Source organism: Mammaliicoccus sp. Q-M61 (assembly GCF_022386055.1).
Classification (GTDB): Bacteria; Bacillota; Bacilli; order Staphylococcales; family Staphylococcaceae; genus Mammaliicoccus; species Mammaliicoccus sciuri_A.
Genome location: NZ_JAJNJL010000001.1, coordinates 576,717 through 692,059, shown reverse-complemented (window position 1 = coordinate 692,059; position 115,343 = coordinate 576,717). Strand labels below are relative to the sequence as shown.

Sequence of the window (115,343 nt, the reverse complement as noted above, 5' to 3'; positions counted from 1 at the left end):
GTTAGAATTATAAAAAGAAAAGGGGATAAATAATTGGAGATTAAAGTAGAAAATGAATGTTTTGTGATTGAAAATCTAAAAGAATCACAAATAAAATTATCAAACAATGGCATTAATAAGTCATTTGATTCCGTAAACGGCAAAATAGTGATTAAATTTGAAGACCTACAAGAATTATTAAAGGAAAAAAATCAGCCTTTATTTTTTAAAAGTCAACATGATGAAGATATAATTGTAAATAATGAAATACATAAATTTGGACATACATCGATTAAGAAAAAGAAAGCTACTTATTACATATATATAACTAAAGAAAATAAAATTGCTGTGATATATAATAAAAGGCCAGCATTATTAAACTTCTACAATAAAAATGGTGTATTAGAAGATGTAAATGTTGTTAATAATCAATTAATAATGAAAATGAGTTTTGAATGTTACAACTATAAGCCTACTTATATTGAAGGCAAAATAAAAGTAAGAAATAAAGATATTGAAATTATAGTTAATGGAAAAATAATAGATATTAATCAAAATATGAATACTTTTAAAGTTACAGCTCAACTTGAGATTAAGTTAGAGGAATTAGAATATTTATTTATGGGGGATGTGCCTTTTTATAAATATAATTCAGATATATATGATATAAGTATAAATTATCAAATTGACGAAATGTTGATATCCAAATATTATGCTAGATTAAAATTTTCACAGCAAAATAAATATCTCATTAATGACGGAAATTGGCTAGAATTTAGCGATACGTTTATGTTGCTTTGTAGACCATACCCCACGATATATGGAAATCTTTCAATGAGGCTTATTCCAGTTCCAAAAGATACATATCAATACTATATTTCAGGATCAGTAATGCAAAGAGACAATAACAAAGAAAGTATTGTTTGCTTAGAGTATCCAGAAAAAGCTCAGGAAAATGGTCTTATATTTTTTAAATGGTTAGTAAAAAAATATGGCAAAAAATTAAACATTTATTATTTGATCAGTTCAGCAAGTAATGATTTAGAAAATTTAAAAGGATATGAAAATCATGTTATTTATTACAAATCTAAAGAGAATTTAGCAATTGCATATAATGCAAGCGTTATTTGTCATTCTCACTCGGCAGGATATGTGTTACCATTTGCTACTAATAAAACAGAACAAATGATAAATCAAAAGAATAGGGTATTTCTGCAACATGGCATTATTGGTTCAAAAGATGTAAGTTCAATTTATGGTAGAAAACCTAACGATAAAATCGCAGACTTATTTGTAGTTTCTTCTAATAGAGAAAGAGAATTGGTCCATAAAGATTATGGTTTTGAAAATAATGAAATAATATTGACCGGGTTACCAAGATTTGATGAAGTTATTAAAACTAGAAAAGACAAATATAAAAAATTTAAAAATAAGAATAAAATCTTGATCATGCCTACTTGGAGAACAGGGATGCATACATTCTCTGATGAAAAATTCATGGAATCAAAATATTATAAAGAATTTCAAACATTAATCAATAACCCTAAGATTTATGAATTAATTGAGGAAAAAGGATATAAAGTATCTTTATATTTGCATCGTAACTTCCAAGTATTTAATAAACTTTTTTCTTCGGAGTATATTGAAATTCTTTCAGAACGTGATCATGATGTTAAAGATTTATTAGCTGAGTATCAGGTTTTGATAACAGATTATTCTAGTGTTGGATTAGATTTTGCTTTAATGCATAAAAAGGTATTATATTATAGACCTAAAGAAATATTAGGTGATGATTTTGTGGAAGAAACAACTGACTTATTGCCAGGTAAAGTGATAACTACTCAAGATGAGTTAATGAGTGAATTAATAAATACTTCAATGTATAAAGAACATAAAAATAATTTAGATAAAATATATAAGTATTCAGATAAAAAAGCATGTAAAAGGATAGCAGAAGAGATGTTAAGTTATTTTAATTTGAATAGAAAGTTTTAACACAGAGGTTAAGAAAAAGTCCTAGCTAATTTGATTAGTTAGGACTTTTTAAAGGCTATAACTGTATTTGAAAATCAAGTTGATTAGGTGCTTAAATTACAGCTAAATGCAGCATTTATTTATAGACAATATTATGCTAAATTTAATTAAAAATGATCAAGTTAGATAGATGGTGGCTAATCTCTTATAAAGGGGTGATGCCTATGGTTATAGTTGTTACTCCTAGAAAGGAATAACATGTCTGACTATGAGATTTTAATGATAGTCTTTACTGTCATTGCTTTAGTCATGATTAAAGAAAACCAAAAAAAATAACCATCACTAACTTTGACCGAGTTTGATGGTTATTTAAGCATTTATACAAAGTCACCGTCTTTTTAACGGGCTCACTTGGGTGATACACAATATGTGTGTCACCCTTTTTCTATATATAAATTAACATATTTCATTTATGTTGTCTATTTCAAATGATAGGTTGAAGGTGTAGAAGAGTAAATAGAATTTTCCGCTCAAAAATAAATATAAAAAGTCTATACTAATCAAGTGTAATTAGATTATAATCAAATTAATAATATTATATTTATATAAGGGGGAGAAATATGAAAAAGCTAATTGTTTTATTATTATCATTATTACTAGTATTAGGAGCATGTGGAGAGAAAAAAGAAGAATCAATTTTAGATCCTGCACCAAAAGATGAGAAAAAAGACAAGAAAGAAACTAAAAAAGAAGATAAAGAAAAAAATGATTCAAAAGATAAAGAAGCAACTAAGGAATCAGAACCTAAAACAGAAGAAGAGACTACTGAAGATAATATAACTAATGAGCAACAAGTAACAGAAGAAGTAAATACTTCAGAACAACCACTTCAAGAACAACAAAGTGTCGAACAGCCGGTTGAACAAGAGCAAGTTTCTCAGAATCAGAATAATCAAGCTAATGAATTGAATGACTTTTGTGCTAATGCCTATCCTGAAATACCAGAACCATGCAGAACACCAGCTATTGAAGAAGCTGGAAAACAAAAGTATGAAATGGAAATGAAAGCAATGGAAGACAGAGATAATGGTGTAATTTCTGAAGAAGAAAGTATTAGAAGACAAGAAGAAGCAACTCAAATTTTAATAGATGCTCAAAGAAGTGAATTTGGTCAACCAACAAATTAAAAAATAAATTTTTATAAATATCTGATTAACAAAAAGTCCTAGCTATTTAATTAGCCAGGACTTTAATTATTTCTCCAATCTAAATATACTGATGGCTAAACCGATTAAGACGGTGCCTATTGCATAGTCGAGGATGGATTTAAATTTGTGATTATTAAATAATTGTCTTATGTAATTAAATAGAAAGCTACAGATAAAGAACCACACAAATACTGTGATGATAAATAAAGAGGATAGAATGATTATTGTCATTGATCCGTCTTGTTTTGTAATAAATTGAGGTAATATACTCACATAAAATAGTATTGCTTTCGGATTAAACATTGTACTTAAAAATCCTTGTTTATACGATGAAGTCAGACTAATATTAGATTGTATTGTTGGTTCAGTTGTAATGTTAAAAGTCTTTTTAGCATTTAAAATGGTCTTAACACCTAAATAAGCAATATAAACAGAACCTAATATTTTGATAGCACTAAAAACATAATACGAAGTTGTTAATATAAAAATTAATCCAAATGCTGCTAAAGCTGAATAAAAAACATGTGCACTCGATATTCCTAAGCCAGCCATAATGCCATTTTTAGCATTTCCTTTTAAAGTATTATTCAATACAATGAAGAAATCTGGTCCTGGAATAATAATGATCATTAATGCAATAACTACGAAACTTAACCAATTATCCATATATGCAACACCTCTTATTGATGATTTGTTTTAAATAATATAACAAAGAAATATTAAAATAACTATACTATTTTATAATTAAGTGGTATTTTTCACTGAATTTAAAGGGTGTTTTAGAAGAGTTATATGAAATTTTCATGGGCAATGTGTTAAGACATGTTGCCCTTATTTCATAAGTATATTACTATTATTCATAACAAATGTTATTTATTAATTATGGAATTAATTAAAATACTAAAGGTGATTAAATGAAAGCATTCTTATTGTTGATGGCATTTATTGTTGAAGGTTTACTGATATTACTAGGAATAGGCTTTGATCTTTATACAGGGCATCTTGGTATTAGAGATGCATTTTATGATTCATGGATTACGAGTCACTTTCATGTGAAGCGGAATACGGTAGGTATGTTAACTGCAGTGGCTTTTGCTTATCTTTCTTTAATGACATTGTTTATTATCGTCCATATCGTTTATAGAGAAAAGGGAGAAAAAATTAAAATAATGTCTGCTTTATTTATTTTAGGCACTATGGCTTATGCATTTTATATATTTATAAAAGGTATCAATTATCTAGTTGAATTTGCTTCTGTACATTTATAAATTAAGATAGGAGGCGTCATATGGGTAAAGAAAATAAAAAACATAAAGCTGATAAATTATCTTTTGGGGATTATTTAGAAGGGTTCTTTTATATTGGAGATATTATCAGAGCAATATTTGTTACAATTCCAAGAGCTATAGGCTGGATATTTAGAATGATATTTCGATTATTTGACTAAAAACATCGTAAAGGTGTTTTTATTTTTTTTGGTTTGAATCCATTGAACAATTTTTATTTATACATGTTGTAAATATAATCTTTTAAGGTAATTTAATCGAACAAGATAATAAAAACATACGATAAATTTTTGTGAATTTAGTATAATTAACAAGTGAATATTTAAGTAGGAGTAAGTGTTATGAAAAAGATTATATTGTTATGTGTAAGTATTTTATTCCTAGCAACTATTGCTAGTGGTTGTAGTAATGTAAGTACTGATAATAGTGAAGATGATAACGTAAAACAAGAGAATATAGCATTAAAAAGCAAACAAAAAGAATTAGAAGAGACAAATAAAAAGCTAAAGGAAAAAATAGAGACTTCCGAGAAAAATTCTAATTATAATGAGAAAACTACTCAAAATGATACGCAAGAAAAATCATATAAACCAGGTACAACTGACAGAATTCCAGTTGAATTAGCGGGTACTGTTGATGGAGATACTGCGAAATTTATTTATAATGGCAGCCAACAATCATTTAGGTTTTTACTAATTGATACACCTGAAACGAAACACCCAAGACTAGGTAAGCAACCATTTGGACAAGAAGCATCAGATAGAACGAAAGAATTGTTAACAAATGCAAATAAAATCGAAGTAGAGTTTGATGTAGGTGGACAAACAGATAAATATCAACGTTATTTAGCATACATATATGTAGACGGTAAAATGCTTAATGAAATATTAGTGAGAGAAGGATTAGCTAAAGTAGCATATGTATATCCACCAAGTACAAGATACTTAGATAAATTAGAAAGTGCACAAGAAAAAGCCAAAGAAGAAAAATTAGGCATTTGGAGTTTAGGAAGTGCATTTGAAGATAATCAAGCAAGCACACAACAATCCACAACTGAACAACCAGCATCAAATAATACTCAAAGTTCAAACGGAGCAGGAAATTCTGCAACACAAACACCAAATAATTCTTCTCAAAATGCAGGATCAGAATATTATCCAAATTGTACAGCACTTAGAAAAGTATATCCCAATGGCGTACCTAGTACACATCCAGCATACAATGGTAAACTAGATAGAGACAAAGATAACTTTGCATGTGAAGTAAATTAATTAGCGTTTAAATTAGTAATTATTATAGTTTCAACCATTATAAGTGGTTGTATTGTTGCTTTATTTGCGAATTGGTTACGCAAACAGAACAAAAAATAATAGGTGACTAACCACACTAAAAAACCCCCTTATTCTCCGAAAATAAGGGGGTTTGGTGTTGTCCATGATGGAAGCTAACATGGTTGTATTGTATGGAAATATTATACAATATTGTTAAGTTCAATTCAAAAGTTTTCTTCACAATTTTCAATGTATATATACTGAAATTTAGCGTGTTATGTACCGTTATAAGTGATACAATAGATTTTAAATTATTTAATGTGAGGTTTGAATGATGACAAATGTATATTTTTTAAGACATGGTGAAACGGATTGGAATTTGGAAGGTAGAACGCAAGGTAGAACGGATATTCCTTTGAATCATAATGGCGAATTACAAGCAAAGGAAAGTGGAGCAGCTTTAAAGGATAAAGAAATTGATGTGATTATTACGAGTCCTTTAAAAAGAGCTAAAAAAACTGCTGAAATTGTTCAAGAACAATTGAATGTAGATCTGATTGAAAGAGAAGCGTTTATTGAATTATCGTTTGGTGATGCTGAAGGTTTGACGCTAGCTGAAAGACTCGAACGATTCCCAGATCGAATTTATCCTAATAGTGAAGATGGGTCTAGCATTGAGCGTAGAATTTTAAATGGATTGTCTGAAATACATGAAAAATATCCAAATCAAAATGTAGTAGTTGTATCTCATGGCGCCTTCATTAATGCCATATTATATCATTATTCAAATGGAGAAACAGGGACAGGAAAAATTAAACTTACAAACGGTAGCATATCGTCGTTAAAAATATCAGACGATAAAGTAGAAATATTAGAATGTAATCAAGTGAATCACTTGTCTCAATATAAGAAAATTGGTGAGATATAAATAAAACTACCTAAGCTTTAGTTATCTATATTTCTATACTCATAACTTAAACTTATCATTCAAAATACTAAATTAGTCATATTTATTATGATTTATTTGTGATAGTTTGAATATAAAGGAAATATAGAGAGAAAGAGGATATTATGTTTGTTTTCATTTTAACGGAAGTGTTATTACCGCTTCTTATTTTAATTTTTGTTGGGTTTTTATTGCAAAGAAAGTTTGCATTTAATTTAAAACATTTTTCTACACTTATTACTTATTGTTTAATGCCTGTTGCGGTTTTTGCGAATATTTATGATATTACGATTCAGATGGATTTGTTGTTAAAGGTTCTATACTATATTGTAGCTTATAGTATAGTGATGATTTTAATTGGTAATTTATTTGCTAAAGTATTGAATCTTCAAAAAGGTGAGAGTGCTGCTTTAAAGAATAGTATCTCTTTAATGAATTCTGGGAACTATGGTTTGCCGGTCAGTCAGTTAATCTTTAGTCAAAATCCTATTGGTGTTGCGGTACAAATCTTCGTGCTTATTTTCCAAAATCTACTTACGTATTCTTATGGTATGTATAATTTACTTTCCACTACTAAAAGTTTAAAAGATATTGTCATTTCTTTTTTGAAGCTACCTGTTTTTCACGCACTGATTTTAGGGATTATATTTCAAGTAGGGCATATTAAATTATCTCAAGTGTTTCTTATTCCTATCCATCAAATTTCAGATAGTTTTGCGCCAATTGCTTTAATTTTATTGGGTGCTCAATTAGCGCATATTAAATTGAAATTATTGCATAGAGCGATTATGGGATCGTTGATTGGTAGGTTGATAATTGGACCACTTATTGCACTTAGTTTAATTTATATATTCCATATTGATGGTGTTATTGCACAATCGTTATTTATAGCTAGTGCATTTCCAACTTCAAGAAATACATCAACAATTGCTTTTGAATATGATGTGGAACCAGAACTACATGCTCAAATTGTATTATTCTCTACATTATTAAGTTCAGTCACAGTTTCAATCGTCATTTATTTTTCATATATACTATTTACTTAAGTGAATATCGTTTAAATTTATAATGTCCGTGCTTACTAATATGTAAGCGTGGACATTTTTTATTTGTATACCATTAGATGAAAAGTGTATATTATTATATTTAAATATTAAGTTGACACTATAAAAAAGTGAGCGTATACTCTTTAAACATGAAAAGGAGCTGTATACGTTTGAAGTTTAATAAAAAGAAAATCAACGTCGTAGATATCGGTATGGCAAAGAAAAGTGTGTTTGCTACTGGTATTGGTAATGCAATGGAATGGTTTGACTTTGCACTATATTCTTACCTTGCAGTTATCATTAGTAAGAATTTCTTCAGTCCAGTTCAAAATGATGAATTAAAATTAATTTTCACTTTTGCAACATTTGCGATAGCATTCTTACTTAGACCAGTGGGCGGAATCGTCTTTGGTAAAATAGGTGACAAGCTAGGTAGAAAAGTTGTCTTAACATTTACAATTATAATGATGGCAATTTCTACTTTGATTATTGGACTATTACCTACATATGATCAAATCGGAGTTTGGGCACCAATTTTATTATTGCTAGCTCGTATTTTACAAGGTTTCTCAGTAGGTGGGGAATATGCTGGTGCGATGGTTTATATCGCAGAGTCTTCACCGGATAATAAAAGAATTAGATTAGGTAGTGGTTTAGAAATCGGTACTTTATCTGGTTACATTGTGGCATCTATCCTTGTTACAGTATTATTCTGGACATTATCAGATGCTCAAATGAATTCTTGGGGTTGGAGAATTCCATTCTTCTTAAGTGCACCAATTGGATTGATTGGTCTTTATTTGAGAACGCATTTAGAAGAAACACCAATTTTTGAAAATGATATCGCTGATCAAAAAGATCAACTAAGCGTTATTGAAATTATAAAACAATATAAAAAAGATATCTTATTATGTATTGTGTTTGTAGCCTTCTTCAACATTACAAACTATGTATTATTAGGTTACATGCCATCATACCTAGATGAAACGGTTGGTATTAGTGATCGTATTAGTACACCGATAACAGCGGTTGTATTACTGATTATGGTACCGTTCGCACTTACATTTGGTAGACTTGGTGACAAAATAGGTAATAAGAAAGTGATTTCTTTCGGTCTAATCTTAGGTATATTAGTATCTGTTGTTTCATTCCAATTCTTAAACATTGGTGGACTAGGATTCTTATTCCTTGGATTACTATTGCTAGGTATCGTATTATCAGTTTACGAAGGTACAATGCCAGGGTCATTACCAACATTGTTCCATACAGATATTCGTTACAGAACATTATCATGGACATTTAATATTTCAGTTTCGTTATTTGGTGGTACAACACCATTAGTAGCTTCATGGTTAGTACACGTGACAGGTAATAATTTAGCACCTGCATTCTATTTATTAGGTGTGAGTATTATTGGTCTGATTGTTGTCTTAACATTATTTGAAGATACTTCTAAAAAATCATTAAAAGGTTCTTATCCAACTGTAGCATCGAAAAAAGAATTTGTTCATGCTGTAGAAAATCCGAAAGATTCATTATGGTGGCATAACGAAAGTACAAAATCATAATTTATATTAAAGAGTCTGGTACAGAAATGTTCCAGACTCTTTTTCATATTTATAGAAATATGAGGGTCAACATTGCAAGTGAGGTGTGACAAGCAATGTTGGAGGGCTGAATATTGCAAGTGAGGCGCGACAAGCAATGTTGGAGGTGTGAATATTGCAAGTGAGACGTGACTAGCAATGTTGGAGGACTGAATATTGCTAGTGAAGGGTGACTAGCAATGTTGGAGGTCTGAATATTGCTAGATTGATCAAACAAGCAACATAGACTCCTCCTATGTTGCAAGACTACCCAAACAAGATAAATAGCGGCCTTGTATTTATCAAGACTGGTGAAACAAGATAAATAGGAGCTTCGTATTTATCAAGACTGGCCAAACAAGATAAATAGAAGCTCTGTATTTATCAAGACTAGCCAAACAAGATAAATAGGAGCGTTGTATTTATCAAGACTAGCCAAACAAGATAAATAGTCGCCCTGTATTTATCAAGACTAGCCAAACAAGATAAATAGGAGCGTTGTATTTATCAAGACTAGCCAAACAAGATAAATAGTCGCCTTGTATATTGCAAGACTGATCAAACAAGCAACATAGAAGCTCACGCTAATATTGATTTTTCCTTATAAAAAGACTGGGACATAATATAATGTCTCAGTCTCTTGTAGTATCTTGACAGTAGATAACTGAATTGAAATGCGCTTGTACTAAGCTTTTTCAACTCTAGTCATCCTTGCAGGAACGGGACTAAGAAATTTTTTATATGTGTAATGAAAGACTTAATTGGGTAAAGTAGTGAAGTAGTAATAGTAAATGATATATTGTAAGAGGAGCTGATAAGGATGGGAAACATAGTAAAACGTATTTTAAGATATGTTGGTACAGTATTAATTATGAGACTTATAAGAAATCTTTTTAGTAAAGGTTCTAATAAACGTTAAAGAATCATGAATTTCTTTAGATTATTATTAAAATAATGTTTAGAGTTTATATACGTCGGGTATTTTATTATTACAAAGCTATTTACCTAGAGTGGTTTTGAAAATATTTATTCGTATATGACATAAGCACCGCACAAATTTGTGTGGTGCTTTTATTTGTAAATATATCTGTATCAAAAAAGAAGCATATCACAAAATCAATTAAGTGATATGCTTCTTTATATTTATTGTACTTTCTATTTTTTAATTGCTTTTAAAATGAATGAAAGTACTAAGATTAAGATGATTGAACCGATTAATGCTGGAATAATTGCAATTCCACCTATGACTGGTCCCATATCTCCTAATAATTTACCACCAATTGCTGAACCGATAATACCTGCGATAATATTACCAATAATACCGCCTGGAATATCTTTACCTAAAATAACACCTGCTAGCCAGCCGATTAAACCGCCGACGATTAACATTAATATAAAGCCCATATATAATTACCTCCTATTTTTACACTTCTTTATATATATCCAATGTGAAGATTCGTTAAACACTTATAAAGAAAATAATTGGTAAAATTAAACAATAATTGTAGTAAATAGTTGGTTTTTTAAAATATTGGTATTATTTTATGAGCTTTCAGGATATCTTTAGTCCAAAAATATTGTTTGCCTTGTCCTGTATATGCTGGTACTAAAACATCATTTCTAATACAGGCATAGAACCATTCTGGATCGACACCACTATATAATAAAGTTTGGTATTCAATAAAATCTGATTCCCAGTTTATATTAAGTTCTTTCATACTATACACTCCATAAATATTAAGCTTTATGACCTGCGATTAAGTCTTTTCTTTCTAATAATGTACCACTATTTAATAGGCTTGAACCACGCATCACAACATCTTTGCCATATTTCATACGTATAAAATCTAAATGATTTTCGAGTGTCTCTGTCTTAATTTGATATGGATCATCGAATAAAGATAGTTGCTTAATTTGGTTCGGAATAAATTTACCAAATGATATAGCAATCGTTCTATAAAGTCTGTCCGGTTCTAATCGTTGAGATAAATAATCCCATAATAATTGTGTGATAACATAAGTATTCATGAATCCCGTTTTATTTGTAAATTGCTTCCGCACGCCTCCAACGTCTGCATAACCGACACTCACGCTAATACGTGTAGGGTATAAATTGAGCTTTCTAGAACGGAAATAAACTTCATCTACTTGTTCATTTAATACAGTCTTAAGTTCATTCATACTGTAATCACGCATAAGTATTTGCGACTTACCTAGAGATTTATCATATATACGATGAGGATTTCTAATGACACTTTCATCAATACCATTAGCATGCAAATGAAGGTCAACACCAATAACGCCAAAGTCCCGCTTCAAATATTCCACAGGATAGTTAGCTAAGTGACCAATTGTAAATATCCCTTTCTTATTAAGCTTAGCTTCTGTACGTCGATTGATTCCCCACATGTCTCGTAAAGGTTGAATGGACCAAACTTTAGACGGCACATCTTCATAGCGCCATTCCGATATCCCAAGACTTGTATGCTTAGCATCAATATCCATTGAAAGTTTAGCGAGTAATAAATTAGATCCAATGCCAATCGTGCTACGAATTTGAGTATAATTAAATATACGCTCTTGAAGTTGCATCGCTAATGAAAAGGGAGAATGCGCAAATAAATGATAAGACTCTGATACATCCATAAAGAATTCATCTATACTGTATTGATGAAAATCTTCAGGAGCAACATAATCCAAAGCAATTTTGCTAATCTGTGTTGATAATTGCATATATTTCTTCATAGATGGATTAATAACATAGATATCTTTACGTTGAGGTATTTCATATAAACGAGAACCTGTTTTAATGCCAATTGCTTTTAAAGGTGGTGTAGCTGCCAGGACAACAGAACCTTTACGCTTCGTATCAGCCACAACAGCTAGCTTAGTCGTTAGCGGGTTCAAACCTTTTTCAATACATGAAACAGACGCAAAGAAACTCTTTAAATCCACACATAAAATATCCCGATTTAGACAATAACTGTAGTCATACATAAAAATCACCCTAGTCATATTGTACTTTTATTATACGAACATACGTTCTATTTTGTAAAGTATAAACTTGTGTAAAAGCACAATATATTATCATATGATGATTATGACGTATTAGATTAAGACTTTAAATCTTGCCATTCTTCTCGTAAAAGCCCCATTCTAATAGAGTCGTAATAAGTCCCGTTATAATATCTTACTTTTCTAATTCTAGCTTCCATCGTCATACCAAGACGTTCTCCAATTTTGATCATCCCTTTATTTCCTGACCAAGTTGTATAACCAACGCGAACAATATCTAAAGTATTGAATAAATGATCAATCCACATACGCATGACATTAGTGCCAATGCCTTTACCCCAATTATCACACTGATAGATTGAAATACCCATCTCTAGCCATTTAGAAGGTTCATGTTCCCAATAATAAGAGACTGTACCAATAACTTCGTTGTTGTATATCACAGCCCATCTATTCGGAACATTGATCCAATCATCTTTTTGAAGTAAAAAATCATCATACGACATAGCATGGTGAGGAAAATAAGGCGCATCCCATAACTTCCATTCAGGATTTGAATCTTTAAAAGCCATCTGCCATATACTATTTAAATCTTCTAATTTAATAGGTCTAATACGTAATTCGCGATTTTTACCCATGTTATCCCTCAGTTCTGTATAAAATAATTAAAATTATTTTATCATGTGAATTGGAAAAATTATACTTATTTCAGTTTTACAGTTTTTGACAATTATATTCACTAATTATAAAATATAAAAAAGAGAGGTGCTCATTATGTCAGAATATGTTACGAGAAATGAATTTGAACAATTGCTCTGATTTAAGCTAGTATTAATAGATACATTAATTTACTAACAAAAGAGGGATATGATGAGTAAATATTTTATTGGAATTGTACCACTTGAACCTATGTATAGTACGGTACTTAACTTACAACATCAATATATGGATAGAATAGGTGTAGAACCACATATTACTTTAAAAGCTCAAAGTAATTTAACAATAGATGAAAATTGGATAGAAGATATTACTAATTTGATTAATCATACTTCTAAATTTACTGTAACACCAAAACAAACAGATTATTTTGGTAAAGAAGTATTATACGTGTCATTTGATTCATTAGAAATTCATGACTTACATCAACAAATAGTGGGATTATTAAATGTTACAAAGGAAATGCAACAAAAGTATTTTGAAGGGGATTTATATGTACCACATTTAACTGTTGGTAAACAAAGTTATGGAGATGACATTAGTACTGGAAATAATATAAATAATTTGTTGAACATGGAAAAAGAATTGAATCAGAAAGATATATTTAAACCATTTCAAGTGAATGAGGTTTATATTTATAAATATGTAAATAATAAGTATGTTCGCCTAAAGAAAGTTGGATTGAAAGATTAAAATTGATAAATACATTTTTTAGAATCTAAATTTACTAATTATAAAATATAAAAAAGAGAGGTGCTCATTATGTCAGAATATATTAGGTGTGTTTTAATAAGAGAGACTTAATCTTACAAAATTGTAAGCTTAGAAGCCTGTTGTGACAACAATGTTAGGACTATTTCAAGTGAGATGATGCTATCATTTTACTTGAAAGGAGAGATAACATTGAAAGGTTTATTAAAAGGTATTGTTTTTCTAATTATATTTGTCATTTTATGTTGTTGTTTATTAATCGTTATATTTAGTACATCTGGCTCAAGTGAGATTAAAGGTGTATCAGATCAATTAAATCCATTTATGAAAGAGAAATACGCTTATGTAAAGACAAAGCTACCTGATGCTGTTGAAGAACATAATATTAGAAGATATAAGCAAGATATTGTAGATGAAGATGGTAAACGTACGAAGGTGGAATTTATATCATCAGATGAGCTTAAAACAAATCACTATTTAAAAATTAAGCATAAAGGGACACATGTGGAATCATTTGAAGAAGTTGATAAAAGTGAAATACCAAAGAAAGCTCTAAACGCTATAGAATAGAGGGAACGAGATAATCAAATTATCTCGTTCTTTTTTTACTTGTAATAAATATTTAATATAACGAAATATTCTTCAAGTATATTAATTAATTATAGTTTGTAATACAATATAAAAATAAAATATAAGGGGGATTATTATGAAGTACAAGTTTGGAACAGCAATAATTTTGACGACAAGTGTATTATTTGCTCAATCTGTTGGATATATCAATGCAGAAGAACATCAAAGTGAACAAACAGCGAACACAAGCAAATCGATTAGTTTTGAACAAGCACAAAAGATGAACCCGAAAGAATTAACAGGCTTGTTAACGGATGAAGATCTCAAATTACATAATAAAGATGCAGAAGAAAATTCTACAGAAATAGAATCCAATCAACATACAAATGAAGCTTATCAAGATGTTAATAATTATATTGCTAAAAATAATATTAAGCCGTCCACAATTACACAAGATTCTAGAATGGATAGTTTGCCGAAATATGACTATAAATCAGATAAGTTTATCGGTGTGATTATTCATGAAACAGCTAATCCTGATAGCACAATAGATGAAGAAATCAATTACATGTATAACAATTATGAAAGTGCGTTTGTTCATGCTTATGCAAGTAGTAGTAAAATTGTTCAAACAGCATCTAGTGATTATTTAGCTTGGGGTGCAGGCGCAAAAGCTAATCCATATTTCTATCAAATAGAATTGGCTCAATCTAGTACATTTGACCAGTTTGCGAAATCGGTCAATAATCAAGCATATTTAACTGCGAAAATGTTACACAAAAATGGACTGAAACCATCATTAGCCGATAATAATGAAGGAACAGGTACAGTTATCAGCCACAATGCCATTAGTCAGTATTATGGTGGAACAGACCATACAGATCCAATCAATTACTTTAGTCAGTGGGGCTATGATATGGATCAATTTTATAGTCTCGTTCAAAAGCATTATAATGATTTAAATGAAACAAGTGACACTATTACAGGCGATACACATACTGTTGTTTCTGGAGATACGTTGTATAATATCTCTCAAAGAAGCGGCGTAAGTGTAGCTAAACTTAAATCATTAAATAATTTAAGTTCAAATGATATAAGCATAGGACAAGTATTGAAACTGAAATAATTAAAAACACCTCTAAAGTGCAAGCGTTACTGTAACTTTAGAGGTGTTTCTTTATTTAAATTTAGGTATCAATTTAATATAGAATAGTTCACCAATAAGCTCGACAAGTGTTTGTGTGACGACAACAGTTGTCACAATTGTTGACCATTTGTCTGGTAGAGATAAAGCTAATGGCAAGACAACTAACGCATTTCTTGTGCTAGAACTAAAAGCAATCGTGCGTTTTAAATCTGAAGGTAAAGCAAAGATTTTACCAGAAAGATAACCAATAAAAGGCGCAATGATCATAAAACAAATGTAAACAGGAACAACTATCCATACGACGTGTAAATCATTAAATATTTTTGAAATTTGAGAGCCTATAACCGTCATTAATACGAGTCCCATAAAAGGAACAGGCAACCATTCTGATAAAGATAAAATGTTCGACATAGCATCGGACTTTTTACTTAAAATCTGCATGAAAATTGCTATGAATAAAGGTACTAGAATAAGGTATACAAAAGTCTTTAGAAAAGGTATAAAATCTATGTAATCCGAGAAATCTTGGTTTAAAAATATAAGAAAATATATCGGTAATAAGATGATTTGTAGAATAAATAAAATAGGTGTAGCAATCAACATAAAGCTTTCATTTCCATGACCTAACTTCGTAAAAACAATCACATAATCAATACAAGGTGTCAGTAAAACTAAGTAAATGCCGATTAGAAGCGGTGTAGAAGTAATATGAAATGCTGTGACAATTAGAAAAACAAGAATAGGAATAAAGATAAAATTAGAAATAATAAGTGCTACAAGAAATTTAAAATTTGATACCTTTTGACGTAAAGATAAAAAAGGAATTTGCGCAAACATACTAAACAATAGAATCGCAATTAAAATAGAAATAAAAGGTTCAAAAATAAGACTAGCATGGTCAAACAATAAACCGAAACCTACGCCCATCATAATAAATAAAAGATATATATAAATTTGTTTATCCTCTAAAAAAGATTTCAAGTACGACATCATAACCTCCTGTAAATCGCTTAATATAAATCATAGTATGAAGTAGAAATTAATTCAATTGAATAAAAAGATAATGAATATTGTTATAATATGATTACTAATACTATATTTATTGATATTTGTAAGGGGATAGACACATGAAATCTATTTTTATGATGGATGAACTAAATGATATGGAAGAAACTCGAAAAACAGCAAAATATTTTATAGATAAAATTGAAAATTATATTGATATTCTGAAAAAAGATTACGAATTAAATGACATGCCAGAACACGTCATATGGACAAGTGATTATGTAATGACACACGTATTTAAGAAGAAGGTACCAGCGTTTACAAATGAAAAAGGTATATTTATGAATATTGAAAAAGAAAGTTGGATGACCTTTTTAAATGGTCAAATCAAAAGTGACATGTCAGAAACGACTCAAAACATATTTAATAACTATTTAGAAAAAGAAATATTATGCATATTAGGTCATGAAATTACGCACCATTGCGACTTCTTTTTAACAGAATTTGATGATCTTGACTTAACATCAGATGACTTGTGGTTTGAAGAAGGATTGGTTACTTTCTTACCAAGGTATTATTTATATAATGACAAAGAATTTAAAGAAATCGTACAGTATGAAACAGAATTATTTAATTATTACAAATCAAAATATGATGAAAATAATTTAGAATCATTCACATATGAAATTTATAAAAGTAATGATAATGCATATGTCATGTTTCATTACTGGAAAAGCTTTTTAGCAATAGTTGATTTAGTTGAAAACTACTATGAAGGCAACATCCATAAGGTGATCAAAGAATATCAACAATGGAATAAAGAAGGAAAAAAACAAAAATTAAGTGAATACCTATTTAGGAAATAAGGGAGTGAGATAATGGATAGTTTGACAGAGCAACAAAGATTATTATGTGAAGAAGTGTTGTCGAAACCTTTATTTGCCCATTTATCTACTGTAGAAAAATGTGAGCCAAGAGAATCTCCAGTATGGTTCATTTGGGATAATAAATCATTATGGTTTATTGGAAACTATAAGACGGATTCTTTTCCAAAGAGAATAGAAGAAAATGGGAAATGTGCAATAGGCATTGTAGAATATGATGTAACAAAAGGAATTGTTAAGCATATAGGATTTAGAGGTAATGCATACTTAGAAAAGGCAGATAATAAGATTATAAAAAAATTATTCCATAAATATATGGGTGAAGAAAATAACTGGCATCCGAGATTTAAATCAGTACTTGGTAATACTGATTATGTATTGATTAGATTTGAATATCAAACAATAGTAGCAAGAGACCAATCATACTAATAATTACAAGAAGAAGCGGTGGAAAAAGTGTTGGAAGATATTAATTTTAAAGAATAACAAAGACTTTTCAACAAAAAAATTTAAAATTCACCTATCCTTTTTATAGCAACCAGGTTAACGCTTTCATACTTTAGCATAATATTGATTTATTTCGAAAACTGAAACAAAATAGATGAAATATTAGCTGAGATGTTCTATTATGTACAAATATGATAGTGAATAAATCAAGGGAGTAATGAAAATGGAAAGTTTTATATTTAGCGTTATTGGAGTTGTAGTATTAATAGCTTTTATTGTGATGTTAGGCACGACGGTTGTTAAAGCGATTAGAGATACTAGGTTCAGGATTCCGTTGCTAAGTACCATTATATTATTCTTTTTAACTTTAGGTTGTGCTGTTGGAATTGTTTCAACTGAACCTGTCCAAGATAATCATTCAAAAATTAAGTTCGATGATCACGTAGCAGAAGCACAAGCGAATGAATATGTTCAGAAAAAAATGAACCATTCTAAAGAGATTAATTATGACAAGTATAATAATGAAACATATAGCCATAACGAATTGTTAAAAATCACAAATGCTAAGGTTGAGAAAATTAGCCATAGTGAAGCTGGTGATAAAATCGTTGAAGTTACAAAAGGTAGTGGGGACGATAAAGTGTCATATTATATTATAGATTATGATCATAAAAAACTTGAAGAAGGCGAGAGCTATACTTTTTATGGTAAAGAAGATTTGAAATATGATGCAAACAGCCAATTACATGGATTTAATGTATGGAAAGTTGAATAGAGATAAGCAGAGTCTAAGACACATTACGTTGTCTTAGGCTCTATTTTTTCGATTGTCATTATCAATTCTAAATGAAAAATAAAAATTTGCTCTTGCCAAATAAAAATTCATGTATTATAGTTAAAACGTAGTCATTACGATTTACCTCCGGAAATGAGATGGCTACTTTACTTACTTAATATACGATTTCAAAAGAGTGAGACTTCAATTGCCGTCTCACTCTTTATATCTAATGATTTATTTCAAAAATTTTAAATGTAAAAGGAGTATATAAAATGGCGAAGAAGTCAAAAATAGCAAAAGAACAAAAAAGAATTCAAATGGTTGAAAAATACCGTGAAAAACGTGAAGAATTAAAAGCTAATAAAGATTACGAAGGTTTGAAAAAATTACCGAGAGACGCTTCTCCTACACGTATTACGCGTAGATGCCAAGTGACTGGCAGACCTAGAGGTGTATATAGAAAATTCGGTATGTCTAGAATTGCTTTAAGAGAATACGCACATAAAGGTCAAATACCTGGATTGAAAAAATCAAGTTGGTAAGATTTTTTGTTTATATGGGATAAATAGATAGAAGGTAGGGGAAATGTGTTGAATAAAATACCAGTTACAGTGTTGAGTGGTTATTTAGGATCTGGAAAGACAACACTGCTCAATAATATTTTGAAAAATAGAGAAGGATTAAAAATTGCAGTCATTGTAAATGATATGAGTGAAATTAATATAGATAAAGATTTAGTCATACAAGGCGGAGGTATTTCACGAACTGACGAAAAATTAGTAGAATTATCGAATGGCTGTATTTGCTGTACTTTAAGAGAAGACTTATTAATAGAAGTCGAAAAGATAGCTAAACGAGGAGATGTCGATCAAATCGTAATAGAATCAACTGGTATTTCAGAGCCGGTACCTGTTGCCCAAACTTTCTCATATATAGATGATGAATTAGGCATTGATTTAACTAGTATATGTCGTTTAGATACGATGGTTACAGTTGTAGATGCACATAGATTTGTACATGATATGTATTCTGAGGATTTGTTGAAAGATAGAGACCAAGGTGTCAGTGAAGAGGATGAACGTTCTATTTCAGACTTGTTGATTGACCAAATTGAATTTTGTGATGTACTTATATTAAATAAAGCTGATTTAGTAGACGAAAAGGATTTAAAGCAATTGGAAATCGTTTTGAAAAAATTACAGCCTAAAGCGAAATTTATCAAGACGAGTTATGCAGAAGTGCCGCTTCAAGAAGTGCTCAATACAGGTTTATTTAATTTTGAAGATGCAAGTCAATCAGCTGGGTGGATTAAAGAACTAACAGAAGGTGGTCATGCGCATCATACGCCAGAAACTGAAGAATATGGTATATCATCATTTGTCTACAAGAGAAGACTGCCATTTCATGCAGAAAGATTTAATCAATGGATGGAAAATATGCCAACGAATATTATAAGAGCTAAAGGTATCGTGTGGTTAGCTCAATATAATCACGTAGCATGTCTATTTTCTCAGGCAGGTTCTTTTGTAAATATTCATCCAATTACATTCTGGGTTGATGCAATGAAAGAAGAAGCGAAACAAGAAATCTTTGCATCTAGACCAGAAATTAAAGCTGATTGGGATCCAGAATATGGCGACAGAGAAACACAATTTGTCATTATCGGTAGTGACTTAAATAAAGAAGAAATTACAAAAGCATTAGATCAATGCTTATTGAATTCAGAAGAAATCGATGCAGATTGGACAAAGTTAAAAGAACCTTACCAATGGCAACTATCAACAGTATAAGTTAAAAGCATGAGCATAAGTAACTGCTCATGCTTTTTTGTATGCATAAAAATATCTACGACCTCCCAATATGAGATGCTTAATGTTATGATATTAAATAACTAAATTGTAACTAAAAAGGAGTCATTACAATGATATTAGAAACGGAAAGAATTAAACTCGTACCCCCAGCATATACATATCTTGAAAAATTATTTGAAGTCCATCATGATCCTGCAAATCAAAAATACAACCCAGCAGGTCCAGCAACAACAATAGAAGCTTTTAGAGAAACATTAGATCAATGGATTAAACATTATGAAGACCATGGATTTGGATATTACGTCTTGATTAAGAAAGATCACTATCTCCCGTTTGGCGTATGTGGGTTGCAGTATAAAGAAATATTAGGACAAACATATTTGAATATTTACTATCGAATTGAAGCTGCAGAAACAAAACAAGGACTCGTATCAGAAGCAAGTAGAAAAATAATCGAGCACGTCAAAGAATTAACAAATAACCAATATAAAATCGTAGCATTAACTAAAAAAGAAAACACACCTTCAATAAAGACAGCAGAAAAATTAGAATTCAAACATAACCCAGAACTAGATAATTACGACGGAGAAGGCAACGTGTATTACTTTAGTGAATAAGGAGTGGTGGGATGGAAGTAAGGTTGAGTGATTTTAATAAAGATTGGAGAAATATGTATTTAGAAGAATGTAGAATAATTAAATCTATATTAGAAGATGAAGTTATTAGGTTTGAACACTTTGGTAGTACATCAATTGAAGGTATGAAAGCAAAACCAGTTATAGATATGATGGTAATTGTAAATAATATAGAAAAAATTGATTTATTTGATGATGAGTTTTTGAGTAGAGGTTACGATTTGGCTGGAGAATGGGGAATAAAAGGAAGAAGACTCATTCGAAAGGGAGGAATTAATCGAACACATCATATACATATTTATGAACAAAGTAACCCTGAAATAGACAGACATTTAATATTACGAGATTATCTAAGAGAAAATAGAGAAATGGCTATAGAATATAGTAACTATAAAGCAAAATTAGCTGAAGAATATAATGAAACAGCTAGTTATAGTAAAGCAAAAAAATCATATGTTAAAAATTTAGAACAACAAGCAATCAGGTGGTATAAAGGAAAATAAAGGAGTGGTGGGATGGAAGTAAGGTTACTAAATAAAAATGATGTAAATGCATTTAGAAGTCTTAGGTTACTAAGTTTGCAGACAGATCCATCTGCATTTGCGTCTTTATATGATATTGAAATAAACTATCCAGTTAATAAATTTGAACAGCGATTAGAATGTAGTGATACAAAATTTACAATAGGTGGTTTTGAAGATGATAACCTAGTTTGTGTAGCTACTTTTTATAGAGAAGCGGTTAAGAAGATGCATCATAAAGGAAATTTAGTGGCGATGTATTGTCATCCTGATTATCGAGGTACAGGTATTGCTGAGAAAGTAGTCAATAAATTGATTATTGAAGCATCCAAGTTAACAGGTTTAAAATATATTGATTTAAGTGTCCTTTCTAATAATCAACGCGCAGTAGAATTTTATAATAAAGTCGGATTTGACAAATATGCTACTGAACCTAATGCAATATTAGATGGAAAAGATTATTATGATGAAGACATGATGAGATATGAAATAGAGTGAAGAGAATGGATCGAGAAATATGGACCGATAAAAAAATTTACCGGTCCAGAAATGAGAAATATAGACGGATAAAATAAATTACCGGTCCAGAAATAAGAAATATGGACCGATACGAAAAATTATCGGTCCAGAAATGAAAAATATGGACCGATAAAAATAATTATCGGTCCAGAAACGAGATTACCAGTCCGATAAAAAAATAGCGACCCGAAAACGGGATTACCAGGTCGATAAAATAATTTATCGGCCCGAAAATTGTAAAAAGCTGAATTGTCCATAAGACGATTCAGCTTTTTTCATTTTCTCCGCTTCTACACACTACGTAACAGTTCGTTATTGTTGCTATATTAAATTAATCGAACATAATCAATTGAATATTCAAAATATTATGATAGAATAAACACAATTAAACATTATCAAACAAGAAAAGGGGATTGATTTGATGAAAAATATTTATAAAGTGGGGATTTATGTATTAGTGTTAGCGTTATTTTTAGCTGGTTGTAGTAGTGGCGGGGATAGTGATGGTGCGAGTGGTGATTCAAAGGATACGCTACGTTTAATTGCACCGTCTGATTTAACGACATTAGATTCTAGTTTGGCTGTTGAAGCTGGTGCTTTTGAAGTAATGAATGCGACACAAGAGGGGTTATATCGTTTGGACAAAGATGATAAAGCAGAACCAGCAATCGCAACTGGTGATCCTAAAAAATCAAATGATGGGAAGACTTGGACATTTAATTTAAGAAAAGACGCGAAATGGTCTAATGGAGATCCTATTACTGCGCATGATTTCGTTTATTCATGGAGAAGGGTTGTAGATCCAAAGACGGCATCAGAATATGCATACATCATGTATGATATTAAAAATGCTGAAGCGATTAACAAAAGTGAGAAAAAACCTGAAGAATTAGGTGTGAAAGCAATTGATGACCATACTTTACAGTTAACGCTCAATCAAGAGTTACCTTATTATAAAGAGCTATTAACGTTTGGAACATTCATGCCATTGAATGAAAAGTTTGTTAAAAAGCAAGGCAGTAAGTATGGAACGACTGTTGATAAGACGTTATATAGTGGACCGTTTGTAATGAAGAGTTGGAAAGTTGAAGATAATTACTCGCTTAAGAAAAACAAACATTATTGGGATAAAGATCATGTCTCACTTAAAGGCATTAATTATAGAGTCATTAAAGACGAACAAACGGCACTCAATTTATATAATAATGATAAAGTGGATACAACAGAATTAAGTTCTCAAAACGTCGAATCTAACAAAGATAAAGAAGGCTTTGATACGAATTTAGAATCTGCTACTTATTATATTCAAATTAATACGCAAACGAATAAAGACTTACAAAATAAAGATTTACGTGCTGCGCTCGCTCAAGCAATCGATAAAAAATCTTACGTAGAACATAATTTAAATGATGGTTCGAAACCGATAGATACATTTACACCTGAAAAAGTATTTACTAATGAGAAAAAAGAAGATTATAACAAGTTAGTCAATGCACCTTATACGTATGATGTTAAACAAGCACAAGCTTCATTGAAAAAAGCTAAAAAAGCATTAGGTAAAGATAAAATAGATATAGAATTTTTAACATTTGATCAAGATAATGCTAAAAAAGATGCAGAGTATTTTAAAGAACAAGTTGAAAAACATTTACCTGGTGTAACAATGTCGATTAAACAACAACCGAACAAACAGAAAATAGCACTGACTAAAAAAGGTGATTATGATGTAGCAATTACAGGTTGGGGACCAGATTATCCAGATCCAATGACGTTTTTAGATTTATTCCATAGTGAAACAACTAAAGGTGAAACGGGATATAGTAACCCTGAATACGACAAAATTATCAACGAAGGTAAATCTTCATTACTTCAAGATCCAGACAAGAGATGGAAAGAACTCGCTAGAGGAGAAGAAATGTTATTGAATGATGCAATGGTTATCCCGCTTTATCAAAAAGGTAAAGCAAGATTAACAAAAAAAGAAGTTCACGGTCGTATCATTCATTACGTAGGTACGAAAGAGTACAAACATGTAAAATTAGATAGATAATTTATATATTGCTAGGGCATGATTCAATGTCCTAGCACTTTATTTTTTTATAAAGTTGAGTATTCTTATAAGAATAGTTTTGTATAGTTTGAAAATTATGATAAGATATTCCCAATCATTAAATTACATATCATCATTGGAGGATTTTAAATGGATTACTATACTAGGGATTTGAAACGATCAGATATAGAAGATATTCATGCATATAATGCTTTACCTGAAGTGAGTCAATATCAAGCATGGGAGCCGCAAACATATGAAGAAACAGAAGCATTTGTTGAGATGTTATTAAATCGAGATGAGAACTGGATGTACAACGTCATAGTAGATGCAGAACATGATAAAGTCATTGGCGCAGTGCAATTAGTATGTGATACGAAAAATAAAAGTGGAGAACTTGGTTATATCATTCATCCTGATTATTGGGGTAACGGCATCGCAACGGATATTGGTAGAACGATTATTAAATATGGTTTTAAAGTATTGAAACTTAATAGAATTTGGGCATCAACAGATATTCGTAATACAGCATCTGAAATTGTACTACAAAAGCTAGGTATGAAACATGAAGCCATCTTAAGACAAGATATTAAGCTTAAAGATGGCTACAGAGATTCATTGATTTATAGTATTTTAAAAGAAGAATATTAAAATGAAACAACAAAAGGTTCAGTACGATTTAAACAGTACTCGAACCTTTCTTTGAATGTTTGTCGAGTAACCATATTCATAACTTCATCATAAGTAAAAAAGCCTACCTCTAAACTTTCGTCACTTGTTTGAAGTGTGCCACCTGTATAACGCGCTAAAAATAACGTGTTGACGATAGAACTTTTCGTATTTTGGAAAATACCACAAAATCTTATAATTTCGATATCAGCACCAGATTCTTCTTTAACTTCGCGAATTGCCGCATCATATAAAGGTTCGCCCAATTCAACTTGACCTCCAGGCATTTCCCAGCCACGTTTAGGACCTTTTATGAGTAATATTTTATCTTCGTCATTTAAGACAATACAAGCAGCTGAAACAATATGTTTTGGAACCATAAGTAACCTCCTGTGAAAATTAGATTCTATTTAATCAAAAGTCGTACAAATAATATTTTATGATTAAATGACTAAAATGTCATATAATTACCTTAAATGTATATAAATATACGTCATTTTATAAAGGAGAACTTTTATGCCTATTAAAGTAGAACAGTTAAATATAAATTTTGATTATGAAGGAGATAACTACGAAATACATCCTACACTTATCATCCAAGATGAAGAATTGACACTCGTTGATACAGGTTATACAGGTTTCATGGATAAGATTGAACGAGAAATTAAGCGATTAAATTACAATATAGAAAATTTGAAAAATATTATTATTACACATTATGATGATGACCACATCGGTGCGTTAAAAGCTTTTAAAGATAAATATCCTAATACACAAATTATAAGTAGCTTTGTAGAAGCTAAATATATAGGTGGACATGCTAAATCAGAAAGATTGATTCAAGCTGAAGATTTGTTAAATGAAATGTCAGAAGATGAAAAACCATATGGTGAAGAATTTGTTAATATGCTAAAGGAATTAGAGCATGTCGATGTTGATGTAGAAGTTACAAATGGGGCGCTCATATTAAATAATGAAGTGGAAGTTATTGCGACACCAGGACATACGTCAGGGCATATTTCTTTATATATACAATCAGTCAATAGCGTCATTACTGGAGATGCTGCTGTGAAAGAAGGAGAGACTTTAAACGTAGCAAATCCTGAATATAGTATGAATTTAGAAGACGCAGAAAATTCCTTAAAGAAAATTAAAGATTTAAATGCTGAGAAATATTATTGTTTCCACGGCGGATTGTTAGAGAAAGCTTGAAGATTATAAATCTATGATTTACACCTATACAAATGGGTATAATTTAGGACAAGGTTATATTGTGAGGTGAGCGCATGATTAATATTATTCAAGCGATTGGTTCTATAGGGACCTTTATTATGGCGATTCTATATTTTATATCCGTCATGATTCAAATTCGCCAAATTAAAATATCATTTATACCTTATTTATCTTTTGATCAGATTATATTGGAGAAGAAACAAAGTGGTATTAAAGTGATGAATTTAACTTCGTCTGATCATGAATATTTAAATACGGCTTTTAAGCTATTAAATTTAGGCGGCGGTTCTGCTAAAAATATTGAAGTCGTCTTAAAGTTAAATGGCGATGAAGTGATACAACGTAAACATATTAATATTTTACCTAATAATCAATTCTATTTAATTCCTCTTAACCAAAAAGTCTTTAATGAATTTAAGAAGACAATCGACAATCACTATTTTGAAACGAATATGACAATTGAGTTGAAGTATGATGGTCAAGTTTCTAAAAAACGATCTTCCAATGAATATAGAATATCCATCGATGATTTTGTGAATATGGATGATAAAGATTTATATGAAATAACTTTTGAAAAATTAGAAAAATAAAGGTATTACATAAACAGGTTTTGAATTTATTTTTTAACCTGTTTTTTTAAGTGAAGCCATATATAAATAGGTCAATTATAGTTAATAATTATTTGATTTTGTACTATTATTTTGAATAATTCATGCTATGATGAAATTATTAATCATTTGTAGAGGAGAGAAAAAATGAGTAGTCTACTTTTTGCGTTATTATGGGTTGTTATTTCGATTGCCTTTATAACGACTTTGATTATTACAGTCGTTAAATATGCTAAAGAAAAACAGTATAGTAGCTATTTAGTGAGCACAATTTTACTATTTGTAATTGGTGTGATTAGTTTTGTATGTATATTTGTCAGTCTGTCATTCGATAAAGAATATTCATATAAACAATTATTTAAGGAAGATAAGCCTAAAGCTGTTAAACATGTTTCCGACACACCTAAAAAAGAATTAAAAAATATCAAACTAGGTGATAAAATTATTGTTGATGGTCTAGAAGTGACCGTTACGAAAGCAGAAGTTGTTCAACCTGATGACGGTTATTCTTATTCACAAAATGGCAAAATTCTTAAAGTCACTTATAAGTTCAAAAATTTAGAAAAAGATAAAAAATTAATCGATAATTCTAATTTTCAACTAACTATTGGTGGAGCGGTACAACCGCAATTTAATGGTATGAAAGATAATAAAGGTGGATTCCAACATCAACTTGATAAAGATGACAGCAAATCAAGTTATTTATACTATGATGTAGCGGACGCTGATAAATATGATGTTAAAATGAATTATGAAACTTCTAAGAAAACGTATAATGCTAATTGGCGTATAAATGATAAGGATATTAAAGATAATACGCCTAAAGAGAATCCAACTGAAGAAATCAATTCGACTCAAGAAGCGCCAACTTATGAGCAAAGAACGGTTCAACAACCTAACAATAACGCGGATGAAGAGAAGAAAAAAGCTGAAGCTGAGAAAAAACGTAAACAAGAAGAAGCGGATAAAGAGGCTAAAGAAAAAGCAGATAAAGAAGCAGCAGAGAAGAAAGCTGAAGAAGAAAAGGCAGCTAAAGAGGAAGAAGAAAAACGTCAAGAAGAAGCGGATAAAAAAGCTGAAGAAGCTGAACAAAAACAACAAGAAGCTGACGAAAAAGCAGCAGCAGAGCAGAAAAAACGTGATGAACAAGCAGCAGCTGAACGTGAAAAACAACAGCAACAACAAAGAGATCAAGAGGCACAAAGAGAGAAAGATCGTGCAGCTCAAGATGCAGCACAAAAAGCAAAAGAAAGATCAACAGAGCAAAGACAATCTCAAAATAATTCAAATGAACAAAAAGAACGTTAGTTAATCAAATGAACAATTTATGCGTAACATAAGAAAGAGGTAACCAAATGACGACTGTATATTTCAACCATGATGGTGGCGTAGATGATTTAATTTCATTATTTTTATTATTACAAATGGAAGATGTTAATTTGATAGGTGTAAGTGCAATTGGTGCAGATAGCTATGTAGAACCGGCAACAAACGCTTCTTGTAAAATCATTAATCGATTTTCATCACAAAAACTAAATGTCGCAGCTTCGAAAGAAAGAGGGAAAAATCCATTTCCTAAAGATTGGAGAATGCATGCCTTCTTTGTAGATGCGATGCCAATGTTAAATGAAGATGTTGAAGTAAATTCTACAATTTCTGAAAAAGAAGCATATGAAGATATCATTGAAAAGGTAATGAATAGTTCTGAAAAGGTAACAATGCTGTTTACGGGACCGTTAACAGATTTAGCTAAAAGTTTGAAAGTTGAACCAAGAATTGAAAGTCGTATTGAAAGAGTTGTATGGATGGGTGGTACATTGTTGAATAAAGGTAATGTTGAAGAACCTGAACATGATGGTACAGCTGAATGGAATGCTTTTTGGGATCCAGAAGCAGTAAAGACTGTTTTTGATACGCAATTACCGATTGATATTGTAGCATTAGAAAGCACGAATAAAGTACCTTTAACACCAGACGTACGTAAACGATGGGCGAATGAAAGACAATATGAAGGTGTTGATTTCTTAGGTATATGTTATGCGCTTGTGCCTCCATTAACGCATTTTGTAACAAATTCAACTTATTTCTTATGGGATGTATTAACAACAGCTTATGTTGGGAAACCTGAACTCGTTAAGAAAGAATCACATAAAGTATCTGTCATTACAGATGGACCTAGTCAAGGTAGAACATTCAAAAGTGATGAAGGAAGAATGATTAATATCATTAATGATGTTGATAGAGATGGATTCTTTGATTACATGACAGATTTAGCTAAAAAAATATAACAAATAAGCACTTCATTCAGTGTCGTTAGGATAAAATAGCGAGCTGAATGAAGTTTTTTTATGAAAAAATTAAAATTTTAAATTGCATAATGATAGGGCTCAACACTGTTCAACTCATAAAATAGTGAATTTTCTGATTAAAACCATTTTATTAGGTTATATGATTATATAGACAAAATGGGGAGTGTTTATAATTATGAAATTTAAAAGAAAGAACGTTAATGTTGTCGACGCCAGTAAAACGAAAAAAACGGTCGTTGCAACAGGTATTGGTAATGCGATTGAGTGGTTTGACTTCGGTCTATACGCTCAACTAGCCGTCATTATCAGTATGAATTTCTTTGGTAATATGCCAAAAGAAATTCAGCTTGCATCAACATTTGCGGTATTTGCTTTTGCATTTATAGTAAGACCGATTGGTGGTATATTCTTTAGTCATTTAGGAGATAAACATGGTCGTAAAGTTGTCCTTTCAACTACAATTATTATGATGGCTTTATCTACACTTGCTTTAGGACTATTACCGACACAACACCAAATCGGTATTTGGGCACCAATTTTATTATTAATTATTAGAATGATTCAATCATTCTCTACTGGTGGTGAGTATGCCGGTGCAATGACTTATATTGCAGAAATTTCACCAGATAAGACGAGAGGTAGACTTGGTAGCGGACTTGAAATTGGTACTTTATCAGGTAGTATTTTAGCCGCTGCATTAGTAGGTATTATGTATGCTCTATTGAGTGATGATCAAATGGCAGCTTGGGGCTGGAGAATCCCATTCATTATAGCTGCACCACTTGGTATTATAGGTGTCTATTTGAGAAATAATTTGGATGAAAGTCCAGCTTATGAAACAACACTTGAAGAGCAAGAAGAGCTTGAATACTCTTATAAAGATATCTTCAGAAAATATTGGAGAGATATCATTGTTTGTTTCGCAGGTGTAGCTTTCTTAAACGTTGCTAATTACATGGTATTATCATATATGCCGTCATTTTTAAATGGCACTTTAGATTTAGGTGGTACGATGAGTAGTATATTGAGTACGTTAACGATGGCAGCAATGATACCAGCAGTATTCTTCTTTGGTTGGTACAGTGATAAAGTTGGAAATAAAAATACCATTTTATTTGGATTAATAGGATTTAGTTTATTCTCAGTATTAGCCTTCTGGTTAATGAGTATTCCTTCAATACCGATTGTTATTTTAGGACTATTTATCATTGCACTGTTTATGTCTACATTTGAAGGCGTTATGCCATCTGTATTACCAAGTATTTTCTATACAAAAGTGAGATTAAGAACATTATCACTTGTTTACAATATTGGCGCAGCGATATTTGGTGGTTTAACACCATTTATTTTAACAACGTTAGTCGAAACAACTGGTCAAAAAATTGCACCATCTTATTATTTAACATTGATTAATGTCGTTGGACTTGTCATTTTCTTATTTATGTTTAAGACAACGTCTAATAAATCATTAAGAGGATCATATCCTAATGTTGATAATAAAGAAGACTTACAAGAAGTTTATGAAAATCCGAAAGATGCATTATGGTGGAATCACGAAGAACCAAATAAATCATAAAAAAATAAGGACTGAGACAAAATTTGTCTCAGTCCTTATTTATGTGACTTATATTCAATTAAACAGCTTCTACTTCTAAATTCACGTCAATATTTCCACGTGTTGCTTTAGAGTATGGGCAGAAATCATGCGCTGCTTTTAAATATTTCTCTGCGTCTTCTTGAGATACGTTTTTTACTTTAGCGGCAATATCTACTTCTAATTTAGGACTTTCAGCATTTTCGTCATCTACTAAACGAACTGTTAACGTAACTTCTGGTTCAGCATCACGAACTTTGTTTTGTTTTAAAATTAAATCAAAAGCACCGTTGAAGCATGAAGCGTAGCCTGCTGCGAAAAGTTGTTCTGGATTAGTGGCATTACCATCTGCTTGTTGTGGTGGTAATACATCTACATCGATTGCTTTATCGTCAGTGTAAACATGACCTTTACGTCCACCTGTGTTTGTAGCTTTTGTTTCATAATGAGTTGCCATAAAAAAATACCTCCTTTAAAGTATATTATCTATTTACCCGTATATTGTTTTTTAAATCATTTATAAATTATAAATTTTCATATATAAATTGTCGGAAATATGAAATAATATACATTATCAAAATAAGAGAGGTCACAACATGAAAGCAATATTAATAGGTGTCTTGGCAGCTTTATTTTTTGCAGTTACATTTGTCGTTAATCATATGATGGCTAATGATGGTGGAAGTTGGTATTTTAGTTCCTCTTTACGTTTTATTTTTATGCTGCCATTTTTATATTTGTTTGTACTCATCAAAGGTAGAACAAAGTTTGTTTTAAAGCATATTCAACAAGAGAAAAAGGCTTGGTTCATATGGAGTGCAGTTGGGTTTGTATTATTTTATGTACCGATAACTTTTTCAGCAGAGTATAGCCCAGGGTGGTTGATTTCAGGTACTTGGCAAATAACAATTATTTGCGGTATGATTCTCGCGCCATTATTTGTAGAAACAGTTGTTATAAATGGTAAAGAAACAATCGTTAGACATAAAATTCCATGGCGTTCATTATTGATTTCAAGCATTATGTTTATCGGTATTATCATTATCCAAATTCCTCAAGCAAGTGAAATTAAAATGAATTTATTTTTATTAGGTTTCTTACCGATTTTAATTGCAGCCTTTAGTTATCCTTTAGGAAATAGAAAAATGATGCAAGTTGTGAACGGTGAGCTCGGTACAATTGAACGTGTATTTGGTATGACGTTAGTCACATTGCCTATTTGGGTAGTCATTTTTATTGTTGGTGTACTTAAAGAAGGATTACCTTCTTCTAGTCAAGTTGTACAAGCATTTATCGTCGCACTATTTTCGGGCATCATCGCAACAATTCTATTTTTCTATGCTACAAATATTGTGAATGATAACCAAGAACAATTAGCAGCCGTTGAAGCGACGCAATCTTTGGAAGTTGTATTTGCCATTATTGGTGAAATGATTCTCCTAGGCTTACCGTTACCAAATGGTTTAAGTATGGTAGGTGTAGCACTCATTATAATAGGTATGTGTATATATAGTTTTATCGATCATATATCTATTGGTAAAATTTTCAAAAAATCATGAAGTGAGATGTTTAAAAATCCTTTTACAGGGTAAAACATATATGAATGGTCAATCATTCAATAAAGTTTAATGAAGGGTGATATAAAATGGCAGACGAAAGCAAATTCGAACAAGCAAAAGGTAATATTAAAGAAACAGTTGGTAATGCAACAGATAACAAAGACTTAGAAACTGAAGGTAAAAAAGATAAAGCTTCAGGTAAAGCTAAAGAAGCAGTAGAAAATGTTAAAGATAAAGCGAACGAAGTAATCGATAAATTTAAGAAATAATACATTTTCTAATTTATTTAAAGCATAAGAAAAGCCATTAGACACGTTGACTGTCTAATGGCTTTTTATTTACTTTACATCGTCTTTATCGATTTCCCATTTCATTTTGTAACGTTTATCAGATGAACGTAATTGTAATTGTACGTCATATTGATCCGCTTCAGGAACATCGTAGTATACATAACCAGTATCAGATTCTCCAGGTTTTAGACTGAATGAGAATCCATCATTTTTGTCATTCATACCATAGTATTTTGAAACTCTGCTTCCATCAGCAGTAACACCGAAGTTAGCATCTCCAACGATTAAGCTAGAGTTATTAATATTTTCAAGTTTGTAGTTAACTTTTAATATTTTATCTTTTAAAGGTTTAGTTCCGTCAGATGGTGGAGTAACAAATTCTGCTCTTTCAACTGTAATCTTTGTACCGATTGCACTAATCCCGTTACCAACTGATGTTTGTCTATCGATGATAGATGAATCATTATCATCTTCATCTGTTTTTTCTTCAGTTGTAGATTCTTCAGTAGTAGACTCTTCAGTCGTTTCTTCCTCAGTAGACTCCTCAGTTGTTTCTTCTTCTGTTGAGTTTTCTTCAGTAGAATTATCTTCAGTTTTGTTTGTGAACTCATCGATTTGGTCTTTAATTGGACCAGCAGCGCATGCACCTAAAATAACAGCTAAAATAATGAATATAACTAAACATCCACCACAGCCGAATAACCAAGGTTTCATACTAGAGCCATTGCCGTCTCCCGATTGTTGTTGCTGATTGTTACCATTTGTTTCGTTAAATGGATTATTTTGTTGTTCTGAGGTGTTCTGATTAAAAGGATTCTGATCTGATTGATTAGAATTAGCCATAATATTTCCCCCTTATTCATTACTTTATTTTAATAAAAAATTATTGTTTCCACTTAATCGAAATTCTTGTGTGAAAGTTTTCAACTATTGATAAACAATTGTGTTATTTATTAATTATTTTTAGTTTATAGTAAACTGGGAAATAAATCTAGGCTTATTATTAAATTTATAAAAAATTTATAGTACTTTAATATTTAATGATTTTGTAGAATATGAATGTTTGTAAATTTTATGCAAAAGGGGGTAATATAGTAATAAAGGAGTGATAAATATGTATAAAAATATTTTGTTTGGCATTGATACAGAAATGAAAAATCAAAAGGTTTTAGAACAAATTAATCACCTCGTAGGAGAAGGTTCTCAGGTTACATTACTGAATGTTGTCGCTGATAAAGACCTTCAAGCTTCAGTAAGAATGGGTGTTCATTTAGATGAAATTCAAGAAAAACGCCAAGAAGCTATGAAACATGTCTTAGATTATTTCCATGAACAAAACATTCAATATAAAATTGAATTTGCGAAAGGGAATCCTAAAACAGAATTAGTGCATAGAGCAAATAGTGGTGATTTTGATATCGTTGTGTTGAGTAATAGAAAAGCAGAAGACACAGATAAAATGGTATTAGGAAGTGTCAGCCATAAAGTCGCTAAAAGAGCTAAAATTCCTGTATTAATTGTGAAGTAGTAAGCACACATTGATTTAAGTAATAGATTTCTTGAATCATCATGCATCGTTTCATAGAAAAAAGTCCTCGACTCATGTAAAATGAAAATAGAAGCATATTGGAGGAATGACTATGACTGATGGACAAAAGAAAGCGTTTCCGTATATCGTTGCAACGATTTCATTAGAAACTCAAGATGATATTGAAAAAACAGTGCAAGAACTCAATGCTCATAAGGATTCAATAGATATTGTTGAATTTAGAGCAGATACTTTAAAAAATACTTCAATTGAAAACATTAATGAAACATTAGAGAAATTTAAAAGTGCATATTATGATGCGCCAATTCTGTTCACTTATCGTTCAGTAGGGCAAGGTGGTCATGGTGACTTTGATCATGAAACTTATTACAAAATCATGCAAGATATTATATGTAACAAAAAAGCTGAATACGTCGATATTCAACTCGATACGTATGAAGATAATCTTATGAATTGCATTACGAAAGCTCAGCATAATGATGTGAAAATTATTATTTCACATCATGACTTTAAATCAACACCTGACGTTGAAGAAATGTTTGTCACATATGAGAAAATGGCAGAGTTAGGTGCAGATATTGGTAAATTAGCTGTGATGCCACAGAACGAACGTCATTTATTATCGATGTTAAATGCTATGAATAGAGCTTTTCATAAGTTAGATATTGATGTAATTGGTATATCTATGGGTGAACTAGGTAAGATGACAAGAATAACTGGTGGTATGTTTGGATCTAAATTTACTTATGGTTTCGTAGGTAAAGAAGCGGCACCAGGTCAAATTCATGTTAAAGATATTAAAGAACAGTTAGCTTTATATCAAAATTAATCACATTATTAAGCATAATAATGATGAAGCGAGTGTAGAAATCTTCAGGATAATTCTAGATTTCTATCTCGCTTCTTTATTTTATGATACAATTGATAATAATTATCAATGAATTAGGAGTGTAAATAATGGAATTAAAGAAAGCGATTGAAGAAAGAAGAAGCGTCAAAAAATATGATTATGATATGTATATAGACGAAGAAAAAGTATTTTCTTTAGTTGATTTAGCAACATACGCACCAAACCATGGTATGAGAGAACCTTGGAGACTTGTGTATATCAATAAAAAACAAATTCCTGAATTTGCAGAAGAAGTAGCACAATCAGCATTTGTTAACGATCCAGCTAAACAAGAAAAATATATCAATAAAGTGACTAAAGTTGGTGGCATGTTTGTCATCTTGTCAAAAAGAGACTCAAGACAAAAAGAAAATCTTGAAAATCAAATGGCAATTGGCGCATTTGTACAGAATTTAATGTTATTGATGCATGATGAGGGAATGGGTTCATGTTGGAAAACACCTGCATTTATATTTAATCCATCATTTAGAAAAACAGTCGGCGCTCAGGATGATGAAGATGTATGTGGATTTTTATATTTAACTGAAAAAGATTCAAGTGTAAAAGCGGCCGAAAGAAAAAATAGATCATTAATCACTGAGTGGTAATAACGAAACCCACAACTGAGTTCTTATACTCAATTGTGGGTTTTAATATGATTATTTTAAGTTCTCAGCTAAGAACGCTTTAACATCTTCTGGTGTTTTTGCGTTTGCTGAATGTAAGTGTGCAAGTTTTTCGTTGTTTTTAAATACTAATAAACTTGGGATACCCATTACATCATTTTCAGTTGCTGCTTCAGGAACTTGGTCACGATTGATTTGATACCAATTGTATTGATTGTATTCATCGATGATTGGATCAATCCATTGATTCATTCTTGTGCAATCTGGACACCAGTCTGCGAAGAATTTAACGACAACTGGTTCATCGCTTTGTGTAATTTCTTCAAATTCAGCATATTGACTTATTGTTCTCATATTTATTCTGCTCCTTAGAAATAATGATTATAAGGTAAGTATATCTTATTTCTAATATTTAAAAAAATATTTAACTCATTACTACATGTTCTGTACTAATATTGTTATAATAAAATTAAATAGACATATGGAGGTAAAGACATGATAAAATTTTATCAATATCCTAATTGTACAACTTGTAAAAAAGCAGCAAAGTTCTTAGAAATGAACGGTGCCAGTTTTGAACCGATTGATATTACTCAATTAACACCAACAGCTAAAGAATTAAAAGATATCATTGATGGGACAGACATAAATGTTAATCAATTATTTAATACTCGAGGCGCTAAATATCGCGAATTGGGATTAAAAGATAAAATGGATGATTTATCAGACAACGAAAAGTTTGATTTATTAGCATCTGATGGCATGTTAATTAAAAGACCTTTAGCCGTTTTAGGAAATAAAGTGACACTTGGATTTAAAGAAGACGAATATCGTCAAACTTGGTTATAAAAATAGTTGCTTGAATAATGGCTTTATGTCATGATTATAATTGAATTACATATAGGAGGGGATTACTTTGACAGTGCCTAGTGAGTTAAAATATTCAAAAGAACATGAATGGGTAAAAGTAGATGGAGATATCGTAACAATCGGTATTACTGATTTTGCTCAATCAGAATTAGGGGACATCGTGTTTGTTGAGTTGCCAGAAGAAGGTGACGAATTAACTAGTGGAGATTCATTCGGTAGTGTAGAATCTGTTAAAACAGTTTCTGAACTATATGCACCACTATCTGGTAAAGTCGTTGAAGTAAACGAAGAACTAGAAGACAGCCCTGAGTTTGTTAATGAATCATCATATGATAAAGCTTGGATGGTCAAAGTTGAACTATCTGATAAAGCTCAATTAGATGAATTATTAGATGCAGACGCTTATAGCGAAATGATAGGTGAATAACATAACATTAAACTCCACGATACTGATGTGTCATGGAGTTTTTTTGAAATATTTATCATGAAACTGAACAGTAATACTATCTCATTTGTAGAAGGTGATATTCATGGCGATGATTAAAAAGATTATAATCGTAGAAGGTATTTCTGATAAAAAACGAGTGGAAGAAGTATTAAATGATCATGTTCATATCATTTGTACCCATGGAACGATGGGTGTCGAAAAAATGGATGAGCTACTAGAAGAGATATACGGTTCTCAAGTATATGTCTTAGTAGATCAAGATAAGGAAGGTAAGAAAATTAGAAAATGGTTTAAGAAATATGCGAGTGAAAGCCAGCATATTTATATTGATTCTACATTTTCTGAAGTAGCGCGCTGTCCAAGACAATATTTAGCGAATGTGTTAAACTATCATGGATTTATAGTTAAGAATGATTTTGTATTGAAAGGGAAGTATCGTTACCATGAAACACACAGAAATATTGAACGATATATACAAGCATTTTGATAAAGATATCCATTTATTATTTGGATATACGCCAACATGTGGAACGTGCAAAATATCAGAACGCATGTTAGATATTGCAAACGAAGTATCACAATTACCTATTAATAAGTGTGACTTAAATTTTTATCCAGAATTCTGTAAAGAATTTGAAATCATGTCAGTACCCGTACTTTTTATCATGCATAAAGATCAAGTTATCCGTCGAATCTATGCCTTTCAGTCTGTTCCGTATATATTAGAGAATATTCAAAAAGTTATTGACGATAAAAACTTATCATGATAGTATGAATTTAATTAAATACGTAATAACTCTTATCAAGAGTGGTGGAGGGATGTGCCCTTTGAAGCCCGGCAACCGTCATATAAATATGAAATGGTGCCAATTCACAAAAAGTGTTAACTTTTGGAGATGAGAGAAAGACAAATTTTTGACGCCTTTCTCTTATTTTAAGAGTGAGGCGTTTTTAATTTAGAGATTAGGAGGCAACAGATTTGATCGAGTTAAATAAAGTTGTTAAAACTTTCAAAACAAAAAAAGGTGACATAACAGCTGTTGACCATGTTGACTTAAAAATAGATAAAGGAAGTATATATGGTGTAATTGGATTTTCTGGTGCAGGTAAAAGTACACTTATACGTATGTTTAACGGCCTAGAAACACCTACTGAGGGAGAGGTAATTGTTGACGGTGCGAACATCGGACAATTATCGAAGCAAGACCTTAGATTGAAAAGACAAAAAGTAAGCATGATTTTCCAACATTTCAACTTACTTTGGTCTAGAACAGTTAAAGATAACATCGCATTTCCATTAGAAATCGCTGGTGTATCTAAAAGTGAAATTAATGAGAGAACAAAAGCACTCATTAAAAGAGTTGGTTTAGAAGGACGCGAAAATGCCTATCCTTCACAACTATCAGGAGGGCAAAAACAAAGAGTAGGTATTGCCCGTGCACTAGCTAATGACCCGCATGTCTTATTATGTGACGAAGCAACAAGTGCACTCGATCCGCAAACTACTGATGAAATATTAGATTTATTAGTAGATATTAATAAAGAACTGGATTTAACAATCATACTGATTACACATGAAATGCATGTCATTAGAAAAATTTGTGATCATGTAGCAGTCATGGAGAACGGTAAGTTTGTTGAAGAGGGTGAAGTTATTAACGTATTTAATAACCCTCAAACATATGTTACACAACGATTTGTTAAAGATGATCTTAAAGCAGATGATTTACAAAGAACTTTACAAGACTTTAAGAAAGAACAACCAAATGGTGAAATTTGGAAGTTAAACTTCGTTGGTGGAACAAGTTCTGATCCAGTATTAGCGAAAATTATAAAAACTTATAATATCGATATTAATGTTATCGAAGGTGACGTTAAATTAACTCAAAACGGTACATTTGGACATATGATCGTTCATTTACCTCAAGGAGATTATTCTAAAGAAGCAATTAAGCAAGAATTGAATAATCTAGGCGTGAAAGTAGAGGTGAACGTAGGTGAATAAATCATTTGGAGATATCATAACAGAAATGGTCACGATGCCTAACGTACGATGGGATGCTGTATGGGAAGCATTGTATGAAACGTTATATATGACGATTATTTCTACAGTATTTACTTTAGTATTTGGATTAATCTTAGGAACTTTACTATTTTTAACATCAAGAGGAACATCTAAAAGTTCACGTGTGTTCTATTCAATCGTTTCATTTGTCGTGAACCTATTTAGAGCTATTCCATTTATCATTTTAATATTATTATTACTACCTTTTACGGACATCTTACTAGGTACAATTAGTGGACCTAAAGGCGCTTTACCAGCATTGATTATTGGTGCATCACCATTTTATGCACGACTTGTTGAAATCGGCATGAAAGAAATTGATAAAGGTGTTATTGAAGCGGCAGTTTCAATGGGTGCTACTACTTGGACAGTCGTTCGAAAAGTATTAATAAAAGAATCATTACCTGCTTTAGTATCGGGAATCACAGTTACAGCTATTGCTTTAGTTGGATCAACTGCTATAGCCGGTGTAATTGGTGCAGGTGGTTTAGGTAACTTAGCTTACCTAACTGGATTTACACGAAATCAAAATGACGTCATTTTAATTTCAACAATCTTTATTTTAATTATTGTTTTTGTTATCCAATTTATTGGAGATTTAATTGTAAAAAGAATTGATAAACGTTAAGGAGTGTTTTAAATGAAAAAAGTATTTGGGTTATTATTTATTTCAATTTTAACAGTCGTGCTAGTAGCTTGTGGTGGCGGTAGTGGCGACAAGAAAGAAAAGAATGAAACAATTAAAATTGGTGCATCACCAGCACCTCATGCTGAAATTTTAGAAGAAGCTAAACCACTTCTTAAAAAAGAAGGTTATGACTTAGAAATCAAGACAATCAATGATTACACAACACCTAACAAATTATTAGATAAAGGTGAACTTGATGCAAACTTCTTCCAACATACACCATACTTAAAAACTGAATCAAAAGAAAAAGGATATAAAATTGAATCAGCTGGTAACGTACATTTAGAGCCAATGGCAGTTTACTCTAAAAAATACAAAAAATTATCTGACTTACCAAAAAATGCAACAGTTTATGTATCAAACAATCCAGCAGAAGAAGGTAGATTCATCTCATTCTTCGTTAAAGAAGGATTAATCAAAATCAAAGACGGTGTTAAACCAGTTGACGCAACATTTGATGACATCGTAGAAAACAAGAAAAACATTAAATTCAACAATAAACAATCAGCAGAATTTTTACCTAAATCTTATCAAGCAGACGAAGGTGATGCTACAATCATCAACTCTAACTTTGCAATCGAACAAGGATTAAATCCACTTAAAGATTCAATTGCAGTAGAAGGAAAAGATTCACCATACGCAAACCTAATTGCAGTTCAAAAAGGTCATAAAGATGACAAACAAATTAAAGCTTTAATGAAAGTCTTACAATCTAAAGAAATTAAAGACTTCATCAACAAGAAATACGACGGAGCTGTAATCGCAGCTAAGTAAGAAATTTAAAAAACATCTAGCCATATGGTTAGATGTTTTTTGTATTTATGAGTAGAAAAACTCTTTGAGAAAAATTACTTATAGTAACTACATGGTATTAGCTGTAAACCTAACTTTAATAATATAATGTGATATATTTGATATATAAACGTGAGGTGATGAAATTGGTAAATGATATAAAAATTCATGTTCTACACACTGGAACTGTTATTGTAGATGAAGCTTTACCTTTTAGTACTTCTAGTAGAAATCCTATTGCTTGGACTGGTTTATTTAGGAATAAAAAGCACCAAATTTCTTTACCAGTATCTGTTTATTTAATTGAACATCCTAAAGGGTTAGTTTTAATTGATACAGGTTGGCATACTGACAATAGAGTTAATCAAAAGAAAAATCTTTTATTTCAGTATCCTGTGAATAAAGCTTCTCTTCCAAAAGGTCAAGCTGTTCATGAACAATTAAGAAACTTAGGTTATGAAATTGATGATATTGATTATGTGCTCATGAGTCACATGCATTGCGATCATGCGGATGGTTTAAGACATGTAAAAAATGCTAAAAAAATATTACTGAGTGAACCTGAAAATGAAGCGATTAAATCGGATAAAATGCATTACCTTCCTCATGAATGGAAAGATGTAGATTTATCTACTTTTAAATTAAGTTACACAAATATAGGTCCTAAAGGATATTCATTTGATTTATTCGGAGATGGCACGTTACAAATGGTATGGTGTCCTGGACATAGTAAAGGGTTATGTGCAACGTTGGTGAAAAAAGAGGGACAAGATAAATTTGTACTTTTAGCATCTGATGTTGGATATGCAAATAGATCATGGGAAAGAAATATTTTACCCGGAGTTTTAGTTAATAGAAAAGATGCTCAAGAATCTTTAAATTGGGTTAAGTATATTTCAGAAGATAAAAACTGTATAAAAGCAATAGCCAATCATGATGATAATACTGAACCACAAACTATAATTTTATAAGACATTACATCTAGCCATAAGGTTAGATGTTTTTTTGTATTATTACTCATCTTTGGGCATTATGTTTGTGTGTGCTTTCATTTATAGTTAAAATTTATTTAATTAAATGAAAAGGTGGTAAATTATGAAGATTATATTAGTTGGTGCTAATGGTACTATTGGTTCAGCAGTGGCAGAAGAACTTTCGTCAAACGGACATGAAGTTGTGAAAGTTGGACGTAACTCAGGTGACTATCAAATGGATATGTCGAATGTAGAAGATATTAAATTAATGTTTGAACAAATTCAAAATGTAGATGCAGTTGTTTCTACTGCAGGTGCAGCGAATTTTGATGATTTATCTGACTTAACACCTGAATCAAATGAAGTTGCTGTTACGAGTAAATTACTTGGACAAATCAACTTAGTACTAATCGGACAACATTATATTAATGATGGCGGAAGTTTCACTTTAACAACTGGTGTGATTATGGACGAACCAATTAAAGGTGGCGTATCATCAGCTATGGCTGGTGGTGGTATTCAAGCATTTGTGAAATCAGCTGCATATGAATTAAAACGCGATTTAAGAATTAATAATGTAAGTCCAAATGTAATTGAAGAAGCACTCGAAGATTATGGTGATTTCTTTAAAGGTTATCAAGCAGTCCCAGCTAAAAAAGCCGCTAAAGCATACTTGAAAAGTGTAGAAGGTATTCATTCCGGTCAAACATACCGAGTTTATGAATAATATTTAATAAAAAGCAGTCGATCTCCCTTTGTAAACGGAGAGTCGACTGCTTTTTGTTTTAGTAGAGATGAAAATATGGTCAAGATGCACGAAGACTGGTAGATATCGTGCGCCAGGGTACAAAATAAGGGCATAACGCACGAAGACTGGTAGATATCGTGCGCCAGGGTACAAAATTAGGGCATAACGCACGAAGACTGAGAGATATCGTGCGATAATCAATTCTTAAATATATCCGTTAAAGAAATAAATGATGAGCATAAATACGGCGATGGCATATAAAATGATACCGACAAATCTGTAATTTCTAACGTTGAATGTAGCGATTGTAACAATTGTAGCAGCTGTTAATAATGTGTTTAAGAGACTACTTAAATTAATAACATTGACTAAATTTAATAAAAGTATAAATGCACATATTGCACTTATAACGAATGCAAATTGTTCATAGCGTTTCATGTAATTTTCCTTTCATAAACTGCATATTTATTTATCATCATTATAGTATATATTGGATAGAAAGGCATTCGGAAGACGTTGAAATAGAATATTTATAAATTGAGAATTAATTGAAATGATTATCATTTGAAAAACATTTCAGAAAAATAGTTTATATGAGCAGTTTCTTCTATATAAATAAAGCGAAAATGTTTATTTGCCCGTGTAACTACGTTATAATATTAAGGGTAAAGATTCACAGCAAACTTTGACGTTACATTAAAATTATTATAAACTAGAAAAGATAATGTAGGGTTATCTTTTTTAAATGTGAATAAATTCTCTGGAGGGAAAAATAATATGGCATCAATATTAGAAATCAAAGATTTACACGTAGAAATCGAAGGTAAGAAAATTCTTAAAGGTGTAGATTTAACTATTAAACAAGGTGAAATCCACGCAATCATGGGACCTAACGGTACTGGTAAATCAACTTTATCATCTGCAATCATGGGCCATCCTAGTTATGAAGTAACACAAGGTGAAGTACTTCTTGATGGTGAAAATGTATTAGAAATGGAAGTTGACGAGCGTGCGCAAGCTGGTTTATTCCTAGCTATGCAATACCCATCAGAAATTTCTGGTGTAACAAATGCTGATTTCTTACGTTCTGCAATTAATGCTAAACGTGAAGAAGGCGATGAAATTAACTTAATGCAATTCATTAAGAAATTAGATAAACAAATGGATCTATTAGAAATGGACCAAGATATGGCTCAAAGATACCTAAACGAAGGTTTCTCTGGCGGTGAGAAGAAACGTAACGAAATTCTTCAATTAATGATGTTAGAACCTAAATTTGCAATTTTAGATGAAATTGACTCAGGTTTAGATATTGACGCATTAAAAGTTGTATCAAAAGGTATTAACAAAATGCGTGGAGAAGACTTTGGTTGTTTAATTATTACTCACTATCAAAGATTATTAAACTATATTACACCTGACTTTGTACACGTTATGATGCAAGGTAGAGTTGTTAAATCAGGTGGCGAAGAATTAGCAAAACGTCTTGAAGCAGAAGGTTACGAGTGGATTAAAGAAGAACTTAACATTAAAGACGAAACAATTAACGCTGAATAATATATGATCATGATAGTCAAGTAGGAGGAGTATAAATGGCAACTGAAACAAAGTTAAATATTAACGTTGAAGACTTAGTTAATTATTCAGCATCTCAAAATGAACCACAATGGATGACTGATTTAAGAAAAGAAAGTTTTCAAAAATTAGATACATTAGAAATGCCTAAACCAGACAAAACAAAAATTGACAGATGGGATTTTGATTCATTCAAAACACATGCTGTTACAAGTGAAACATTTGATACTATCGACAATTTACCAGAATCAGTTCGTAAAATTATCGATACTGAAAATGCTACAAACTTAATTGTTCAACATAATAATACACCTGCTTTTACTAAAGTAGATGAAAAATTAGTCGAACAAGGCGTTGTAATTAAAGATTTAAAAACAGCTTTAATTGAAAATAGTGATTTAGTACAAAAATACTTCATGACAGACGCAGTTAAAGTTGATGAACATAGATTAACAGCTTTACACGCAGCATTAGTTAACGGTGGTGTATTTGTATACGTACCTAAAAACGTTGTTGTAGAAGACCCTGTTCAATACGTTGTATTACATGATGATAGCGATGCAAGTTTCTTCAACCATGCGATTATCGTAACTGAAGAAAGTGCAGAATTAACTTACGTTGAAAACTATTTATCTACAGTATCTTCAAACGAAGGTCAATTAAACATCGTTTCTGAAGTAATTGCTGGTGCAAACTCAAACATTACTTACGGTACAGTTGATTTCATGGATAAAGGCTTTACTGGTCACATTATCCGTCGTGGTACAGCAGCAGCTGATGCGACAATCGATTGGGCTTTAGGTTTAATGAATGACGGTAGTACAATTAACGACAACACGACTTATTTAATGGGTGACCGTTCAAACTGTAACTTAAAAACAGTCGTAGTTGGTCGTGGAGAACAAAAACAAAACTTCACAACACAAATCATTCAATATGGTAAAGAATCTAATGGTCACATATTGAAACATGGTGTTATGAAAGATAGTTCTTCTTCAATCTTTAATGGTATTGGTTACATCAAACACGGTGGTACGAAAGCAGATGCTCAACAAGAATCTCGTGTTCTTATGTTATCTGAAAAAGCACGTGGAGATGCAAACCCAATCTTATTAATTGATGAAGATGATGTAACAGCAGGACACGCAGCTTCAGTAGGTAGAGTAGATCCAACTCAACTTTATTACTTAATGAGTAGAGGTATTTCTCGTGAAGAAGCAGAACGTTTAGTTATTCACGGTTTCCTTGATCCAGTTGTATCTGCATTGCCAATCGAAGACGTTAAACGTCAATTACGTGAAGTTATTGAATTAAAAGTAACAACACAAATATAAAAAAGGCACAGAAAGGTCTGATAATGTGGCCGAATCAACATTTAATGTAGAAAAAATTATAAAAGATTTCCCGATATTAGAACAACAAGTTAACGGTAGTAGACTCGTGTATTTAGATTCATCAGCCACAAGTCAAACACCTACTCAAGTCACTGATAGCATTGTAGATTACTACAACCGTTATAACTCTAATGTTCACCGAGGTGTGCATACACTAGGTACACTTGCTACGGATGCTTATGAAAAAGCACGTGAAACTGTTAGAAGATTTATAAATGCACAATATTTTGAAGAAGTTGTATTCACAAGAGGAACTACAACAGCAATCAACTTAGTGGCGCATAGTTACGGTGATGCAAATGTTTCTGAAGGTGATGAAATTGTTGTCACACAAATGGAACATCATGCGAATATTGTGCCATGGCAACAGCTTGCTAAAAGAACAGGTGCTAAACTTAAATTTATTCCAATGTCAGAAAGTGGCGAACTTGAAAGAGAGGCAATTGAAAGTACGATCAATGATCGAACTAAAATTGTCGCAGTCGCTCATGTGTCTAACGTATTAGGTACAATCAATGATGTTAAATATATTGCAGAAGTCGCACATCGTCATAATGCTGTTATTGCAGTAGATGGTGCACAGTCAGCACCACACATGAAAGTGGATGTTCAAGATTTAGATGTAGACTTCTTTAGCTTTAGTGGTCATAAAATGTTAGGCCCTACTGGTATAGGTGTCTTATATGGTAAACGTGATTTATTAGATAAGATGGAACCAATCGAATTTGGTGGAGATATGATTGATTTTGTTGGATTAGAAGATGCAACATGGACTGACTTACCAACGAAATTCGAAGCTGGTACACCGCTTATTGCTGAAGCAATTGCTTTAGCTGAAGCGATTAAATATATTGATGCTATCGGTTTAGATAACATTCATCAACATGAGTATGATCTTGTGAATTATGCTTACAATGAAATGTCTAAAATTGATGGACTTGAAATATATGGACCTACTCCTGATAAAAGAGCTGGATTAATTACATTTAATGTAGAAGGTGTTCACCCACATGACTTAGCAACAGCATTAGATTCTGAAGGCGTAGCTGTAAGAGCAGGTCACCATTGTGCACAACCATTAATGAAATGGTTAAACCAATCATCAACAGCAAGAGCAAGTTTCTATATTTATAATACTACTGAAGATGTTGACCAACTCATTCAGGCACTAATTGGCGCGAAGGAGTTTTTCTCTTATGAATTTTAACAATTTAGATCAACTATACCGTTCTGTCATTATGGACCACTATAAGAATCCTCGTAATAAAGGCGTTCTTGAAGATGGCTCTCTAACAATAGATATGAACAATCCTACATGTGGAGATCGCATCCGCTTAACATTAGATGTAGAAGATAATGTTATTAAAGATGCTAAGTTTGAAGGTGAAGGTTGCTCTATTTCAATGTCTAGCGCATCTATGATGACTGAAGCGGTTAAAGGTCATACAATCGAAGAAGCATTAGAAATGAGTCAAGAATTCTCAAACATGATGCTTGGTGAATCCTACGATATTACAGAAGAAATGGGCGATATAGAAGCACTATCAGGTGTATCTAAATTCCCAGCAAGAATCAAATGCGCTACTTTAGCATGGAAAGCATTTGAAAAAGGAACAAAAGAGCAAAATAACGCGTAACTTTTGAAAAATGGGCGAACGCTATTATAAAAGAGGAGTGAAGAAAATGGCTAAAAAATCACCAGAAGTTGGAGATTATAAATATGGCTTCCATGATGAAGACGTTTCTATTTTCCGTTCAGGTAGAGGTTTAACAGAAGAAATCGTTAAAAAAATATCTGAAATGAAAGACGAACCACAATGGATGCTTGATTTTCGTTTGAAATCATTAAAACAATTTTACAAAATGCCAATGCCAATGTGGGGTGGCGATTTAACAGAGTTAAACTTTGATGAAATCACGTACTACGTTAAACCATCAGAACGTTCTGAGCGTTCATGGGATGAAGTACCAGAAGAAATCAAAAATACTTTCGATAAATTAGGTATTCCTGAAGCAGAACAAAAATATCTTGCAGGTGTATCTGCACAATATGAATCAGAAGTTGTTTACCACAACATGGAACAAGACTTAGAAGAACAAGGTATTATCTTCAAAGATACTGATTCAGCATTACGTGAAAATGAAGAATTATTCAAAGAATATTTCGCAAGTGTTATTCCAGCTGCAGATAATAAATTCTCAGCATTAAACTCAGCAGTTTGGTCTGGTGGATCATTCATTTACGTACCAAAAGGCGTAAAATTAGAAACACCACTTCAAGCTTACTTCAGAATTAACTCTGAAAACATGGGTCAATTTGAAAGAACATTAATTATTGCTGATGAAGGTTCTTCAGTACACTATGTAGAAGGTTGTACAGCACCTGTTTATACGACTAATTCATTACACTCAGCTGTAGTTGAAATTATCGTTAAGAAAGATGCATACTGCCGTTATACAACAATCCAAAACTGGGCTAACAATGTTTATAACTTAGTTACTAAACGTACTTTCGTATATGAAAATGGTACGATGGAATGGATTGATGGTAACTTAGGATCTAAATTAACAATGAAATACCCATCTTGTTTCTTACTTGAAGAAGGCGCTAGAGGTATGACTTTATCTATCGCGCTTGCAGGTAAAGGACAAGTTCAAGACGCTGGTGCAAAAATGATTCATAAAGCGCCTAATACGTCATCAACAATTGTTTCTAAATCAATTTCTAAAAATGGTGGTAAAGTTGTTTACCGCGGTCAAGTACACTTCGGACGTAAAGCAACTGGCGCACGTTCAAACATTGAATGTGACACATTAATTATGGATAACGAATCTACATCAGATACAATTCCTTACAATGAAATCATGAACGATAACATTTCATTAGAACACGAAGCGAAAGTTTCTAAAGTATCTGAAGAACAATTATTCTACCTAATGAGCCGTGGTATTTCAGAAGAAGAAGCAACTGAAATGATCGTAATGGGCTTCATCGAACCATTTACAAAAGAATTACCAATGGAATACGCAGTAGAAATGAACCGTCTAATCAAATTCGAAATGGAAGGTTCAATTGGATAATACCAATTAAACTGTGTAAGACAATATTTATAGATAAAATAACCCTGTATAAGTTCTTAGTCGTAAGAACTTATACAGGGTTTTTCTATTTCTTAATCTATTTTAGATAATATGTTTATAAAGTAATCTTCGATTTTGTTCGTGCATGCTTGCCTAGGGTATGGTTCGAGCCTATAGTCTCTCACTCATACTATTCCCTCAGGCGTCAGCACTTAACAAAATCGATGGGAGATATTTTTAATATAGAAAATATATACCTATTTATATGTTTGTGGTATTATTTTTACAAATTAAGGAAATATAAAATGAAGTCTTACAAGGTTATCATAATGAGGTGATCAATGTTGAATAACTTAAAAGAAATTTTTAAAAATATAACAATACTAGAAATTATATGCTTTATACCATTTGTGTTTTTGTTTTCGTATTTACCTAATTCGAATATGATATGTATAATTGTTAATATAGTTATAGTTATTTTTTGTTGCTTAGGTGCTTCACATTTATTTTACTTAATCAAAGATTATAAAAGGAATAAAGCTAACAAGTAAATGGAGGTAGACAGTGTTTAATATCATACTAGATATATGTATATTAGTAATTTCTTTAACCATTTCTATATACGTTGCAATATCTAAAAATATAAATATTATTGCTTCTATAGAGCATGATAAAGTAAAGCCAGAAAATATAGCTAAAATCTCATACATATTTGCTACTTGTTTATTTTTGGGAACAGTGTTAATTGTTGCTGGAGATATAGTTTATGATTTTAATTTTATATTATCAATCATTTCTATTATATTAGGTATTTCAGTACTCTTAATGTTTTATGCCTTATTTATAATGATAGAGAAGAAGTGAATTTTGGATTTATAATACTACCATATAAAGATGGCCCCGTAGAATTTCTACGGGGTTTTCTATGACTTAATCAATTTTAGATAATGTAACGGATGATGTTCTATTTCTTAAGTCTACTTCGATTTCTTCAAGGCTTCTGCCTCTTGTTTCTGGTAAGTATTTAATGACAAATATCATTGCAAGTATACCGATGACTGCAAAGATTAGAAATACTTGTTCGATTCCCATTACTGATGTGAGCAGTGGGAAGAATTGTGCGACTAATAAGCTACCTATTGATAAGGATAATGTCGCGATACCTGTTGCTGCGCCTCTTGCTCTCATTGGGAATAGTTCTGGTAACATGATCCATAAGATTGGTCCCCAAGTGAATGCAAAGAAAACAATGAACAATGTTAAACATGCGACAATAATCCATGCGCCGACTGTTGAATGTAATCCGATTGTCCATACGAGTGTTGCCATAATAAGTAATGAACAAACCATACCGATATTACCTGTAATGAGTAGTTTTTTACGGTCAATTTTATCCATTATATATATTGCAAATATCGTTACAATTACATTGACTGATCCGATGCCGACTGTTCCAAGAATAGCTGTTGCATCTCCTAAACCTGCTTTACTAAAGATTGTTGGTGCATAGTAAATGATGGCATTAATGCCGATGATTTGTTGCAGTAGTGCAAATATACAGCCTATAACAAGTACAGGTCTTAGCCAAACGGATTTTAAGACTGTCCATGTACTTTCTGATATATGAATGATTTCTTTCATTTCATCAATTTCTTTATCAATTTCTGATTGTTTTCTTGTAATTGCCATAACTTTTCTAGCGGCTTTTTCACTTTTATGTTCAAGTAACCATCTAGGGCTCTCTGGCATAAAGTAAACACCGATCATTAAGATGACAGAAGGTACAACTGCTAATCCAACCATCCATCTCCAAGCTTCCATATCTGCGAACGCATAGTTGACTAAATATGAAGCAAGAATACCTATTGTGATCATCAGTTGGTTTAATGAACTTAAAGAACCTCTCGTGTCAGTAGGTGCCATTTCTGATAAATAGACTGGCACGATCGCAGTAGAGCCGCCGACTGCTAACCCGATTATAAATCTACCTATAACTAGGATAATCATTGATTGTGCTAATGATAGAATTAATGCACCGACGATAAAGACAATCGCAATAACAAATACGAGCTTTCTTCGACCGAGTTTATCCGATAGTGGTCCACTGAATCCTGAGCCAAATATTGCACCGACTAACATTGAACTCACGACTAAACCTTCAGTGAAACTTGTGAGTGGTATATCATTTTTTATAAAAAGCAACGCGCCAGATATAACACCTGTGTCATATCCGTAAAGCAATCCACCTAAAGCACCTAGGAAGAAAATTAACTTCGTTCTATAATTGCTTGCTTCCATTTTATTACCCCCATGTAATTTGAATAACGCCATCAGAAACTTTAGTTAAAATAAAAGGTTGAAGCTCGTTGATGGTATTTAATTATTTAAGATAACTAAAAAAGTTGTAATTACACTTTGAATCTGATTTAATTATTAATGTAAGCCTTTTCAAATAGAAAATCAAGTAATATATGAATAAATATATTCTATTTAGTTATTTTAATTTACTTAAAGTTAAGGAGGGGTGTCGTGAAGCAATCATCTCGGATCAATATTAATTTAATGAAAGATTATAATAAGCAACTTGTATTAAGGACGATTCAAAAGTATGGACCAATCTCTAGAGTAGAAATTGCGAATAAAATTGACTTATCAAGACCTTCAGTTTCAGAAATTGTTTCAATATTAATTGATGAACAATGGATAGAAGAGAAGGCAATGGAAAGAAAAGTTAGAGGCAGACAACCTATACCACTTGATATTAATAAAGAGAAAAAAGTGATGATTGGTTTAGAAATTGGTGCATATAGAACGAGTATTATTGTCAGCAATTTAAGAGCGGAAATCCTATTTGAGAAACAAATAGAAATGGATTTACAAAAAGATCCGAATGACATGATTGTTTATTTAGGACAAGAAATTCGTTTAATTGCAGAAGAATATTCAGCGCAACAAATTGAAGTTCTAGGTATTGGAGTAGGCATGCACGGATTGGTCGATACTCAAAATGGTACAAATATCTTTGCGCCAAACTTAGGATGGAGAAATATCGAAATTAAATCGATATTAGAATCTGAAACAGACTTGATGGTCTTAATTGATAATGATTGTAATAGTGCAGCACATGCGGAAATGTGGTTTGGTCAAGGCAAAGAAGAAACAAACTTTATATCGGTCATCGTGGATTATGGTGTGGGTGCAAGTATTATCAATAATGGATCGATTTTAAGAGGCAATCATCATATTACAGGTCAAATTGGACATGTCACGATAGATCCAGATGGTCCATTATGTTCTTGCGGTAATTATGGCTGTTTAGAAACATTGACTTCAGAAACAGCAATTTTAAAAATGATTAAGCGTCAATTAAAAATTGGTCTTAAAAGTCAAATATTAAATGTACAGTCTGAAATTGATGAATTAAGTATTGAAGATTTTTATGGGGCAGTGAATCAAGGCGATGAATTATGTGTCCAAATTGCTAAAGAAGTTGGTAGGAATCTTGGTTTAGGCTTTGCAATATTAATCAATTTATTTGGACCAAAATTTATTGTATTAGGTGGTAGTTTAACAAAAATTAGTCATCTCTTACTACCAGAAATTAAAGCAATCATTCGGTTAAAAGTAATGGGGGAAGATGCGAAAGGGACTCCAATCGTAACTTCTGCTTTAGGGGACGATTTATACACGATTGGCGCAGCATCTTTAATTGTAGAAGAAATATTCTCATTACCAAAACCAAATAAATGAATATAAGGAGGAATTATAAATGAGTGAATTAAATGAACAAGTCATTATTGTAACTGGCGCAGGAAAAGGTATCGGTAAAGGTATTGCAAAACAACTTGGCAGTAAAGGCGCAAAGATAGTCGTTGCGACAATTGATCCAGAGTTTGGTAAAGAAACAGTAGCAGAAATAATCGATAACGGTGGCGACGCATACTTTGTTGAAACAGATGTATCTAAAGAAGAAAGTATTATTAATATGGTTAACGAAACAGTGAATCATTATGGAAAAATCAACACACTTGTTAATAATGCAGGTATCACAGTGTTTAAATCAATTGAAGAAGCAACAGTTGAAGATTGGGATTCTATTATCAATATTGATTTAAGAGGAACATTCTTATGTTCTAAACATGTCATCCCAGAAATGAAGAAACAAGGTGGCGGTTCTATTATCAATATTTCTTCAAACCACTCAATCGCGACTTTACCAGATACTGATATGTATGCTGCAGCTAAAGGTGGCGTTAATGCGATGACAAGAGGTATGGCATTAAGTTTAGGTAAATACAATATTCGTGTTAATGCGATATGTCCTGGATTTACGAACACATCACATTTAAAAAATTGGTTTGATTCAATGGAAAACGAAGATGAAGTGAGACAAGGTGTCTTAGATTTACACGCGACATCAAGAATTAATGAACCAGAAGATATAGGTAAATTAGCGCAATATTTAGCATCTGATGATTCTGAAATGATGACAGGTGAACACTTAGTCATTGATGGTGGTTTATCTGCACGTTTATACAACGCAGACGGCTATTAAGTTATAAGGAGGGTCATGAAGATGGATGTATTGTCTATTGGAGAAACGATGGTTGTGTTTGCACCTAAAGAAGTAGGACCAATGCGTTATGCTCAAGACTTTTCAACGCATATAGCTGGGGCTGAAACAAATACGCTTATTGGGTTAGAAAAGCTTGGTGTTAAAACTGGCTGGATCAGTCAATTAGGAAATGATGAATTAGGACAGAAGATTTTAAATTTTGTTCGTGGTGAAGGTATTAATGTAGATTCTGTAAAATTAATATCTGAGGCGTCAACTGGCATTTTTCTTAAAGAGAAATTTCGACAAGATCAAACACGCGTCCATTATTATAGAAAAGGTTCAGCAGCTAGTCTAATGTCTGAAGCAAATATAGATGAAAGTTATGTCGCTCAATTTAAATATTTATATGTCACAGGTATTACGCCTGCTTTGAGTGCATCTTGTAAACAGACAATATTTAAGCTCATTTCGACAGCAAAATCATTAGGCTTACAAATTGTTTTCGATCCAAACTTAAGACTTAAATTATGGTCTGAAGATGAAGCAAAAGAAACATTAAAACAATTAATCGCTCTAAGTGATATTGTGTTGCCAGGAACGAGTGAAGGGGCATTTTTATTCAATACACAATCTGAAGAAGAAATCGCCCAAGAAATTATTAATTTAGGTGCATCAACTGTAGTTGTTAAATTAGGAAGTAAAGGTGCTTACTATGTACATAACGATATTTCAGGTTATGCAAAAGCTTCAAAAGAAATAGAAGTCGTTGATCCTGTTGGTGCTGGAGATGGCTTTGCGGCAGGTTTAATCGCAGGTATTATCGAAGGATTATCCATTCATGAAGCGACAGAACAGGCTTGTAATGCAGGTGCACTTGTGACAACAGTTAAAGGTGATGTTGAAGGCTTACCAACTAAAGAAGAAATTGAACAAATGAAACATACAGGTCATGTAGATGATGTGATTAGATAAGGAGGCGTCTAAAATAGATACACTACAAACAATCAAAGAAACTAAATTAATCGCAATTTTACGAAATGCAAATCCAAATGATATTTTACCAATCGTAGAAACATTATATAAAGCAGGTATTCGTGCGATAGAGGTTACGATGAATTCACCTAAAGCGTTAGAATCTATTGAACTGATCTCTAATGAAATGAAGGATAAAGTTGTAGTCGGAGCAGGTACAGTCTTAGATGCAGAATCGGCAAGATTAGCTATTTTAAGTGGTGCAACGTTTATATTGTCGCCAACAGTAGATAAAGATACGATTCGCATGAGTAAAAAATACGGTGCCGTAAGTATACCAGGTGCTTTAACACCAACAGAAATTTTAGAAGCTTATGAATACGGTGGAGATATTATTAAAGTCTTTCCAACAACAAGTTTAGGTCCTAAATATATTAAAGATTTACAAGGTCCATTACCGCATATTCCACTTTTACCAACAGGTGGTGTGAGTATAGACAATGTTACAGACTTTATTGAAGCGGGAGCTGTTGGTGTCGGTTTAGGAAGTGCTTTAGTTAATACGAAAGTAGAAACGAATAAAGCGTATTTTGAGGAACTAGAACAAAAAGCACAAGCATTTTATAAAAAAGTACATTAAAGAGGAGTGATAACATGAAGATTGTAGACTATGAGTTGTTTCAAGTACCACCGCGTTGGTTGTTTCTAAAAATTACGACGGACGAAGGTATCGTCGGATGGGGCGAACCTGTCATTGAAGGTAAAGCACAGACTGTTGGTGCAGCGGTTGATGAATTTATGCAACAGTTGATTGGCAAGAATCCTTTAAATATTGAAGATCACTGGAATATGATGTATAGAAGTAGCTTTTATAGAGGTGGTCCAATTTTAATGAGTGCCATTTCAGGTATAGACCAAGCATTGTGGGATATTAAAGGTAAATATTATAACGCGCCTGTTCATGAATTATTAGGAGGGGCATGTAGAGAATCTATGAAAGTATATTCATGGATTGGTGGCGACAGACCTCAAGATACTGCGAACGCTGCTAAAAAAGCTTTTGAAAATGGTTTTGAAGCAATCAAAATGAATGCAACTGAAGAATTACAGTATATAGATAGTTATGACAAGATAGAAAGTGTTGTTCAACGTGTAGCTGGCATTAGAGAAGCAGCTGGCAATCAATTAGGTATTGGAATTGATTTTCACGGGCGTGTTCATAAACCAATGGCTAAAGTCTTAGCGAAAGAATTAGAGCCATACAATCCAATGTTTATAGAAGAACCTGTGTTAAGTGAAAATATAGAAGCGGTTAGAGAAATTAGTCAAACGACAACGATCCCTATAGCGCTTGGTGAAAGACTATTTTCTAGATGGGATTTCAAACCTATTTTAGAAAGTGGATTTGTCGATATCATTCAACCTGATTTATCACATGCTGGTGGTATAACAGAATGTAAAAAAATTATTTCTATGGCAGAAGCTTATGATATAGGTGCTGCACCTCATTGTCCACTTGGACCTATCGCTTTAGCATCATGTCTACAAGTAGATGCAACTTGTCACAATGCTTTTATTCAAGAACAAAGCTTAGGCATTCATTACAATAAAGACAGTGATATTCTAGACTATATTACAAACAAAGAAGTATTTGAATTTAAAGATGGATATGTAGATATTCCTAAAAAGCCTGGCCTTGGTGTAGAAATAGATGAAGCACATGTCAGAAAAATGGCGGAAGTCGGGCATGATTGGCATAACCCAATTTGGAGACATAAAGATGGAAGCATTGCAGAATGGTAAATATAACGTATATTTATAACATGATTAAAGGCTGAGACAATGACGTCTCAGCCTTTAATTGATTTCTCTATATTCGTAAACTTGAAGTGGGTTGAACTTTATTAAATAATGATCATACCATGTACTTAATCCATATTTTTGTTTGTAATGTTCTAAAGCTTCATCTATATAACCTTCAGATACGTCTAAATAATTACTCAGTTCAAATTTATTATGGACACCTGATTGATATGCTTGCACAATACTTTTTAAAGGTATAATTTTTTCAAATCCTAATCTTCTTGCTTTATGCTCGAATTTCCATTTCCATAATTCGCTTGTATCGAGAATATCTCCATAAGATATATCATGATGGGCTAACTCTTCTCCTAGCACTTCTAACTTTTCTTTGTTAGATAAATCATCTTTCAATAAAATTAATCCATCTACATATAAACCTTTCAGTTGATTCGGAAGGTTACTTGTTTCTTTAATCACGATGTGTTCATTATTGATAAGTGTTTTTTCATATCTATTCAAATTATCCCCACCATATTATCCATTTAATAAATCATTTGTTTTGATGCTTTAGAAAATCAACATATTCTAATACTTTCTTCAATTCTTCTTCTGTTAATTCTCCATCTAAATGTGCGGCAATCGTTTCTGCAGTAGAGTTATAAGTTTGTTTAGCTTCCCCGTCTAAAATATAACTGACACTCACGTCAAATAACTTTGCCATTTCTTCTATTTTCTTCATCTTTGGTGCTTTTCTTCCTGTTTCCCAATATGAAATGGATTGTTTTGAAACTTGTAACGCATCTGCTAATTTTTGTTGCGTCCATCCATTTTTCGTTCTTAATAAACTTATTTGTTCAGAGAGTTTATTTTGAGACACCATAAGTTTCCCGCTCCTTATATGATTGATACTTTTATTATAACCTATAGTTATATTTTATCAATAATTTTGCAGAAAAATATAACTAAAAGTTATTGACGTCAACCAAAAGTTATATTATAGTGTAACCAAGGAGGTGATACACATGGTTAAAATGAACTTCAAAACAGATAAAGTAAATTTGAATTATTCCGAAGAAGATAACAGAATCCCAATTGATCCAGACAAAGTTAAACAATTTATCGCAATGATAGGTGGGTTCTTAGGTGCACTATATTTAGCATTAAATGCATCTGGTATTTCGGTAGAATGGTTGAACCCTCAAAAGTTAAATGCGTGGATGAACGTATTAAACACAGGGATACCTATTGTATTTGTGCTTTATGGTATTTGGAAAAACACATTCATTTTTACAAATCAATCACGTGAACAAGAAAAGTTCTTAAAAGAATCTGGTAAAAAATAAAAATAAGAAAGGATGATTGAATGTTAACAGCTATAACATATTTAACTAAAAAAGGATGGGAAATTTCATCTGACCCAAGAACGTACGATCAATATCCGAAGAACTATGGATACAGAAATTACACAGAAGATGGTATAAATTATGATGCCTATTGTAGTGGTTATCATAGAGCATTTGATGTCTATAGTAATGAAACGAATCAAATTCCAGCAGTTACAAGTGGAACAGTTATATTAAGTGAACCATTTGGTAATTTCGGAGGGACAATTGAGATTAGAGATAGTAATGGCAATGATTGGATTTACGGACATATGCAAAGAGATACATTGCAATTTTCTAAAGGTGATAAAGTCATTCAAGGCGACATTATTGGATTACAAGGCAATAGTAATTATGACAATAATCCGATGAGTGAACATTTGCATATCCAATTACGTCAAAAAGGTGAAGACATTTCTAAAGAAGAAACAAGAGTGTGCAGTGGTATGCCAATTGAAAATTATGACATATCCAAACTTAATCAAAAATTAGACAAATCGAACAATAAAGGAGCCGTTAAAATGAGTAGAAAAATTATGATTGTAGCAGGGCATGGATATAATGATCCAGGCGCAGTAGGAAATGGAACAAATGAAAGAGATTTTATTAGAGCAAATATCGTAGACAGAGTAGCAAATTATTTAAAACAAGCAGGTCATACAGTAGGAATATATGGTAAAGACCAAGATATGTATCAAGACACAGCATACGGCGAACAAGTCGGAAATAAAACAGATTACGGATTATATTGGGTTAAATCACAAGGTTATGAAATTGTAGTAGAATTTCATTTAGATTCAGCAGCCGCATCAGCTACAGGAGGTCATGTTATTATTCCAAGTGGATTAGCAGCAGACAGTATTGATACAGCATTACAAGCAGCCGTGAAAAAACATGTAGGTACTGTTAGAGGCATTACAGAAAGAAGTGACCTATTACATTGTAACGTTGCTAAAGCAGAATATATCAATTACCGATTAGTAGAATTAGGATTTATTACCTCAACAAAAGATATGAATTACATTAAAAATAATTTAAATGCATATACAAAATCATTAGCAGAAGGCATTAACGGCGGTGACCTTAATACGAAGCCAACAACATATACAGTCGTAGCAGGAGATACACTATGGAGTATCAGTCAAAAAACAGGCGTTACCGTAGCAACATTAAAGAAATTGAACGGATTAACATCAGATGTCATACAAATCGGACAAGTATTGAAATTAAAATAGGAGACAAAACAATGAATAAAAACGCAGAAAAAAATACCTTAACCATAAAAATTATACAATGACGGCCATCATTAAATAACATTATGTAAGGTATCCGAATAAATTAAATATACCACAAAACCCTCGCTATCAACAAACAAATAGCGAGGGTTTTAATTGTAAAAAATTGTATAAAAAGTAATTGACAGAATATTATGAATTAAATATATTATTCTTAAGACGTCTTGAATTTAATTATTTTATTGAAATTACGTTCTATCGTGATACTGATTAACTGGTGTAAATATTATTTGTTGAAAGATGCAAGAAGAGGTGAAACTTAATAATGAAAAAATTAATTTATACATTAATAGCAAGCATTATGGTCATTTGTATAATTTTATTTACGATGAAAAATATTGATGAAAAAATAGATGTAATAAATCCATTAGTTAAAAGAGGTTGGAGTTATGCTATAGTCCCAAGTACTAATGATGCAGAACATCTAAGTAAACAAGAAATAATAGATATCCAAGATTATAAAGATATAGAATCTTATGATGAAAATGGTCATAAAAATAACTACTTATTGGACTTTAAAGGATATAGTCCTTCTGAAAAATATGTCAAAATTGATCACAAAGGTAAGTGGGTTTATTTTATAGAATATATCAGTAAATCAGAGTATGAAAAAGTGACTAAACAATAAATCATATAAATGCTTTAATATAACAAGTTACTAAATAATATTTTTGGAATACAATATTTAAAACGGCTAGGACATTATTGATTGTCATAGCCGTTATTTTTTATGAGTTGTAAAGAATGGTGGATTTAGTAACAAAAGTCTGTGGAAGTGTAAATAAGGAGGTCCATAGTAACAAAAGTCGAGCGAAGTGTAATTAAGGAGGCCCATAGTAACAAAAGTCTGTCGAAGTGTAACTAAGGGCGTCCATAGTAACAAAAGTCGGAGAAAGTGTAACTAAGACAGCCCATAGTAACAAAAGTCTGTGGAAGTGTAACTAAGTCGACCTATAATTACAAAACGTATAAGAAGTGTAACGAGTGACATACGATTCTTTACTGCTCATTCATAGTTTTACATAATTTTAATCAAACAAACTGAACTATAAATACTCTGTGTGGTATGATGAGTATGGTGATGAGATATGATAAAAATTGGCCTAACTGGATGGGGAGATCATGATTCTTTATATGAGGACCTGTCTAATAAAAAAGATAAGTTAAAAGCATATGCTGCTCATTTTCCTATTGTGGAATTAGATGCAACTTATTATGCAATTCAACCACAACGAAATATTGAAAAATGGATACGGGAAACGCCTAATAATTTCAAGTTTGTTGTTAAGATTCATCAGGCGTTAACAGGTCATGCTGAGGTAACTGATTTTGCTGAGGACAAAATGACATTATTTAATTTATTTAAAGATTCGATGGCACCGTTGAAAGCATCAGGAAAGTTAGCGATGATTCTCGTACAGTTTCCACCTTGGTTTGATTTACAGCCTCAAAATATTAATTATTTACGTTATGTACGTGAGCAATTAAAAGATTTTGACGTTTGTATCGAATTCCGTAATCGTACTTGGTTTAAAGAAGATGTTAAAGAGTATACGTTGGAATTTTTAACCGAAATGAAATTTATTCACAGTGTTTGTGATGAACCGCAGAGTGGAGAAGGGTCTATACCACTTATTAATCGCATTACGCATGATGTTGCTTTCGTCCGTTATCATGGTCGAAATGTAAACGGATGGACGAAGAAAGATATGACAGATCAAGAGTGGCGTGATGTCAGATATTTATATAATTATAATGAAGCAGAACTTAAAGAGTTAGCTGATAAAGTTAAAATTTTAGAGCATAAAGCGAAAGATGTTTATGTAGTATTTAATAATAATTCTGGTGGACATGCTGCACAAAATGCCAAAACTTACCAAAAGTTATTAGATATAGAATACGAAGGTTTAGCGCCTAAGCAACTTAAATTATTTTAGAGGTGACAGGTATGGCATATTTAGTGTTAATTATTATAGGTGTATCGTCTGCAATATTAGGGGCGTTAGTTGGAATTGGTGGCGGAATTATTATTGTTCCGTCACTCGTATATTTCGGTATAGATCATCAATTATTGTCTGGTATGACACCACAAAGAGCGATTGGTACATCATCCGTTATTTTAATTACAACGGGTTTAACAGCAACATTAGGCTATTTGAAAACGAAGCAAGTTGATGTAAAAAATGGATTGATATTCTTAGTTGGTATCATTCCGGGTGCTTTACTCGGTGCATATTTAAGTAAGTATTTTACTTTAGATTCATTTAATTTGTACTTTGGTATTTTCTTAATCTTTATTTCTATCGTATTAATGATACGTAATCATGTGAAACCAATAAAGTATTTCCAACAAGAAAAGTATTTAAAATCTTTTACAGATAGATATGGCGAACATCATAAATACGGTGTACCACCGTTTGTTGCTATTGTTTCATCATTTATTGTTGGTATAACGACTGGTTTATTCGGTATCGGTGGTGGTGCACTGATGACTCCATTGATGATTATTGTTTTTAGATTCCCACCACATGTTGCTGTTGGTACAAGTATGATGATGATATTCTTCTCAAGTTTATCAAGTTCTGTCAGCCACATTGTGCAAGGTAATGTACTTTGGGTACATGCGATTGTATTGATTATTTCAAGTTACTTTGGTGCAAAAATTGGTGTAAGAATAAATAGTAGAATGAAGTCAGACACTGTCGTTTTAATTTTAAGATTTACAATGTTAATCTTAGGTATATATTTGATTATAAAAAGTGTTTTATAAGGAGTTGGATTTGTGAAGCTCACGATATTTCATACAAATGATATACACAGTCATTTAAATACATATGCCAAAATATCTCAGTATATTAAAGATGAAAGAAGTCGTTGTCAGCATGATACTCTATATATTGATATAGGTGATCATATAGATTTATTTCATCCTTTAACAGAAGCATCACAAGGTAGAGAAAATGTTAATATTTTAAATGACAGTCACGTAGATGTTGTAACAATAGGTAACAATGAAGGTATGACAATATCTCATGATGCCTTAAACCACTTATATGATGAAGCTCAGTTCGATGTTACTTGTTGCAATTTATTTGATTTAGATGGCAATTTACCAAATCATATAACTTCTCATGTTGTTAAAGATATTAATGGTATTAAAGTATGTATGATTGGTTTGACAGCACCTTTTAATCATATTTATGAAAGACTTGATTGGAAAGTGACGTCACCATTACTTGCGCTAAAGAACGAAATCGAACAAGTGGAAGAATCGTATGATGTACTCCTCGTATTAAGTCATGTCGGCATCTTCTTTGATGAGCAAATTTGCAAAGAATGTCCGGAAGTTGACGTTATCTTCGGCGCACATACACATCATTATTTTGAAAATGGCGAAGAACAAAATGGTGTGTTGATGGCTGCAGCTGGTAAATATGGGCATTATGTTGGTAAAGTAGATTTAATCATTGAAAATCAAAAAGTTATTCATAAAGAAGCGGAAATTATTAATTCTGACTTAATTGAAGAAGTACCAAATGATTATGAAGAAAAAGGTAAGGCATTATTAAATAAACCGATTCTTAAAGGTAATTTTTCATTACCACGACGACTTAACAGTGCAAGTTATACAACAGATTTATTATGCGAAAGTGTATTAGAATTTACAGGAGCAGACTGTGCAATTATTAATGCAGGTCTTATCGTTAAAGGTAAGACGGGTAATGAGTTAACAGAATACGATATTCATCAAATGTTACCGCATCCTATAAACACTGTTTCAGTAGATTTAAGAGGTGCGGAACTTAAACAAATTATCTATAAAGCGATGGAACAGTCCTATATGGATGAAGTAGCATTTGGATTTGGCTTTAGAGGAGATATCTTTGGAGGCTACGTATTTAAAAATATCGGCTATATTGAGTCTACAGGTCAATGTTTTGTGAATGGTAAAGAAATAGAAGATCACGAACAATATAAGCTCGGTACAATTGATATGTACACATTCGGAAGATACTTCCCAATATTGAAAGATATGAATATAAATTATATTATGCCAGAGTTTTTAAGAAATATTTTTGAACAAAAGTTATTACAACATGAAAAGAAAGTGTAATGAGCATTTAAATTTATACTTATATTCGTTATAATATATAAAGATGAAAATTAATAATAGAAGGGTGTTCACGTATATGGCTACTAAAAATGAAGAAATATTACGTAAACCAGACTGGTTAAAAATAAAATTAAACACGAATAAGAATTACACAGGCTTGAAGAAAATGATGCGTGAGAAGAATCTTCATACAGTTTGTGAAGAAGCTAAATGTCCAAACATTCACGAATGTTGGGGAGAAAGACGTACAGCTACATTTATGATTTTAGGTGCAGTTTGTACGAGAGCATGTCGTTTCTGTGCAGTTAAAACAGGTCTTCCAAATGAGTTAGATTTAGATGAACCACAACGTGTAGCAGAATCAGTTCAACTTATGAACTTAAAACACGTAGTAATTACAGCTGTAGCAAGAGATGACTTGAAAGATGCTGGTTCTAACGTTTATGCAGAAACAGTACGTAAAGTAAGAGAGTTAAATCCATATACTACAATTGAAATATTACCATCAGATATGGGTGGTAGTTATGAAGCTTTAGAAACATTAATGGCTTCTAAACCAGATATTTTAAACCATAATATCGAAACAGTTAGACGCTTAACACCAAGAGTTAGAGCACGTGCAAAATACGACCGTACATTAGAATTCTTAAGAAGATCTAAAGAAATGTACCCAGATATTCCTACTAAATCTAGCTTAATGGTTGGACTTGGTGAAACAGTTGAAGAAATTTATGAAACAATGGATGATTTACGTGCAAACGGCGTAGATATTATGACAATCGGTCAATATTTACAACCATCACGCAAACATTTAAATGTTCAAAAATACTACACACCTTTAGAATTTGGTAAATTAAGAAAAGTAGCGATGGAAAAAGGCTTTAAACATTGCCAAGCTGGTCCAATGGTACGTAGTTCTTATCACGCAGATGAACAAGTTAATGAAGCTGCTAAACAAAAACATATTCTAGGTGAACAAGCACTTAATAACTAATAAGGTGATTGAATGTTAACTAAAATAGAAAATAACTATTTTGAAGTGATTAAAGATGATCAGAAATCTTTCAATGAAGAACAATTTACATCACGTTATTCTGAAATTCTAGATAAATATGATTTTATTGTTGGTGACTTTGGTTACGAGCAACTTCGTTTAAAAGGCTTTTATCATGATTCTAATAAAAAAAGTGATGCAAATAAGCGATTCTCTGCTATTCAAGATTATATATTAGAGTATTGTAATTTTGGATGTAAATATTTTGTATTGAGACGATTATCTAAATCTGAGATATCTAAATTAACAGCAGAAGAAGCAACTTTCATAGACGAAGAACATAAATTAGAAGACGTTAAAATAGAGCCAACAATTCAGCAAAACACTAAACAAGAACAACAGAATAAACAACAAGAAGCTGAAACAGTAGAAATAGAAGAAGACGTAATTGAAGAACAACCTACATCTAAAAATACTTTAAAAGATTATTTATAAACGAAAGAGCCCGGAAAATTCCGGGCTCTTTTTTTATTGAGCTATAGTGAGATTGTGAATATTTTTGAATGAAGTTGTTTATAATGACGGGTGCGTTAGTAACAAAAGTCGGCGGAAGTGTTACTATGGGTGTCCATAATTACAAAAATCGGTCGAAGTGTAACTATGCAGTGCCTTATTTACAAAACTACTGAGAATTGTCATTACTGGACTTCTTATTAGCACTTTGGGCAAAACTTGCTAATAACGGTATCAGTATTAGCACTTTCGGCCAGAACTGCTAATAACGCTCACACTATATTAATCACATACTTAATTCAAATCTATATATCTATAACATCATGTAAATATTCTGTTACTTCTTCGCCTTCTTCTTCTGTTAAACCGAGGATGTGACTAATATAGCCTTCTTCTTCTAAGTCATCTTTACCAATAATACCAAATGTATTGTTTTGGGTATTGAGTACCATTGTTTTTCCATAATGTCTATCTGTATAAATTAGTGTTAAGTCATAGCGACTGTGTTCACCGACAAATCCTACAAATTGTATTTTCGCTTCATCTTGCTCATCATATAAGAACATATCTATCATGTTTAGCGACTCCTTTTTAAAAATCTTTCTTTACTTGTATAGTATACAGAGCAATGCCCTACAATTCAAAATTATGATATGATGATATATGGATAGGAGGTCTTCTACATGTATTTCGTAGATAGCAAAACTTTAACTTTAAAATTAAATTATTTAGAAAAATTAACGGTAGATTTTGAAAGCGAGAAAAATTCTCCATATGCTTTAGAAAGAATTGCACATATGATGATTGAATCTGTAGTCGATATTGGGAATTTGATTATTGATGCATTTATTTTAAGAGATCCTGGTAATTATAAAGATGTGATTGATATTATGGAACTTGAAAAAGTATTCCAACCTTCAACTGCTGAAGCAATTAGAACATCTATTGATTACAGGAAAGAACTTATTCGAAATTATGAAAATCTTGATCATGATCAATTAAGAAAAGCTTTTGAAATTGCGACACCATTTTATAAACAAGCAATTGAAGATACAAAACATTTTTTAGAAAATGAAAATGTTCCCGTAACAGCTTTTGGTGAAGGAGATAAAAATGAAAGATTATAAAGGTTATTTTATTGATATAGACGGCACAATGTATAAAGGTACGGAAGTTATTGAAGGTGCAATCGAATTTATAAATTATTTAAATGAAAATAATAAAGATTATTTATTCGTTACAAATAATTCTTCAAAAACACCTGCTGAAGTAGCAGAAAAATTAAATAATATGGGTTTTCATACTTCAAGTGAACATGTGATTACTTCTGCAATGGCAACGGCTGGATATATAAGTGAAGCTTCTCCTGGCGCATCAGTGTATATGGTAGGAGGAAGTGGATTAGAAACTTCTTTAAAAGATGCTGGATTAGTTGTGAAAGAAGATGAACATGTTGATTATGTCGTAATGGGCTTAGATGTGAATATTTCTTATGAAAAGCTTTCAGTAGCATGTTTAGCCGTTAGAAATGGCGCGAAATTCATATCTACAAATAAAGATGTATCAATTCCAAATGAAAGAGGATTTTTACCTGGAAATGGTTCATTGACAAGCGTTGTAAGTGTATCGACTGGACAGACGCCAGTATTCATCGGTAAACCTGAAACAATTATTATGGAACAAGCTATTGAAAAAATTGGTCATGCTAAAGAAGATTGTGTCATGATTGGTGACTTATATGACACTGATATTTTAGCTGGAATCAATAGTGGTATTGATACATTACATGTACAAACGGGTGTAACATCTTTAGAAGAAATTAATAAAAAAGAAGTATTACCAACATATAGCGTTAAGAATTTATTTGAAGTTATTAAGTAAATTCACATAAGGAGCTGAGAACATGAATGAGAAAGTACTTGTTGCAAGACAATTACCAGAAAATTTTATCAATCAGATTAAAGAATATGCAGAAGTAGATGTTTGGAACAGCGAATTAGAACCAATGCCTAGAGAAGCATTTTTAGAACGTTCTCAAGACGCTACAATTGTCATTACGACATTAAGCGAGCAAATTGATGATGAATTTTTTAACAATGCAACGCGCATAAAAGGTGTCGTCAATTTAGCTGTTGGTTTTGATAATATTGACGTGAAACTTGCTGAAGAAAAAGGTGTTGTAGTCACAAATACACCAGAAGTTTTAACAGAAACGACTGCCGAATTAGGCTTTACGTTAATGTTAACAGCAGCAAGAAGAATTGTTGAAGCGGTTCAATATGTACATAATGGCGAATGGAAAAGCTGGGGTCCATATCTTTTAGCAGGAAAAGATGTCCACGGCTCAACAGTTGGTATTTATGGTATGGGCTCAATTGGAGAAGCTTTTGCTAGAAGATTGAAAGGCTTTAATTGCAAAGTACTTTATCATAATCGCTCCAGAAAAGAAGAAGCTGAACAGCAATTAAACGTTGAATATCGTACTTTGGATGAATTGCTTAATGAAAGTGATTTCGTAGTTTGTACAGCGCCATTAACGCCTGAAACAAAAGGTATATTCAATCGAGAAACATTTAAAAAAATGAAAAACTCAGCAATTTTAATTAATATCGGACGCGGTGGTCACATCGTAGAATCTGATTTAATTGAAGCAATAGAACAACAAGAAATTTTAGGTGCAGCATTAGATGTTGTTGAAAATGAACCTATTTCAGATGATCATCCATTTTTAAAAATGGATCAAGTGATCATTGTGCCACATATCGGTAGTAGTTCAATTGCAACGCGAGATAAAATGGTGCAACTATGCGTAGATAATGCTAAACAAATTATGTCGAACCAAGAACCAATTACACCGGTTAAGTTAAAATAATTAAACGAAATTAATAACTAAAAAAGACAAACCAAAAGAATTAAATTTTTGGTTTGTCTTTTTATTGCCATATATTGCTAAAATTTTACATATTATTCTTGATATTCCATTATGCTTAGAATATAATGATGAAATAGAATAATTACAAAATTAAAACACAAGGAGATTAACAATGGAAAAAATTAGGGATATTATAAACTCTGAAAATTTTAAGCTGATTGGTTTAACGATTTTCTATTTAATAATCATGATTGTGTTATTTTGGATTTACGCTGGTGGAAGCGCAAGTAATGATTTTATATATAATGAATTTTAATGAAGGAGAACTTTTATGAATGACATCTTAGAAAAAGTAACATTTATGAATAAGTGGCATGCTGATAAGGTTGCTATAAATTATAGAGATGAAGTAATGACCTATGGTGAATTAGATCTTTATTCTAATAAATTAGCTACTTTAATTAAAGGTTCTGAAAAGCCTATAGTACTTTATGGTCATATGTCACCTTATATGATTGTGGGAATGATTGCGAGTATGAAAGCAGGCATTGGTTACGTTCCAATAGATACATCTATTCCATTAGAAAGAATAGAGCATATCATTGAGAAGGTTGAGCCTGTTTTTATTTTGAACACAACTGGAAATTTATTGAATAATTTACATGTAAATCAAATAACAATAGAAGAAATACTTGCTGTTGAATCAGTGGATCAAGATTTTAATAGAATAACTGATAAAGATATTGTTTATACAATTTTTACATCTGGCTCTACAGGTTTTCCTAAAGGTGTACAAATAAGATATGAAAGTCTTGTTGATTTTACAGAATGGATGCTGGAATTAAATCAAATAGGCGAGTACAAAATGTGGTTAAATCAAGCACCGTTTTCTTTTGACTTGTCTGTTATGGCCATTTATCCATGTTTAATGACAGGTGGTACACTTCAACTTGTTGATAAGAAGATGATTGAAAAGCCTAAACAATTATATGAATTACTTGAACAAAAAGCAGTAGAAAGCTGGGTATCTACACCTTCATTTTTAGAAATGTGTCTTTTATTGCCTAATTTTAATGAAACACATCATCCGAAATTAAAGCAGTTCTTCTTCTGTGGAGAAATATTAAGTCATAAAACAGCACAGAAATTACATGATTTGTTTACGACATCAACTATTTATAATACATATGGACCAACTGAAGCTACAGTTGCTGTAACGAGTATACAAATCACACAAGAAATACTGGATCAATTTAAACCTTTACCAATAGGCAAAGTGCGCCCAAATAGTGAATTGAAGTTAACAGATGAGGGTGAATTAATTATTATTGGTAAAAGTGTGAGCCAAGGTTACTTAAAAGATGAAGAAAAACATAATAAAGTGTTTAAAATCATTGATGGCCAATTAAATTATCATACAGGGGACAAAGCGTCTTATCGAGATGGCTATTGGTTCATTAACGGAAGAATTGATTTCCAAATTAAGATTAATGGGTATCGCATGGAACTTGAAGAAATTGAAAGCGTACTTGAACATTTACCAGATGTTAAACAAGCTGTCATTTCACCAATTAAACATGGTGAGAAAATCCAATATTTACATGCAACGATTGTACCAATGGATGACGAGCTAGATAGTGAAAATGACATGACAATGCATTTGAAACATAAATTGAAATTACATTTACCAGAATATATGATTCCTAGAAAATTCAGTTATGCTAAACAGCTACCTTTAACGGCCAATGGTAAATTAGATCGCAACAAAGTATTAGAGAGGTTAAATTCATGACACCATATGGCGATTTTACTTATTTCTACATCTGTTTAATCTTAATGTTGCCCGTAATTATTTTAGGATTAATCGGTAAGAAAAGTCTTATTTACAATAGGATAATAACCTTAATTATGCTTGTGTTAATATTTTCGGATGACAGTAAAAATTTATTCGATAATCAATATTTAAGTTATCAACTCATTTTCTTTGCATTGTACGTATGTTATCAAGTTGTTTTGATTAGAACTTATAACACACTCGTAAAGAAAACGAATAACTTCAAGTTATATGTAAGTGCAATATTGTTATCTATATTACCGTTAATTGTTGTCAAAGTATTACAAAGTAGCTGGCTTGGAACACATCAACTTACAATACATGGTAATAGAGTCATTGAATTTATTGGATTCTTAGGAATATCGTATATTGCATTTAAGAGTATTCAACTCATTATGGAAATTCGTGATAGTCGTATTAAATCTATTGATACGATGAAATTAATAGATTTTATTACGTTCTTTCCAACAATCTCATCTGGTCCAATAGATCGATATAAACGATTTATTAAAGATGAAGAGAAGACGATAGAACCTGAAAAGTACTATGACATGCTTATCAAAGCGATACATATGGTGTTTATGGGATTCTTGTATAAATATATTATTGCTTATTACATTAATGAGTATGTGATAAAAGTTGTACCAATAGACACGGATCCGACATTTTTAAATTACTTATATTATATGTATGGTTATAGTTTCTATTTATTCTTTGATTTTGCGGGATACAGTTTATTTGCTATTGCATTTAGTTATTTATTTGGTGTACAAACACCAGTTAACTTTAACCAACCATTTAAAGCTAAAAATATTAAAGATTTCTGGAATAGATGGCATATGAGTTTATCATTTTGGTTTAGAGATTGCGTATATATGCGATTTGTATTTTGGGTATCTAAAGAAAAATTATTAAAAGATAAATTATTAATATCTAATTTAGGATTTTTCTTAAATTTCTTTATTATGGGTATTTGGCACGGTATTGAATGGCATTATATTTTGTATGGTTTATATCATGCAATGCTATTTATTGGATATGGCTATTATGAACAATGGCGTAAAAAACATCCTATAAAGATGAATCCAAGCATTATGAACATAGTAGCAATTCTCATTACATTCCATTGTATAGCATTTGGATTTTTACTTTTCTCAGGCAAGTTAATACATTAAATAAGGGAGATATATTATGAATTTTGAAGAGAGTGTTTTAAATATTTTAGCAGAAGTTGCAGAAAATGATATCGTTAAAGAAAATCCTGATATTGAAATATTTGAAGAAGGTATTATCGATTCATTTGCGACAGTTGGATTATTATTAGAAATTCAAAATAATTTAGGCATTGATGTGACAATTACTGATTTTGATAGAGATGAGTGGGCAACACCAAATAAAATTATAGAAGTACTTAAGGAATTACAATGAAACTAAAGTTATTGTTACCATTATTAATAAGTGGATTATTATTCGGTTTATTTTTACTCGTACCTGTAGAATGGATTAAATCATTTTCAAAGTATGACAGTATTAATAACGAAGCGATATCTTTAGATGATACAGTACTAAAAGGTGTGCACTCACAAGAAGAAATGTTATTAAGCAAAAAGTTCTATCCAATCTTTGGATCAAGTGAATTGGAAAAACAAGACATCTTCCATCCAGCGTATATCTTGAATGATAAAAAAGCGAAATTACAACCATATCTAATAGGTACGGGTGGATCAACTGATTTAATTCATGCAATTAATATGGGGAGCCAAGCACATAATCTGAAAGGTAAAAAAATAGCGATTATTATTTCTCCACAATGGTTTACGAATCATGGACTGACTAATGATAATTTTAGTGCTCGATTTTCACCATTACAAGCTGACCACTTATTTAAAAATAAAGTGTTAAGTCCAGAAATTAAAGATCGTTTTGCTAAAAGATTAGTGCAATTCAAACAATTAAAATCAGACCCATACTTAAAATCAATCATAGAAAAAGAAAATCATCATTATGATGAAGGTACATTTATGAATGATTTTGAAAAAAACATCTATGAAAAACACGACGCTTTAAAATCAATTTTTGGACAAGAAAAAGCAAAGTTACATAGAGAAGAGCACCATCATTTTAATCAAATGAATTGGAATGATTTGAAGTTATACGCTTCTGAATATGGCGCACAACATTCAAGAACAAACAAATTTTGTATGAATGATAAATATTGGCACTTATTAAAGCAGCAACGTAAAAGATATAATCGTAATTACGAGTTTAATATGCATTCGAAAGAATTTGATGATTTACAATTATTAATTGATACTTTAAAAGAAGCCAAAGCAGATCCATTGTTTATCGTTATTCCAGCAAATGGAAAATGGTATGACCATATCCATGTCGATAAAGAGAAACGTGAAGCGGTATATGAGAAAATCAATCATATGATTCAAAAGAACGATATGAAAGTATATGATTTAACCGATAAAGAATATGAACCGTATGTTATAACAGATGCCGTTCATATTGGATGGAAAGGCTGGGTATATATTAATGAACAAATGATACAACACATCAATGGAACATATGATGGAAAAGAGAGTAGACATTATCATTAATATTACCTAGGAAATAAAAAACAGGACATCGTCTTATAAACGATGTCCTATTTTTTATTAATTATAAAGTTAGAATACTTGTTCTACTTCCACTACGCCAGGTACTTCTTCTAATAAAGCACGTTCTATGCCGGCTTTTAGCGTAATAGTAGAACTTGGGCAAGTACCACAAGCACCAAGTAGACGTAATTTAACAATCCCGTCATCAACATCTACTAGTTCACAGTCGCCGCCATCACGTAATAAGAATGGTCTTAACTTTTCGAGTACATCACTAACTTGATCAAACATTGTTTGTTGTTCGGTAGCCATATATATTAATACTCCTCTCATCAAGTGTTATTAGATACATTAATCTTATTTATCTATTATAATAGAAATAAGGTAAAAAATCTATTCATGAAACTAGGGGGATGCTAAAATGTCCAAGGCAAGTATAGTAATTTATGGGGCTGATGTTGTATGTGCAAGTTGTGTAAATGCACCATCATCAAAAGATACATTTGAGTGGTTACAAGCAATTTTAGGAAGAAAATATCCAGAGTTAAACCTTGAATACACATATATTGATATTATGAATCAAACTGAAAATTTAACAGATCACGACCAACAATTTATTGAAAGAATAAACGAAGACGAACTATTCTATCCACTCGTAACAATCAATGATGAATACGTAGCAGATGGTTATGTTCAATTAAAGCCAGTAACAAAATTTATAGATGAACACGTAGCAGTAGAACAATAAATAAGAATAATGTTGGGAAGATTGTTGGGGACAGGTGAGTTGGGTAGAGAGTAGATGTGTGATATGAGGCAAGATGCGGCTTAATGTCCGAATAAAGCCAAGAGATCGTTCAAGTCATGGCTTAATGCCTGAGTAAAGCCAAGAGATAGCCAAAGTCATGGCTTAATGTGAGAGTAAAGCCAAGAGATAGCCGAAGTCATGGCTTAATGTCCAAATAAAGCCAAGAGATAGTCAAAGTCATGGCTTAATGTGAGAGTAAAGCCAAGAGATAGCCGAAGTCATGGCTTAATGTGAGAGTAAAGCCAAGAGATAGCCGAAGTCATGGCTTAATGTGAGAGTAAAGCCAAGAGATAGCTGAAGTCATGGCTTAATGTGAGAGTAAAGCCAAGAGATTGTTCAAGTCATGGCTTAATGTCCGAATAAAGCCAAGAAAATACTAAAGTTATCCCGTTCCTTAACAACCACAACAAACTCACATCTTCACTTCCAACCAACCCCCACATACAACAGAAAAAAAGTAGCAGAGTAATCTGCTACTTTTTTCTTATCCGTTATGATATTTATATAACCATAAGACGCCTGATTTAATGACTCTTGCTAAACGACCTGTTACGGTTTGTTCCATTAAATAAGCGAATCCTTGTTTTTCACCAAGTGAACCTACAAATCCTTGTGGTTTCAATTCTGGCATCTTTTCAGGTAGTGGTTTGTTTGCCCATTGTAATTTCATGACTTCAGCGATTTGGTCAGCTTGTATTTCTGCTAAATATGCGCTTGGTGCATGTGGTAATGCTGCGCAATCGCCTACAATATATACATTTGGATATGTTGGAATTTGATGATATTGATTTACGATAACCCTTCTACCGTCATTAGTATCAACTGGAAGATTTCTAACGATTTCAACTGGTTGTATACCGGCAGTCCATACGACTAAATCAACGTTATGAATATCTTCGTTGTTATAAAGTTGTCCTGGTTCAACTTTAGTGATATTTGAATTTGGTACAACTTCTACATCATGTTTATCAAACCATTTTTTTACGTATTTACTTAACTTTTCTGGGAATGCAGGTAAGATTCGTGCACCTCTATCGAAAAGTTTGATTTTGATATCTTGTCTACTTTCGCGTAATTCACTTGCAAGTTCTATACCGCTTAACCCTGCACCAACGATACCAACAGTTGCATCGCTTGGTAAGTCACATATTGCTTGGTATGTTTTACGTGCGTTTTGAACAGTTTGAATACTATAAGTGTATTCTTTTGCGCCAGGTACGTTGTGGTATTTGTCTTCACAACCTAAACCTATTACAAGTTCATCATAATCAACTCGTGTATCTCCAACTGAAACAATTTGATTGTCTAAATCAATATCAGTAATTTCCCCATATACTGTATTAATTTTTTTATCTTTTGGAAATTGAACTCGAATATCTTTATCTGGTTTTGTGCCTGCTGCTAATGCGTAGAATTCTGTTTTTAAACCGTGAAATGGCATACGATCAATCAGCGTAATTGAATAATCGGAAGGTAATGTGCTTGGAAGTATTTCTTTCATTAAGCGCATATTACCGTATCCGCCCCCTAATAATACTAAGCTTTTCATCGTTATTCTCCTTTGTCCATAAATCAAATTTCTACAAATTTGTATGTATATATTTTATAATATATAAGTATACTTTTAGTATAATCGTTTTTGGCATAAACTACAATGAATGTTAAAATAGTTTAATGAATAAAAAGTGAGTAGGTGAACACATTGAACCCAATTGTCGAATTTTGTATTTCAAACTTGGCCAAAGGTGCTGATGTAGTGTTTAACAAGCTCGACAATGATCCAGAAGTAGATGTATTGGAATACGGTTGTCTACAAAATTGTGGACCATGTGCAAGAGGGTTATATGCATTAGTCAATGGAGATATGGTCAAGGGAGAAACACCAGAAGAATTACTTGAAAATATATATAGTCATATAGAAGAAAATTGGATTTTTTAGGAGGAATAAATATGTCAACTGTTATATTAACTGAAGCAGCAGCTTATGAAGTTAAAGATATGATGAAAAATAACGATATGCCAAATGGTTATTTGAAAGTATCTGTTAAAGGTGGCGGTTGTACGGGACTTTCTTACGGGATGTCAGCAGAAGAAGAACCAGCAGAGAATGATGAAGTTCTAGAGTTTTATGGTGTGAAAGTGTTAGTTGATAAGAATGATGCACCAATTTTAAATGGTACAACAATTGACTTTAAGACATCTTTAATGGGTGGCGGATTTGCGATTGACAACCCTAATGCGATTGCAGCTTGTGGTTGCGGAAGTTCATTTAAGACTAGAGATGTTTCTGGTACACCAGAACAATGCTAAGGAATTGATATGTCACACTTGAATTTATCTTTATAAAAATATACAATAAAACTTGTATGTAAATAGTATTATCTTTATTTGTGAGGAAAAACACAAAGTGACACAACTTTCCTATAAGTGTCAAACAAAATTTAGAAAGTATAGGTGAAAATAATGGGATTTGAACGTAAAAAAGTTCTAGTATTAGGGGCAGGTTACGCTGGCTTACAAACAGTAACTAAATTGCAAAAATTAGTTTCAAACCAAGACGTTGATGTTACATTAATCAACAAAAACGATTATCACTACGAAGCTACATGGTTACACGAAGCTTCTGCAGGTACTTTAAACTATGAGGATGCTTTATACCCAATTACAAATGTAATCGACAGAAATAAAGTAAACTTCGTTAAAGCAGAAGTAACAAAAATCAACAAAGATGCTAAAACAGTTGAAACATCTAACGGTGTATTTGAATATGATATTCTTGTTGTTGCATTAGGATTTGAAAGTGAAACATTCGGTATTGAAGGTATGAAAGAACACGCTTTACAAATCGAAAACATTAACACTTCTCGTCGTATTGCTAAACACATCGAAGATAAATTTGCTAATTATGCTGCATCTAAAGAAAAAGATGAAAATGACTTAGCAATCTTAGTAGGTGGCGCTGGATTCACTGGTGTTGAATTATTAGGTGAATTAACAGAACGTATTCCTGAATTATGTAAAAAATACGGTGTAGATCAATCTAAAGTTAAAATCACTTGTGTTGAAGCTGCTCCAAAAATGTTACCTATGTTCTCAGAAAACTTAGTGAACTACGTTGTTAAATATTTAGAAGATCGTGGCGTTGAATTCAAAATTTCTACTCCAATCGTTGCTTGTAATGAAAAAGGTTTCGTAGTTAAAGTTAACGACGAAGAACAAACTTTAGAAGCTAACACAGCTATTTGGGCTGCAGGTGTTAGAGGTAGCAAATTAATGGAAGAATCATTTGACGGCGTTAAACGTGGTCGTATCGTAGTTAAAGATGATTTATCAATCGACAACTATGATGATATCTTCGTAATTGGTGACTGTTCAGCTGTTATGGCTGGTGAAGGAGACAACAAACGTCCACTTCCAACAACAGCACAAATCGCTATGCAACAAGGTGAACACCTTGCTAAAAACATTAAAAACATCTTCAATGGTGAGAAAACAGAACCATTCGTATACGACGACAAAGGTACTGTATGTTCATTAGGTAGCCATGATGGTGTTGGTGTTGTTATGGGTCGTGAAATTACTGGTAAAAAAGCAGCATTCATGAAAAAAGTTATCGATACTCGTGCAATTTTCAAAATTGGTGGTATCGGATTAGCCTATAAAAAAGGTAAATTCTAATTGATTCATTATTAAGTGTAGAGACCTGCTATTAGGCGGGTCTCTTTTTTTAAAGGAGGTTAGCTATGATATCTTTACCGCAAGTTATCATATCAATGGCATTATTTTTTGTTCTGTTTTTTGGAATCGCTTTTATATTAAATATGCTATTAAAAGGTACTTGGTTAATGGTCGTACTTTATCCATTTGTTATTTTTGCAATTGTAGATAAAATTTCCACGGCTATGTACTTTACAGATCCAGCAACTGCATTTTCAAAACTTATTACAGGTTTAACACACATACATACTGCGGATATATTAATGCTTGGTTCAGGATGGATTGGCGCGATTGTCGCAGGATTTGTTATAAGGAATTTACGAAGAAGCGGTTATTCAATGTTTTAACAAAAGGGGATAATAATGATGAATATAAAAATTAAAGAATCATATTCTAATAATGAACATCCGATTGTAATCGGTTGTCCAAGTCATTTAAATCAAATGCACAATTTTGATGAAATTGATCAAATTTTAGGCGGACAACTTGAAAATTTAAAAAAACAACAAATTATTAGTAGCGAACTTGGTAAAATCACAAGTACAGCGATTATCTTAAATGGACAAGTCGTTAAATTAATTGCTGTAGGGTTAAGTAACTTAAAAGAAATTAAAGAAAATGACTATCAAGTTGTGTACGGAAACTTAAGCAGATATTTACAAAGTAATAGAATTGAAGAAGTACATTTATTAGATGATACGTTTGTATCACAAAATGTATCTCATCAAGAACGTGCTTATCGTTTTGGTTGGTTATTCACACAAGCTACATTTGTATTTGATACGTATAAATCAAATAAATCATCAAATGTTAATACAGTCATTAATTATGTTACAACGACAAATGAAGATGTTACGACATTTATTAATCAAGGTGAAATTTTAGGAGAGAGTGTTAATTTAGCGAGAACTTATTCACAAACACCTCCGAATATTTTAACGCCAGATTATTTTGCAAACCAAATTTTACAACATTTTAAAGATTCACAAGTGAAAGTCACGATTAAAAATGAAGAGGAAATTAGAGAAGAAGGTATTGGTTTATTAGATGCAGTTGGTAAAGGATCTATAAACCCACCTCGTTTAGTCGTGCTTGAATATAAAGGTTCAACTCAAGATCCAATTGCACTTGTAGGTAAAGGTGTGACATATGATTCAGGTGGTTACCAAATTAAATCAAAAACAGGTATGCCAACGATGAAATATGACATGAGTGGCGCAAGTAACGTAGTAGGTATGATGCATGCTATCAATCAATTACAATTACCAATTCATGTAGTAGCAGTATTACCATTAGCTGAAAATATGATTTCAAGCAATGCAATGAAACCAGATGATGTATATACAGCATTAAGTGGTGAAACAGTTGAAATAACAAATACGGATGCTGAAGGAAGATTAGTATTAGGTGATGCTGTTTCATTCGTTAAACAATATAAGCCAGAGCTTATTATGAACTTTGCGACATTAACAGGAGCTGTTGTTGCAGCATTAGGTTTAGGGAAAACGGGGATATTCTCAAGCGATGCTGATCAATACATTGATGATGTGAAACAAGCTGCGAAATATTCAAATGAAGTAAGTTTTGAATTACCGATAACAGATGAAGAGAAACAAGATATTAAATCTTCAGAAGTTGGAGATTTAACTAACTGTATTTTAAATAAAAACGGTAAAGCTTTATTTGCAGCAGCATTTGTAACACACTTTAGTGATGAAATACCACACTTACACTTTGATATTGCAGGTTCAGGGGAAACAGAAAAGGATTCATTCAAAGGTCCAAAGGGTGCGACAGGTGCTATGATACCAACAGTACTACATTTCTTAAAAAATAAATAAAATCAATCACATATAAAGCGGGATTAAAAATCTATGTATAAAGCTAGGTTTAGATCCCGCTTTAATTATGACGAAATTTGATTCAGAATATTCGGACTAATTCTTGAAATGTTGACATGCTATTTCTCAACTGATATGATAAGTTCATTATTTCACTTTATCGTGGTAGAGAACTAAAGAATGGAGAGGGTCTTTTTGGAAATAAATGCAGTATTAGTAGCTGTTATTGTGATGATTATACTTTGTTTAATGCGTTTAAATGTTGTACTAAGTATATTCATAGGTGCATTAACAGGTGGTTTATTAAGTGGAATGTCTGTTGATAAAGTCATTTCCACATTTGGTAAAACAATCGTTGATGGTTCAGAAGTTGCACTATCTTATGCATTATTAGGAGGATTTGCAGCACTGATTTCATATAGTGGTATAACTGACTACATCGTTGGAAAAATCATTACATCAATGAAAAAAGAAAATTCACAGAAAAGTAGAGTAAAAATAAAAATATTATTAGTAGCTGTATTACTTGTCATATCAGTACTCAGTCAAAATATTATACCTGTCCATATCGCATTTATACCTATTCTTATACCACCATTATTAAGCTTATTTAATGAACTACAGATGGATAGAAGATTAATTGCTACAGTTATTGGTTTCGGACTATGTTTCCCTTATATTTTATTCCCATACGGTTATGGTCACATATTCCAATCTATTATCTTTGATGCATTTGGAAAAGCAAACGTAGATATAGAATTCAATAGTATTTGGAAAGCGATGTTAATTCCTTCAATGGGTTATGTATTCGGATTAATCGTTGCGATTATAATGTATTGGAAACCTAGAACATATAAAACAATTAAAGTAGAAGAAGACGAAGAAATGAAAACATTAAAGCCATATCCATTAATTGTGACTGGCTTAGCGATTTTAGGAACATTCGTTGTTCAAACATTAACGGAATCTATGATTTTTGGTGCATTAGCAGGGATTTTAATATTCTTCTTCTCAGGATTATATAACTGGAGAGACTTAGATGCTAAATTAGTTGAAGGTATTCAAATCATGGCATATATTGGTGTTGTGATTTTAACAGCAAACGGATTTGCAGGTGTGATGAGTGCCACAAATGAAGTAGGTTCACTAGTTGAAAGTCTAGCATCAATTACAGGAGATAATAAAGCATTCAGTATTATAATGATGTATGCTATTGGTCTTGTTGTAACACTAGGCATAGGATCATCATTTGCGACAATCCCGATTATTGCTAGTTTATTTATTCCATTTGGACAAGAAATTGGACTTAGCACAATGGCATTAATAGCTGTTATCGGAACAGCAGGTGCGTTAGGTGATTCAGGAAGCCCTGCAAGTGATTCAACTTTAGGACCAACAGCTGGTTTAAATGTTGATGGTGAACACAATCATATTAGAGATACATGTATACCGAACTTCTTAATATATAATATCCCGCTAATTATTTTTGGATTTATTGCAGCAATGGTATTATAGTATGATTAAGGGGGATTAATCATATGGATTTAATAGAGAACTTTGGAATAGAAACAATCGAATCAAGTCATGGTTATATAGAAATGACGATGCCAGTAACGGATAAAGTTAAACAACCATTCGGATTCTTACATGGCGGTGCAACAATAGCATTAGCAGAAACAGCAGCATCTATGGGAGCACATTACGCTTCAAGTGAAGATGAAATACCATTAGGATTAGAAATCAACGCAAACCATATAAAGTCAACTCGATCAGGTACAGTACGTGCAATAGGTCAAGCCCTTCATATCGGAAGAACAACTCAAGTATGGGACGTCAAAGTTACGAACGAACAAGACGAACTCATCTCCGTTATACGCGCAACAATTGCTATCAAAAAGAAAAGATAAACAAATAAGAGCATGGGATTAACTGTCCCATGCTCTTATTATTTATTTTGCATCTTTTAAATCATCACGTATTGTTCTTTCACTAGGTCTAACGCCCATATAGTAAGCACTTCTTGAAACTAAGTGACCTGCTAATGGTCCTGTTATGAATATAAAGATAATACCTAGTAGTAATTGAACATTGAAATGTCCTTCTTTTGCGATAAAGTATATTAATACGCCTAACAAGATAAGCATTACACCTAACGTAGAAGCTTTTCCTGAGGCGTGTGCGCGAGAAAAGACATCTGGTAACCTTAGAATACCTAACGCTGCGAAAAAGCTAAAGCAAGCTCCAATGACCATCATAAAAATTGAGATACTAATAAGAATCGTTTCTATCATTTTCAATGATCTCTCCTTTATCCATAAATTTCGCAAATGCAGCAGTACCTAAGAATGCTAATATACCTATTAATAAAAGTATAACGAATAAATATCTAGTATTAGTTAATACTGAGAATAAAGCTATGATGGCCATTAATGTAATACCCAATGCATCGAGCGCAATGACTCTATCAGCAAGAGTAGGGCCAATAATAACACGAATCAGCATACCAATCATAGAGAGTGCAACGATGATAATCGCGATAATAACGAATATATTTGTCATCGTATGCTCACCTCCTTGATAGCTTTTTCAAATGAATCTTTAATCGCACTCACTTCAGAATCGATATCTGAAAAATCAATTGAATGAATATAAAGTGTTTTTTTGTCATCTGAAATTGCTACGACGATTGTACCTGGTGTTAAAGTGATTAATTGTGATAATAAACTAATTTCCCAATCTTTATCTAAATCTGTAGGATAAGCGAAAAATGCAGGCTTATTATGGATTTCTTTTTGTATGACTATTCGAATAACATCTATATTCGCTAAAATTAATTCTTTCATGAATATAACTGCTAAAATTAGTGATTTCCAAACAGGACGTAAGTATAAATGTTTGCCTGGAAGAAGCGGTAAGGCTACTAAGACGAACAATATACCAAATAGATAACCAAATACAAATGCACCAAATGTATACGTATCTGAAAGCATCATCCATAATGCAGCTAAAAGAACATTTATGAGTACTTGTATCGCCATTAATAATCGCCTCCTAACGCATTAACATAAGTCTCTGGGTTATAGAATGGTAATGCAGCTTTTTCCACTAATGGATATAAGTAGTCTGCACCAAGACCAAATAGAATGGCTACAATTGTAATGGCAACTGATGCGATCATTAATTTATTAATTGGTAGTTTAGGGTTATAAATATAACCTTTTTCTTCACCCCAAAATGCCATTAAGAATATGCGCATTACAGAATAGAGCACACATAAACTTGATAAAAGAACGATAATACCACTTATGTAATAACCATTTTCAAATGTAGACATTACGATGATATATTTACCATAGAAACCACTTAATGGTGGTATACCTGCTAACGAAAGGGCAGCTATAAAGTAAATCCAACCAAGAACTGGATAGTGATTGATTAATCCACTGAACCTTCTTAAATCAGGAGTACCAGTTATTTTAATGATGACACCAATTAATAAGAATAAAGCAGCTTTGATAATCATGTCATGTAACAAGTAGTATATACTTCCCATCATGCCATTTTTATCCATCATAGCAGCACCGATTAGGATAACGCCAATCGCGATCATAATGTTATAGATGATAATCTTTTTAACATCGTAATAAGCGATAGCACCGATACAACCCATGATGATTGTTAAAATTGCTAGAACAATTAATGTTTGCGTAATAAATTCACTATTTGTTGAATAGAATAAGCTAAATGTACGCATAATTGCATATGCACCGACTTTAGTTAATAAAGCACCGAATAGCGCGATAATTGGAATTGGTGGTGCATAATAAGCGCCAGGTAACCAGAAATACAGTGGAAACATACCTGCTTTAGTCGCAAATACAAATAGAAACATAATAAATGTAATCACAACGATATTTAAATCTGTTCCTGAAAGTTCAGCGAATTTAACATGTAAATCTCCCATATTTAATGTACCAGTAATTGAGTAAAGCATACCGACACCTAATACAAAGAATGCAGATGTTAATACATTAACGAGTATATATTTAATACTTTCTTGTAGTTGGATTTTAGTACCACCAATAACAAGTAATAAATATGATGACATTAAAAATACTTCGAAAAATACGAATAAGTTAAATAAGTCACCAGTCATAAATGCGCCGTTAACACCTGTCACCATCATTGAAACACCAAAGTAATAAAAATATCTTTCACGATGGAGTCCAATTGATTGGTGAGAGTATATGAGTACGATAAGCGTAATCAGTAAACTTACAGTTACGAGTAATGCACTTAACATATCCACGTATATAACAATACTGTATGGAACTGGCCAGCTACCTAAATTTAAAGTTTGTGTTCCATTCATATATATGTGGTAGAGGTTATATAAACTCACTAAAAATGCTAACGAGAAACCTGTTAATACTACTTTACGTTTAACATAAGGTCTGTGACCGACAAAAATTAACGTAACGGCCGTTAAAAACGTAATGACAAGAGGTACAATAATCAAATTACTCATCTTTCGGTACCTCCTTCATCTCTTCTAAATTATCTGTTCCTAATTCTTTATAACTTCTAAAAGCTAATACTAAGAAGAATGCTGTAACAGCGAAAGCTATTACGATGGCAGTTAAGATCAATGCTTGTGGTAATGGGTCAACATAGTTCTTAATACCTTCTTCTTCAATTGGTAAGGCACCTTTTTTCAATCCACCCATTGTCAGTAACATTAAATGTACGCCATGGGATAGTAATGTAGTACCAATAATTATCCTAATTAAACTTTTAGAGAGAACTAGGTACACTGATACGGATATAATAATACCTGCAACGAAAATCATTAATATTTCCATTATTCATTCTCTCCAATCGCTAATATGATAGTAATGGCAGTACCCACAACAGCTAGTAATACACCTAAATCAAATAGCATTGCTGTATGCCAATGAACTTCACCAAAGATAGGAAGATGGAATTCTCCAAATTTATGTGTGAAAAATGTTTTGTTGTATGTCCAACTTAAAATTGGTGTTAGAACACAGAAGAACAAACCTGTTGCTGTTACTAATTTAAAGTCAAATGGGAACATTTTCTTTAATGTTTTAGTATCAAAAGCTATACCGATAATAATGACAGCAGATGAAAGTAATAATCCACCTACGAAACCGCCACCCGGTGTATAGTGTCCACCAAAGAAAATAGAAACAGCATACATCATAATAATTAAGGAAATGATAATGGCATTAAACTGAAAGAATACATCATTCGATTGTTTCTTCATGTTCTTCACCTCCATCTTTACCTTTGTCTCTTAATTTAACTAATGTGTAAATACCTAAGCCAGCAATACCTAAAACAGCTGACTCGAATAATGTATCGAATCCACGGAAGTCTACAAGAATTACGTTTACCATGTTTTTCCCGGCGGCTAGATCGTATACATTATCTATATAATATTGAGAAATAGAATCAAAATGTCTATTTCCATATGAAATCAATCCAATTGTAACAACTCCGATTCCGACACAAATCGAAATAATTAAGTTACCAATTTTAAAGTTTCTATTTTCATCATGTCTACTCATTTTAGGTAAATGGTAGAAACATAGTAAGAATAGGGCAGTTGAAATTGTTTCAATTGATAACTGTGTCAGTGCTAAGTCTGGTGCACCGAAGAATACAAAGAATAAAGCAACTGAATAACCAACTGCAGCTAACATAATGATGCTAAATAGTCTTGATTTAGCTAATACGATACAGAATGTACTCACTAAAATTAAGCCCATTAAAATCACTTCATATGGTCTGATTTCGCTTATATTATCGAATGCAACACTTACAGGATGTGTAAATAACGTAAGTGCAGTCATAATGATAAAGAATGCGAAAATATACATTAAGTATGATCTGATAAATCCAGTCATATAGCTTTGCGTGATTTTGTTTGATATATAAGAACTTAATTGAATACCTCTGTCGTAATAATAATTAAATGTTAAGTATTCAGGTTGAATACTGTAAATATTGAACCATTTTTCTACTGATTTAAATAATATAAAACCTATAATAAATACGATTAATGTACCTATTAAGGCAGGTGTTATACCGTGCCAATGAGATATATGAACATCAGGCGCATCAGCGAATGGTGCAATTGCTCTTACTGCTGGTGCAATAATACTGTTGCTTAATATATTTGGGAATAAACCAAATAACACAACTAAGAATGTCAAAATACCTGTCGGCAATAACATAAGTAATGGCGCTTCGTGTGGTTTCTTAGGTAATGCTTCAGGTTTGTAATCTCCAAAGAATATTTCATGTACATATTTAAATGAATATACAAACGTAAAGATACTACCAACAATCGCAACGATAGGTAGTAAGTACCCAAGTGTTGATAAACCAAATACATCAGCTTGATGACTATCAAACATTGCTGTTAAGAACATTTCTTTAGATAAGAAACCATTAAATGGTGGAACACCCGCCATACTTAATGCAGTAATAATTGTGAATGTACAAGAAATTGGCATGATGGTCATTAAACCGCCCAATTTCTTAATGTCTCTTGTACCAACTTCATGATCGATTGTTCCCGTAATCATGAATAACGCACCTTTAAATGTTGCGTGGTTAATTAAATGGAATACTGCAGCGATAATACTAGCTAAGAATAACTGACTTTCTTCACCAGAATAATGATAACTGACAGCACCGATTCCAAGCATGGACATAATCATACCGAGCTGTGAAACTGTTGAGAATGCTAAAATACCTTTTAAATCTTGTTGTTTAACAGCGTTAAATGATGCCCAGAACAATGTGATTAATCCGACAGCAGTTACCGCCCAAACAAATCCAGCACTTGCTGCAAAAATTGGCGTTGTACGAGCAACTAAATATATACCTGCTTTAACCATTGTTGCTGAGTGCAAATACGCACTGACTGGTGTAGGTGCTTCCATTGCATCTGGTAACCAAATGTGAAATGGAAATTGTGCAGATTTAGTCATAGCACCAATTAAAATTAAAATCATTGCAAAAATAAAGTAAGGTGAACTTTGAATTTCAGCGGCATTTTGTACTAAAGAGGTAATACTCCATGAATTACCTGCAATTGCGATACAAATAAATCCACCTAGTAACATTAAGCCACCGAACACTGTAATTAATAATGACTTTTGTGCGCCGTATATTGACGATTGTTTATGGCGCCAATAAGCGATAAGTAAGAAACTTGAAATAGATGTTAATTCCCAGAATAGGTAAAGCATTAATAGGTTATCTGATAATACAACACCTAACATAGCTCCCATAAACATAAGTAAATAACAATAAAAATTACCGAGTGATTCATTTTTACTTAAATATGTAATGGAATATAAAACAACGAGCGCACCAATCCCTGTAATTAAAGATGCGAATAATAAACTTAGTCCGTCTAAATGAACGGAGAAGTTCATACCTAATCTAGGCATGAAATCCCATATTACAATGAATGGTTTTTCCGAATCTGGAACATTTATGTATGACATAAAATAACTAAATATAATAATCGGAATAGGTAGTACAAACCATCCTAGATGTATACCTTTATAAAATCTGTATAAAATTGGTATTATGATTGCAAAAATTAAAGGTAACAAAATCATAATATGTATCAAACTCATTTAATAACCTCCTTCCAAAAATCTTATAAATATTATTATACACAATAAAGTTAATGCTTGAAAATACTATCAAGTCAATCTTTCAGAATTTTTAGGTTATTTTTAAATATGAAGAAACACGTTAAAAATTTATTAAAATTTTTTTAGTTTTGCTAAAAATTCGCCTTGTATTGACGTGAATAATCTATTTTTAATTGTTCAATACACTTTAAAGCTTGTTCACTATAAGCATTATTTCTTTTAATCATTTTTTCTTCAAGTTCAGCTAATGATGTTTTTAATGAATCGATATAATTTGAAACATCGTACGGATATTCTTTTAAAAACTGTGCAGTTGTATATCTTTTTTCGAATTGACTTAAAGCTTTTCTTTCGTGGAAAAAGACATTTTCAACTTCATTTGGACTATGTAGATCTCCTTGTCTAGGATGTTTGAGAACAGCTAATACTTTAACAAGAAACTGATCTCCTTTTTCTTCAACTACTTCTACGACATATTGACCTGTTTTGTGTGGAAATTGATAATACATGTTGATATCCCCTTTCTAAAAAATTATGTTATGATATCACTATTGTAATTATTTTAACATGAATGGAGAATATTAAATGACAAACTATCCTCAATTAACAACTGAAATATTAGAAGGTGAAAGAGTTGTAGAAATTAAAACAACTAAAGGAAACATGACATTCAAGTTATTTCCTGAATTAGCACCTAAAACTGTTGAAAACTTCATCGGTTTAGCTGAAAAAAAATATTATGATGGCATCATTTTCCATAGAGTTATCAATGACTTCATGGTTCAAGGTGGAGACCCAACTGGTACAGGTATGGGTGGCGAAAGTATTTATGGAAGTGCTTTTGAAGATGAATTCTCATTACAAGCATTTAACTTATACGGTGCATTATCTATGGCTAATGCTGGACCAAACACAAACGGTTCACAATTTTTCATTGTACAAATGAAAGAAGTACCAGCAAATATGTTATCTCAACTTAAAGATGGTGGTTGGCCTGAAGAAATCGTTGATCGCTATGCAGAAAAAGGTGGTACGCCTTGGTTAGACCAAAAACACTCAGTATTTGGTCAAATTGTTGAAGGTGAATCAGTTCTTGAAGAAATCGCAAACGTTAAAGTTGGCGCTAACGATAAACCAGTTGAAGACGTAGTAATTGAAACAATTGAAATTATAAAATAAATCGACATTCAATTGTCATAAAAAAATCAATGCATTCGACTCAATCTTTGGTATAATTTAGTTGCTAAGGGAGTGGTCGGCTTATGATGGAATTTCTTTATTTTCCAGATAATAAATTAGAATATATTCCTGCTGTTGCTACGTTGATATTATTTATGATTTTGGCGTATATCGTATTTATGATGTTCCGTAAAAAATCTAAAAAAGACGAAGAAAAAATGAAATCATTTGAAAAACAAGTAATGGATCATTTAGAGCAAGAGGAGAAAAAGAACAATAAGAAGTAAATAAAGCATTCCAAACGAATACTATATATAGGAAGAGACTGAGACATATGTATGTCGAAGTCTCTTTTTTTATATGTTGAGTTAAGGGGTGGGCGCTAACGATCAAGACTCAAAAACAAGATCGTTAGAAATTCTAACGCTCAAGAAACAGAAACAAGATCGTTAGCGCAGAAAAAAAATCCAAAAACAGAGATAAGACGAGGCGCTAACGATCAAGACTCAAAAACAAGATCGTTAGAAATTCTAACGCTCAAGAAATCAAAACAAGATCGTTAGCGCAGAAAAAAATCCAAAAACAGAGATAAAACGAGGCGCTAACGATCAAGACTCAAAAACAAGATCGTTAGAAATTCTAACGCTCAAGAAACAGAAACAAGATCGTTAGCGCAGAAAAAAATCCAAAAATAGAGCAAAAACGAGGCGCTAACGATCAAGACACGAAAACAAGATCGTTAGAAATTCTAACGTTCAAGAAACAGAAACAAGATCGTTAGCGCCCAACATATCTCATATCTCACAAAATCCCCATACAAATCCTACAACAAATAAAGAATCTTTAATCTATTTTCTCCATAGAATACTTATTTCTTAATCTAATAATAAATTCATGAATTTATAGATGATTTATATTTATGCATAATATTTTCAGAATTATATATCAAATTAATGGTTTAATAAAAATAACTATGCTATGATGAAATAGTTAATAACTTCAAGTACAAGGGGTTTTCTAAAAGTGAGAAAACAATATAAAGTTGGTCAGTTTGTAAAGGTAAAAGTGACTGGCATTCAGCCATATGGCGCCTTTGTTGAAACCCCTGATCATGTGGAAGGTCTCATTCATATTTCTGAAGTGATGAATGATTACGTGCACAACCTTAATCAATTTCTTAATGTTGGCCAGATAGTAAAAGCTAAAATAATTAAAGTTGAAGCGGATGGCAAGTTGAATTTATCACTTAAAGATAATGAATATTTCAAAAGACAAGAACGTAAGAAAGAAAAGCGCTCAGTTCTAGATGAAATTAGAGAGACAGAAAAATACGGGTTTCAACCTTTGGAAGAAAGGTTGCCTAAGTGGATTAAACAATCAAATAAACATTTTGAAGACGAATAAATGATCTATCGTCTTTAAAAGCCGGATATCTTACATGATAATCCGGCTTTTTTTATGCGAAAAATCACTTCATTGAATGAACATTTAAACGGCTTTTTGAATATTTATTTGAAGTAAATTTACAACTTATTTTTATTGTAAAAATTCAGAAAAAAATAGCTTGAAGTAATCTATAAAAGTGTGTCATTATAGGGATGTAAGGGGTTTCTTAATACCCCGTATAAACATAGGGAGGTTTACTTTAATGATTCCATACAAACACGAACCATTTACTGATTTTACGAAAGAGGAGAATAAGGCTGCTTACTTAGAAGGTCTTAAAACAGTTGAAGGATATTTAGGAAAAGAGTATCCAATTATTGTTGGAGGAGAACGTATTTTTACAGAAGATAAAACACGTTCATATAACCCTTCAAATATTGAAGAAACAGTAGGATTAGTTTCTAAAGCAAGCAAAGAACATGCTGAAAAAGCAATGGAAGCTGCTAAAGAAGCCTTTAAAACATGGAGAGATACTGATCCAAGTGTCCGTGCTGACGTTTTATTCAGAGCAGCAGCAATTACGAGACGTCGTAAACACGAATTCTCAGCATTACTTTCTAAAGAAGGTGGTAAACCATGGAAAGAAGCAGATGCAGATACTGCTGAAGCAATCGACTTTATGGAATACTATGCACGTCAAATGCTTGAATTAAAAGACGGTAAAAAAGTAGAAAGTCGTCCAGGAGAATATAATAAATATAATTATTTACCAGTTGGTGTAAGTGTTGTTATTTCACCATGGAACTTCGCATTTGCGATCATGGCTGGTACAACTGTAGCACCAGTGGTAACAGGAAACACTGTGTTATTAAAACCATCATCTAAAACGCCAGTTATCGCTTATAAATTTATGGAAGTTTTAGAAGAGGCAGGTTTACCAAAAGGGGTGGTAAACTACATTCCAGGTTCATCAAGTGAAATCGGTGATTATTTAATTGATCATAAAGATACAAGTCTTATTTCATTCACTGGTTCTCGTGATGTAGGTGTTTCTATTTACGAAAGAGCTGCAAAAGTTCAAAAAGGCCAAACACACCTTAAACGCGTTATTGCTGAAATGGGTGGTAAAGATACAATTATCGTTGATTCGGAAGGCGACTTAGATTTAGCAGCAGATTCAATTGTACAATCAGCATTTGGATTCTCAGGTCAAAAATGTTCAGCATGTTCACGTGTCATTGCAGTTGAAGATATTTATGATGAATTATTAGACAAAGTAGTTGAACGTACAGAAAAATTAACTGTCGGTGATTCAACTGATCAAGCTAATTATATGGGTCCAGTAATTGACGAAAACTCATTAAACAAAATTAAAAAATATATCGAAATCGGTAAAAAAGAAGGCCGTATTGTAGCAGGTGGTACAACTGACGAAGAAAAAGGACATTTCGTTAACCCAACTGTAATTGCTGATTTAAAACATGACGACAGAGTAATGCAAGAAGAAATCTTCGGACCAGTTGTTGGTTTCAGCAAAGCAAAAGATTTTGATCAAGCAATTGAATTTGCAAATGATACAGAATACGGTTTAACAGGTGGCGTTATTACAAATAACCGCTCTAAATTAGAACAAGCACGTAGAGACTTTATGGTAGGTAACTTATACTTCAATAGAGGATGTACAGGTGCAATTGTAGGTTACCAACCATTTGGTGGCTTTAAAATGTCAGGTACAGATTCTAAAGCAGGTGGACCAGATTACTTAGTACTTCACTTACAAGGACGTACTACTTCAGAAATGTTATAATATTGTTGAAATAATAAAAATACAGTAGGGCGTATACATGCTCTACTGTTTTAATGGGAGGAGATTTAATATGACAAAGTCACAAGAAATCATTGAACAAACAAATACATTTGGTGCGCCGAACTATTTGCCATTACCAATTGTAATTTCAGAAGCGGAAGGTATTTGGGTTAAAGATCCAGAGGGCAATCGCTATTTAGATATGTTATCTGCTTATTCTGCAGTTAACCAAGGTCATCGTCATCCGAAAATTATCCAAGCATTAAAAGATCAAGCAGATCGTGTAACACTTACTTCACGTGCATTCCACAGTGACCAATTAGGTCCTTGGTATGAAAAAATTTGTAAACTTGCAAATAAAGAAATGGTATTACCAATGAACACAGGTGCTGAAGCTGTTGAAACGGCTATTAAAGCTGCAAGACGTTGGGCTTATGATGTGAAAGGCGTAGAAGATAACAAAGCAGAAATCATTGCGATGAATGGTAACTTCCATGGTCGTACAATGGCTGCAGTTTCACTTTCTTCAGAAAAAGAATACCAAAGAGGCTACGGTCCATTATTAGGTGGATTCAAACTTGTTGATTTCGATGATATCGAACAAATTAAATCTGCTATTACACCAAATACAGCAGCAGTATTAATTGAACCTATTCAAGGTGAAGCGGGTATTAATGTACCTGAAGACGGTTATTTAAAACAAATTAGAGAAGTTTGTGATGAAAACAATGTATTATTCATTGCAGATGAAATTCAAGCTGGTCTTGGTAGAACAGGTAAATTATTCGCAACAGATTGGGATAATGTTCAACCAGATATGTATATCTTAGGTAAAGCATTAGGCGGAGGCGTATTCCCAATTTCATGTATCGTTGGTAATAAAGAAATACTAGAAGTATTTAACCCAGGTTCACATGGTTCTACTTTTGGTGGTAACCCTCTAGCATGTGCGGTATCTGTTGCAGCATTAGATGTACTAATTGATGAAAAATTATCTGAGCGTTCTTTAGAATTAGGAACTTATTTCAAAGAAGAATTACAAAAAATTGATCATCCATCAATCAAAGAAGTAAGAGGTAAAGGTTTATTCATCGGTATCGAACTAACTGAAGATGCAAGACCATATTGTGAAAAATTAAAAGAATTAGGTCTGTTATGTAAAGAAACACACGATACAGTTATTCGTTTTGCACCACCACTTATTATCGAAAAAGAAGATTTAGATTGGGCACTTGATCAAGTTAAGTCTGTTTTTAAATAAAAAATCTGATAACGTTTACAAAAAAACGTTTAAGACCTTTTAAAAATAATCAATTATGTTACAATTATTTAGAGATTAAAAGTATTTAAAAAAGAGGCGAAGAGGATCATGAGCGAAAATTTAAATTTAGTTTCATCGACACAAGAAATTATTGGTGAAGCCCTTAATAAATTAGGTTTTGACGAGGGAATGTACGATTTAATTAAAGAACCAATGAGATTATTAACAGTGCGTATACCTGTTAGAATGGATGACGGTTCTGTTAAGACATTTACTGGTTATCGTGCACAACATAATGATGCAGTTGGACCAACTAAAGGTGGGGTTCGTTTCCACCCAGATGTTGATGTTGAAGAAGTAACAGCATTATCTATGTGGATGACGTTAAAATGTGGAATTGTAGATTTACCATATGGTGGTGGTAAAGGTGGTATTGTCTGTGACCCAAGACAAATGAGTATTCATGAAGTAGAAAGATTATCTCGTGGATATGTTCGTGCTATTTCTCAAATAGTAGGTCCAACAAAAGACATTCCAGCACCAGACGTATTTACAAACTCACAAATTATGGCTTGGATGATGGATGAATATAGTCAAATGGATGAATTCAATTCTCCAGGATTTATTACTGGTAAACCTATTGTTTTAGGTGGTTCTCAAGGTAGAGATCGTTCTACTGCATTAGGTGTTGTTATTGCAATTGAAGAAGCAGCTAAGAGACGTGGAAAAACAATCGAAGGTTCAAGAGTCGTTATTCAAGGATTTGGTAACGCAGGAAGCTTTTTAGCGAAATTCTTATATGATCAAGGCGCTAAAATTGTAGGTATTTCAGATGCTTACGGTGCACTTCATGATCCTGAAGGTTTAGATATCGATTATTTATTAGATCGTCGTGATAGCTTCGGAACAGTTACAAATCTATTTGATGACACAATTTCTAATAAAGAATTATTTGAAATTGATTGTGATATCCTTGTTCCAGCAGCGATTTCAAATCAAATTACAGAAGAAAATGCTAATGATATTAAAGCTGAAATTGTAGTAGAAGCAGCTAATGGTCCAACTACAATGGCAGCAACTAAAATATTAAGTGAGCGTGGCGTTCTTCTTGTACCAGACGTACTAGCTAGTGCTGGTGGCGTAACAGTATCATACTTCGAGTGGGTACAAAATAACCAAGGTTATTACTGGACTGAAGAAGAAGTTAACGAAAAACTACGTGAAAAATTAGTTAAAGCTTTTGATACAATTTATAACTTATCAGAAAACAGAAAAATAGATATGAGATTAGCAGCTTATATTGTAGGTATTAAACGTACAGCTGAAGCGGCTAGATATAGAGGTTGGGCATAAGCCTTAACCAATAAAAAACACACCATTTTGAATGGTGTGTTTTTTTGATTATATGAGTTCTTTAGCGACATTAATTTGATGTTGTACGGACTCTTGACCTGTTGAACCATAACTTTTTCTACGGTTTAAACAGTTTTCAGGTTTCAAGTAATCATATACATTTTCTTGTATACGTTCGTTATAAGATTGATATTGTTCTAATGGCACATCTAATAAATATTTGCCATTTTGAATACACCATAAGACGATTTTACCTACGATCTCATGTGCTTCTCTAAAAGGTATATTTTGTTCTACTAAATAATCAGCTAGCTCAGTAGCATTAGAAAAATCTTTATGGACTGTTTCGTTTAAACGCTCTTTATTCACTTGCATAGTAGATATCATACCTTCGAATATACGCAATGAGCCTTTAATCGTATGAATGGCATCAAACAGACCTTCTTTATCTTCTTGCATATCTTTATTATATGCTAGTGGCAAGCCTTTTAAAGTAACGAGCATACTCATTAAATGCCCCGTTGTTCTGCCAACTTTTCCTCTAATCAATTCTGCCATATCAGGATTTTTCTTCTGTGGCATAATTGATGATCCAGTAGAAAAACTATCGGATAATGTAATAAATTTAGCTTCATCAGTAGACCAGAAAATAATTTCTTCAGCAAATCTTGAAAGGTGAACCATCGTTAATGAAATATTATGCAATGTTTCTACGATATAATCACGGTCACTAACTGCATCAAGACTATTTTCATATAAACTGCTAAAGTTTAAAAGTTCTTGTGTACGATGTCTATCAATAGGGTGCGTTGTACCGCTTAAAGCTGCAGCACCTAGTGGACTGATGTCGATTCTTTTTAAACTATCATTAAATCTCGATTTATCACGCTCTAACATCCAGAAATAAGTCATGATATGATGCGCGAAAGATATAGGTTGCGCTCTTTGTAAGTGCGTGTAACCGGGCATGATAGTATGCACATGTTCATCAGCAATAACAAGAATTGATTTTTGAAGAGATTCTATAAGTGTAAGAATCTCTTGAACATGTTGTTTTGTATAAAGGTGCATATCCGTTGCAACTTGATCATTTCTACTTCTACCAGTGTGCAATTTACCGCCAACTTGACCAATTTTCTGAATTAAAGCATGTTCAATATTTAAATGAATATCTTCTAGTGATTCAGAAAGCTCAAGATTACCGTTATAATAGTCGGCTTGGATATCTTTTAAACCTTGAATAATTTGATTTGCTTCTTCTGTTTTGATGATATTTTGCTCGGCTAACATTGTTGCATGTGCAATACTACCTTGAATATCTTGATCAATTAAATTTTTATCAAAATGGATAGATGCATTAAATGCATCTACCCATGATTCAGGGTTAGACTCGAATCTTCCACCCCATGCTTTTTTTGTCATTTTAAAACACCCTCTGTTTCTAATAATGCTTTAACCTTAGTAGGTAAACCGAAGATTTCAATGAATCCTACAGCTGCTTCTTGATTAAATGCGTCTTCTTTAGTGTACGTTGCAAGTGCTTCATTGTATAAACTAAATGGAGATTTACGTCCATTAACGATTACATTCCCTTTAAATAGTTTAACACGTACTGTACCTGTTACTTGAGTTTGTGTAGAATCGATAAATTGTTTTAAGCTATCTGTTAATGGAGAGAACCATAATCCATTATAGATTTGTTCAGCTAATTGTTTTTCGATTACAGGTTTAAAGTGTGCAACGTCTTTAGTTAAAGTAATCGTTTCTAATGCTTTATGTGCTTCCATTATAACCTTTGCACCTGGTGTTTCATAGACTTCACGTGATTTAATACCAACTAAACGGTTTTCTACGTGATCGATTCTACCGATACCGTGTAAACCAGCAATTTCATTAAGTTGTAAGATTAATTCATCTAAAGGATATGATTTATTATTGATTGAAATAGGTAAACCTTTTTCAAATACAATTTCAAGTTCTTCTGGTGTATCTGGTGTTTCTTCGATTGGTTTCGTTAAATCATATGCATCTTCTGGTGGTGTCGCAAATGGATCTTCAAGAATACCACACTCATTACTACGACCCCATAAATTTTGGTCAATTGAATATGGAGAATCTAAATTGATAGGAATTGGAATGTTATGTTTTTTAGCATAATCAATTTCCTCCTCACGACTCCAAGACCATTCACGTACTGGCGCTAATACTTCAATATGAGGTGCTAATGCTTTAATAGCTACTTCAAAACGTACTTGGTCATTCCCTTTACCAGTACAGCCATGTGCTATTGCAATCGCATCTTCTTCTTGCGCGATTTCAACTAATTTCTTAGAGATAAGTGGTCTACTTAATGCAGAAACAAGTGGATAACTTCCTTCATACATTGTATTCCCTTTAATTGCATATCCAACAAAATCTTCACTGAATTCTTTTGTTGCGTCTATTACATATGATTTTTCTGCACCCATATCATATGCTTTTTGTTTTACTAGTTCTAAATCTTTACCTTCACCAACATCTAGGCAACATGCAATTACTGTATATCCTTTTTCAATTAGCCATTTTACTGCAACACTCGTATCTAATCCACCTGAGTATGCCAATACAACTTTGTTAGTCATTAAAAAAACCTCACTTTTGTATTAATATTTAATATCTTGTATATTTAATCGATAAACATACAATATCATATTAAGAATGAATGTTCAATAGTTATTTTAAATATTTATGCACTTAAAAGTATATCGTTGCATTTCGATTGAAAGCCTATGAAAACTAGAGTAAAATAAAGACGTTGTTGAAATTAAATATAGATTACATAGGAGGATATTATGTCACATATTCAATTTGATTATAAAAAAGCTTTAACATTTTTTGGTGAACATGAGTTAGAACAATCACGTGATCTAGTAAAAAATATACATCATGTTATACATGAAAAGACTGGAGCAGGTAGCGACTTTTTAGGATGGGTTGACCTTCCTGTAGATTATGACAAAGAAGAGTTCGATAGAATTCTAGCTGCTTCTAAACGTATCAAAGAACAATCTGAAGTATTACTTGTAATTGGTATTGGTGGTTCATATTTAGGTGCTCGTGCAGCAGTTGAAATGTTAAATTCTACATTTGCTAATTATGAAAAAGGTGAAAATCCTCAAATTATATTTGTAGGTCATCATTTATCTTCATCTTATGTACATGATTTAATTGAGTATATAGATGGTAAAGATTTCTCTATTAACGTTATTTCTAAATCAGGTACAACGACTGAACCTGCAGTAGCATTTAGAATCTTCAAGAAAATTTTAGAAGAAAAATACGGTAAAGAAGAAGCTAAAAACCGTATCTTTGCTACAACTGATAAAGAAAAAGGTGCTTTAAAAGATTTAGCGACTGGTGAAGGATATGAAACATTTGTCGTACCAGATGATGTCGGTGGTAGATATTCAGTATTAACAGCAGTTGGATTATTACCAATCGCAGCAAGTGGTATTGATATTCAAGATATGATGAAAGGTGCTGCAGCTGCACGTGAAGATTTATCATCTTCAGAACTTGATGACAATATTGCATATCAATATGCAGCAATTCGTAACATCTTATATGCAAAAGGATATTCAACAGAAATGTTAATCAACTACGAACCAGCTTTACAATACTTCAGTGAATGGTGGAAACAGTTATTCGGTGAATCTGAAGGTAAAGACTTCAAAGGTGTTTATCCTTCAAGTGCTAACTTCACTTCTGACTTACATTCACTTGGTCAATATGTACAAGAAGGACGTCGTTTCTTATTTGAAACAGTTGTAAAAGTTGAAAATCCTAAACATGATATTACAATTGAAGAAGACAAAGACGATTTAGACGGTTTAAACTTCTTAGCAGGTGAAACAGTTGACTTCGTTAATACGAAAGCATTCCAAGGAACATTATTAGCACATACAGATGGTGGCGTACCAAACTTAGTTGTTAAAGTTCCTCAATTAGATGCATATACATTCGGTTATGTTGTATACTTCTTCGAATTAGCATGTGCAATGAGTGGTTATATGTTAGGTGTGAATCCATTTAACCAACCAGGTGTTGAAGCATATAAACAAAATATGTTCGCATTACTTGGTAAACCAGGATTCGAAGACTTGAAAAAAGAATTAGAAGATAGACTATAATATGAAACGTATTTTAGAAAAAAGTCCCCAAATTTAATTTGGAGGACTTTTTTTATTTTGGATTTGAATTTTTTGAAGAAATGAGTGGTATTTTATGAAAATACGTAAAAATTTATTTTTAGCTTATATTGATGCATTGCAAAATAGGATAGATGTGTTACCTGAAAATGTAGATGAACAATACCAAGTTACAAAACAAGGGTACGAAGGTGAAAAAGCATTCGCTCAAATACTTGAAAGTTATGGAGCAGAATGGTGGCTATATGATTTGCAGATTAAAAATTATAACCATATTCAATTTGATTTTGTAGTCATAACTGACGATGCCATCATTCAATTTGAAATTAAAAATTATACAGGTGACTATTATTTTGATCAGCACAAACTATTTAGAAGTACAGGTTTTGTATCTAAAGATCTTATTAATCAATATGAAGTCGCTCAAGAAGGCTTAAAAAGAATCGTTGAGAAATATAAATTGAAACGCGAAGTAGAAAGCTATGTTGTTTTTATACATCCAACATTCACGTTACATGGTGATTTACGATCTAGAATGAACATTATTTTAAAAAGTGAGATACATAAAATAAAAGATATGGTATCACAAAATTTTAAATATGAAGAAAATAAATGAATATATCACAAACTAAAAAGCCTACACGAACCATTTTTATATACAAATCAAATACCAAATTTGAATATAGACTATAAAGATTTAAAAAGAGGCGTGCGATGTACAAACTGTCGAAAGTTGATTCGAGTAGATGAATTATTTAATAAGCGTAAATATTTAAAATGTCACCATTGTAAGAAAGAATTGAATAGAGCGAATATTATTATTCAATCATTAGAAGAATTATATTTATTAAAAGGCGCACCATTTTCAGTAAAAGAAGCAGAAATGTGGACGGGTGTCTCAAATAGCGCGATTAAAAGAATACTATATAAAAATTTCAAAAGAGTTGGTAAAGCAAAATCAACGAAATATATGTCTAATGAATAAATAGCGACCTGAAAATGCAATTTTCAGGCCGATAAATAAAAATAGCGACCCGAAACCAGGATTTTCTGGCCGAAAAAAAAAAATAGCGACCCGAAAACGAGATTTTCAGGCCGATAAAAAAAAATAGCGACCCGAAAACAGGAGCGTTATCTCCTTAAACTAAATTCCTCCTACTGAGAAATCATTACCTCCTACCAACCTATAAATTCCTTCTCATTCCTAAAGATACGACTTTTGTATGATGTCAATTTACTTTTCTATTTACACATTTATCGGTATAATTAATCTAAATTTAAGAAGGAAGTTGCGTTACATGTTAATACAAGATTTAATGAATTGGTTCAGTGAAGAGAACATTACTGAATTAATTGAAACGTTTAGATCGTTCGGGATATTCATAGCATTTTTATTACCTTTTATTGAGGCATTCTTACCGTTTTTGCCGATTATTCTATTTGTTATTGCTAATGTAAATGCTTATGGATTATTGCTAGGTTTTATCATTACATGGGCTGGTACTGTTTCGGGAAGTTATATTGTCTTTTTAATCTTTAGATTAATTTCTAAAAAGCCTTTTATGAAAAGGATTATTGAACAGCCTAGAGTTGTAAGATTTATTCAGTGGATTGATGAACATGGGTTTGGACCACTGTTTATTTTGTTATGCTTTCCATTTACACCAGGTGCTTTAGTTAATATGGTTAGTGCGTTTTCAAATATTAGTAAACAAGTCTATTTAATTGCGTTAATTTTATCAAAATCCATTATGATATTTACGTTAAGTTTCATCGGTGCCGATATAAATTCCTTTTTTGCAAGTCCTAAAAAGAGTATAATAGTAGTCGTGATTATATTTATACTCTGGCTAGTTGGAAAAGGCTTAGAAAAATATTTTGATAAACGCTTAAAAAATAGGAGTCAAAAATGAAAAAAATATTCGAATGGATAATTGCAATTATTATTGCGTTAGTATTATTATTTGTTGTAAGAACATTTTTATTCATCGGTTATATTGTAGACGGAGACTCAATGAAACCAACTTTTCATGATAATGATAGAGTAATTGTTAATAAACTTGTTAAAAATTTTGGACAAATTAATAACGGTGATGTTATCGTATTTCATGCGAATAAAAATGCTGATTATATTAAAAGAGTTATCGGGTTACCAGGCGACACAGTTGAAATGAAAAACAACAAACTGTATATTAATGGTACTCATGTAAATGAGCGTTATTTAAATGATGATATAAAAACGGATGACTTTAGTACAAGAACAATTCAAGGCTCTAAAAGTGATGTTATTCCTAACGGTGAATATTTAGTATTAGGTGACAATCGAAGCAATAGCAGAGACTCAAGAGAAATTGGATTTGTACATGAAGATGATATCGTTGGTACTGTGAATTTAAGATATTATCCATTTAATCAAATAGATGTGAATTTTGATAAATAATAATAATGAGGTGGCATTTTTGAAAAAAGAGATATTTGAATGGGTTGTGGCGATTGCAGTAGCAGTTGTATGTGTGTTATTGATACAAAAATTCTTATTTGTAACATATACAGTTTCTGGTGATTCCATGTACCCAACTTTAAAAAATAGTGAAAAAGTAATCGTCAATAAAATTGGTTATAAAGTAGGGGATATTGATAACGGAGATGTTATTGTATTCCACGCAAACGCAAATGATGATTACGTAAAACGTGTTATCGGTAAACCTGGTGATACAGTAAAATATGAAAACGACCAATTATATGTAAATGGTAAAAAAGTACCTGAAGAATACTTGAAAGCAAACAAAGCGAATAAGTCTCGTGATTTATTGACAGAGAACTTTGAAGTCAAAGATTTAGTGAATTCAAATGGCGTCAATAAAATTCCTAAAGATGAATATTTAGTCTTAGGAGATAACCGTGAAGTGAGTAAAGATGGCCGTTCATTTGGTTTGATTGATAAAGATGTCATTGTTGGTGAAGTTGCATTAAGATTCTGGCCAATTAATCAATTCCATTATAATTTTGACCCATCTACAAATTAATATAAAAGTTCTGTAACACCTTACTTTGAAATTAAGTGAGGTGTTCTTTTTATGTTAAAATATATGAATAAGAGAACGTAAGGGAGGTAGAAATAAATGCAATTAAATGTATGGATTGGACGAAGTGGGACCGGGAAAACGAATCAAATGCTTAACCAAATGAAAGAAGCTATGATTCAAGATCCATTAGGAGACCCAATTATATTTTTGACACCAACTCAAAATACCTTCCAATACGAACAAGCATTTGTTAAAAATCCTAATTTAAAAGGAAGTATACGTACTTCAGTATTCGGATTTGAAAGATTAAGTTGGAGAGTTTTAAGTGATGAGGGCGGTCTTGTTGAACAGCAAATTTCAGATGAAGCTTTAGAAATGCTTACATATCACTTATTACATACACATAAAAAACAATTAAATTTATATCAGTCTACCATTCAACATTATGGGTTTAGTCATAAAATGATGAATGAGATTAAAGACTTCAAGAAATATAATGTAAGCCCTGATGATTTATCACATTATATTGAACATAACGAAGCCATTCCTAAAAGAATGAAAGATAAACTTAGTGATATCGAAACAATATATAAAGCGTTAGAGGATCAATTAAATGGCCGCTATGTACAAGCAGAAGATGTCTTGTATAAATTAATTGAGAAAATACCTAACTCAGACTACATCAAACAAGCAGATATTTATATAGATGGTTTTCATAACTTTTCAACACTTGAATATCGCGTTATTGAAGCCTTAGTTAAATATAGTAAGTCGGTTACAATTGGTTTAACGACAGATGGAGACAAAGATCCATTTAGCTTATTTAGAAAAACATCCGAATCTCTCAATCATGTTGAAGACATTGCGGATGCATTACAAATTAAGATTAATTATACGCACTTTAAGACAACAGAACGATTCAATAACCAAAAAGTATTAAAGCATTTGGAAAGTCAATTTGACGCATTACTTCCGAATACCATTGATAGTGAAGATTTGAAAATTATTGAAACATCCAATATGAGAGATGAAGTGCAATACGTTGCGAGAGAGATATTAAGACGCTCGAGAGAAGAACAATTATCTTTCAAAGACATCGCGATACTTTATCGTGATCCAGGTTATGAGCAGTTGATTGAAACGGTATTACCACATTTTAATATTGCATATAATCATGACGCAAAAAAGAAAATGGCATATCATCCTTTCATTGAATGTTTAAGGTCTATGTTAGAAGTCATTCAAACTGGATGGAGATTTGAACCTGTCATGCGCATGTTGAAGACAGGCATCTTAACAAGCCATATCCCAAATGCGCCATATTTAATTGATATATTAGAAAACTATGCATTTGAAAGAGGGATATCTGGTAAGAGATGGACAAATCCAGAATTTTTCACAGTTGAATCTTTTGAAAAACTCGGCAAAAAATCATTAAGAAAAGAAGAAGATACTTTTATAGAAGAAGATAGAAAAACAGTGCAAAGTGTCATCGACTTGAAAGATTATGTTGTGAATCGAATTGAAAAATTGAACGAAGCTTTAGCGGATAGTCAAACAGTGGAAGACTTTACGAGTCGATTATACGGCGTTATCGAACAATTTGATTTACCTACGCACTTAATGACGATGCGCGATGAATTAGAAATAAAGCATCAGTTTGAAGAAGCGGAAGAAATTGACCAAGTATGGGAAGGCACAATTCGCATATTTGATGACATCGTAGAAGTGTTAGGCGATGTAAAGCTTTCTTTAAATGAATACATCGAAATATTGGATAGAGGATTGGATGAATTAGAATTCTCAATGATTCCGCAAACACTCGATGAAGTTACAGTCGGTAATATGGATTTAGCCAAAGTGGACAATAAAGAAATTGTATTCTTGCTTGGTATGAATGACGGTGTCTTACCGAAAGTATCTAATCAAATGTTGTTATTAACAGACGATGAGAAGAAAGAATTAGCAGCATCGAGCGGTTTAGAATTAAGTCCGACGAGTGATATTTTACAGATGGATGAAGCGTTTGTATGTTATATTGCGATGACGCGTGCTAAGAAAGAAGTTGTATTCACATATAGTTTAATGTCCGATGGCGGAGAAATTAGAGAGAAGAGTCCATTTATCAATACGATTCAATCTCTATTTACAAACCTCGAAGTTCAATCATTAAAAGCAAATATAGAGCACAATCCTACCCAATTATTAGAACATGAACATCAAAGTCAAATGCATATATTTGAACATTTAAATGATTGGATGAATGATGAAATTGTTAATGATATATGGTTAGATGCGTATCATGCTTCATTAGATATTCATCATTTAGATCATACTGTTCAATTTTTAACATCAGCTTTAACGTATAAAAATGATACAGTCCAATTGAATACAGACGTATCCGAATCACTATATGGTCAGAAAATAAACGCCAGTGTATCAAGGTTTGAAACATATAATCAATGTCCGTTTAAACATTACGTTTCACACGGTTTAAAATTAAACGAACGTACGAAATATCAAATTCAAAGTGTCGATATCGGTAATATATTCCATCAAACATTGAAATATATTTCAGATGAAGTAAATGGAGACTTTAGTAAGTTATCAGCAAAATCCATGACTAAACTCATAAACGAAGCTATCGATGAAAGCTTGCCTAAAATTCAATTTGATGTCTTACATCGTACTGCACATTATAGATATTTAAAATTACGCATCCAAAACATTTTGAAATCTACATTAGAAGCAATGAAGTATCAAACAAGTCATTCAAAATTCAAAGCTTATCAATTTGAATTAAACTTTGGTGCAACATCTAAACATCAATTAAAAACGACACCTTTATCAACGAAACGAAAAATTCCAATAAATATTAGAGGTCAAATTGATAGATTGGACGTATATAAAGGTAAAGATAAAGATTATGTGTCCATTATTGACTATAAGTCATCTGTGACAAGTTTAGATTTAACTAAAGTAATGTATGGCATGCAAATGCAAATGTTTACGTATTTAGATGTCGTACTGCAAAATAAAGCTTTGTTAAATCTACAAGATAACGTATCACCTGGTGCATTATTGTATTTCCATGTGCATGAACCTGAAATTAAAGCAACAAGTTGGGGAGAAATTCCAGAAGTAGATGATATTTATCAACAAACCATTGAAAAATTCAAAATGGACGGCTATGTGAATAGAAATCCTGAAGTAGTCGATGCGCTTGATGATAAATTGATAGATCAATTAAAATCTGACATGATTCCTGTTACGAAAAAGAAAAATGGTGAATTAAATAGTTATAGTAAAGCTTTAGATGAAGAACTATTTTTCAAATTAATGAATAAAAATAGAGAAAACTTTGTTGAAACAGCTACACAAATTATGGATGGGCATACAGAAGTTTCACCTATGCGCTATCAAAAGCGGTTACCTTGCCAATTTTGTGAATTTAAATCAGTTTGTCACATCGACCCTATAACTGATACAGAACAATATAGAGAAATCGAACATACATTAACGAAAGATGAAATCATCGATATGTTGAGAGAGGAGGCGGAAGAATGACATTGCCAGAAAAGCCGATAGATGCACAGTGGACGGATGATCAATGGAAAGCGATATATAGCGAAGGGAAAGATATTCTTGTTGCAGCAGCAGCGGGAAGCGGTAAGACAGCTGTACTAGTTGAACGTATAATTCAAAAAATTATGCGTAACAAACAAGATGTCAATAGGTTGCTTGTTGTAACCTTCACTAACGCAAGTGCGAGAGAAATGAAAGCAAGGGTCAATGCTGCGATTCAAAAAGAAAGCATTAAATATCCTGAAGATGAACATTTGAAATCACAAAGAATTAAAATTCATCAAGCTCAAATTTCTACACTTCATAGCTTTTGTTTAACATTAATCAAATCACATTATGACACAATTGATATTGACCCAAACTTTAGAACTGCTAATGAAGTTGAGAGTATCGTCTTATTAGAACAAGCGATAGATGATGTGTTAGAAAGCTATTATGAAAAGAATGAACAAACTTTTTTAGAAATCGTAGAGCATTTATCCAATGACCGTTCTGACGAGCCTTTAAGAGCATTATTGAACCGTTTGTATCGATTTAGTATTGCACATGCAGATCCTTTCGCGTGGTTAAATGAATTGGATCAACCTTATGAACAAATTGATGAAAATCATGCTTATTTTAAAATGTTTGACCAACTTATTTATCGTAAATTAGATAGTGCTAAAAATGCTTTGTATCAGTCAATAGATTGCTACCAGCATTTAAATGAAGTGGATAAACATGTGAAGTATTTAGAAGGTGAACGTATTTGGTTAGAGCGCGTATTTGAAGGTAGTAAGCCACTTGATCAAATACATTTAGATATGGCAGCAAAGAAATTACCGACAAATAGTGCGAAAATTAAGTCTGAAAATGAAGGATCAGAGCAATTACTGGTACTTGGTAAAGACTATCATACAGCTTATATTGACCACTTAAAAGAACTGACTGAAGGTTATCTCAGCAGAAGTAGAGAAGATTTAATTCAAGATATGAAAGATATGGGACCAAGAGTGAAAGTGATTGCGGATATCACTAAAGATGTCATTCAATATTTCCAATCACTTAAACAACAAAAAAGAATTATTGATTTCTCTGATTATGAACATTTAGCATTAGAAATATTGACAGATGATGATGGTAATCCTTCAGAAATTGCATTGCAATATCGAGATTACTTTGATGAAATTTTAGTAGATGAATATCAAGATACTAATAGAGTACAAGAAGCTATCATCAGTTGTATTAAACGTGGAGAAGAGCATAATGGTAACTTATTTATGGTTGGTGATGTGAAGCAATCCATCTATAAATTTAGACAAGCTGAGCCAGAATTATTTATAGAAAAATATAAACGATTTAATGATCCGGAAATAGCATCAGGTGAAGTAATTGATTTATCTAAGAACTTTAGATCTAGAAAAGAAGTACTCGATAATACGAATTTTATCTTTTCACATATGATGGATGAAGTTGTAGGTGAAATTGAATATAACGATGAAGCTAAATTGTATTACGGTGCAGATTATGATTCACAACATACGCCACTAGAAATGGATATTATCGTCCAAGATTCATTTGAAGTAGAAGATAATAATCTTATTGAAGCAAAGGCTATTGTAGATAAAGTGCAATATATATTAGATAACAAACGCGTATTTGATCGAAAAACGCAAAGTTATCGACCAGCAACATTCAAAGACATTGTGATTCTTGAGAGAAGTTATAGTAATGCGATGCACATGCAACAACAATTTAAAGAAGCGAATATTCCGTTTTACGTAGAATCGAAAAAAGGCTACTTCGAACAAAATGAAATTAGATTGATGCTTTCATTTTTACGAGTAATAGATAACCCGTTGCAAGATAAATATTTAGTCGGTGTTATGCGTTCGATAGCTTTTCAGTTTAAAGAAGATGAACTTGCTGAAATTAGAAATAAAGCGCCTCAAGAAATTTACTATATAGATTCTATTCATAAATATATGTCAAATCCAGAAGCGGATGCAGCGCTAGTAGAAAAGCTTAATCAATTTTTAACGCAATTGAAAGACTATCAAGCATATAGTAAATCTGTTCCAGTATGGCAACTGTTGGATAAATTATATAATGACTATTACTTAATTTCTTACTTTAGTGGCCTTACTGGTGGTGTTCAAAGAAGACAGAACTTATACGGCTTATTAAATAAAGCTATACAATTTGAAGCATCAAGTTTAAGAGGTATTTTCCAATTTATTAGATTTATCGATGAATTAATCGATCGTGGACAAGATTTCGGACAAGAAAGTGTTATAGGGCCAAATGATGATGTTGTACGTATGATGACGATTCATAGTAGTAAAGGTCTGGAATTTCCGTTTGTTATTTATTCAGGTATTACACGTGAATTTAACCGTACTGAATTGAGAGAGCATGTTATCTTAAATAACCGATATGGACTAGCTTTAACATATTTCAATATTGAAAAAGAAGTCTCATTCCCGACATTAGCATCTATTATATTTAAAAATATCAATGAAACAGAAATGATTTCTGAAGAAATGAGATTGATATATGTCGCATTAACGAGAGCTAAAGAAGGATTATATCTTATTGGTCGTGTTAAAGGTGATAAAGCACTCGAAAAAATTGGTCTCGTAAGTGCAGATCAAGATGAAATAATTGAATCTGAATATAGAGTGAAGGCGAAATCACCATTTGATCTTATCTCTTCAGTTCTAGCTAAATCGAAAGATAATGGTTTATCACACTCAATGCCATTTAAGTCTGAACGAAGTGAATCTTTTAATATAAATATCATACGTGACGAAGAACAAGATGAAGAACAAGATATCTCATACGAGAAACCAACGTTAGATACACTTATGAAATATAAACCTTCTGAGAAAAAGGATGAAATCTATAATCAGATGGTGTACAAATATCCGGATGAACAGTTGTTAAATATTGCAGCAAAACAATCTGTTTCTGAAATTAAACGTCAACGAGAAACTGAAGAAGCGGGTACGGATTATCAAATTGTGAGACAATATCAGCTTGGTACTAAATCATATGACAGACCTAAGTTTATGACTAAACAAAAAAGACAAAGTGCAGAAATTGGTACTTTGATGCATGCAGTTATGCAACATCTTCCTTTAAAGCAAGGAGGTTTATCTGTTGAAGATTTACAAAATCTTGTACACGAGTTGATGGATAAAGAAATACTTCCTGATGACGCTATGCAAGATTTAGATTTATCATTAATAGAAGTATTTACACATTCTGATTTATATAAAAGGTTAGTCAATGCAGACAAAGTCATGAGAGAGGTACCTTTTGTAGTTGGTCAAGATGATATCGATCAAGGTTTATCTTTCGATGTTTCTGAAAAAGATAATAAACCCATTATTCAAGGGATGATAGATTGTATTTTTATTGAAGGAGATAAAGTATCATTTATAGATTATAAAACAGATGCATTTATCGTTCGTAGAGGCAAAACAAAAGAAGAAGTAGCAGAAACGATGAAACAAAAATATGACGTTCAAATGCGTTATTATCAAAATACTTTAGAAACAATATTGAAGAAACCAGTTGAAGGTTATTTATACTTCTTTCAATATGGAACGAAACACATCAAGGAGAATCATTAATGGCAAAACAAAGAATATTTAGTATTGATGCATTAAGAGGGTTTAGTTTACTAGGAATATTACTTATGAATATTTTAACCTTTGCATATCCATATCAAATCATCAATCCGTTTGAGTTTTTTCAACATCAAGATGGTGCATGGTTTAAAATCAGTTCATTATTTATAATCGCTTCATTTTATCCAATATTTGCATTTTTATTTGGTTATGGTTTATCTATCATGTATCAAAATAGTTTGGATAAGGGATTAAACTATTATCCAATGATTACAAGAAGATTATTATTTTTATTATTGCTAGGTATCATTCATGGCGTGTTCATTTTTTATGGTGATATTTTATCAACTTATGCATTGTTAGGTTTAATTGCAATCATATTTGTGCGCTTAAAACCACAATATACATTAGTTGCACTATCAATAGGAATCGGCATATTTGTACTGTTATATTTACTGCCAATGATTTTATTAAAAGATGTCACGCAAATAGAAAGCTTCGTAGGATTACAAGAATTAGAAAGAGTTAATAATATATTATCAAGTGCTGATTATGTATCGATTATTGGCTTTAATTTGAAATATTTTGGTATGAATATTGCGAACGCCATTCTAGTAGGACCATTTTCTATTTTACCGATTATGCTATTCGGTATTTATGCACATCAAATTAATTGGTTTAACAAAATTAAACAATATAAAAATCTATATATGGTGATAGGGGTTGTTGTATTAATTTTAGGTTTAGCAATTAAAATGATTCAAATTGTGTTAGAAGGTTCAGTGACATCACAATTAATGAGTCAGATGATTGGTGGCCCAATTGTTGCATTGAGCTATATTATGTTCTTTGTGATCTTATGTGAAGATCAAACAGCTCGAAAAATTTTAACGCCATTACAATCAATCGGAAAACTAAGCTTAACGACTTATATTATGCAAAGTGTAATATGTATTATCATATTCTATGGTGTTGGGTTTAATTTCTATGGTAAGTTACCTGTCTTAACCATTTATATCATAGGTATTGTTATTTATTGCGTGCAACTTATCTTGAGTTATCTGTATTTAATGAAATTTAAACAAGGACCATTGGAAAAATTATGGAGAAAAGTAACATATTTAAAATAATCGATTGAAAAGCATGCGATTTATCTAAAAATTCGGTATAATCGAAATTAAGAATAAGAAGGAGTTGACAGAGTGAATGAAATTTTTAACTTTTAAACATAAAGATATCACTTCATACGGTGTGAAAGTAAAACGCGAAGAAGCGGTTTGGGATTTACGCAAAGTATTTGCAGACTTTGGAGAAGAAGGTTTTAATCCTAAGACATTATTAGAAGGTTTACAATTAAATATAAATGTTGATTTCCAAGAAGCAGTTCGTAAAGCAGTCGTTAAAGTGGAGGAATCTGCTGAGAAAGACGATTATAAATATAGCTTCGAGGATATCGAGTTTTTACCACCTGTAACACCTACAAATAATGTAATTGCTTTCGGACGTAATTACAAAAAACACGCTGAAGAATTAAATAATAAAGTTAATAGATTATATGTATTCACTAAAGCAGCATCATCTTTAACTGGTGATAACGCAAAAATTCCGAATCATAAAGATGTAACAGACAAGTTAGATTATGAAGGTGAATTAGGCGTTGTAATCGGTAAGCATGGAGAAAAAATCCCACGTGGATTAGCTTTAGATTATGTATATGGTTATACAATCATCAATGACATTACAGATAGAAATGCTCAAAAGGAACATGATCAAGCATTCCTTTCTAAATCATTAACAGGTGGATGTCCAATGGGTCCATATATCGTAACTAAAGATGAGTTACCATTACCTGAAGACGTTAATATTGTCACTAAAGTGAACAATGAAATTCGTCAAGATGGTAATACAAATGAAATGATCTTAAAAATCGACGAATTAATTGCTGAAATTTCTAAATATGTAGCATTGCATCCAGGAGATATCATTGCTACTGGTACACCGGCTGGAGTTGGTGCAGGTATGAACCCACCACAATTTTTACAACCTGGTGATGAAATTAAAGTAACAATTGATGGTATCGGAACATTAACAACATTCATTAGTGAAAAATAATTAAAGTGATAAATTAGAGTACCTTCTAAGCCGAGTGTTAGAAACTTGGAATAGGGGGTATTCTTTTTAGTAGGGCGAACATTTGAATAAATTGTGAATTATGCGCTAACTTTAATATTTGCTTTTGTAAAAATGGGCTTATTCTAATTGTTCCTATGTTATAATGCTATTGGAAAAGAAATATGAATATTTGGGGGGAACTAAATATGATACATTTCCATATTTTTAGCTGGTTAGTTACGATTATCTTATTCTTCGTTGTCTACATGAAAGTTACAAATAAACCAGTGCATATGGTCTTAAGATTATTCATGGTATTTACTTTAATTTCTGGTTTTGTTATTTTCATGCAAGCTATGGGAATTAACGGTATGCTTTATGGTATTAAATTTATTCTTGGACTTGCAGTTCTTGGTTTAATTGAAGTGACAATTGCTAAGAAGAAAAAGAATAAAAACAGCCAAGGATTATTCATTGCAACAATTGTTGTAATGGTATTAACGATTTTATTAGGTAGTTATTTACCAATGGGCGTATTACACTTTGGTTAATATCCACTTTAAGATCCATTCATGATTTTGTAATTACAAGACATGAATGGATTTTTTTATTGAATTTATTTATGACAATTTCATGTAGTTCTATCAGTTAAGTAAACGTTTTAGTATAATAGAATTAATTGGGTAATAAAGAGGGTTGAATAAATGAATAAATGGACAAAGATAATCATATCGATTATATTAATCGCACCACTTTTTAGTAGCTATGTTTTTGCGAAAGAGAAAGAATACGAGGATGTTAAATACCCTAGAATTTATAGTTTGGTGGTTGATCGTTTTATGAATGGAAATAACGACAACAATAAGATGGTTAAAAATAATAATCAATCGAATGATTTACCACTTGGAGGGGATTTCCAAGGGATTGAATCAAAGCTAGATTATATTCATGATATGGGATTTAATACGATACATATTTCACCAGTCTTTTCACATGATCAGAAAGATTTTTTAGGATATAAAGTGAAAAACTATGATGATATCGACAAAGTACTGGGTGGAGAAAAAGCATTCAAATCATTAATTGATAAAGTGCATCAAAAAGATATGAAAATCATCGTTGATATGCCAGTTACATATACAGATGAATTTAAGCAATCTACAAATGGTGATTTAAATCAAATTCAAAAATCATACTTTAAAAATGATCAATTCATAGATTTGAAGAATAGTGAGAATCAAGGTATTTACAAAGCGAAAGTTAAAAATTTTGTAGATAAATATCATGTCGATGGTGTTTCGATGAATATCGTTCAAGATGGTATAGATGCTGAGGCGTTTCTACCAGAAGGATTGGATACTTACGGTATCATTAATAAAGACGGCATAAATGCAAAAAACTTTAAACATTTATCGACAAATGGTACACGTACAGCCATTCAAAATGCATTTAAAACTGAAAATACCGAAATTCCTGATTATAACCAAAAAGGTGAAGTACTCATTGCAGATACTTGGTTTACAGAACGTTTCACAAAGCATGCTGCAGATGAGAACAAATTCCCTGGAACACGTATTAAACAATTAATGACATATATGTGGGGATATAAAGGTCCAGTTATGATGAACTATGGTACAGAAATAGCTGTAAACGGTTCGAAAATCGAAACAATCAATCAGCTACAGAACTTTAGAACGGATAAAGAAGTTATAAAATATTTAGAAAAAATTGCAGATACCTTTAAACAATATCAGGAATTGTATGAAGGTAAAGTGAAAGTATTGCCGCATGATAAAGGCACAAACTTGTTTTATTATGACACAAATACGATTGATTATATCTTGAATATTAACGATAGCAGTAAGTCTAAAAAAGTCACATTAGATGATAAACTTATTGAAAAAAATAAAATGCTATCAGGCCTTATATTAGGAGATAATATTAAAGGTAAAGATAATCGATATGACTTAATTACAGATAGAGAAGAAAGTGAACTATACGCAATAATTAATGAAAGAGGACTGAATAATAGTTATTTAGTTGCAGCAGTACTTGTAATCCTATTATTTGGATTATTTATCTTCTTAGTATCAAGAAGAAGTAAACGACAAAAGAATAATCAATAATACGTAAAGCTGGGACATCCGTGTACCAGCTTTTTTCATTGTTAGAGGTAGTATGGGTGTGTTTCTGGACCGATAAAATAAATTACCGGTCCAGAAACGGAAAATATGGACCGATAAAATAAAATATCGACCCGAAAACAGGATTATCGGTTCTATAAATAAAATTATCGACCCGAAAACACGATTTCCCGGCCGATAAATAAAATTATCGACCCGAAAACAAGATTATCGGGCCGATAAATAAAAATATCGACCCGAAAACGGGATTTACAGGCCGATAAATAAAAATATCGACCCGAAAACAAGATTTGCAGGCCGATAAATAAAATTATCGACCCGAAAACGGGATTTGCAGGTCGATAAAATAAAATTATCGACCCGAAAACAAGATTATCGGGCCGATAAATAAAATTATCGACCCGAAAACAAGATTTGCAGGCCGATAAATAAAATTATCGACCCGAAAACAGGATTACCAGGTCGATAAAATAAAATATCGACCCGAAAACAGGATTATCGGGTCGCTCTATTAAAATTCACATACTTTATTTTGATTGTGCTTTATATCCAATCATATTTACAATATCTTTTGGACTAGAGAATGGTGGTGCATAAGCGATCTCTATATCACGTAGTTCGTCTACAGTTAGGTCTCCTATTATTGCTGTAGCTAAGATATCAATTCGTTTATCAGCACCATCTTTACCGACTGCACATGCACGTAGTATTTTGCGTGTTGCTTTATCAAAATAAACGCGTAATGTAAGTGGTTCGGCACTAGGATAATAGCCAGCATGTTGTTTTTGAGTTTGTTCAACTACTTCATAATCATAATTTGAGAGTTCACTTTCTGAAACACCAACACTACCTAATGCATAATCAAACATTTTCACTATATTTGTACCAAGTAAACCTTTGAAAGTAGCTTTAGGACTTGATGAATTTGATGTAATATTTTCGGCGATTAATGCTGCTGCTCTATGGGCACCCCAAGCTAAAGTAACACTAGTTGGTTTCTTTGTATGTCTATAGAATGTTTCAATCACATCACCTAATGCATATACATCATCTAAATTCGTTTCGAAATATTCATTTACTGGGATATAGCCTTTTTCATTTAATTTAAGTGAAGATGATTTTAACCAATCACTATTCGGTTCAATTCCGACACCAGTAATGACCATGTCATATGACTCTGTTTTCCCAGATTTAAAAGTTACTTCTCGTCCTGAAATATCTGCAATTTCTTCATTTAATCTATAAGGAATATGTCGTTTTTCTAACTCATCAAATATAACTTTATTTAAATCTTTATCCATACTTTTATTAATGTGGTCGCTACGATGTATCAAAGTTGTCTGGATATTTCTATTATATAAATTCTCCAAAATTTCTAAACTCACATAACCAGCACCGACAATTAATGCAGATTGGACATTTTCTTTTTGAATAAAGTCTTCTATTTTGTCAGTATCTACTAAGTTTCTTAATGTAAATACACGGTCAGATTGAAAACCTAAATGTCTTGCACGACAACCAGGACTTAAAATAAGTTTGTCATATGCATCTTCAAAAACTTCGCCAGTTTCATGATTTTTAATCGTGATTGTTTTTTTAGCATCATTTAATTCGATCGCTTCATGATAAGTTTTAACTGTAATATGCTTTTTGTCTTTAAATTGTTCAGGTGTTGCTGATAACATCATATCTCTATCTTCTACGACTTCTCCTAAATAATAGGGAAGGCCACAGTTTGCAAAGCTCATATCTCTATCTTTTTCATAAACTGTAATGTCGCTATCCGGATCAAGTCGTCGAATTTGCGATGCAACTGTTGCGCCTCCAGCAACTGCACCGATTACGATAATTTTAGCCACTTACCATCACTCCTTATAATAGAATATAGCGACTGTGCCACTACCAGTGTGTGAACATATAACTGGACCAATATTTGAAATGACGACATCTTTAGGTGAAAGTGATGATTGTATCAGTGCTTTAATTTTTTCTGCTTCTTCAATATCATCAGCATGTGTCATATAAATAATGTCATCAGAGTAATCACTATTTTCTTTTTTCATCTTATCTATAATGGCATGCCATAATTTTTTAGAACCTCGATGTTTCTCAATCGGAACAAGTTTACCTTCTTCAACATGAAGGAGGGGTTTAATATTTAATAAATTACCTAAAAATGCTTGTCCTTTAGAAAGTCTGCCACCACTAGCTAAATAGTTTAAATCTTTAACTGTAAATAGATGTCTAATTTTATCAATTCGCTCTTTAATATAAGCGTCAAGCTCTTCAAAAGTATATGATTGTTCAATTTTATCTTGTACATCGAGAATTAATTTACCGCATCCCATTGATGCACTTAATGTGTCATAAATCGTTAAATCAAGGTCTGGGTACGTTTCTTTCACTTGTTCTTTAACTAAACAAGCCGTTTGATATGTCCCACTTAAAGCACTACTAAAAGCTAAGTAAATGGCTTGTTCTTTCTTTTCTGCAACTTCAGTAAATACTTTTGTCATTTGTTCCATAGTAGCTTGATTCGTCTTTGGATGTTTATTGTTTTTGATTGCTGCTAATACTTCTTCGTTTGAGATTTCATATTGATCAACTTTATTTTGATCATCAATGACAATTCCGAAAGGTAAGAAGTAAAATCCTTTTTCTTCAATTTGAGATAACGTTAAATCTGAACCACTATCTACGATCATTTTCATGTAAAAATCCCCTTACATATTTAAGTCAAAATGTTTGTTTAAGTATTTTCCGATACCATCATTATTATTAGTGTCTGTAACTTCTGTAGCAATTTCTTTAAGTTCTGGAATAGCATTTCCCATTGCGATACCATAATTGGCAAATTGAATCATTTCAAAATCATTATCTTCATCACCAAAAGCAATAATATTATCAAAATCTATATCTAAATATTCAGCGACATATTTTACCGCTTTACCTTTGTTAATACCCTTTTTAACAATTTCAATAACAGGAAATGGAGCGCCCCAACGACGATGTTCTATAAATTCAGCATAGTGCTTATTTAAATGTCTTTTAATTCGTGGAATCTCACTTTCTTCTGCTTGAATTAATAGACTCGTAGGAGATTCAGGAAGTAATTGATCAAGTTCTCCATATTTTATTTCAGGATTGCCCATGCTAAATCCTTCAAATAGTGATTGATCATAGTTGTTGATATACACTTGGTCTTTAACTTCAGCAATAATATTTTTAATATCAAGTTGACTAATATCTTTATAAATTTTGTATGCGATACGCGTATCAAATTGCTCATGTTTCGTTGGGAACCTATTATCTGTTGGATGATGAATATAAGCACCATTAAAATTAATAATCGGGGTATTCATATTCATTGCATTGTAATAATCCACACTTGCTCGATATGGTCTACCAGTTGAAATCATAATTTCATGACCGGATTTTTTTAAATACTGTAATACTTTTTTAGTAAAAGGTGAGATGCGCTTTTCATCGTTTAATAATGTGCCATCTAAATCTAAACAAATTAAATGTTTTTCCATATCGATAACTCCTTACCATTTTTCTTTATGATACATACAATAATATCATATCATTTTCTTTAACCCATGCTTTAAATTTGATATATTATATATAGTAACTTTTAGAATGAGGTGAAAATATGGAAGAAGCAATGAAAGATAGTATTATCGGTGCACTTGAGAATGTAATTGACCCTGAACTAGGAATTGACATAGTTAACTTAGGTCTTGTATATAACGTTGACTTAGACGACGAAGGATTATGCACAGTAGAAATGACTTTAACTTCTATGGGTTGTCCAATGGGGCCACAAATTATAGATCAGGTTAAAACTGCATTAGCAGAATTACCTGAAATTAAAGAAACAGAAGTTAACATTGTCTGGAATCCACCATGGGGCAAAGACAAAATGTCACGTTACGCTAAAATTGCATTAGGTGTAAGCTAAAAGTAATCAAAAAGCAGTAGAGCATCATGTTTAGAACATGCAGCTCTACTGCTTTTGTTGTTTATAGCTGCTTAAATGAAATTAATGATTATTAGACTTTGGTTTCTTATACTTGTCTGAAATTAAAGCATAGATGATATAAAATATAACGAATATCAATATGATAGTAATAACAGGATTCAAAGGCTTTTTATTAAAAATTGCATTATAAAATAAATCTATAGAATAGGCTAAACTACATAAACCTAGAAAAATCCAGATTAAGTTTTTCATTGATATCCTCCTTATTGAATAAACGTTTTAAAATCTTAATCCTTATTCTATCCTACATATGGATAAAGGACAATTTTCGCAATTGATGGCTCTCTTTAAATAATCTAAGTCGTGTATGGTGATTTTCTTATGATTGATGGAGACGATTTTCTCTTTCTTTAAATTACTCAACATACGGTTAACACTTTCTCTTGTTACATTACAAAAATTAGCTAATTCATGATTGGTTAAATCTACATTGATCAAAATGCTATTACCATCTTGTATGCCATAAGTATTTGCTAATTTGATCAATATTGAATAGAATGCACCCGTTTTTCCAAGTGTATAGACATCTCTAATTTGATATTCATTTTTTTCGTTTTCATTTTGT

127 protein-coding genes, 1 pseudogene and 1 riboswitch (1 of these 129 only partly in view) are annotated in these 115,343 nt (G+C 32.0%); of the genes and pseudogenes, 96 read left to right on the top strand and 32 right to left on the bottom strand.

Annotated features, from left to right (window positions below; genetic code table 11):
• The first annotated feature begins 33 nt into the window (after positions 1-33).
• Both LQ677_RS03355 and LQ677_RS03350 read left to right on the top strand, forming a co-directional pair.
• Positions 34-1,974: a CDP-glycerol glycerophosphotransferase family protein gene (locus LQ677_RS03355; RefSeq protein WP_191836309.1), complete on the top strand. Its 1,941-nt coding sequence runs from the start codon at positions 34-36 to the stop codon at positions 1,972-1,974.
• Positions 1,975-2,573: 599 nt separating this feature from the next.
• Positions 2,574-3,140 (top strand): hypothetical protein, encoded by a 567-nt coding sequence (locus LQ677_RS03350; RefSeq protein ID WP_191836308.1) that lies wholly within the window; start codon positions 2,574-2,576, stop codon positions 3,138-3,140.
• A 66-nt stretch (positions 3,141-3,206) separates the two neighbouring features.
• Here LQ677_RS03350 and LQ677_RS03345 read toward each other — a convergent pair whose 3' ends face one another.
• The gene (locus LQ677_RS03345) at positions 3,207-3,827 is read right to left on the bottom strand and encodes a LysE family translocator (RefSeq protein ID WP_037588780.1); all 621 of its coding nucleotides are present in this window, start codon (positions 3,825-3,827) and stop codon (positions 3,207-3,209) included.
• Positions 3,828-4,075: 248 nt separating this feature from the next.
• On the opposite strand from LQ677_RS03345, the gene LQ677_RS03340 reads away from it, so the two are divergent.
• From LQ677_RS03340 to LQ677_RS03310, 7 genes are all read left to right on the top strand, one after another.
• Entirely contained in the window at positions 4,076-4,429 is a 354-nt protein-coding gene (locus LQ677_RS03340) for a hypothetical protein (protein WP_191836307.1), read from the top strand.
• 20 nt (positions 4,430-4,449) lie between these two features.
• Positions 4,450-4,608, top strand: a complete 159-nt coding sequence (locus tag LQ677_RS03335; protein WP_159315288.1) for a hypothetical protein — start codon at positions 4,450-4,452, stop codon at positions 4,606-4,608.
• A 180-nt stretch (positions 4,609-4,788) separates the two neighbouring features.
• Complete coding sequence (locus LQ677_RS03330; protein ID WP_191836570.1) at positions 4,789-5,718, top strand: thermonuclease family protein; 930 nt, start codon at positions 4,789-4,791, stop codon at positions 5,716-5,718.
• Between the two features lie 18 nt (positions 5,719-5,736).
• Positions 5,737-5,817 carry a type I toxin-antitoxin system Fst family toxin gene (locus LQ677_RS03325; RefSeq protein WP_126476718.1) on the top strand — a complete coding sequence of 27 codons (81 nt, stop codon included), beginning with the start codon at positions 5,737-5,739 and terminating at the stop codon, positions 5,815-5,817.
• A 232-nt stretch (positions 5,818-6,049) separates the two neighbouring features.
• On the top strand, positions 6,050-6,646 hold the full coding sequence (locus LQ677_RS03320; RefSeq protein WP_239748099.1) for a histidine phosphatase family protein: 597 nt from the start codon (positions 6,050-6,052) through the stop codon (positions 6,644-6,646).
• Between the two features lie 143 nt (positions 6,647-6,789).
• Entirely contained in the window at positions 6,790-7,710 is a 921-nt protein-coding gene (locus LQ677_RS03315; protein WP_037588786.1) for an AEC family transporter, read from the top strand.
• Between the two features lie 170 nt (positions 7,711-7,880).
• Positions 7,881-9,278 carry an MFS transporter gene (locus LQ677_RS03310; protein WP_025904835.1) on the top strand — a complete coding sequence of 466 codons (1,398 nt, stop codon included), beginning with the start codon at positions 7,881-7,883 and terminating at the stop codon, positions 9,276-9,278.
• 1,173 nt (positions 9,279-10,451) lie between these two features.
• Here LQ677_RS03310 and LQ677_RS03305 read toward each other — a convergent pair.
• The 4 genes from LQ677_RS03305 to LQ677_RS03290 all read right to left on the bottom strand — a co-directional run bounded on the left by LQ677_RS03305 (position 10,452) and on the right by LQ677_RS03290 (position 12,949).
• Entirely contained in the window at positions 10,452-10,700 is a 249-nt protein-coding gene (locus LQ677_RS03305) for a GlsB/YeaQ/YmgE family stress response membrane protein (RefSeq protein WP_025904335.1), read from the bottom strand.
• Positions 10,701-10,819: 119 nt separating this feature from the next.
• On the bottom strand, positions 10,820-11,014 hold the full coding sequence (locus LQ677_RS03300; RefSeq protein WP_191836550.1) for a hypothetical protein: 195 nt from the start codon (positions 11,012-11,014) through the stop codon (positions 10,820-10,822).
• Between the two features lie 19 nt (positions 11,015-11,033).
• Complete coding sequence (locus LQ677_RS03295; RefSeq protein WP_126476625.1) at positions 11,034-12,293, bottom strand: Y-family DNA polymerase; 1,260 nt, start codon at positions 12,291-12,293, stop codon at positions 11,034-11,036.
• 116 nt (positions 12,294-12,409) lie between these two features.
• On the bottom strand, positions 12,410-12,949 hold the full coding sequence (locus LQ677_RS03290; protein WP_191836551.1) for a GNAT family N-acetyltransferase: 540 nt from the start codon (positions 12,947-12,949) through the stop codon (positions 12,410-12,412).
• A gap of 232 nt (positions 12,950-13,181) precedes the next feature.
• On the opposite strand from LQ677_RS03290, the gene LQ677_RS03285 reads away from it, so the two are divergent.
• The 3 genes from LQ677_RS03285 to LQ677_RS03275 all read left to right on the top strand — a co-directional run bounded on the left by LQ677_RS03285 (position 13,182) and on the right by LQ677_RS03275 (position 15,435).
• The gene (locus tag LQ677_RS03285) at positions 13,182-13,721 is read left to right on the top strand and encodes a 2'-5' RNA ligase family protein (RefSeq protein WP_239748098.1); all 540 of its coding nucleotides are present in this window, start codon (positions 13,182-13,184) and stop codon (positions 13,719-13,721) included.
• A 210-nt stretch (positions 13,722-13,931) separates the two neighbouring features.
• Complete coding sequence (locus LQ677_RS03280) at positions 13,932-14,309, top strand: YxeA family protein (RefSeq protein ID WP_159315279.1); 378 nt, start codon at positions 13,932-13,934, stop codon at positions 14,307-14,309.
• Positions 14,310-14,445: 136 nt separating this feature from the next.
• Positions 14,446-15,435, top strand: coding sequence for a LysM peptidoglycan-binding domain-containing protein (locus LQ677_RS03275; RefSeq protein ID WP_126476623.1), 990 nt, complete (start codon positions 14,446-14,448; stop codon positions 15,433-15,435).
• A gap of 51 nt (positions 15,436-15,486) precedes the next feature.
• On the opposite strand, the gene LQ677_RS03270 is transcribed toward LQ677_RS03275, so the two are convergent.
• On the bottom strand, positions 15,487-16,446 hold the full coding sequence (locus tag LQ677_RS03270; RefSeq protein ID WP_191836552.1) for an arsenic resistance protein: 960 nt from the start codon (positions 16,444-16,446) through the stop codon (positions 15,487-15,489).
• A gap of 137 nt (positions 16,447-16,583) precedes the next feature.
• On the opposite strand from LQ677_RS03270, the gene LQ677_RS03265 reads away from it, so the two are divergent.
• The 10 genes from LQ677_RS03265 (at position 16,584) to LQ677_RS03220 (ending at position 24,757) form a co-directional block, all read left to right on the top strand.
• On the top strand, positions 16,584-17,327 hold the full coding sequence (locus LQ677_RS03265) for a hypothetical protein (protein WP_191836553.1): 744 nt from the start codon (positions 16,584-16,586) through the stop codon (positions 17,325-17,327).
• A gap of 12 nt (positions 17,328-17,339) precedes the next feature.
• On the top strand, positions 17,340-17,774 hold the full coding sequence (locus LQ677_RS03260) for a pyridoxamine 5'-phosphate oxidase family protein (protein ID WP_159315275.1): 435 nt from the start codon (positions 17,340-17,342) through the stop codon (positions 17,772-17,774).
• Between the two features lie 241 nt (positions 17,775-18,015).
• The gene (locus LQ677_RS03255) at positions 18,016-18,567 is read left to right on the top strand and encodes a hypothetical protein (protein ID WP_103361532.1); all 552 of its coding nucleotides are present in this window, start codon (positions 18,016-18,018) and stop codon (positions 18,565-18,567) included.
• A 275-nt stretch (positions 18,568-18,842) separates the two neighbouring features.
• Positions 18,843-19,112, top strand: coding sequence for a 30S ribosomal protein S14 (gene rpsN, locus LQ677_RS03250; RefSeq protein ID WP_025904347.1), 270 nt, complete (start codon positions 18,843-18,845; stop codon positions 19,110-19,112).
• Between the two features lie 48 nt (positions 19,113-19,160).
• Positions 19,161-20,360, top strand: coding sequence for a GTP-binding protein (locus LQ677_RS03245; protein ID WP_239748097.1), 1,200 nt, complete (start codon positions 19,161-19,163; stop codon positions 20,358-20,360).
• Positions 20,361-20,491: 131 nt separating this feature from the next.
• Entirely contained in the window at positions 20,492-20,998 is a 507-nt protein-coding gene (locus tag LQ677_RS03240; protein WP_191836555.1) for a GNAT family N-acetyltransferase, read from the top strand.
• A gap of 11 nt (positions 20,999-21,009) precedes the next feature.
• On the top strand, positions 21,010-21,519 hold the full coding sequence (locus LQ677_RS03235) for a GrpB family protein (RefSeq protein WP_191836556.1): 510 nt from the start codon (positions 21,010-21,012) through the stop codon (positions 21,517-21,519).
• A 12-nt stretch (positions 21,520-21,531) separates the two neighbouring features.
• A complete protein-coding gene (locus tag LQ677_RS03230) occupies positions 21,532-22,035 on the top strand; it encodes a GNAT family N-acetyltransferase (RefSeq protein WP_191836557.1) in 504 nt (167 codons plus the stop codon).
• 442 nt (positions 22,036-22,477) lie between these two features.
• Positions 22,478-24,106 carry a peptide ABC transporter substrate-binding protein gene (locus LQ677_RS03225; RefSeq protein WP_191836558.1) on the top strand — a complete coding sequence of 543 codons (1,629 nt, stop codon included), beginning with the start codon at positions 22,478-22,480 and terminating at the stop codon, positions 24,104-24,106.
• A gap of 150 nt (positions 24,107-24,256) precedes the next feature.
• Positions 24,257-24,757 carry a GNAT family N-acetyltransferase gene (locus LQ677_RS03220; protein ID WP_103361536.1) on the top strand — a complete coding sequence of 167 codons (501 nt, stop codon included), beginning with the start codon at positions 24,257-24,259 and terminating at the stop codon, positions 24,755-24,757.
• Here LQ677_RS03220 and LQ677_RS03215 read toward each other — a convergent pair.
• The gene (locus tag LQ677_RS03215; protein ID WP_025904352.1) at positions 24,754-25,155 is read right to left on the bottom strand and encodes an NUDIX hydrolase; all 402 of its coding nucleotides are present in this window, start codon (positions 25,153-25,155) and stop codon (positions 24,754-24,756) included. The genes LQ677_RS03220 and LQ677_RS03215 overlap by 4 nt on opposite strands.
• Positions 25,156-25,297: 142 nt before the next feature.
• Between LQ677_RS03215 and LQ677_RS03210 the strand changes: the two genes are divergently transcribed.
• The 5 genes from LQ677_RS03210 (at position 25,298) to LQ677_RS03190 (ending at position 30,501) form a co-directional block, all read left to right on the top strand.
• Positions 25,298-25,987 (top strand): MBL fold metallo-hydrolase, encoded by a 690-nt coding sequence (locus tag LQ677_RS03210; protein WP_196308012.1) that lies wholly within the window; start codon positions 25,298-25,300, stop codon positions 25,985-25,987.
• Between the two features lie 74 nt (positions 25,988-26,061).
• Positions 26,062-26,598 carry a hypothetical protein gene (locus LQ677_RS03205; protein ID WP_191836559.1) on the top strand — a complete coding sequence of 179 codons (537 nt, stop codon included), beginning with the start codon at positions 26,062-26,064 and terminating at the stop codon, positions 26,596-26,598.
• Between the two features lie 165 nt (positions 26,599-26,763).
• Positions 26,764-27,924 carry a DUF4352 domain-containing protein gene (locus LQ677_RS03200; RefSeq protein WP_191836560.1) on the top strand — a complete coding sequence of 387 codons (1,161 nt, stop codon included), beginning with the start codon at positions 26,764-26,766 and terminating at the stop codon, positions 27,922-27,924.
• Positions 27,925-27,971: 47 nt separating this feature from the next.
• Positions 27,972-28,904, top strand: a complete 933-nt coding sequence (locus LQ677_RS03195; protein WP_025904356.1) for a nucleoside hydrolase — start codon at positions 27,972-27,974, stop codon at positions 28,902-28,904.
• A 196-nt stretch (positions 28,905-29,100) separates the two neighbouring features.
• The gene (locus LQ677_RS03190) at positions 29,101-30,501 is read left to right on the top strand and encodes an MFS transporter (RefSeq protein WP_037588804.1); all 1,401 of its coding nucleotides are present in this window, start codon (positions 29,101-29,103) and stop codon (positions 30,499-30,501) included.
• Between the two features lie 58 nt (positions 30,502-30,559).
• On the opposite strand, the gene LQ677_RS03185 is transcribed toward LQ677_RS03190, so the two are convergent.
• Complete coding sequence (locus LQ677_RS03185; protein ID WP_025904358.1) at positions 30,560-30,976, bottom strand: organic hydroperoxide resistance protein; 417 nt, start codon at positions 30,974-30,976, stop codon at positions 30,560-30,562.
• A gap of 139 nt (positions 30,977-31,115) precedes the next feature.
• Here LQ677_RS03185 and LQ677_RS03180 point away from each other — a divergent pair, with 139 nt between their 5' ends.
• Positions 31,116-32,078 carry a DMT family transporter gene (locus LQ677_RS03180; RefSeq protein WP_196308010.1) on the top strand — a complete coding sequence of 321 codons (963 nt, stop codon included), beginning with the start codon at positions 31,116-31,118 and terminating at the stop codon, positions 32,076-32,078.
• 86 nt (positions 32,079-32,164) lie between these two features.
• The gene (locus LQ677_RS03175) at positions 32,165-32,347 is read left to right on the top strand and encodes a CsbD family protein (protein ID WP_037588806.1); all 183 of its coding nucleotides are present in this window, start codon (positions 32,165-32,167) and stop codon (positions 32,345-32,347) included.
• A 69-nt stretch (positions 32,348-32,416) separates the two neighbouring features.
• Here LQ677_RS03175 and LQ677_RS03170 read toward each other — a convergent pair whose 3' ends face one another.
• On the bottom strand, positions 32,417-33,211 hold the full coding sequence (locus LQ677_RS03170; RefSeq protein WP_126476607.1) for a DUF4352 domain-containing protein: 795 nt from the start codon (positions 33,209-33,211) through the stop codon (positions 32,417-32,419).
• A 271-nt stretch (positions 33,212-33,482) separates the two neighbouring features.
• Here LQ677_RS03170 and LQ677_RS03165 point away from each other — a divergent pair, with 271 nt between their 5' ends.
• From LQ677_RS03165 to LQ677_RS03155, 3 genes are all read left to right on the top strand, one after another.
• Positions 33,483-33,896 (top strand): universal stress protein, encoded by a 414-nt coding sequence (locus tag LQ677_RS03165; protein WP_025904362.1) that lies wholly within the window; start codon positions 33,483-33,485, stop codon positions 33,894-33,896.
• A gap of 112 nt (positions 33,897-34,008) precedes the next feature.
• Entirely contained in the window at positions 34,009-34,746 is a 738-nt protein-coding gene (gene aroD / locus LQ677_RS03160; RefSeq protein ID WP_191836564.1) for a type I 3-dehydroquinate dehydratase, read from the top strand.
• A gap of 128 nt (positions 34,747-34,874) precedes the next feature.
• The gene (locus LQ677_RS03155; RefSeq protein WP_191836565.1) at positions 34,875-35,414 is read left to right on the top strand and encodes a nitroreductase family protein; all 540 of its coding nucleotides are present in this window, start codon (positions 34,875-34,877) and stop codon (positions 35,412-35,414) included.
• 51 nt (positions 35,415-35,465) lie between these two features.
• On the opposite strand, the gene LQ677_RS03150 is transcribed toward LQ677_RS03155, so the two are convergent.
• The gene (locus tag LQ677_RS03150; protein ID WP_037588811.1) at positions 35,466-35,786 is read right to left on the bottom strand and encodes a thioredoxin family protein; all 321 of its coding nucleotides are present in this window, start codon (positions 35,784-35,786) and stop codon (positions 35,466-35,468) included.
• Between the two features lie 141 nt (positions 35,787-35,927).
• Between LQ677_RS03150 and LQ677_RS03145 the strand changes: the two genes are divergently transcribed.
• From LQ677_RS03145 to LQ677_RS03105, 9 genes are all read left to right on the top strand, one after another.
• Positions 35,928-36,281 (top strand): arsenate reductase family protein, encoded by a 354-nt coding sequence (locus LQ677_RS03145; protein ID WP_025904366.1) that lies wholly within the window; start codon positions 35,928-35,930, stop codon positions 36,279-36,281.
• A gap of 67 nt (positions 36,282-36,348) precedes the next feature.
• Positions 36,349-36,729 carry a glycine cleavage system protein GcvH gene (gene gcvH, locus LQ677_RS03140; protein ID WP_025904367.1) on the top strand — a complete coding sequence of 127 codons (381 nt, stop codon included), beginning with the start codon at positions 36,349-36,351 and terminating at the stop codon, positions 36,727-36,729.
• A gap of 103 nt (positions 36,730-36,832) precedes the next feature.
• Positions 36,833-37,237, top strand: a complete 405-nt coding sequence (locus tag LQ677_RS03135) for a toprim domain-containing protein (protein ID WP_025904368.1) — start codon at positions 36,833-36,835, stop codon at positions 37,235-37,237.
• Complete coding sequence (locus LQ677_RS03130; protein WP_025904369.1) at positions 37,194-37,517, top strand: thioredoxin family protein; 324 nt, start codon at positions 37,194-37,196, stop codon at positions 37,515-37,517. The genes LQ677_RS03135 and LQ677_RS03130 overlap by 44 nt, the downstream gene beginning before the upstream one ends.
• 29 nt (positions 37,518-37,546) lie before the next feature.
• A riboswitch (SAM riboswitch) is annotated at positions 37,547-37,653 on the top strand.
• 76 nt (positions 37,654-37,729) lie between these two features.
• Positions 37,730-38,755 (top strand): methionine ABC transporter ATP-binding protein, encoded by a 1,026-nt coding sequence (locus LQ677_RS03125; RefSeq protein WP_037588812.1) that lies wholly within the window; start codon positions 37,730-37,732, stop codon positions 38,753-38,755.
• Positions 38,748-39,443 (top strand): methionine ABC transporter permease, encoded by a 696-nt coding sequence (locus LQ677_RS03120; RefSeq protein WP_025904371.1) that lies wholly within the window; start codon positions 38,748-38,750, stop codon positions 39,441-39,443. Before LQ677_RS03125 ends, LQ677_RS03120 begins: the two co-directional genes overlap by 8 nt.
• Before the next feature lie 12 nt (positions 39,444-39,455).
• On the top strand, positions 39,456-40,277 hold the full coding sequence (locus LQ677_RS03115; RefSeq protein WP_037588813.1) for a MetQ/NlpA family ABC transporter substrate-binding protein: 822 nt from the start codon (positions 39,456-39,458) through the stop codon (positions 40,275-40,277).
• A gap of 158 nt (positions 40,278-40,435) precedes the next feature.
• A complete protein-coding gene (locus LQ677_RS03110) occupies positions 40,436-41,266 on the top strand; it encodes an N-acyl homoserine lactonase family protein (protein ID WP_191836566.1) in 831 nt (276 codons plus the stop codon).
• A gap of 124 nt (positions 41,267-41,390) precedes the next feature.
• On the top strand, positions 41,391-41,996 hold the full coding sequence (locus LQ677_RS03105) for a short chain dehydrogenase (protein ID WP_037588815.1): 606 nt from the start codon (positions 41,391-41,393) through the stop codon (positions 41,994-41,996).
• Between the two features lie 225 nt (positions 41,997-42,221).
• Here the strand turns inward: LQ677_RS03105 and LQ677_RS03100 are convergent, their stop codons facing one another.
• The gene (locus LQ677_RS03100; protein WP_025904374.1) at positions 42,222-42,455 is read right to left on the bottom strand and encodes a hypothetical protein; all 234 of its coding nucleotides are present in this window, start codon (positions 42,453-42,455) and stop codon (positions 42,222-42,224) included.
• Positions 42,456-42,794: 339 nt separating this feature from the next.
• Here LQ677_RS03100 and sufC point away from each other — a divergent pair, with 339 nt between their 5' ends.
• From sufC to LQ677_RS03065, 7 genes are all read left to right on the top strand, one after another.
• Positions 42,795-43,574, top strand: coding sequence for a Fe-S cluster assembly ATPase SufC (sufC, locus tag LQ677_RS03095; RefSeq protein WP_025904375.1), 780 nt, complete (start codon positions 42,795-42,797; stop codon positions 43,572-43,574).
• Positions 43,575-43,609: 35 nt separating this feature from the next.
• The gene (sufD, locus tag LQ677_RS03090; RefSeq protein WP_037588816.1) at positions 43,610-44,926 is read left to right on the top strand and encodes a Fe-S cluster assembly protein SufD; all 1,317 of its coding nucleotides are present in this window, start codon (positions 43,610-43,612) and stop codon (positions 44,924-44,926) included.
• 25 nt (positions 44,927-44,951) lie between these two features.
• Entirely contained in the window at positions 44,952-46,193 is a 1,242-nt protein-coding gene (locus tag LQ677_RS03085) for a cysteine desulfurase (RefSeq protein ID WP_239748096.1), read from the top strand.
• A complete protein-coding gene (gene sufU, locus LQ677_RS03080; protein ID WP_025904378.1) occupies positions 46,183-46,623 on the top strand; it encodes a Fe-S cluster assembly sulfur transfer protein SufU in 441 nt (146 codons plus the stop codon). Before LQ677_RS03085 ends, sufU begins: the two co-directional genes overlap by 11 nt.
• A 46-nt stretch (positions 46,624-46,669) precedes the next feature.
• Positions 46,670-48,067 carry a Fe-S cluster assembly protein SufB gene (gene sufB, locus LQ677_RS03075; protein WP_025904379.1) on the top strand — a complete coding sequence of 466 codons (1,398 nt, stop codon included), beginning with the start codon at positions 46,670-46,672 and terminating at the stop codon, positions 48,065-48,067.
• Positions 48,068-48,408: 341 nt separating this feature from the next.
• Positions 48,409-48,618, top strand: a complete 210-nt coding sequence (locus LQ677_RS03070; RefSeq protein ID WP_126476600.1) for a DUF6007 family protein — start codon at positions 48,409-48,411, stop codon at positions 48,616-48,618.
• A gap of 13 nt (positions 48,619-48,631) precedes the next feature.
• Entirely contained in the window at positions 48,632-48,931 is a 300-nt protein-coding gene (locus tag LQ677_RS03065) for a hypothetical protein (protein ID WP_159315262.1), read from the top strand.
• 66 nt (positions 48,932-48,997) lie between these two features.
• Here the strand turns inward: LQ677_RS03065 and glcP are convergent, their stop codons facing one another.
• Positions 48,998-50,365 (bottom strand): glucose transporter GlcP, encoded by a 1,368-nt coding sequence (glcP, locus tag LQ677_RS03060; protein ID WP_126476598.1) that lies wholly within the window; start codon positions 50,363-50,365, stop codon positions 48,998-49,000.
• 231 nt (positions 50,366-50,596) lie between these two features.
• Between glcP and LQ677_RS03055 the strand changes: the two genes are divergently transcribed.
• The 5 genes from LQ677_RS03055 to dgoD are packed head-to-tail and all read left to right on the top strand — an operon-like array spanning position 50,597 to position 55,400.
• Entirely contained in the window at positions 50,597-51,817 is a 1,221-nt protein-coding gene (locus LQ677_RS03055; protein WP_239748095.1) for an ROK family transcriptional regulator, read from the top strand.
• Positions 51,818-51,836: 19 nt separating this feature from the next.
• On the top strand, positions 51,837-52,622 hold the full coding sequence (locus tag LQ677_RS03050) for an SDR family NAD(P)-dependent oxidoreductase (RefSeq protein WP_107565548.1): 786 nt from the start codon (positions 51,837-51,839) through the stop codon (positions 52,620-52,622).
• A gap of 21 nt (positions 52,623-52,643) precedes the next feature.
• A complete protein-coding gene (locus LQ677_RS03045; protein WP_126476596.1) occupies positions 52,644-53,597 on the top strand; it encodes a sugar kinase in 954 nt (317 codons plus the stop codon).
• Positions 53,598-53,610: 13 nt separating this feature from the next.
• Complete coding sequence (locus LQ677_RS03040) at positions 53,611-54,237, top strand: bifunctional 4-hydroxy-2-oxoglutarate aldolase/2-dehydro-3-deoxy-phosphogluconate aldolase (RefSeq protein WP_239748107.1); 627 nt, start codon at positions 53,611-53,613, stop codon at positions 54,235-54,237.
• Between the two features lie 14 nt (positions 54,238-54,251).
• Complete coding sequence (gene dgoD / locus LQ677_RS03035; RefSeq protein ID WP_204170704.1) at positions 54,252-55,400, top strand: galactonate dehydratase; 1,149 nt, start codon at positions 54,252-54,254, stop codon at positions 55,398-55,400.
• A gap of 54 nt (positions 55,401-55,454) precedes the next feature.
• Here dgoD and LQ677_RS03030 read toward each other — a convergent pair whose 3' ends face one another.
• Positions 55,455-55,919: an ImmA/IrrE family metallo-endopeptidase gene (locus LQ677_RS03030; protein ID WP_025904387.1), complete on the bottom strand. Its 465-nt coding sequence runs from the start codon at positions 55,917-55,919 to the stop codon at positions 55,455-55,457.
• A 31-nt stretch (positions 55,920-55,950) separates the two neighbouring features.
• Positions 55,951-56,280, bottom strand: coding sequence for a helix-turn-helix transcriptional regulator (locus LQ677_RS03025; protein ID WP_025904388.1), 330 nt, complete (start codon positions 56,278-56,280; stop codon positions 55,951-55,953).
• A gap of 142 nt (positions 56,281-56,422) precedes the next feature.
• Here LQ677_RS03025 and LQ677_RS03020 point away from each other — a divergent pair, with 142 nt between their 5' ends.
• From LQ677_RS03020 to LQ677_RS02985, 8 genes and pseudogenes are all read left to right on the top strand, one after another.
• On the top strand, positions 56,423-56,743 hold the full coding sequence (locus LQ677_RS03020; protein ID WP_078099932.1) for a phage holin: 321 nt from the start codon (positions 56,423-56,425) through the stop codon (positions 56,741-56,743).
• Between the two features lie 20 nt (positions 56,744-56,763).
• Complete coding sequence (locus LQ677_RS03015) at positions 56,764-58,017, top strand: N-acetylmuramoyl-L-alanine amidase (RefSeq protein ID WP_239748094.1); 1,254 nt, start codon at positions 56,764-56,766, stop codon at positions 58,015-58,017.
• 325 nt (positions 58,018-58,342) lie between these two features.
• On the top strand, positions 58,343-58,705 hold the full coding sequence (locus LQ677_RS03010) for a YxeA family protein (protein ID WP_025904391.1): 363 nt from the start codon (positions 58,343-58,345) through the stop codon (positions 58,703-58,705).
• 460 nt (positions 58,706-59,165) lie between these two features.
• Complete coding sequence (locus tag LQ677_RS03005; protein ID WP_058591496.1) at positions 59,166-60,014, top strand: DUF72 domain-containing protein; 849 nt, start codon at positions 59,166-59,168, stop codon at positions 60,012-60,014.
• Between the two features lie 11 nt (positions 60,015-60,025).
• Complete coding sequence (locus tag LQ677_RS03000) at positions 60,026-60,847, top strand: sulfite exporter TauE/SafE family protein (protein WP_025904393.1); 822 nt, start codon at positions 60,026-60,028, stop codon at positions 60,845-60,847.
• Positions 60,848-60,859: 12 nt separating this feature from the next.
• Positions 60,860-62,191 carry a bifunctional metallophosphatase/5'-nucleotidase gene (locus LQ677_RS02995; RefSeq protein ID WP_239748093.1) on the top strand — a complete coding sequence of 444 codons (1,332 nt, stop codon included), beginning with the start codon at positions 60,860-60,862 and terminating at the stop codon, positions 62,189-62,191.
• Between the two features lie 76 nt (positions 62,192-62,267).
• Positions 62,268-63,185, top strand: a complete 918-nt coding sequence (gene lipA / locus LQ677_RS02990; protein WP_025904395.1) for a lipoyl synthase — start codon at positions 62,268-62,270, stop codon at positions 63,183-63,185.
• A gap of 12 nt (positions 63,186-63,197) precedes the next feature.
• Positions 63,198-63,575, top strand: a pseudogene (locus LQ677_RS02985) (YutD family protein); the annotation flags it as partial.
• 428 nt (positions 63,576-64,003) lie between these two features.
• Here LQ677_RS02985 and LQ677_RS02980 read toward each other — a convergent pair.
• Positions 64,004-64,273 carry a DUF3055 domain-containing protein gene (locus LQ677_RS02980; RefSeq protein ID WP_025904397.1) on the bottom strand — a complete coding sequence of 90 codons (270 nt, stop codon included), beginning with the start codon at positions 64,271-64,273 and terminating at the stop codon, positions 64,004-64,006.
• 108 nt (positions 64,274-64,381) lie between these two features.
• Between LQ677_RS02980 and LQ677_RS02975 the strand changes: the two genes are divergently transcribed.
• The 8 genes from LQ677_RS02975 to dltD all read left to right on the top strand — a co-directional run bounded on the left by LQ677_RS02975 (position 64,382) and on the right by dltD (position 71,010).
• Entirely contained in the window at positions 64,382-64,825 is a 444-nt protein-coding gene (locus LQ677_RS02975) for a DUF86 domain-containing protein (RefSeq protein WP_025904398.1), read from the top strand.
• Positions 64,812-65,579, top strand: a complete 768-nt coding sequence (locus tag LQ677_RS02970; protein ID WP_025904399.1) for a TIGR01457 family HAD-type hydrolase — start codon at positions 64,812-64,814, stop codon at positions 65,577-65,579. Before LQ677_RS02975 ends, LQ677_RS02970 begins: the two co-directional genes overlap by 14 nt.
• Before the next feature lie 22 nt (positions 65,580-65,601).
• Entirely contained in the window at positions 65,602-66,570 is a 969-nt protein-coding gene (locus LQ677_RS02965) for a 2-hydroxyacid dehydrogenase (RefSeq protein ID WP_239748092.1), read from the top strand.
• A gap of 172 nt (positions 66,571-66,742) precedes the next feature.
• Positions 66,743-66,886 carry a teichoic acid D-Ala incorporation-associated protein DltX gene (locus LQ677_RS02960; protein WP_078099933.1) on the top strand — a complete coding sequence of 48 codons (144 nt, stop codon included), beginning with the start codon at positions 66,743-66,745 and terminating at the stop codon, positions 66,884-66,886.
• Between the two features lie 15 nt (positions 66,887-66,901).
• The gene (gene dltA / locus LQ677_RS02955; protein WP_239748091.1) at positions 66,902-68,362 is read left to right on the top strand and encodes a D-alanine--poly(phosphoribitol) ligase subunit DltA; all 1,461 of its coding nucleotides are present in this window, start codon (positions 66,902-66,904) and stop codon (positions 68,360-68,362) included.
• Complete coding sequence (gene dltB / locus LQ677_RS02950) at positions 68,359-69,579, top strand: D-alanyl-lipoteichoic acid biosynthesis protein DltB (protein WP_239748090.1); 1,221 nt, start codon at positions 68,359-68,361, stop codon at positions 69,577-69,579. Before dltA ends, dltB begins: the two co-directional genes overlap by 4 nt.
• A gap of 16 nt (positions 69,580-69,595) precedes the next feature.
• Positions 69,596-69,832 (top strand): D-alanine--poly(phosphoribitol) ligase subunit 2, encoded by a 237-nt coding sequence (gene dltC, locus LQ677_RS02945; protein WP_037588840.1) that lies wholly within the window; start codon positions 69,596-69,598, stop codon positions 69,830-69,832.
• The gene (dltD, locus tag LQ677_RS02940) at positions 69,829-71,010 is read left to right on the top strand and encodes a D-alanyl-lipoteichoic acid biosynthesis protein DltD (protein WP_191835726.1); all 1,182 of its coding nucleotides are present in this window, start codon (positions 69,829-69,831) and stop codon (positions 71,008-71,010) included. The genes dltC and dltD overlap by 4 nt, the downstream gene beginning before the upstream one ends.
• A 69-nt stretch (positions 71,011-71,079) precedes the next feature.
• Here dltD and LQ677_RS02935 read toward each other — a convergent pair whose 3' ends face one another.
• Entirely contained in the window at positions 71,080-71,322 is a 243-nt protein-coding gene (locus LQ677_RS02935) for a NifU family protein (protein WP_025904405.1), read from the bottom strand.
• A 109-nt stretch (positions 71,323-71,431) separates the two neighbouring features.
• Between LQ677_RS02935 and LQ677_RS02930 the strand changes: the two genes are divergently transcribed.
• Positions 71,432-71,758 (top strand): YuzD family protein, encoded by a 327-nt coding sequence (locus LQ677_RS02930; RefSeq protein ID WP_037588843.1) that lies wholly within the window; start codon positions 71,432-71,434, stop codon positions 71,756-71,758.
• Positions 71,759-72,302: 544 nt separating this feature from the next.
• Here the strand turns inward: LQ677_RS02930 and LQ677_RS02925 are convergent.
• Positions 72,303-73,367, bottom strand: a complete 1,065-nt coding sequence (locus LQ677_RS02925) for an NAD(P)/FAD-dependent oxidoreductase (RefSeq protein ID WP_159315247.1) — start codon at positions 73,365-73,367, stop codon at positions 72,303-72,305.
• Positions 73,368-73,520: 153 nt separating this feature from the next.
• Between LQ677_RS02925 and LQ677_RS02920 the strand changes: the two genes are divergently transcribed.
• From LQ677_RS02920 to LQ677_RS02890, 7 genes are all read left to right on the top strand, one after another.
• The gene (locus tag LQ677_RS02920; RefSeq protein ID WP_025904683.1) at positions 73,521-73,757 is read left to right on the top strand and encodes a YuzB family protein; all 237 of its coding nucleotides are present in this window, start codon (positions 73,521-73,523) and stop codon (positions 73,755-73,757) included.
• An 11-nt stretch (positions 73,758-73,768) separates the two neighbouring features.
• A complete protein-coding gene (locus LQ677_RS02915) occupies positions 73,769-74,128 on the top strand; it encodes a HesB/IscA family protein (RefSeq protein ID WP_025904684.1) in 360 nt (119 codons plus the stop codon).
• A 153-nt stretch (positions 74,129-74,281) separates the two neighbouring features.
• A complete protein-coding gene (locus LQ677_RS02910; RefSeq protein ID WP_037588845.1) occupies positions 74,282-75,496 on the top strand; it encodes an NAD(P)/FAD-dependent oxidoreductase in 1,215 nt (404 codons plus the stop codon).
• A 65-nt stretch (positions 75,497-75,561) separates the two neighbouring features.
• On the top strand, positions 75,562-75,882 hold the full coding sequence (locus LQ677_RS02905; RefSeq protein ID WP_025904686.1) for a YuiB family protein: 321 nt from the start codon (positions 75,562-75,564) through the stop codon (positions 75,880-75,882).
• Between the two features lie 18 nt (positions 75,883-75,900).
• Positions 75,901-77,376 carry a M17 family metallopeptidase gene (locus LQ677_RS02900; protein ID WP_239748106.1) on the top strand — a complete coding sequence of 492 codons (1,476 nt, stop codon included), beginning with the start codon at positions 75,901-75,903 and terminating at the stop codon, positions 77,374-77,376.
• Between the two features lie 201 nt (positions 77,377-77,577).
• Positions 77,578-78,891: a Na+/H+ antiporter family protein gene (locus tag LQ677_RS02895; RefSeq protein ID WP_308193285.1), complete on the top strand. Its 1,314-nt coding sequence runs from the start codon at positions 77,578-77,580 to the stop codon at positions 78,889-78,891.
• Between the two features lie 23 nt (positions 78,892-78,914).
• A complete protein-coding gene (locus LQ677_RS02890; protein ID WP_191835728.1) occupies positions 78,915-79,283 on the top strand; it encodes a PaaI family thioesterase in 369 nt (122 codons plus the stop codon).
• A 42-nt stretch (positions 79,284-79,325) separates the two neighbouring features.
• Here LQ677_RS02890 and mnhG read toward each other — a convergent pair whose 3' ends face one another.
• The 8 genes from mnhG to kapB all read right to left on the bottom strand — a co-directional run bounded on the left by mnhG (position 79,326) and on the right by kapB (position 85,588).
• Positions 79,326-79,667 carry a monovalent cation/H(+) antiporter subunit G gene (mnhG, locus tag LQ677_RS02885; protein WP_025904690.1) on the bottom strand — a complete coding sequence of 114 codons (342 nt, stop codon included), beginning with the start codon at positions 79,665-79,667 and terminating at the stop codon, positions 79,326-79,328.
• A complete protein-coding gene (locus LQ677_RS02880; RefSeq protein WP_025904691.1) occupies positions 79,645-79,935 on the bottom strand; it encodes a Na(+)/H(+) antiporter subunit F1 in 291 nt (96 codons plus the stop codon). Before LQ677_RS02880 ends, mnhG begins: the two co-directional genes overlap by 23 nt.
• On the bottom strand, positions 79,932-80,414 hold the full coding sequence (locus tag LQ677_RS02875) for a Na+/H+ antiporter subunit E (RefSeq protein WP_025904692.1): 483 nt from the start codon (positions 80,412-80,414) through the stop codon (positions 79,932-79,934). The genes LQ677_RS02880 and LQ677_RS02875 overlap by 4 nt, the downstream gene beginning before the upstream one ends.
• Entirely contained in the window at positions 80,414-81,904 is a 1,491-nt protein-coding gene (locus tag LQ677_RS02870) for a Na+/H+ antiporter subunit D (RefSeq protein WP_107565326.1), read from the bottom strand. The genes LQ677_RS02875 and LQ677_RS02870 overlap by 1 nt, the downstream gene beginning before the upstream one ends.
• Entirely contained in the window at positions 81,897-82,238 is a 342-nt protein-coding gene (locus LQ677_RS02865; RefSeq protein ID WP_025904694.1) for a Na(+)/H(+) antiporter subunit C, read from the bottom strand. The genes LQ677_RS02870 and LQ677_RS02865 overlap by 8 nt, the downstream gene beginning before the upstream one ends.
• Positions 82,238-82,666, bottom strand: coding sequence for a Na(+)/H(+) antiporter subunit B (locus LQ677_RS02860; protein ID WP_239748089.1), 429 nt, complete (start codon positions 82,664-82,666; stop codon positions 82,238-82,240). The genes LQ677_RS02865 and LQ677_RS02860 overlap by 1 nt, the downstream gene beginning before the upstream one ends.
• Positions 82,647-85,058 (bottom strand): Na+/H+ antiporter subunit A, encoded by a 2,412-nt coding sequence (locus LQ677_RS02855; protein WP_239748088.1) that lies wholly within the window; start codon positions 85,056-85,058, stop codon positions 82,647-82,649. Before LQ677_RS02855 ends, LQ677_RS02860 begins: the two co-directional genes overlap by 20 nt.
• A gap of 152 nt (positions 85,059-85,210) precedes the next feature.
• Positions 85,211-85,588: a sporulation phosphorelay system protein KapB gene (gene kapB, locus LQ677_RS02850; protein ID WP_239748087.1), complete on the bottom strand. Its 378-nt coding sequence runs from the start codon at positions 85,586-85,588 to the stop codon at positions 85,211-85,213.
• Positions 85,589-85,664: 76 nt separating this feature from the next.
• Here kapB and LQ677_RS02845 point away from each other — a divergent pair, with 76 nt between their 5' ends.
• From LQ677_RS02845 to LQ677_RS02820, 6 genes are all read left to right on the top strand, one after another.
• Positions 85,665-86,258, top strand: coding sequence for a peptidylprolyl isomerase (locus LQ677_RS02845; RefSeq protein ID WP_025904698.1), 594 nt, complete (start codon positions 85,665-85,667; stop codon positions 86,256-86,258).
• 83 nt (positions 86,259-86,341) lie between these two features.
• Positions 86,342-86,545 (top strand): hypothetical protein, encoded by a 204-nt coding sequence (locus LQ677_RS02840; protein WP_025904699.1) that lies wholly within the window; start codon positions 86,342-86,344, stop codon positions 86,543-86,545.
• 736 nt (positions 86,546-87,281) lie between these two features.
• A complete protein-coding gene (gene ygs, locus LQ677_RS02835) occupies positions 87,282-87,662 on the top strand; it encodes a S1 domain-containing post-transcriptional regulator Ygs (RefSeq protein WP_025904700.1) in 381 nt (126 codons plus the stop codon).
• Between the two features lie 244 nt (positions 87,663-87,906).
• A complete protein-coding gene (gene pruA, locus LQ677_RS02830; protein WP_058591479.1) occupies positions 87,907-89,451 on the top strand; it encodes an L-glutamate gamma-semialdehyde dehydrogenase in 1,545 nt (514 codons plus the stop codon).
• A gap of 70 nt (positions 89,452-89,521) precedes the next feature.
• On the top strand, positions 89,522-90,712 hold the full coding sequence (locus LQ677_RS02825) for an ornithine--oxo-acid transaminase (protein ID WP_239748086.1): 1,191 nt from the start codon (positions 89,522-89,524) through the stop codon (positions 90,710-90,712).
• Positions 90,713-90,820: 108 nt separating this feature from the next.
• Positions 90,821-92,065 (top strand): Glu/Leu/Phe/Val family dehydrogenase, encoded by a 1,245-nt coding sequence (locus tag LQ677_RS02820; RefSeq protein ID WP_025904703.1) that lies wholly within the window; start codon positions 90,821-90,823, stop codon positions 92,063-92,065.
• Positions 92,066-92,113: 48 nt separating this feature from the next.
• Here LQ677_RS02820 and argH read toward each other — a convergent pair whose 3' ends face one another.
• Positions 92,114-93,487, bottom strand: coding sequence for an argininosuccinate lyase (gene argH / locus LQ677_RS02815; protein ID WP_025904704.1), 1,374 nt, complete (start codon positions 93,485-93,487; stop codon positions 92,114-92,116).
• Positions 93,484-94,686, bottom strand: coding sequence for an argininosuccinate synthase (locus tag LQ677_RS02810; protein ID WP_025904705.1), 1,203 nt, complete (start codon positions 94,684-94,686; stop codon positions 93,484-93,486). The genes argH and LQ677_RS02810 overlap by 4 nt, the downstream gene beginning before the upstream one ends.
• 210 nt (positions 94,687-94,896) lie before the next feature.
• Here LQ677_RS02810 and LQ677_RS02805 point away from each other — a divergent pair, with 210 nt between their 5' ends.
• From LQ677_RS02805 to LQ677_RS02750, 12 genes are all read left to right on the top strand, one after another.
• Positions 94,897-96,234, top strand: a complete 1,338-nt coding sequence (locus tag LQ677_RS02805; protein WP_239748085.1) for a glucose-6-phosphate isomerase — start codon at positions 94,897-94,899, stop codon at positions 96,232-96,234.
• A 94-nt stretch (positions 96,235-96,328) separates the two neighbouring features.
• Positions 96,329-96,868: a nuclease-related domain-containing protein gene (locus LQ677_RS02800; RefSeq protein WP_239748084.1), complete on the top strand. Its 540-nt coding sequence runs from the start codon at positions 96,329-96,331 to the stop codon at positions 96,866-96,868.
• A 117-nt stretch (positions 96,869-96,985) separates the two neighbouring features.
• Positions 96,986-97,237 (top strand): hypothetical protein, encoded by a 252-nt coding sequence (locus LQ677_RS02795; protein WP_239748083.1) that lies wholly within the window; start codon positions 96,986-96,988, stop codon positions 97,235-97,237.
• A 313-nt stretch (positions 97,238-97,550) separates the two neighbouring features.
• Positions 97,551-98,165: a TVP38/TMEM64 family protein gene (locus LQ677_RS02790; protein ID WP_239748082.1), complete on the top strand. Its 615-nt coding sequence runs from the start codon at positions 97,551-97,553 to the stop codon at positions 98,163-98,165.
• Positions 98,162-98,692, top strand: a complete 531-nt coding sequence (lepB, locus tag LQ677_RS02785; protein WP_239748081.1) for a signal peptidase I — start codon at positions 98,162-98,164, stop codon at positions 98,690-98,692. The genes LQ677_RS02790 and lepB (LQ677_RS02785) overlap by 4 nt, the downstream gene beginning before the upstream one ends.
• A gap of 19 nt (positions 98,693-98,711) precedes the next feature.
• Entirely contained in the window at positions 98,712-99,278 is a 567-nt protein-coding gene (gene lepB / locus LQ677_RS02780) for a signal peptidase I (RefSeq protein ID WP_119651065.1), read from the top strand.
• A 96-nt stretch (positions 99,279-99,374) separates the two neighbouring features.
• A complete protein-coding gene (gene addB / locus LQ677_RS02775; protein WP_239748080.1) occupies positions 99,375-102,845 on the top strand; it encodes a helicase-exonuclease AddAB subunit AddB in 3,471 nt (1,156 codons plus the stop codon).
• Positions 102,842-106,480 (top strand): helicase-exonuclease AddAB subunit AddA, encoded by a 3,639-nt coding sequence (gene addA, locus LQ677_RS02770; RefSeq protein WP_239748079.1) that lies wholly within the window; start codon positions 102,842-102,844, stop codon positions 106,478-106,480. The genes addB and addA overlap by 4 nt, the downstream gene beginning before the upstream one ends.
• Positions 106,480-107,607, top strand: coding sequence for a DUF418 domain-containing protein (locus LQ677_RS02765; protein WP_126477199.1), 1,128 nt, complete (start codon positions 106,480-106,482; stop codon positions 107,605-107,607). The genes addA and LQ677_RS02765 overlap by 1 nt, the downstream gene beginning before the upstream one ends.
• Positions 107,608-107,683: 76 nt before the next feature.
• Positions 107,684-108,589, top strand: a complete 906-nt coding sequence (locus LQ677_RS02760; protein WP_239748078.1) for a fumarylacetoacetate hydrolase family protein — start codon at positions 107,684-107,686, stop codon at positions 108,587-108,589.
• Between the two features lie 206 nt (positions 108,590-108,795).
• Positions 108,796-109,140, top strand: a complete 345-nt coding sequence (locus tag LQ677_RS02755; protein ID WP_037588863.1) for a YisL family protein — start codon at positions 108,796-108,798, stop codon at positions 109,138-109,140.
• A 153-nt stretch (positions 109,141-109,293) separates the two neighbouring features.
• Positions 109,294-110,715, top strand: a complete 1,422-nt coding sequence (locus tag LQ677_RS02750; RefSeq protein WP_239748077.1) for an alpha-amylase family glycosyl hydrolase — start codon at positions 109,294-109,296, stop codon at positions 110,713-110,715.
• A 545-nt stretch (positions 110,716-111,260) separates the two neighbouring features.
• Here the strand turns inward: LQ677_RS02750 and LQ677_RS02745 are convergent.
• Genes LQ677_RS02745 through LQ677_RS02735 form a run of 3 tightly spaced genes read right to left on the bottom strand, consistent with a single transcriptional unit; the run spans position 111,261 to position 114,269 of the window.
• Complete coding sequence (locus LQ677_RS02745; protein WP_239748076.1) at positions 111,261-112,592, bottom strand: CoA-disulfide reductase; 1,332 nt, start codon at positions 112,590-112,592, stop codon at positions 111,261-111,263.
• Positions 112,593-112,598: 6 nt separating this feature from the next.
• Entirely contained in the window at positions 112,599-113,444 is an 846-nt protein-coding gene (locus LQ677_RS02740; RefSeq protein ID WP_239748075.1) for a DegV family protein, read from the bottom strand.
• A 12-nt stretch (positions 113,445-113,456) separates the two neighbouring features.
• Positions 113,457-114,269 carry a Cof-type HAD-IIB family hydrolase gene (locus LQ677_RS02735; RefSeq protein ID WP_037588866.1) on the bottom strand — a complete coding sequence of 271 codons (813 nt, stop codon included), beginning with the start codon at positions 114,267-114,269 and terminating at the stop codon, positions 113,457-113,459.
• Between the two features lie 119 nt (positions 114,270-114,388).
• Between LQ677_RS02735 and LQ677_RS02730 the strand changes: the two genes are divergently transcribed.
• Complete coding sequence (locus LQ677_RS02730; RefSeq protein ID WP_037588867.1) at positions 114,389-114,697, top strand: metal-sulfur cluster assembly factor; 309 nt, start codon at positions 114,389-114,391, stop codon at positions 114,695-114,697.
• Positions 114,698-114,778: 81 nt separating this feature from the next.
• Here the strand turns inward: LQ677_RS02730 and LQ677_RS02725 are convergent, their stop codons facing one another.
• On the bottom strand, positions 114,779-114,970 hold the full coding sequence (locus LQ677_RS02725) for a hypothetical protein (RefSeq protein WP_239748074.1): 192 nt from the start codon (positions 114,968-114,970) through the stop codon (positions 114,779-114,781).
• A 42-nt stretch (positions 114,971-115,012) separates the two neighbouring features.
• A protein-coding gene (locus LQ677_RS02720; protein WP_025905690.1) for a Crp/Fnr family transcriptional regulator crosses the window boundary here: on the bottom strand, positions 115,013-115,343 show its 3' portion. It continues 362 nt past the right edge of the window; only the last 331 of its 693 coding nucleotides appear in the window; its start codon lies beyond the right edge, outside the window; it ends in the stop codon at positions 115,013-115,015.

Bases quoted from the DNA above. Each gene is read 5' to 3' on its own strand.
- LQ677_RS03350 (WP_191836308.1), top strand. From the start codon at position 2,574: ATGAAAAAGCTAATTGTTTTATTATTATCATTATTACTAGTATTAGGA.
- LQ677_RS03345 (WP_037588780.1), bottom strand. From the start codon at position 3,827: ATGGATAATTGGTTAAGTTTCGTAGTTATTGCATTAATGATCATTATT.
- LQ677_RS03340 (WP_191836307.1), top strand. From the start codon at position 4,076: ATGAAAGCATTCTTATTGTTGATGGCATTTATTGTTGAAGGTTTACTG.
- LQ677_RS03335 (WP_159315288.1), top strand. From the start codon at position 4,450: ATGGGTAAAGAAAATAAAAAACATAAAGCTGATAAATTATCTTTTGGG.
- LQ677_RS03330 (WP_191836570.1), top strand. From the start codon at position 4,789: ATGAAAAAGATTATATTGTTATGTGTAAGTATTTTATTCCTAGCAACT.
- LQ677_RS03320 (WP_239748099.1), top strand. From the start codon at position 6,050: ATGATGACAAATGTATATTTTTTAAGACATGGTGAAACGGATTGGAAT.
- LQ677_RS03315 (WP_037588786.1), top strand. From the start codon at position 6,790: ATGTTTGTTTTCATTTTAACGGAAGTGTTATTACCGCTTCTTATTTTA.
- LQ677_RS03305 (WP_025904335.1), bottom strand. From the start codon at position 10,700: ATGGGCTTTATATTAATGTTAATCGTCGGCGGTTTAATCGGCTGGCTA.
- LQ677_RS03300 (WP_191836550.1), bottom strand. From the start codon at position 11,014: ATGAAAGAACTTAATATAAACTGGGAATCAGATTTTATTGAATACCAA.
- LQ677_RS03295 (WP_126476625.1), bottom strand. From the start codon at position 12,293: ATGTATGACTACAGTTATTGTCTAAATCGGGATATTTTATGTGTGGAT.
- LQ677_RS03290 (WP_191836551.1), bottom strand. From the start codon at position 12,949: ATGGGTAAAAATCGCGAATTACGTATTAGACCTATTAAATTAGAAGAT.
- LQ677_RS03285 (WP_239748098.1), top strand. From the start codon at position 13,182: ATGAGTAAATATTTTATTGGAATTGTACCACTTGAACCTATGTATAGT.
- LQ677_RS03275 (WP_126476623.1), top strand. From the start codon at position 14,446: ATGAAGTACAAGTTTGGAACAGCAATAATTTTGACGACAAGTGTATTA.
- LQ677_RS03270 (WP_191836552.1), bottom strand. From the start codon at position 16,446: ATGTCGTACTTGAAATCTTTTTTAGAGGATAAACAAATTTATATATAT.
- LQ677_RS03265 (WP_191836553.1), top strand. From the start codon at position 16,584: ATGAAATCTATTTTTATGATGGATGAACTAAATGATATGGAAGAAACT.
- LQ677_RS03260 (WP_159315275.1), top strand. From the start codon at position 17,340: ATGGATAGTTTGACAGAGCAACAAAGATTATTATGTGAAGAAGTGTTG.
- LQ677_RS03255 (WP_103361532.1), top strand. From the start codon at position 18,016: ATGGAAAGTTTTATATTTAGCGTTATTGGAGTTGTAGTATTAATAGCT.
- rpsN (WP_025904347.1), top strand. From the start codon at position 18,843: ATGGCGAAGAAGTCAAAAATAGCAAAAGAACAAAAAAGAATTCAAATG.
- LQ677_RS03240 (WP_191836555.1), top strand. From the start codon at position 20,492: ATGATATTAGAAACGGAAAGAATTAAACTCGTACCCCCAGCATATACA.
- LQ677_RS03235 (WP_191836556.1), top strand. From the start codon at position 21,010: ATGGAAGTAAGGTTGAGTGATTTTAATAAAGATTGGAGAAATATGTAT.
- LQ677_RS03230 (WP_191836557.1), top strand. From the start codon at position 21,532: ATGGAAGTAAGGTTACTAAATAAAAATGATGTAAATGCATTTAGAAGT.
- LQ677_RS03225 (WP_191836558.1), top strand. From the start codon at position 22,478: ATGAAAAATATTTATAAAGTGGGGATTTATGTATTAGTGTTAGCGTTA.
- LQ677_RS03220 (WP_103361536.1), top strand. From the start codon at position 24,257: ATGGATTACTATACTAGGGATTTGAAACGATCAGATATAGAAGATATT.
- LQ677_RS03215 (WP_025904352.1), bottom strand. From the start codon at position 25,155: ATGGTTCCAAAACATATTGTTTCAGCTGCTTGTATTGTCTTAAATGAC.
- LQ677_RS03205 (WP_191836559.1), top strand. From the start codon at position 26,062: ATGATTAATATTATTCAAGCGATTGGTTCTATAGGGACCTTTATTATG.
- LQ677_RS03200 (WP_191836560.1), top strand. From the start codon at position 26,764: ATGAGTAGTCTACTTTTTGCGTTATTATGGGTTGTTATTTCGATTGCC.
- LQ677_RS03195 (WP_025904356.1), top strand. From the start codon at position 27,972: ATGACGACTGTATATTTCAACCATGATGGTGGCGTAGATGATTTAATT.
- LQ677_RS03190 (WP_037588804.1), top strand. From the start codon at position 29,101: ATGAAATTTAAAAGAAAGAACGTTAATGTTGTCGACGCCAGTAAAACG.
- LQ677_RS03185 (WP_025904358.1), bottom strand. From the start codon at position 30,976: ATGGCAACTCATTATGAAACAAAAGCTACAAACACAGGTGGACGTAAA.
- LQ677_RS03180 (WP_196308010.1), top strand. From the start codon at position 31,116: ATGAAAGCAATATTAATAGGTGTCTTGGCAGCTTTATTTTTTGCAGTT.
- LQ677_RS03175 (WP_037588806.1), top strand. From the start codon at position 32,165: ATGGCAGACGAAAGCAAATTCGAACAAGCAAAAGGTAATATTAAAGAA.
- LQ677_RS03170 (WP_126476607.1), bottom strand. From the start codon at position 33,211: ATGGCTAATTCTAATCAATCAGATCAGAATCCTTTTAATCAGAACACC.
- LQ677_RS03165 (WP_025904362.1), top strand. From the start codon at position 33,483: ATGTATAAAAATATTTTGTTTGGCATTGATACAGAAATGAAAAATCAA.
- aroD (WP_191836564.1), top strand. From the start codon at position 34,009: ATGACTGATGGACAAAAGAAAGCGTTTCCGTATATCGTTGCAACGATT.
- LQ677_RS03155 (WP_191836565.1), top strand. From the start codon at position 34,875: ATGGAATTAAAGAAAGCGATTGAAGAAAGAAGAAGCGTCAAAAAATAT.
- LQ677_RS03150 (WP_037588811.1), bottom strand. From the start codon at position 35,786: ATGAGAACAATAAGTCAATATGCTGAATTTGAAGAAATTACACAAAGC.
- LQ677_RS03145 (WP_025904366.1), top strand. From the start codon at position 35,928: ATGATAAAATTTTATCAATATCCTAATTGTACAACTTGTAAAAAAGCA.
- LQ677_RS03135 (WP_025904368.1), top strand. From the start codon at position 36,833: ATGGCGATGATTAAAAAGATTATAATCGTAGAAGGTATTTCTGATAAA.
- LQ677_RS03130 (WP_025904369.1), top strand. From the start codon at position 37,194: ATGAAACACACAGAAATATTGAACGATATATACAAGCATTTTGATAAA.
- LQ677_RS03115 (WP_037588813.1), top strand. From the start codon at position 39,456: ATGAAAAAAGTATTTGGGTTATTATTTATTTCAATTTTAACAGTCGTG.
- LQ677_RS03110 (WP_191836566.1), top strand. From the start codon at position 40,436: ATGAAATTGGTAAATGATATAAAAATTCATGTTCTACACACTGGAACT.
- LQ677_RS03105 (WP_037588815.1), top strand. From the start codon at position 41,391: ATGAAGATTATATTAGTTGGTGCTAATGGTACTATTGGTTCAGCAGTG.
- LQ677_RS03100 (WP_025904374.1), bottom strand. From the start codon at position 42,455: ATGAAACGCTATGAACAATTTGCATTCGTTATAAGTGCAATATGTGCA.
- sufC (WP_025904375.1), top strand. From the start codon at position 42,795: ATGGCATCAATATTAGAAATCAAAGATTTACACGTAGAAATCGAAGGT.
- sufD (WP_037588816.1), top strand. From the start codon at position 43,610: ATGGCAACTGAAACAAAGTTAAATATTAACGTTGAAGACTTAGTTAAT.
- sufU (WP_025904378.1), top strand. From the start codon at position 46,183: ATGAATTTTAACAATTTAGATCAACTATACCGTTCTGTCATTATGGAC.
- sufB (WP_025904379.1), top strand. From the start codon at position 46,670: ATGGCTAAAAAATCACCAGAAGTTGGAGATTATAAATATGGCTTCCAT.
- LQ677_RS03070 (WP_126476600.1), top strand. From the start codon at position 48,409: ATGTTGAATAACTTAAAAGAAATTTTTAAAAATATAACAATACTAGAA.
- glcP (WP_126476598.1), bottom strand. From the start codon at position 50,365: ATGGAAGCAAGCAATTATAGAACGAAGTTAATTTTCTTCCTAGGTGCT.
- LQ677_RS03050 (WP_107565548.1), top strand. From the start codon at position 51,837: ATGAGTGAATTAAATGAACAAGTCATTATTGTAACTGGCGCAGGAAAA.
- LQ677_RS03045 (WP_126476596.1), top strand. From the start codon at position 52,644: ATGGATGTATTGTCTATTGGAGAAACGATGGTTGTGTTTGCACCTAAA.
- dgoD (WP_204170704.1), top strand. From the start codon at position 54,252: ATGAAGATTGTAGACTATGAGTTGTTTCAAGTACCACCGCGTTGGTTG.
- LQ677_RS03025 (WP_025904388.1), bottom strand. From the start codon at position 56,280: ATGGTGTCTCAAAATAAACTCTCTGAACAAATAAGTTTATTAAGAACG.
- LQ677_RS03020 (WP_078099932.1), top strand. From the start codon at position 56,423: ATGGTTAAAATGAACTTCAAAACAGATAAAGTAAATTTGAATTATTCC.
- LQ677_RS03015 (WP_239748094.1), top strand. From the start codon at position 56,764: ATGTTAACAGCTATAACATATTTAACTAAAAAAGGATGGGAAATTTCA.
- LQ677_RS03010 (WP_025904391.1), top strand. From the start codon at position 58,343: ATGAAAAAATTAATTTATACATTAATAGCAAGCATTATGGTCATTTGT.
- LQ677_RS03005 (WP_058591496.1), top strand. From the start codon at position 59,166: ATGATAAAAATTGGCCTAACTGGATGGGGAGATCATGATTCTTTATAT.
- LQ677_RS03000 (WP_025904393.1), top strand. From the start codon at position 60,026: ATGGCATATTTAGTGTTAATTATTATAGGTGTATCGTCTGCAATATTA.
- lipA (WP_025904395.1), top strand. From the start codon at position 62,268: ATGGCTACTAAAAATGAAGAAATATTACGTAAACCAGACTGGTTAAAA.
- LQ677_RS02980 (WP_025904397.1), bottom strand. From the start codon at position 64,273: ATGATAGATATGTTCTTATATGATGAGCAAGATGAAGCGAAAATACAA.
- LQ677_RS02975 (WP_025904398.1), top strand. From the start codon at position 64,382: ATGTATTTCGTAGATAGCAAAACTTTAACTTTAAAATTAAATTATTTA.
- LQ677_RS02970 (WP_025904399.1), top strand. From the start codon at position 64,812: ATGAAAGATTATAAAGGTTATTTTATTGATATAGACGGCACAATGTAT.
- LQ677_RS02965 (WP_239748092.1), top strand. From the start codon at position 65,602: ATGAATGAGAAAGTACTTGTTGCAAGACAATTACCAGAAAATTTTATC.
- LQ677_RS02960 (WP_078099933.1), top strand. From the start codon at position 66,743: ATGGAAAAAATTAGGGATATTATAAACTCTGAAAATTTTAAGCTGATT.
- dltA (WP_239748091.1), top strand. From the start codon at position 66,902: ATGAATGACATCTTAGAAAAAGTAACATTTATGAATAAGTGGCATGCT.
- dltB (WP_239748090.1), top strand. From the start codon at position 68,359: ATGACACCATATGGCGATTTTACTTATTTCTACATCTGTTTAATCTTA.
- dltC (WP_037588840.1), top strand. From the start codon at position 69,596: ATGAATTTTGAAGAGAGTGTTTTAAATATTTTAGCAGAAGTTGCAGAA.
- dltD (WP_191835726.1), top strand. From the start codon at position 69,829: ATGAAACTAAAGTTATTGTTACCATTATTAATAAGTGGATTATTATTC.
- LQ677_RS02935 (WP_025904405.1), bottom strand. From the start codon at position 71,322: ATGGCTACCGAACAACAAACAATGTTTGATCAAGTTAGTGATGTACTC.
- LQ677_RS02930 (WP_037588843.1), top strand. From the start codon at position 71,432: ATGTCCAAGGCAAGTATAGTAATTTATGGGGCTGATGTTGTATGTGCA.
- LQ677_RS02925 (WP_159315247.1), bottom strand. From the start codon at position 73,367: ATGAAAAGCTTAGTATTATTAGGGGGCGGATACGGTAATATGCGCTTA.
- LQ677_RS02915 (WP_025904684.1), top strand. From the start codon at position 73,769: ATGTCAACTGTTATATTAACTGAAGCAGCAGCTTATGAAGTTAAAGAT.
- LQ677_RS02910 (WP_037588845.1), top strand. From the start codon at position 74,282: ATGGGATTTGAACGTAAAAAAGTTCTAGTATTAGGGGCAGGTTACGCT.
- LQ677_RS02905 (WP_025904686.1), top strand. From the start codon at position 75,562: ATGATATCTTTACCGCAAGTTATCATATCAATGGCATTATTTTTTGTT.
- LQ677_RS02900 (WP_239748106.1), top strand. From the start codon at position 75,901: ATGAATATAAAAATTAAAGAATCATATTCTAATAATGAACATCCGATT.
- LQ677_RS02890 (WP_191835728.1), top strand. From the start codon at position 78,915: ATGGATTTAATAGAGAACTTTGGAATAGAAACAATCGAATCAAGTCAT.
- mnhG (WP_025904690.1), bottom strand. From the start codon at position 79,667: ATGATAGAAACGATTCTTATTAGTATCTCAATTTTTATGATGGTCATT.
- LQ677_RS02880 (WP_025904691.1), bottom strand. From the start codon at position 79,935: ATGACAAATATATTCGTTATTATCGCGATTATCATCGTTGCACTCTCT.
- LQ677_RS02875 (WP_025904692.1), bottom strand. From the start codon at position 80,414: ATGGCGATACAAGTACTCATAAATGTTCTTTTAGCTGCATTATGGATG.
- LQ677_RS02870 (WP_107565326.1), bottom strand. From the start codon at position 81,904: ATGAGTAATTTGATTATTGTACCTCTTGTCATTACGTTTTTAACGGCC.
- LQ677_RS02865 (WP_025904694.1), bottom strand. From the start codon at position 82,238: ATGGAAATATTAATGATTTTCGTTGCAGGTATTATTATATCCGTATCA.
- LQ677_RS02860 (WP_239748089.1), bottom strand. From the start codon at position 82,666: ATGAAGAAACAATCGAATGATGTATTCTTTCAGTTTAATGCCATTATC.
- LQ677_RS02855 (WP_239748088.1), bottom strand. From the start codon at position 85,058: ATGAGTTTGATACATATTATGATTTTGTTACCTTTAATTTTTGCAATC.
- kapB (WP_239748087.1), bottom strand. From the start codon at position 85,588: ATGTATTATCAATTTCCACACAAAACAGGTCAATATGTCGTAGAAGTA.
- LQ677_RS02845 (WP_025904698.1), top strand. From the start codon at position 85,665: ATGACAAACTATCCTCAATTAACAACTGAAATATTAGAAGGTGAAAGA.
- LQ677_RS02840 (WP_025904699.1), top strand. From the start codon at position 86,342: ATGATGGAATTTCTTTATTTTCCAGATAATAAATTAGAATATATTCCT.
- pruA (WP_058591479.1), top strand. From the start codon at position 87,907: ATGATTCCATACAAACACGAACCATTTACTGATTTTACGAAAGAGGAG.
- LQ677_RS02825 (WP_239748086.1), top strand. From the start codon at position 89,522: ATGACAAAGTCACAAGAAATCATTGAACAAACAAATACATTTGGTGCG.
- LQ677_RS02820 (WP_025904703.1), top strand. From the start codon at position 90,821: ATGAGCGAAAATTTAAATTTAGTTTCATCGACACAAGAAATTATTGGT.
- argH (WP_025904704.1), bottom strand. From the start codon at position 93,487: ATGACAAAAAAAGCATGGGGTGGAAGATTCGAGTCTAACCCTGAATCA.
- LQ677_RS02810 (WP_025904705.1), bottom strand. From the start codon at position 94,686: ATGACTAACAAAGTTGTATTGGCATACTCAGGTGGATTAGATACGAGT.
- LQ677_RS02805 (WP_239748085.1), top strand. From the start codon at position 94,897: ATGTCACATATTCAATTTGATTATAAAAAAGCTTTAACATTTTTTGGT.
- LQ677_RS02800 (WP_239748084.1), top strand. From the start codon at position 96,329: ATGAAAATACGTAAAAATTTATTTTTAGCTTATATTGATGCATTGCAA.
- LQ677_RS02790 (WP_239748082.1), top strand. From the start codon at position 97,551: ATGTTAATACAAGATTTAATGAATTGGTTCAGTGAAGAGAACATTACT.
- lepB (WP_239748081.1), top strand. From the start codon at position 98,162: ATGAAAAAAATATTCGAATGGATAATTGCAATTATTATTGCGTTAGTA.
- addB (WP_239748080.1), top strand. From the start codon at position 99,375: ATGCAATTAAATGTATGGATTGGACGAAGTGGGACCGGGAAAACGAAT.
- addA (WP_239748079.1), top strand. From the start codon at position 102,842: ATGACATTGCCAGAAAAGCCGATAGATGCACAGTGGACGGATGATCAA.
- LQ677_RS02765 (WP_126477199.1), top strand. From the start codon at position 106,480: ATGGCAAAACAAAGAATATTTAGTATTGATGCATTAAGAGGGTTTAGT.
- LQ677_RS02760 (WP_239748078.1), top strand. From the start codon at position 107,684: ATGAAATTTTTAACTTTTAAACATAAAGATATCACTTCATACGGTGTG.
- LQ677_RS02755 (WP_037588863.1), top strand. From the start codon at position 108,796: ATGATACATTTCCATATTTTTAGCTGGTTAGTTACGATTATCTTATTC.
- LQ677_RS02750 (WP_239748077.1), top strand. From the start codon at position 109,294: ATGAATAAATGGACAAAGATAATCATATCGATTATATTAATCGCACCA.
- LQ677_RS02740 (WP_239748075.1), bottom strand. From the start codon at position 113,444: ATGAAAATGATCGTAGATAGTGGTTCAGATTTAACGTTATCTCAAATT.
- LQ677_RS02735 (WP_037588866.1), bottom strand. From the start codon at position 114,269: ATGGAAAAACATTTAATTTGTTTAGATTTAGATGGCACATTATTAAAC.
- LQ677_RS02730 (WP_037588867.1), top strand. From the start codon at position 114,389: ATGGAAGAAGCAATGAAAGATAGTATTATCGGTGCACTTGAGAATGTA.
- LQ677_RS02725 (WP_239748074.1), bottom strand. From the start codon at position 114,970: ATGAAAAACTTAATCTGGATTTTTCTAGGTTTATGTAGTTTAGCCTAT.